This is a genomic window from Streptomyces sp. R11, assembly GCF_041051905.1.
In the GTDB taxonomy this organism is placed as follows: Bacteria; Actinomycetota; Actinomycetes; order Streptomycetales; family Streptomycetaceae; genus Streptomyces.
Map to the genome: position 1 here is coordinate 6,136,177 of NZ_CP163432.1, position 114,471 is coordinate 6,250,647.

96 protein-coding genes, 1 tRNA gene and 1 pseudogene (1 of these 98 only partly in view) are annotated in these 114,471 nt (G+C 70.7%); 51 read left to right on the top strand and 47 right to left on the bottom strand.

Features of this window, described 5'->3' with window-relative positions; genetic code table 11:
- The first annotated feature begins 29 nt into the window (after window positions 1–29).
- The 3 genes from AB5J55_RS28500 (at window position 30) to AB5J55_RS28510 (ending at window position 1,895) form a co-directional block, all read left to right on the top strand.
- Window positions 30–995, top strand: coding sequence for a zinc-binding dehydrogenase (locus AB5J55_RS28500; protein WP_369273360.1), 966 nt, complete (start codon window positions 30–32; stop codon window positions 993–995).
- A gap of 121 nt (window positions 996–1,116) precedes the next feature.
- Complete coding sequence (locus AB5J55_RS28505; protein ID WP_039651429.1) at window positions 1,117–1,326, top strand: HTH domain-containing protein; 210 nt, start codon at window positions 1,117–1,119, stop codon at window positions 1,324–1,326.
- Complete coding sequence (locus tag AB5J55_RS28510; protein ID WP_369273361.1) at window positions 1,326–1,895, top strand: Clp protease N-terminal domain-containing protein; 570 nt, start codon at window positions 1,326–1,328, stop codon at window positions 1,893–1,895. Before AB5J55_RS28505 ends, AB5J55_RS28510 begins: the two co-directional genes overlap by 1 nt.
- Window positions 1,896–2,027: 132 nt before the next feature.
- Here the strand turns inward: AB5J55_RS28510 and AB5J55_RS28515 are convergent, their stop codons facing one another.
- The gene (locus tag AB5J55_RS28515) at window positions 2,028–3,077 is read right to left on the bottom strand and encodes a helix-turn-helix transcriptional regulator (RefSeq protein ID WP_369273362.1); all 1,050 of its coding nucleotides are present in this window, start codon (window positions 3,075–3,077) and stop codon (window positions 2,028–2,030) included.
- A gap of 1 nt (window position 3,078) precedes the next feature.
- On the bottom strand, window positions 3,079–4,128 hold the full coding sequence (locus AB5J55_RS28520; protein ID WP_369273363.1) for a DUF4097 domain-containing protein: 1,050 nt from the start codon (window positions 4,126–4,128) through the stop codon (window positions 3,079–3,081).
- Window positions 4,129–4,311: 183 nt separating this feature from the next.
- On the opposite strand from AB5J55_RS28520, the gene AB5J55_RS28525 reads away from it, so the two are divergent.
- Window positions 4,312–5,157 carry a hypothetical protein gene (locus AB5J55_RS28525; protein ID WP_369273364.1) on the top strand — a complete coding sequence of 282 codons (846 nt, stop codon included), beginning with the start codon at window positions 4,312–4,314 and terminating at the stop codon, window positions 5,155–5,157.
- Between the two features lie 871 nt (window positions 5,158–6,028).
- Here AB5J55_RS28525 and AB5J55_RS28530 read toward each other — a convergent pair.
- The 6 genes from AB5J55_RS28530 to AB5J55_RS28555 form a co-directional block, all read right to left on the bottom strand.
- On the bottom strand, window positions 6,029–6,211 hold the full coding sequence (locus tag AB5J55_RS28530; protein ID WP_003997970.1) for a DUF6104 family protein: 183 nt from the start codon (window positions 6,209–6,211) through the stop codon (window positions 6,029–6,031).
- A gap of 29 nt (window positions 6,212–6,240) precedes the next feature.
- Entirely contained in the window at window positions 6,241–6,573 is a 333-nt protein-coding gene (locus AB5J55_RS28535) for a CU044_2847 family protein (protein ID WP_369273365.1), read from the bottom strand.
- A gap of 179 nt (window positions 6,574–6,752) precedes the next feature.
- Window positions 6,753–10,562, bottom strand: a complete 3,810-nt coding sequence (locus AB5J55_RS28540; RefSeq protein WP_369273366.1) for a multifunctional oxoglutarate decarboxylase/oxoglutarate dehydrogenase thiamine pyrophosphate-binding subunit/dihydrolipoyllysine-residue succinyltransferase subunit — start codon at window positions 10,560–10,562, stop codon at window positions 6,753–6,755.
- Between the two features lie 291 nt (window positions 10,563–10,853).
- Complete coding sequence (locus AB5J55_RS28545; RefSeq protein WP_369273367.1) at window positions 10,854–11,960, bottom strand: sensor histidine kinase; 1,107 nt, start codon at window positions 11,958–11,960, stop codon at window positions 10,854–10,856.
- Window positions 11,957–12,694: a response regulator transcription factor gene (locus tag AB5J55_RS28550; protein ID WP_003997964.1), complete on the bottom strand. Its 738-nt coding sequence runs from the start codon at window positions 12,692–12,694 to the stop codon at window positions 11,957–11,959. Before AB5J55_RS28550 ends, AB5J55_RS28545 begins: the two co-directional genes overlap by 4 nt.
- Window positions 12,695–12,826: 132 nt before the next feature.
- Window positions 12,827–13,504: a spermidine synthase gene (locus AB5J55_RS28555; protein ID WP_369273368.1), complete on the bottom strand. Its 678-nt coding sequence runs from the start codon at window positions 13,502–13,504 to the stop codon at window positions 12,827–12,829.
- 198 nt (window positions 13,505–13,702) lie between these two features.
- Here AB5J55_RS28555 and AB5J55_RS28560 point away from each other — a divergent pair, with 198 nt between their 5' ends.
- Both AB5J55_RS28560 and lon read left to right on the top strand, forming a co-directional pair.
- A complete protein-coding gene (locus AB5J55_RS28560; protein WP_369273369.1) occupies window positions 13,703–14,536 on the top strand; it encodes a rhomboid-like protein in 834 nt (277 codons plus the stop codon).
- A gap of 313 nt (window positions 14,537–14,849) precedes the next feature.
- Complete coding sequence (gene lon / locus AB5J55_RS28565) at window positions 14,850–17,264, top strand: endopeptidase La (RefSeq protein WP_369273370.1); 2,415 nt, start codon at window positions 14,850–14,852, stop codon at window positions 17,262–17,264.
- 90 nt (window positions 17,265–17,354) lie between these two features.
- Here the strand turns inward: lon and AB5J55_RS28570 are convergent, their stop codons facing one another.
- Complete coding sequence (locus tag AB5J55_RS28570; protein WP_369273371.1) at window positions 17,355–18,185, bottom strand: lysozyme; 831 nt, start codon at window positions 18,183–18,185, stop codon at window positions 17,355–17,357.
- A gap of 239 nt (window positions 18,186–18,424) precedes the next feature.
- Between AB5J55_RS28570 and AB5J55_RS28575 the strand changes: the two genes are divergently transcribed.
- Window positions 18,425–18,937 (top strand): MarR family winged helix-turn-helix transcriptional regulator, encoded by a 513-nt coding sequence (locus tag AB5J55_RS28575; protein ID WP_369273372.1) that lies wholly within the window; start codon window positions 18,425–18,427, stop codon window positions 18,935–18,937.
- A 117-nt stretch (window positions 18,938–19,054) separates the two neighbouring features.
- Here AB5J55_RS28575 and AB5J55_RS28580 read toward each other — a convergent pair whose 3' ends face one another.
- Entirely contained in the window at window positions 19,055–19,843 is a 789-nt protein-coding gene (locus AB5J55_RS28580) for a protein phosphatase 2C domain-containing protein (protein WP_369273373.1), read from the bottom strand.
- Between the two features lie 406 nt (window positions 19,844–20,249).
- Between AB5J55_RS28580 and AB5J55_RS28585 the strand changes: the two genes are divergently transcribed.
- Genes AB5J55_RS28585 through AB5J55_RS28605 form a run of 5 tightly spaced genes read left to right on the top strand, consistent with a single transcriptional unit; the run spans window position 20,250 to window position 25,872 of the window.
- Window positions 20,250–23,069: a nitrate- and nitrite sensing domain-containing protein gene (locus AB5J55_RS28585; RefSeq protein WP_369273374.1), complete on the top strand. Its 2,820-nt coding sequence runs from the start codon at window positions 20,250–20,252 to the stop codon at window positions 23,067–23,069.
- Window positions 23,066–23,569: a roadblock/LC7 domain-containing protein gene (locus tag AB5J55_RS28590; protein WP_369273375.1), complete on the top strand. Its 504-nt coding sequence runs from the start codon at window positions 23,066–23,068 to the stop codon at window positions 23,567–23,569. The genes AB5J55_RS28585 and AB5J55_RS28590 overlap by 4 nt, the downstream gene beginning before the upstream one ends.
- Complete coding sequence (locus tag AB5J55_RS28595; protein WP_363035412.1) at window positions 23,566–23,985, top strand: DUF742 domain-containing protein; 420 nt, start codon at window positions 23,566–23,568, stop codon at window positions 23,983–23,985. The genes AB5J55_RS28590 and AB5J55_RS28595 overlap by 4 nt, the downstream gene beginning before the upstream one ends.
- Window positions 23,966–24,604 (top strand): ATP/GTP-binding protein, encoded by a 639-nt coding sequence (locus tag AB5J55_RS28600; RefSeq protein WP_369273376.1) that lies wholly within the window; start codon window positions 23,966–23,968, stop codon window positions 24,602–24,604. The genes AB5J55_RS28595 and AB5J55_RS28600 overlap by 20 nt, the downstream gene beginning before the upstream one ends.
- A gap of 14 nt (window positions 24,605–24,618) precedes the next feature.
- Complete coding sequence (locus AB5J55_RS28605; protein WP_369273377.1) at window positions 24,619–25,872, top strand: styrene monooxygenase/indole monooxygenase family protein; 1,254 nt, start codon at window positions 24,619–24,621, stop codon at window positions 25,870–25,872.
- On the opposite strand, the gene AB5J55_RS28610 is transcribed toward AB5J55_RS28605, so the two are convergent.
- The 4 genes from AB5J55_RS28610 to AB5J55_RS28625 all read right to left on the bottom strand — a co-directional run bounded on the left by AB5J55_RS28610 (window position 25,790) and on the right by AB5J55_RS28625 (window position 29,104).
- On the bottom strand, window positions 25,790–26,899 hold the full coding sequence (locus AB5J55_RS28610; protein ID WP_369276327.1) for a C40 family peptidase: 1,110 nt from the start codon (window positions 26,897–26,899) through the stop codon (window positions 25,790–25,792). The two genes, AB5J55_RS28605 and AB5J55_RS28610, sit on opposite strands and share 83 nt — an antisense overlap.
- Before the next feature lie 147 nt (window positions 26,900–27,046).
- A complete protein-coding gene (locus AB5J55_RS28615; protein ID WP_369273378.1) occupies window positions 27,047–27,349 on the bottom strand; it encodes a hypothetical protein in 303 nt (100 codons plus the stop codon).
- 10 nt (window positions 27,350–27,359) lie between these two features.
- Entirely contained in the window at window positions 27,360–28,037 is a 678-nt protein-coding gene (locus AB5J55_RS28620) for a TetR/AcrR family transcriptional regulator (protein ID WP_369273379.1), read from the bottom strand.
- Window positions 28,038–28,165: 128 nt separating this feature from the next.
- Window positions 28,166–29,104, bottom strand: coding sequence for a diiron oxygenase (locus AB5J55_RS28625; protein WP_369273380.1), 939 nt, complete (start codon window positions 29,102–29,104; stop codon window positions 28,166–28,168).
- A gap of 127 nt (window positions 29,105–29,231) precedes the next feature.
- Between AB5J55_RS28625 and AB5J55_RS28630 the strand changes: the two genes are divergently transcribed.
- Window positions 29,232–30,347 carry a ferritin-like domain-containing protein gene (locus tag AB5J55_RS28630; RefSeq protein WP_369273381.1) on the top strand — a complete coding sequence of 372 codons (1,116 nt, stop codon included), beginning with the start codon at window positions 29,232–29,234 and terminating at the stop codon, window positions 30,345–30,347.
- Here AB5J55_RS28630 and AB5J55_RS28635 read toward each other — a convergent pair.
- The 6 genes from AB5J55_RS28635 to AB5J55_RS28660 form a co-directional block, all read right to left on the bottom strand.
- Window positions 30,344–30,862: a DUF3291 domain-containing protein gene (locus tag AB5J55_RS28635; protein WP_369273382.1), complete on the bottom strand. Its 519-nt coding sequence runs from the start codon at window positions 30,860–30,862 to the stop codon at window positions 30,344–30,346. The two genes, AB5J55_RS28630 and AB5J55_RS28635, sit on opposite strands and share 4 nt — an antisense overlap.
- A 71-nt stretch (window positions 30,863–30,933) precedes the next feature.
- On the bottom strand, window positions 30,934–32,412 hold the full coding sequence (locus tag AB5J55_RS28640) for a penicillin-binding transpeptidase domain-containing protein (RefSeq protein WP_369273383.1): 1,479 nt from the start codon (window positions 32,410–32,412) through the stop codon (window positions 30,934–30,936).
- Window positions 32,409–33,827 (bottom strand): FtsW/RodA/SpoVE family cell cycle protein, encoded by a 1,419-nt coding sequence (locus AB5J55_RS28645; protein ID WP_369273384.1) that lies wholly within the window; start codon window positions 33,825–33,827, stop codon window positions 32,409–32,411. The genes AB5J55_RS28640 and AB5J55_RS28645 overlap by 4 nt, the downstream gene beginning before the upstream one ends.
- Before the next feature lie 104 nt (window positions 33,828–33,931).
- A complete protein-coding gene (locus tag AB5J55_RS28650; protein ID WP_369273385.1) occupies window positions 33,932–35,167 on the bottom strand; it encodes an ATP-binding protein in 1,236 nt (411 codons plus the stop codon).
- Window positions 35,164–35,916 (bottom strand): hypothetical protein, encoded by a 753-nt coding sequence (locus AB5J55_RS28655; protein ID WP_369273386.1) that lies wholly within the window; start codon window positions 35,914–35,916, stop codon window positions 35,164–35,166. Before AB5J55_RS28655 ends, AB5J55_RS28650 begins: the two co-directional genes overlap by 4 nt.
- A 92-nt stretch (window positions 35,917–36,008) precedes the next feature.
- On the bottom strand, window positions 36,009–36,515 hold the full coding sequence (locus AB5J55_RS28660) for a dual specificity protein phosphatase family protein (protein WP_369273387.1): 507 nt from the start codon (window positions 36,513–36,515) through the stop codon (window positions 36,009–36,011).
- 112 nt (window positions 36,516–36,627) lie between these two features.
- On the opposite strand from AB5J55_RS28660, the gene AB5J55_RS28665 reads away from it, so the two are divergent.
- Window positions 36,628–37,437: a nuclease-related domain-containing protein gene (locus tag AB5J55_RS28665; protein ID WP_369273388.1), complete on the top strand. Its 810-nt coding sequence runs from the start codon at window positions 36,628–36,630 to the stop codon at window positions 37,435–37,437.
- Between the two features lie 140 nt (window positions 37,438–37,577).
- Here the strand turns inward: AB5J55_RS28665 and ligD are convergent, their stop codons facing one another.
- Window positions 37,578–38,459, bottom strand: a complete 882-nt coding sequence (gene ligD / locus AB5J55_RS28670; protein WP_369273389.1) for a non-homologous end-joining DNA ligase — start codon at window positions 38,457–38,459, stop codon at window positions 37,578–37,580.
- A gap of 62 nt (window positions 38,460–38,521) precedes the next feature.
- Between ligD and AB5J55_RS28675 the strand changes: the two genes are divergently transcribed.
- Window positions 38,522–39,562, top strand: a complete 1,041-nt coding sequence (locus AB5J55_RS28675) for a Ku protein (protein WP_369273390.1) — start codon at window positions 38,522–38,524, stop codon at window positions 39,560–39,562.
- Between the two features lie 17 nt (window positions 39,563–39,579).
- Here the strand turns inward: AB5J55_RS28675 and AB5J55_RS28680 are convergent.
- From AB5J55_RS28680 to AB5J55_RS28725, 10 genes and pseudogenes are all read right to left on the bottom strand, one after another.
- Window positions 39,580–40,824 (bottom strand): annotated as a pseudogene (locus AB5J55_RS28680) (beta-ketoacyl synthase); the annotation flags it as partial.
- Window positions 40,825–40,963: 139 nt separating this feature from the next.
- Entirely contained in the window at window positions 40,964–41,722 is a 759-nt protein-coding gene (locus AB5J55_RS28685; RefSeq protein ID WP_369273391.1) for a thioesterase II family protein, read from the bottom strand.
- On the bottom strand, window positions 41,719–43,782 hold the full coding sequence (locus tag AB5J55_RS28690) for a beta-ketoacyl synthase N-terminal-like domain-containing protein (RefSeq protein WP_369273392.1): 2,064 nt from the start codon (window positions 43,780–43,782) through the stop codon (window positions 41,719–41,721). The genes AB5J55_RS28685 and AB5J55_RS28690 overlap by 4 nt, the downstream gene beginning before the upstream one ends.
- A gap of 17 nt (window positions 43,783–43,799) precedes the next feature.
- Window positions 43,800–47,099, bottom strand: a complete 3,300-nt coding sequence (locus tag AB5J55_RS28695; protein WP_369273393.1) for an amino acid adenylation domain-containing protein — start codon at window positions 47,097–47,099, stop codon at window positions 43,800–43,802.
- A complete protein-coding gene (locus AB5J55_RS28700; RefSeq protein ID WP_369273394.1) occupies window positions 47,089–50,958 on the bottom strand; it encodes an amino acid adenylation domain-containing protein in 3,870 nt (1,289 codons plus the stop codon). The genes AB5J55_RS28695 and AB5J55_RS28700 overlap by 11 nt, the downstream gene beginning before the upstream one ends.
- Window positions 50,958–55,697, bottom strand: a complete 4,740-nt coding sequence (locus tag AB5J55_RS28705; RefSeq protein WP_369273395.1) for an amino acid adenylation domain-containing protein — start codon at window positions 55,695–55,697, stop codon at window positions 50,958–50,960. The genes AB5J55_RS28700 and AB5J55_RS28705 overlap by 1 nt, the downstream gene beginning before the upstream one ends.
- A 34-nt stretch (window positions 55,698–55,731) precedes the next feature.
- On the bottom strand, window positions 55,732–56,799 hold the full coding sequence (locus tag AB5J55_RS28710) for a MupA/Atu3671 family FMN-dependent luciferase-like monooxygenase (protein WP_369273396.1): 1,068 nt from the start codon (window positions 56,797–56,799) through the stop codon (window positions 55,732–55,734).
- The gene (locus AB5J55_RS28715) at window positions 56,790–60,350 is read right to left on the bottom strand and encodes an amino acid adenylation domain-containing protein (RefSeq protein ID WP_369273397.1); all 3,561 of its coding nucleotides are present in this window, start codon (window positions 60,348–60,350) and stop codon (window positions 56,790–56,792) included. Before AB5J55_RS28715 ends, AB5J55_RS28710 begins: the two co-directional genes overlap by 10 nt.
- Window positions 60,351–60,378: 28 nt before the next feature.
- Entirely contained in the window at window positions 60,379–60,585 is a 207-nt protein-coding gene (locus tag AB5J55_RS28720) for an MbtH family protein (RefSeq protein ID WP_369273398.1), read from the bottom strand.
- Between the two features lie 2 nt (window positions 60,586–60,587).
- Window positions 60,588–62,099, bottom strand: coding sequence for an MFS transporter (locus tag AB5J55_RS28725; protein WP_369273399.1), 1,512 nt, complete (start codon window positions 62,097–62,099; stop codon window positions 60,588–60,590).
- A 414-nt stretch (window positions 62,100–62,513) separates the two neighbouring features.
- Between AB5J55_RS28725 and AB5J55_RS28730 the strand changes: the two genes are divergently transcribed.
- Window positions 62,514–63,332, top strand: coding sequence for an SAM-dependent methyltransferase (locus AB5J55_RS28730; RefSeq protein WP_369273400.1), 819 nt, complete (start codon window positions 62,514–62,516; stop codon window positions 63,330–63,332).
- 63 nt (window positions 63,333–63,395) lie between these two features.
- Here AB5J55_RS28730 and AB5J55_RS28735 read toward each other — a convergent pair whose 3' ends face one another.
- Both AB5J55_RS28735 and AB5J55_RS28740 read right to left on the bottom strand, forming a co-directional pair.
- Window positions 63,396–64,316: a helix-turn-helix domain-containing protein gene (locus AB5J55_RS28735; RefSeq protein ID WP_369273401.1), complete on the bottom strand. Its 921-nt coding sequence runs from the start codon at window positions 64,314–64,316 to the stop codon at window positions 63,396–63,398.
- Window positions 64,317–64,455: 139 nt separating this feature from the next.
- Window positions 64,456–64,686 (bottom strand): DUF397 domain-containing protein, encoded by a 231-nt coding sequence (locus tag AB5J55_RS28740; protein ID WP_369273402.1) that lies wholly within the window; start codon window positions 64,684–64,686, stop codon window positions 64,456–64,458.
- A 197-nt stretch (window positions 64,687–64,883) separates the two neighbouring features.
- On the opposite strand from AB5J55_RS28740, the gene AB5J55_RS28745 reads away from it, so the two are divergent.
- Both AB5J55_RS28745 and AB5J55_RS28750 read left to right on the top strand, forming a co-directional pair.
- Window positions 64,884–65,459 (top strand): ATP-binding protein, encoded by a 576-nt coding sequence (locus AB5J55_RS28745; RefSeq protein WP_369273403.1) that lies wholly within the window; start codon window positions 64,884–64,886, stop codon window positions 65,457–65,459.
- A gap of 257 nt (window positions 65,460–65,716) precedes the next feature.
- A complete protein-coding gene (locus AB5J55_RS28750) occupies window positions 65,717–66,067 on the top strand; it encodes a hypothetical protein (protein ID WP_369273404.1) in 351 nt (116 codons plus the stop codon).
- A 600-nt stretch (window positions 66,068–66,667) separates the two neighbouring features.
- Here AB5J55_RS28750 and AB5J55_RS28755 read toward each other — a convergent pair.
- Window positions 66,668–66,739: transfer RNA gene (locus tag AB5J55_RS28755), tRNA-Arg, on the bottom strand.
- A gap of 102 nt (window positions 66,740–66,841) precedes the next feature.
- Between AB5J55_RS28755 and AB5J55_RS28760 the strand changes: the two genes are divergently transcribed.
- The 9 genes from AB5J55_RS28760 to AB5J55_RS28800 all read left to right on the top strand — a co-directional run bounded on the left by AB5J55_RS28760 (window position 66,842) and on the right by AB5J55_RS28800 (window position 79,740).
- On the top strand, window positions 66,842–67,420 hold the full coding sequence (locus AB5J55_RS28760) for a response regulator (RefSeq protein WP_369273405.1): 579 nt from the start codon (window positions 66,842–66,844) through the stop codon (window positions 67,418–67,420).
- 387 nt (window positions 67,421–67,807) lie between these two features.
- Window positions 67,808–68,920 (top strand): ArgS-related anticodon-binding protein NrtL, encoded by a 1,113-nt coding sequence (gene nrtL / locus AB5J55_RS28765; protein ID WP_369273406.1) that lies wholly within the window; start codon window positions 67,808–67,810, stop codon window positions 68,918–68,920.
- Between the two features lie 17 nt (window positions 68,921–68,937).
- The gene (lysA, locus tag AB5J55_RS28770) at window positions 68,938–70,329 is read left to right on the top strand and encodes a diaminopimelate decarboxylase (RefSeq protein WP_369273407.1); all 1,392 of its coding nucleotides are present in this window, start codon (window positions 68,938–68,940) and stop codon (window positions 70,327–70,329) included.
- Window positions 70,330–70,477: 148 nt separating this feature from the next.
- Window positions 70,478–71,770 (top strand): homoserine dehydrogenase, encoded by a 1,293-nt coding sequence (locus AB5J55_RS28775; protein ID WP_369273408.1) that lies wholly within the window; start codon window positions 70,478–70,480, stop codon window positions 71,768–71,770.
- Window positions 71,771–71,776: 6 nt separating this feature from the next.
- The gene (thrC, locus tag AB5J55_RS28780) at window positions 71,777–72,835 is read left to right on the top strand and encodes a threonine synthase (RefSeq protein ID WP_369273409.1); all 1,059 of its coding nucleotides are present in this window, start codon (window positions 71,777–71,779) and stop codon (window positions 72,833–72,835) included.
- Window positions 72,836–73,141: 306 nt separating this feature from the next.
- The gene (gene thrB, locus AB5J55_RS28785; protein ID WP_369273410.1) at window positions 73,142–74,059 is read left to right on the top strand and encodes a homoserine kinase; all 918 of its coding nucleotides are present in this window, start codon (window positions 73,142–73,144) and stop codon (window positions 74,057–74,059) included.
- A gap of 408 nt (window positions 74,060–74,467) precedes the next feature.
- A complete protein-coding gene (gene rho / locus AB5J55_RS28790) occupies window positions 74,468–76,453 on the top strand; it encodes a transcription termination factor Rho (protein ID WP_369273411.1) in 1,986 nt (661 codons plus the stop codon).
- Window positions 76,454–76,588: 135 nt separating this feature from the next.
- Window positions 76,589–78,400, top strand: a complete 1,812-nt coding sequence (locus tag AB5J55_RS28795; protein WP_369276328.1) for a trypsin-like serine protease — start codon at window positions 76,589–76,591, stop codon at window positions 78,398–78,400.
- Between the two features lie 206 nt (window positions 78,401–78,606).
- A complete protein-coding gene (locus tag AB5J55_RS28800) occupies window positions 78,607–79,740 on the top strand; it encodes an LCP family protein (RefSeq protein WP_369273412.1) in 1,134 nt (377 codons plus the stop codon).
- 22 nt (window positions 79,741–79,762) lie between these two features.
- Here the strand turns inward: AB5J55_RS28800 and AB5J55_RS28805 are convergent, their stop codons facing one another.
- Window positions 79,763–80,230, bottom strand: coding sequence for a hypothetical protein (locus AB5J55_RS28805; RefSeq protein WP_369273413.1), 468 nt, complete (start codon window positions 80,228–80,230; stop codon window positions 79,763–79,765).
- Window positions 80,231–80,387: 157 nt separating this feature from the next.
- On the opposite strand from AB5J55_RS28805, the gene rpmE reads away from it, so the two are divergent.
- From rpmE to AB5J55_RS28890, 17 genes are all read left to right on the top strand, one after another.
- Complete coding sequence (gene rpmE, locus AB5J55_RS28810; protein WP_093906598.1) at window positions 80,388–80,612, top strand: 50S ribosomal protein L31; 225 nt, start codon at window positions 80,388–80,390, stop codon at window positions 80,610–80,612.
- A gap of 104 nt (window positions 80,613–80,716) precedes the next feature.
- Window positions 80,717–81,793, top strand: a complete 1,077-nt coding sequence (gene prfA, locus AB5J55_RS28815; protein ID WP_369276329.1) for a peptide chain release factor 1 — start codon at window positions 80,717–80,719, stop codon at window positions 81,791–81,793.
- Window positions 81,794–81,882: 89 nt separating this feature from the next.
- Window positions 81,883–82,722 (top strand): peptide chain release factor N(5)-glutamine methyltransferase, encoded by an 840-nt coding sequence (gene prmC / locus AB5J55_RS28820; RefSeq protein WP_369276330.1) that lies wholly within the window; start codon window positions 81,883–81,885, stop codon window positions 82,720–82,722.
- Between the two features lie 61 nt (window positions 82,723–82,783).
- Window positions 82,784–83,431: an L-threonylcarbamoyladenylate synthase gene (locus tag AB5J55_RS28825; protein WP_031485833.1), complete on the top strand. Its 648-nt coding sequence runs from the start codon at window positions 82,784–82,786 to the stop codon at window positions 83,429–83,431.
- A complete protein-coding gene (locus tag AB5J55_RS28830; protein ID WP_328879302.1) occupies window positions 83,428–84,108 on the top strand; it encodes a protein-tyrosine-phosphatase in 681 nt (226 codons plus the stop codon). The genes AB5J55_RS28825 and AB5J55_RS28830 overlap by 4 nt, the downstream gene beginning before the upstream one ends.
- 74 nt (window positions 84,109–84,182) lie before the next feature.
- Window positions 84,183–85,421, top strand: coding sequence for a serine hydroxymethyltransferase (gene glyA / locus AB5J55_RS28835; RefSeq protein ID WP_369273414.1), 1,239 nt, complete (start codon window positions 84,183–84,185; stop codon window positions 85,419–85,421).
- Window positions 85,422–85,561: 140 nt separating this feature from the next.
- Complete coding sequence (locus AB5J55_RS28840; RefSeq protein WP_369273415.1) at window positions 85,562–86,908, top strand: MraY family glycosyltransferase; 1,347 nt, start codon at window positions 85,562–85,564, stop codon at window positions 86,906–86,908.
- A gap of 327 nt (window positions 86,909–87,235) precedes the next feature.
- Window positions 87,236–87,682, top strand: coding sequence for a hypothetical protein (locus AB5J55_RS28845; RefSeq protein WP_369273416.1), 447 nt, complete (start codon window positions 87,236–87,238; stop codon window positions 87,680–87,682).
- Between the two features lie 225 nt (window positions 87,683–87,907).
- A complete protein-coding gene (atpB, locus tag AB5J55_RS28850) occupies window positions 87,908–88,735 on the top strand; it encodes a F0F1 ATP synthase subunit A (RefSeq protein WP_369273417.1) in 828 nt (275 codons plus the stop codon).
- Window positions 88,736–88,810: 75 nt separating this feature from the next.
- Window positions 88,811–89,041 (top strand): ATP synthase F0 subunit C, encoded by a 231-nt coding sequence (atpE, locus tag AB5J55_RS28855; protein ID WP_009321656.1) that lies wholly within the window; start codon window positions 88,811–88,813, stop codon window positions 89,039–89,041.
- 41 nt (window positions 89,042–89,082) lie between these two features.
- The gene (locus tag AB5J55_RS28860; RefSeq protein ID WP_369273418.1) at window positions 89,083–89,625 is read left to right on the top strand and encodes a F0F1 ATP synthase subunit B; all 543 of its coding nucleotides are present in this window, start codon (window positions 89,083–89,085) and stop codon (window positions 89,623–89,625) included.
- Complete coding sequence (locus AB5J55_RS28865; RefSeq protein WP_369273419.1) at window positions 89,622–90,437, top strand: F0F1 ATP synthase subunit delta; 816 nt, start codon at window positions 89,622–89,624, stop codon at window positions 90,435–90,437. The genes AB5J55_RS28860 and AB5J55_RS28865 overlap by 4 nt, the downstream gene beginning before the upstream one ends.
- Before the next feature lie 139 nt (window positions 90,438–90,576).
- A complete protein-coding gene (atpA, locus tag AB5J55_RS28870; RefSeq protein WP_369273420.1) occupies window positions 90,577–92,166 on the top strand; it encodes a F0F1 ATP synthase subunit alpha in 1,590 nt (529 codons plus the stop codon).
- 21 nt (window positions 92,167–92,187) lie between these two features.
- Window positions 92,188–93,105 carry a F0F1 ATP synthase subunit gamma gene (locus tag AB5J55_RS28875; protein WP_369273421.1) on the top strand — a complete coding sequence of 306 codons (918 nt, stop codon included), beginning with the start codon at window positions 92,188–92,190 and terminating at the stop codon, window positions 93,103–93,105.
- Window positions 93,105–94,541 (top strand): F0F1 ATP synthase subunit beta, encoded by a 1,437-nt coding sequence (gene atpD, locus AB5J55_RS28880; protein ID WP_369273422.1) that lies wholly within the window; start codon window positions 93,105–93,107, stop codon window positions 94,539–94,541. Before AB5J55_RS28875 ends, atpD begins: the two co-directional genes overlap by 1 nt.
- A 130-nt stretch (window positions 94,542–94,671) precedes the next feature.
- Window positions 94,672–95,046, top strand: coding sequence for a F0F1 ATP synthase subunit epsilon (locus tag AB5J55_RS28885; protein ID WP_328423388.1), 375 nt, complete (start codon window positions 94,672–94,674; stop codon window positions 95,044–95,046).
- A 163-nt stretch (window positions 95,047–95,209) separates the two neighbouring features.
- Window positions 95,210–95,656, top strand: coding sequence for a DUF2550 domain-containing protein (locus AB5J55_RS28890; protein WP_062709764.1), 447 nt, complete (start codon window positions 95,210–95,212; stop codon window positions 95,654–95,656).
- Between the two features lie 5 nt (window positions 95,657–95,661).
- On the opposite strand, the gene AB5J55_RS28895 is transcribed toward AB5J55_RS28890, so the two are convergent.
- The 3 genes from AB5J55_RS28895 to AB5J55_RS28905 form a co-directional block, all read right to left on the bottom strand.
- Entirely contained in the window at window positions 95,662–97,482 is a 1,821-nt protein-coding gene (locus AB5J55_RS28895; RefSeq protein ID WP_369273423.1) for a glycosyl hydrolase family 18 protein, read from the bottom strand.
- Window positions 97,483–97,606: 124 nt separating this feature from the next.
- On the bottom strand, window positions 97,607–98,248 hold the full coding sequence (locus AB5J55_RS28900; protein WP_369273424.1) for a response regulator: 642 nt from the start codon (window positions 98,246–98,248) through the stop codon (window positions 97,607–97,609).
- Complete coding sequence (locus tag AB5J55_RS28905; RefSeq protein ID WP_369273425.1) at window positions 98,245–99,432, bottom strand: sensor histidine kinase; 1,188 nt, start codon at window positions 99,430–99,432, stop codon at window positions 98,245–98,247. Before AB5J55_RS28905 ends, AB5J55_RS28900 begins: the two co-directional genes overlap by 4 nt.
- Before the next feature lie 152 nt (window positions 99,433–99,584).
- Here AB5J55_RS28905 and AB5J55_RS28910 point away from each other — a divergent pair, with 152 nt between their 5' ends.
- The gene (locus AB5J55_RS28910) at window positions 99,585–100,169 is read left to right on the top strand and encodes a hypothetical protein (protein WP_369273426.1); all 585 of its coding nucleotides are present in this window, start codon (window positions 99,585–99,587) and stop codon (window positions 100,167–100,169) included.
- A gap of 154 nt (window positions 100,170–100,323) precedes the next feature.
- On the opposite strand, the gene AB5J55_RS28915 is transcribed toward AB5J55_RS28910, so the two are convergent.
- The 3 genes from AB5J55_RS28915 to AB5J55_RS28925 are packed head-to-tail and all read right to left on the bottom strand — an operon-like array spanning window position 100,324 to window position 102,452.
- A complete protein-coding gene (locus AB5J55_RS28915; RefSeq protein ID WP_369273427.1) occupies window positions 100,324–100,896 on the bottom strand; it encodes a cob(I)yrinic acid a,c-diamide adenosyltransferase in 573 nt (190 codons plus the stop codon).
- A gap of 13 nt (window positions 100,897–100,909) precedes the next feature.
- The gene (locus AB5J55_RS28920) at window positions 100,910–101,659 is read right to left on the bottom strand and encodes an ABC transporter permease (RefSeq protein ID WP_369273428.1); all 750 of its coding nucleotides are present in this window, start codon (window positions 101,657–101,659) and stop codon (window positions 100,910–100,912) included.
- 10 nt (window positions 101,660–101,669) lie between these two features.
- Entirely contained in the window at window positions 101,670–102,452 is a 783-nt protein-coding gene (locus AB5J55_RS28925) for an ABC transporter ATP-binding protein (RefSeq protein ID WP_369273429.1), read from the bottom strand.
- An 80-nt stretch (window positions 102,453–102,532) separates the two neighbouring features.
- Between AB5J55_RS28925 and AB5J55_RS28930 the strand changes: the two genes are divergently transcribed.
- From AB5J55_RS28930 to AB5J55_RS28945, 4 genes are all read left to right on the top strand, one after another.
- The gene (locus AB5J55_RS28930; RefSeq protein ID WP_363040792.1) at window positions 102,533–103,171 is read left to right on the top strand and encodes a TetR/AcrR family transcriptional regulator; all 639 of its coding nucleotides are present in this window, start codon (window positions 102,533–102,535) and stop codon (window positions 103,169–103,171) included.
- 139 nt (window positions 103,172–103,310) lie between these two features.
- Window positions 103,311–104,159 (top strand): 3-hydroxyacyl-CoA dehydrogenase family protein, encoded by an 849-nt coding sequence (locus tag AB5J55_RS28935; protein WP_369273430.1) that lies wholly within the window; start codon window positions 103,311–103,313, stop codon window positions 104,157–104,159.
- A gap of 213 nt (window positions 104,160–104,372) precedes the next feature.
- Window positions 104,373–104,696, top strand: a complete 324-nt coding sequence (locus AB5J55_RS28940; protein ID WP_062717671.1) for an STAS domain-containing protein — start codon at window positions 104,373–104,375, stop codon at window positions 104,694–104,696.
- A 259-nt stretch (window positions 104,697–104,955) separates the two neighbouring features.
- Window positions 104,956–107,538 (top strand): ATP-binding protein, encoded by a 2,583-nt coding sequence (locus tag AB5J55_RS28945; protein ID WP_369273431.1) that lies wholly within the window; start codon window positions 104,956–104,958, stop codon window positions 107,536–107,538.
- 79 nt (window positions 107,539–107,617) lie between these two features.
- Here AB5J55_RS28945 and nucS read toward each other — a convergent pair whose 3' ends face one another.
- Window positions 107,618–108,289: an endonuclease NucS gene (nucS, locus tag AB5J55_RS28950; protein ID WP_369273432.1), complete on the bottom strand. Its 672-nt coding sequence runs from the start codon at window positions 108,287–108,289 to the stop codon at window positions 107,618–107,620.
- Between the two features lie 265 nt (window positions 108,290–108,554).
- Between nucS and AB5J55_RS28955 the strand changes: the two genes are divergently transcribed.
- Window positions 108,555–108,947, top strand: coding sequence for an SCO5389 family protein (locus tag AB5J55_RS28955; RefSeq protein ID WP_369273433.1), 393 nt, complete (start codon window positions 108,555–108,557; stop codon window positions 108,945–108,947).
- A gap of 102 nt (window positions 108,948–109,049) precedes the next feature.
- Here the strand turns inward: AB5J55_RS28955 and AB5J55_RS28960 are convergent, their stop codons facing one another.
- The gene (locus AB5J55_RS28960; protein WP_369273434.1) at window positions 109,050–110,081 is read right to left on the bottom strand and encodes an LLM class flavin-dependent oxidoreductase; all 1,032 of its coding nucleotides are present in this window, start codon (window positions 110,079–110,081) and stop codon (window positions 109,050–109,052) included.
- 223 nt (window positions 110,082–110,304) lie between these two features.
- Here AB5J55_RS28960 and AB5J55_RS28965 point away from each other — a divergent pair, with 223 nt between their 5' ends.
- Window positions 110,305–110,637: an ATP/GTP-binding protein gene (locus tag AB5J55_RS28965; protein WP_369273435.1), complete on the top strand. Its 333-nt coding sequence runs from the start codon at window positions 110,305–110,307 to the stop codon at window positions 110,635–110,637.
- 7 nt (window positions 110,638–110,644) lie between these two features.
- On the opposite strand, the gene AB5J55_RS28970 is transcribed toward AB5J55_RS28965, so the two are convergent.
- The 4 genes from AB5J55_RS28970 to AB5J55_RS28985 form a co-directional block, all read right to left on the bottom strand.
- The gene (locus AB5J55_RS28970) at window positions 110,645–111,514 is read right to left on the bottom strand and encodes an ABC transporter permease subunit (RefSeq protein WP_369273436.1); all 870 of its coding nucleotides are present in this window, start codon (window positions 111,512–111,514) and stop codon (window positions 110,645–110,647) included.
- A complete protein-coding gene (locus AB5J55_RS28975) occupies window positions 111,511–112,845 on the bottom strand; it encodes an ABC transporter ATP-binding protein (RefSeq protein WP_369273437.1) in 1,335 nt (444 codons plus the stop codon). The genes AB5J55_RS28970 and AB5J55_RS28975 overlap by 4 nt, the downstream gene beginning before the upstream one ends.
- Before the next feature lie 121 nt (window positions 112,846–112,966).
- Window positions 112,967–113,737, bottom strand: coding sequence for an ABC transporter permease (locus AB5J55_RS28980; RefSeq protein ID WP_369273438.1), 771 nt, complete (start codon window positions 113,735–113,737; stop codon window positions 112,967–112,969).
- 2 nt (window positions 113,738–113,739) lie between these two features.
- Window positions 113,740–114,471, bottom strand: partial view of an ATP-binding cassette domain-containing protein gene (locus AB5J55_RS28985; protein WP_369273439.1) — the 3' portion only. It continues 231 nt past the right edge of the window; the window shows 732 of its 963 coding nt (coding positions 232–963); the start codon falls outside the window, past its right edge — the gene reads right to left on this strand; it ends in the stop codon at window positions 113,740–113,742.

Below are 114,471 nucleotides of genomic sequence, written 5' to 3' on the forward strand. Positions count from 1 at the left end.
GGTCGGCGGCGGAGCCTATCGTCAAGGTCATGTTCGCTGTCTACGCCGCCCGAATCGACCGCGACCAGCCGCTCTCCGGATTGGAGTTGGGGGAGCGGCCGGCCCCCGAGGTCCGTCCCGGCTGGAGTGCCGTCAACGTCAAGGCCGCTTCCCTCAACCATCACGACCTCTGGTCACTGCGGGGGGTGGGGCTGCCCGAGGACCGGCTGCCGATGATCCTCGGCTGTGATGCCGCCGGGATCGACGAGGACGGCAACGAGGTCGTCCTGCACTCCGTGATCGGACAGAGCGGGCACGGGGTGGGTCCCAAGGAGCCTCGTTCCATTCTCACCGAGCGGTATCAGGGGACGTTTGCGGAGCAGGTCGCCGTGCCGACCTGGAACGTGCTGCCGAAGCCCAAGGAGCTCTCGTTCGCCGAGGCCGCCTGTCTGCCGACCGCCTGGTTGACCGCGTATCGGATGCTGTTCACCAACGCGGGGGTACGGCCCGGGGACTCCGTGCTGGTGCAGGGGGCCGGGGGTGGCGTCGCCACCGCCGCCATCGTGCTCGGGAAGGCCGCTGGGCTGCGTGTCTTCGCCACCAGCCGGGATGAGGCCAAGCGGAAGCGGGCCCTGGAGCTGGGGGCCGTGGAGGCCGTGGAGTCGGGGGCTCGGCTGCCGCAGCGGGTCGATGCCGTGATCGAGACCGTGGGTGCCGCCACGTGGTCGCACTCCGTCAAGTCGCTGAAGCCCGGGGGCACGCTTGTCATCTCGGGTGCGACCAGTGGTGATCGGCCCTCGCATGCCGAGCTCACCCGGATCTTCTTCCTGGAGTTGAAGATCGTCGGCTCCACGATGGGGACCAAGGACGAGCTCGAGGATCTGCTCTCCTTCTGTGCCGCCACCGGTGTGCGTCCCGTGATCGATGAGGTGCTTCCCATGGATCGGGCCCGTGAGGGCTTCGAGCGGATGCAGTCGGGGGAGCAGTTCGGGAAGATCGTGCTCACCAACGGATAGTTCGGAGTACGGCACCTGCGGCTTGCGGCGGGTTCGGGGCTTTGCCTCGGGCCCGCCGTTTTGTTGGCCGGTCTGTCAACGGGGGTTGACGGGTCGCGGTGTGTCAACTTACGTTGACGGTATGACCGAAGCAACAGATCTTGCCGCGCGTGCGGGCGATCGTGATCCTCGGGTCGGGCTACGGGCCGTTGCGGCACTGCGCCGGCTGCTGGAGCAACTGGAGGCCGTGCAGGTGCGAAGTGCGCGCAATCAGGGGTGGTCGTGGCAGGAGATCGCCGCGGAACTCGGGGTCAGCAGGCAGGCCGTGCACAAGAAGTACGGGAGGCGTTGATGTTCGAGCGGTTCACGAAGGATGCCCGTGCCGTGGTCACCGGGGCCGTTGAGCACGCCGAGAGGGCAGGCGCGCAGACCGTCGACGCCGAGCACATGCTGCTCGCCCTGCTCGATCGGGAGGGGAGCCGGGCCTCGTTCGCGCTTGCGGCGCTCGCCGGTGGGGAGTGGTTGGAGCCCGCGCGGCTGGCGTTGGGGGAGGCTCGGCGGCGGGGTGGGCTTTCGCAGGCCGAAGCAGACGCGCTGGCCGGGTTGGGGATCGATGTGGGGGAGATCGTCGCCCGGGTCGAGGAGGTCCATGGTGTCGGGGCGATGTCCGGGGACCGGAAGGACACGGGGTGGTGGTCGGGGCGCCGCTCCTTCAGCCGGGAGGCCAAGGACGTGCTGGAGCGGTCGCTGCGCATCGCCGTCGCGCGCCGGGACCGGCACATCGGCGACGAGCACATCCTCCTCGCCCTGACCAGCCGCCCCGGCGTGCCCGCCGAGGTCCTCGCCGATCACGGGGTGACGTATGAGGCCGTGATCCGGGTGCTGGGAGGAGGGGGAGTGGGAGAGGCCAGGGCCGGGTGAGGAGGGGGAGGGGGAAGGGCGGGGAAACCCGCCTGCTGTGCCGCTGGGCGGGGGTGCGGGGGCTCCTGGGCCGGCCTGCCTGGGCAGTGCGGTGCCGCTGAAGTGGGCGCCGTACTGCCCAGGGGCGTGGCGTCAGGGCTTCGGTGTGCGCAGTAGCGCTCCGATGTGTGCTGCCGCCGTCGACAAGTGGCGGCGGGTGTCGCGGAGTTGGTCCGGGGTCACGCCGTGATCCCTTGCCGCGTCTCGGATGTCGTCGCGGAAGCGGTCGAGCAGGCGGTCGAGGTCGCGGGCCGGGTCGTCGGTGGGGGACTCGTGGGCCCAGGCGGGTTCGTAGTCGGCGGGGAAGTCCTCGGGGGTGTCGGAGTAGTCGGGGGGCTGCTGTGCCGACTTGGGGGTGCCCGGGCGGCCGAAGCCGAAGTCCCTGCCGAATCCCTTGCCGTAGTCCTTGCCGAAGTCGCCGAACTCCTTGGCCAGTTCGGTCAGGCCCTCCCGTACGCCCGTCGGCCAGTCGCCGCGCGCGAAGTGGTCCTGTACGTGTTCCTGCACCCGGCGGGCGATGCGCTGGACCTCCTCCTGGGCCTGGGCGCGGGCGCGGTCCTGGGCCTCCTTGGCCTGGCGTCGGGCGCGCTGGGCCTCCTCGCGGGCCCGGCGGCTCTCGTCCTTGGCGCGCCGGGCCTGTTCCTTCCACTCCTGCTTGGCGCGGCGCATCTCGTCCTTGGCGGCGCGCCACGCCTCCTTGTCGGTGTAGTCGGAGAAGTCGCCGAAAGGGGTGTCCGTCTTGGCGGACGTGCCCGTGCGGGCCTCGGTTGCGGCTGCCCGCATCTCGCGGCGCAGGTCGCCCGCCGCGCCGCGCACATCGGCCCGGATCTCGGCGGCGAGTTCGGCGACCGACTCCCTGATCTCCAGCTCCAGGTCGACCAGCTCGCCGCTGCGGTCGGCCAGTTCGGCGCGGCCGGCGTCGGTGATGGCGTAGACCTTGCGGCCGCCCTCGGTGGTGTGGGTGACCAGGCCCTCGGCCTCAAGCTTGGCGAGGCGGGGGTAGACGGTGCCGGCCGACGGCGCGTACAGCCCCTGGAAGCGCTCTTCGAGGAGGCGGATCACCTCGTAGCCATGGCGCGGGGCCTCGTCCAGCAGCTTCAGCAGGTACAGGCGGAGGCGGCCGTGGGCGAAGACGGGGGGCATGTCAGAGCACCTTCTTGTCGGTCGTGCCGTCGGCCGGGGCGTGGGGCGGGGCGTCGGTCGGTTCATCGCCCTGGCCGGAGACGGAATTGTCCCCCGGGCTGTGGTGAGTGTCGCTCAGCGGGGCCGTCGTCGGCGCAGTGTCTGTCGGCGGGGCCTTCTCCGTCGTCCGGGGCTTGTCCGTCGTCGGGGTCCTGTCCGTCGTGGGCTCGGGGTCCTCCCAGGCCTCCGCCTCCCACGGCTCCTCCTCCCGCGGCGGGCGGCGCAGCAGTGCGATCGAGCCGGAGACCGTCGTCGCCCGGAGCTTGCCGGTGCCTGCGCCCAGGCGGCCGGTGATCTTGTGGGCGCCCCACTGGCCGTGGACCCGGAGGCCCTCGAAGGCGTTGGAGATCGTGCCGCTCGCGGTGTTGGCCTCCACGTCCGCGTCCGCCGGGGCCGGCAGGCGGATGGCGATCTCGCCGGAGACGCTGGTCAGCCGGACGTCGGTCGGGCCATCCGGGTCGAGGTCGACGATCATGGAGCCGCTGACCGAGTCGGCCTTCACGGAGGAACCCGAGCCCTCCACGACCGTGAGGTCGCCGGAGACGGAGTTGAAGCGGAGGTCGCCGGTGACGGCCTGGGCCTCCAGGTTCCCGGAGACCGTGTCGGCGCGGACCGGGCCGGACAGGGCGACGAGTGTGGTGTCCCCGGTGACGCCCTTGACCACCGACGGGCCCTGGATTCCGGAGACCACTGCCCCGGCGCCGACCACACCCACCTCGACGCGCGTGTCGGCCGGCACCGCGAGGGAGACCACCGCGCTGCGGCGCCAGCCCTTGCGGTCGAGCCACTTGAGGAAGCCCTTCCAGGGCAGGTCCTCGTACGCCACCGACAGGGTGCCGCCCTCCTGGGTCACCACCAAGGGCGGTCCTTCGATCTCGGAGACCTGCAGGCGGGCGGAACCTTCGTCCGTGCCCACGACGTTCACCGTTCCGTTGACGATGCGCACATGGAGCTCGCTCACCGGCTCGTCGAAGGTGAGCTTCCTGGGCTCTGCTACGGACCACTCGGACATGGTGCGGACCTCCTGGGCGACCGGACGCGGCCGCGCGGGCCGGGACGGACCTGAACAATGAGCAATGACACGCCATATCGCGTCTCCTGCTAAACACGATATATCGCGGGCGGGGAAAGTCAAGGCACTCGTTCTGGTGATCACAAGTCACGCGAGGTGGACAAATCGGCCTAGCGTGTTGGCATGCCGACGGAAGAGTCCAGCGTCGCTCGCCAGGCCCGTCCCGCCCCGGGCGCCCTGCTGCTCTGCCGCGCGGACCCCGAGTCCGTCGGCCCCGTCGCCCGGCTGCTGCGCGAGGACATGCTGCTCGCGCCGGCCGGCGGGGAGTGGAGCGTGCTCGTGCCCGAGGGGCGGCCCTGGCTGGAGGGCGACGAACCGATCGACCGCGTCCTCACCGGCTGGGCCACCGCCCTCGCCGTCGGCGCGCCCTGGCCCGTCCTCGCCCTGTGGTGGGACGCCGACCGCGCCGGATACACCCTCGCGTCCGGCTTCCGCCGCCCCGTCGGCTACGTCTGGCTCGCCAACGGCACCCCGGTCGGCGAGGACGAGGCCATGCGCACCTTCGCGGGCCGGCTCGGCCTCGATCCGGTCCTGGACATGCAGTCCCTCGACGAGCTGACGCGCCCCGACCCTGAGGTAGACGCGCGGGCACGCCTGCGCGGACTGGTCGCCGTCCTCACGCGCGCAGGCGTGTCCCTGCCGGACGGCCTCGCGCCCGGCGAAAGCGCCGACAGCCTCGACGCGGCCGCCCGCGCCCAGCCGCACATCCGCCTCATCGAGTGGTGGGGCCGGCGCGAAGCCTTCCGCGCGGAACTCGACGCCGTCGAGGGCGGCCGCCTCGGCCCCTGGCTCCCCTGGGCCGGCGGCCCCAAGGCCCGCGCCCTCGCCCTGACCCAGATCGCGACCGGCCTGCCCCTCGCGGCCTGGGGCCTACGGCACCACAGCGGCGGTTGGCTCGCGGCGGGCACGGTCCTGTTGGCCCACGGTGTGCTGGGGCTGGCGTACGAGGCGGTGCGGCCGCTGGACTGACGGGCTGGGGTGGTTGTGGGGCGGCTGGTTGAGCGGCTGGGGGCGAGCGAGGGGGGTGCGGCGGCTGGGCTGAGGGGCGAGCGGCGGTGGTGTGGCGCCTGCTGTGGGGTTTGCGGCGGTGGTGCGGGGTCCGTGCAGGGGTGCCCCGTCGGCGGCCGGACCGGTGAGGGTGACGCTGGCTAGGCGCGGGCGTGGGAGGGCAGCCGCTGCGGCGGTGGTGGGAGGTCCGGGGGGGGGGGGGGGGGGGGGGGGGGGGGGGGGGGGGGGGGGGGGGGGGGCGGCTCGGCTTCGTCGGTGGCTTGATCGAGGTGGGTGACGGTGGTCTGGTCGCGGGGCGGAGTGGGGGCTGCGGTGGTGGTGCGGGGCTCGCGCAGGGATGCCTCGTCGGCGGCTCGGTCGGGGAGGGCGACGCTGGGGTGGCCGGGGGCCGGAGGGGGCTGCGGCGGTCGTGCGAGGTTCGGGAGGCGGTGGTTCGGTCTGGCCTCGTCGGCTGCTGAGTCGAGGCGGGTGAGGTGACAGTGCTCTCACCGCAGGGAGGAGGCGCGTGCACGGCCATGGTGCGAGGTCCGCACGGCGGTGGTTCGGCGGCAGCGGGAGCGTGAGGAGAGTGGCGGCGGTGTACGTCGCTGGAGGAGGGCCCATGGCGATGGGTGCGACCACTGGGCTGAGGGCTCTCCGATGCCGTCGGTCGTCGCTGTCCGTCGGCCCTACTGCGGCGTGCCCTGGCTCCGGGGACCGGCGAACGCACGGGCGGCCGTACAACCGAAGGCTGCCCCGCGGCAAGGCGTCCACGCAGGAGGGCGTCCGACGGGACGGCCCGCGAGAACGGACCGCTCACACCCGGAGGGCCGGCCGCCCCCCTGGTCGTCGCCTAGACGTCGTCGTCCTCGTCGTCCAGCCGGGCCAGCCACGTCGCCAGCCGCTCCACCGGTACCTCGAAGTCGGGGTTCAGGTCGACGAAGGTGCGCAGCTGCTCGGCCAGCCACTCGAAGGTGATCTCCTCCTCGCCGCGCCGCTTCTCCAGTTCTTCGATGCCTCGGTCGGTGAAGTACATGCAGTGAGGATATGTCCTGCCAGGACAGCTCACGCGCCGGAGTCCTGCTTCTGCCAGCCGAGCTTCACGACGAGATGTCCCTCTACCCCTGCCTTGGTCAGCACCGCGCCCGCGCTCGCGTTCAGCTTCACGCCGAACTCCAGCTCCACCGTGGTGGGCTGGGCCGCTTGGAAGGTGCGCAGGGTGGTCTCGGCGGCCCGTCTGATGGGGGCCAGGGCCTCCTCCAGGGACACGGAGGCCTCGCGCATACGGTCGCCGACGCGGGAGGCGCGGACCATGCCGGGCTCGTCGTCCTCGACCTCCACGACCAGTTGCGCCGAGCCGTCCTCGTCGTCCATGGCGATCCGCAGCAGCTCGGCCATTCGTTCCCCCGTGGGTCACAACCCGCCTTGCGAACGGGTCGGTTCAGCGTGTCCGTCACTCAATCTAGTCGCACGGCAGGCCAGTTGACCGTAAACGCCGGAAGGCCCGGCTCCGAGTCGCGTGGACTCGGAGCCGGGCCTTCCGATCGGACCCGTGCAGAGGGTCGGGCCTCCGGGGCTCAGGCCTCGAACACCTCACGCACCAGCTGCTCCTGCTCCGCCTGGTGCCGCTTGGCGGAACCGACGGCCGGGGACGAGGAGTGCGGACGCGAGATGCGGCGCAGACGCTCGCCGTGCGGGACGTCGGCGCCGACCGCGAGGTCCAGGTGGTCGATCAGGTTGAGCGCGATGAACGGCCACGCACCCTGGTTCGCCGGCTCCTCCTGGGCCCACAGGTACTTCTCGGCGTTCGGGTACTTGGCGATCTCGGCCTGGAGCTCGGTACCCGGCAGCGGGTACAGGCGCTCGATGCGGATGATCGCCGTGTCCGTGACGCCGCGCTTCTTCCGCTCGGCCTCGATGTCGTAGTAGACCTTGCCGGCGCAGAAGACGACCTTCTTGACCGCGGCCGGGTCGACCGACGCGTCGCCGATGACCGGCTGGAACTGCCCGGTCGTGAACTCCTCCGCCTTGGAGGCGGCGGCCTTCAGGCGCAGCATCGACTTCGGGGTGAAGACGACCAGCGGCTTGTGGTGCGGGTTGTGCGACTGCCACCGCAGGAGGTGGAAGTAGTTCGACGGGGACGTCGGCATCGCGACCGTCATGTTGTTCTGCGCGCACAGCTGGAGGAAGCGCTCCGGGCGGGCGGACGAGTGGTCCGGGCCCTGGCCCTCGTAGCCGTGGGGGAGGAGCAGAACCACGCCGGACGTCTGCGCCCACTTCTGCTCCGCCGACGAGATGAACTCGTCCACGACCGTCTGGGCGCCGTTGACGAAGTCGCCGAACTGGGCCTCCCACATCACGAGCGCGTCCGGGCGGGCCAGCGAGTAGCCGTACTCGAAGCCCATGGCCGCGTACTCGGACAGCAGGGAGTTGTAGACGTTCAGCCGCGCCTGGTCCTCGGAGAGGTACTGCAGTGGCGTGTACTCCTCGCCCGTCTCGCGGTCGATGATCACCGCGTGACGCTGGCCGAACGTACCGCGCTGCGAGTCCTGGCCGGCCAGTCGGACCGGGACGCCGTCCAGAAGGAGGGAGCCGACCGCGAGGGTCTCGCCCATGCCCCAGTCGATGGTGCCGTCCTCGACCATCGACGCCCGGCGCTGCAGCTGCGGCAGCAGACGCGGGTGGACGGTGATGTGGTCGGGGATGTTGACCTGGGACTCGGCGATCCGCTTGACGGTCTCCGTGGTGATCGCCGTGTTGACGGCCACCGGGAACTCGGCCTGCGGGTCGGAGGGCTCCGCGACGGTCGGCTGCGAGGTGGCCTCGCGGACCTCCGTGAAGACCTTCTCCAGCTGGCCCTGGTAGTCCTGCAGGGCCTGCTCGGCCTCTTCCAGGGTGATGTCGCCGCGACCGATGAGGGACTCGGTGTAGAGCTTGCGCACCGAGCGCTTCTTGTCGATCAGGTCGTACATCAGAGGCTGGGTGAAGGCCGGGTTGTCCGACTCGTTGTGACCGCGGCGGCGGTAGCAGATGAGGTCGATCACGACGTCCTTGTTGAACGCCTGGCGGAACTCGAAGGCCAGGCGGGCAACGCGGACGACCGCCTCGGGGTCGTCGCCGTTGACGTGGAAGATCGGGGCCTCGATCATCCGGGCCACGTCGGTCGAGTACATGGAGGAGCGCGAGGACTCGGGCGCCGCAGTGAAGCCGACCTGGTTGTTGATGACGATGTGGACCGTGCCGCCGGTGCGGTAACCGCGCAGCTGCGACATGTTGAGGGTCTCGGCCACGACGCCCTGGCCCGCGAAGGCCGCGTCACCGTGCAGGGCGACGGGCAGGACCGTGAAGTCCGTGCCGCCCTTGTTGATGATGTCCTGCTTGGCGCGCGCGACGCCCTCCAGGACCGGGTCGACCGCCTCCAGATGGGAGGGGTTGGCGGTGAGCGAGACCTTGATCTGCTCGCCGTCCAGGCCCGTGAAGGTGCCCTCGGCGCCCAGGTGGTACTTCACGTCGCCGGAGCCGTGCATCGACTTCGGGTCGAGGTTGCCCTCGAACTCGCGGAAGATCTGCGCGTACGACTTGCCGACGATGTTCGCGAGCACGTTCAGCCGGCCGCGGTGGGCCATGCCGATGACGACCTCGTCCAGGCGCGACTCGGCGGCCGAGTCGAGGACCGCGTCCAGCAGCGGGATGACGGACTCGCCGCCCTCCAGGCTGAAGCGCTTCTGGCCGACGTACTTCGTCTGCAGGAAGGTCTCGAAGGCCTCCGCCGCGTTCAGCCGGCGCAGGATGCGCAGCTGCTCCTCGCGCTCCGGCTTGGTGTGCGGGCGCTCGATGCGGTCCTGGATCCACTTGCGCTGCTTGGGGTCCTGGATGTGCATGAACTCGATGCCGGTGGTGCGGCAGTACGAGTCGCGCAGCACGCCGAGGATGTCGCGCAGCTTCATCAGGGACTTGCCGGAGAAGCCGCCGACCGCGAACTCGCGCTCCAGGTCCCAGAGCGTGAGGCCGTGCTCGGTGATGTCCAGGTCGGGGTGCTTGCGCTGCTGGTACTCCAGCGGGTCGGTGTCGGCCATGACGTGGCCGCGGACCCGGTAGGAGTGGATCAGCTCGAAGACGCGGGCGGCCTTCGTGACGTCGTCGTCGTGGCTGGCGTCGATGTCCTTGAGCCAGCGGACCGGCTCGTAGGGGATGCGCAGCGACTCGAAGATCTCGTCGTAGAAGTTGTTCTCGCCGAGCAGGAGGTTCGCGACCTGACGGAGGAACTCGCCGGAGGCGGCGCCCTGGATGACCCGGTGGTCGTAGGTCGACGTGAGCGTCATGACCTTCGAGATGCCGAGCTTGTTCAGGGTGTCCTGGGAGGTGCCCTGGAACTCCGCCGGGTAGTCCATGGAGCCGACGCCCATGATCACGGACTGGCCGGGCATCAGACGCGGCACGGAGTGGACCGTGCCGAGGCCGCCCGGGTTGGTCAGGGAGACCGTGACGCCGGAGAAGTCGTCCATCGTCAGCTTGCCGTCGCGGGCGCGGCGGACGATGTCCTCGTAGGCCTGCCAGAACTCGAAGAAGTTCAGCGTCTCGGCCTTCTTGATCGCCGCGACGACCAGTTGGCGGTCGCCGTTCGGCTTGACCAGGTCGATGGCGAGACCGAGGTTGACGTGCGCCGGCTTGATCAGCGTCGGCTTGCCGTCCTTCTCGCCGAACGCGTAGTTCATCGACGGCATGGCCTTGATGGCCTGCACCATCGCGTAGCCGATCAGGTGCGTGAAGGAGATCTTCCCGCCCCGGGCGCGCTTCAGGTGGTTGTTGATGACGATGCGGTTGTCGAACAGCAGCTTCACCGGGACCGCGCGGACCGAGGTGGCGGTCGGCAGCTCCAGCGAGGCGTTCATGTTCTTCGCGACGGCGGCGGACGGGCCGCGCAGCGTCACGAACTCGGGACCGTCGGCGGCAGCGGCGGCGGGCTCGGCCTTCTTCGGCTGAGCGGGCTTCGCGGCCGGGGCCGGCGCGGCGGGCTTCGACGCAGCCGGAGCCGGGGCCGCAGCGGCGGGCGCGGCGGCAGCGGGCTTCGGGGCCGCAGGGGCCGGCGCGGGGACCGACGGAGCGGCCGGAGCAGCCGGGGCGGCGGGGGCCGCCGGAGCCGTGCTGGTGGTTCCCGCGGCCCCCGTGGCCGCGGTACCCGCCGGAGCCGAGGCGGCAGGCGCTCCCGGCTTGTAGTCGGCGAAGAAGTCCCACCAGGCACGGTCTACGGAATTCGGGTCCTGGAGGTACTGCTGATAGATCTCGTCGACGAGCCACTCGTTCGGCCCGAACGCGGCCGCGGGGTTCTTGCCCGCTTGGTCGGTGTCGGTCGAGATGCTCGAGTTACTGGGGGACTGTGGCGACACGGCGGCAACCGCCCTCTTCCGCTTCACAAGGTGATGGACAGCGGGAATAAAGGCTACGCCTCCATGGCCGAGAAGGTCAGGCTGAGCAAGGTCATCGTCGTGTAAGTCACATCGGAAAGCGTGTTTCGGGCCCGGAAATGGCGGGAAACAAGCGTGGTTCCGCTTCGGATGACCGCAGATGGGACCACGAGATCTCGACCTGGCGCGCCGAAAGCGCAGGTCCGTACCTGATCACACGTGTCCGTCAGGCAGGACGCACGTGGATCTTGATGCTCCGCTTCGAACTTTACGTCAACTTGGTTCGGAAGGCTGCCCGGGAAGTGTGACAAGAATCCGGCAACCCCGCTCGGATTCGGCCACCCCGATCCGGCCGCCGTGCAGATCGACGGCCCAGCGCGCGATCGCCAGACCCAGACCGGTGCCTCCGTCGCTGCCCGGCCCGTGCGGCCGGCGGACGGCGCCGCGGTTGAAGCGCTCGAAGACCTTGTGCCAGTCCGCCTTCGGAATTCCCGGCCCCTCGTCCAGGACCTCCAGCACCAGCGACTCCGGCGGCACCCCGCGCCGCGCCTTGACCGTCACGCGGCCGTGCGGCGGGCTGTGCTTGATCGCGTTGTCGATGAGGTTGGCGACGACCTGGTGGATGCGCTCGGGGTCGGCGTGCCCCGTCAGCTCCGGCGGGGAGACGTCGAGGTGCAGATGGACGTCCGTACGGGTGTGGCTGCCGGAGCCCGACGCCATGCCCCCGCGCGCCGAGGACACCATGTTGGCCTCCTTGAGCACGCCGGACAGGTACGGCCACACCTCGAAGCGCCGCATGCGCAGCGGTACGACGCCGTTGTCCAGGCGGGACAGGTCCAGGAGGGTCTCCACGAGCCGGCCGAGCCGCTCGGTCTGCTTCAGCGCGGTGCGCATGGTCTCGGGGTCGGCCTCGGCGATGCCGTCGACCACGTTCTCCAGGACGGCCCGCAGGCCCGCGATCGGGGTGCGCAGCTCGTGCGAGACGTTCGCCACCAGCTCCTTGCGCTGCTGGTCCTGGGCCTCCAGCTCGTCGGCCATGAGGTTGATCGTCCCGGCCAGGTCGCCCAGCTCGTCGCGGCGGTTCTCACGCACCCGGCGGGTGTAGTCGCCGTGCGAGATGGACCGGGCCACCGCGTTCATCTCGTCCAGCGGCGCGGTGAGCGAATGGGCCACGAACTGCGTAATGAGCAGTGTGGCGATCATCGAGAAGACCGTGATGAAGCGCAGCTCCGTCTGCGTGCGCACCGCGATCATCGACAGGCCGGTGGTGATCAGCACCGCGATGATGACCAGCGCGCCCAGCTTGGTCTTGATCGAGAACGGACGTACGCCGCCCCAGGGCTCCCCGGGGCCTCTCCGTGCGGCCGGTCCGTCGCTCATGGCGTCGGCGTCTCCAGGGCGTAGCCCACGCCGTGCACCGTACGGATCCGTTCGGCGCCGATCTTCCGGCGCAGCGCCTTGATGTGGCTGTCGACGGTGCGGGTGCCGGAGGCGTCCGCCCAGTCCCACACCTCGGCGAGCAGCTGCTCACGGGAGAGCACCGCGCGCGGGGTGTTCGCCAGGCACACCAGGAGGTCGAACTCGGTGGGCGTGAGGTGAACATCCTCACTGCGCACCCGCACCCGTCGCTGCGCGTGGTCGATCTCCAGCTCGCCGAGCCGCAGGATGCCCGACCGCGGAGTCGTCGCGGCCAGCGCCGCCCGCTCGACGCGGCGCAACAGCACATGCACGCGTGCCGCCAGCTCCCGCATCGAGAACGGCTTGGTCATGTAGTCGTCGGCGCCGACACCGAGCCCGACGAGCATGTCGGTCTCGTCGTCCCGCGCGGTCAGCATCAGCACCGGCACCGGCCGCTGGGCCTGCACCCGGCGGCATACCTCCAGGCCGTCGAAGCCCGGCAGCATGATGTCGAGGATCAGCAGGTCGGGCTGCCACGCCTCGGCCGTGTCGACCGCCGCCGGACCGTCGCCCGCGGTCTGCACGAGGAAACCCTCGGCGCGCAGGCGGGCCGCGATGGCATCCACGATGGTCGGATCGTCCTCGACCACGAGGACCCGGCGCTGAGCGCCCGGGGTCGCCGCCGTGCCGTTGTGGGAGGTGTGTGTCTGCTCCATCGCCCGCCCCAAAGTTGCTTTCCGGAATCCGTGGGGTGATCCCGCTAACTGGCTATGCCTGCTCATGCTTGCGATTGACGCTTGAATGATCCGCGTCAGGTGAGCAGAGTACGGGGAGTCACCGCGCCACGGCTATCCAGGTCGTACGGCGAGGTGTACGACGTCCGGAACGCCCCGGGCAACGGGGATCTCTTCGGTACGCACCTGTTGGAATCCGGCATTACGCAAGGTTTCTTCGAATTCCGGTGATGGCTGTGCGGACCATACGGCGAGCACCCCGCCGGGCCTCAACGCCCCTGCGCAGCCTGCCAGTCCGGCCGGTGAGTAGAGGCTGTCATTGCCCTCGGTGACAGTCCAGCCGGGTCCGTTGTCGATGTCGAGGCAGAGGGCGTCATACGTGGCGGAAGTCTCATGTACGTGCGCCACGAGATCCGTTTCCAAAATCTCGGTGCGCGGATCGGCCAGGGCGCGGGCGGAGAAGTGCGACAAGGGTCCGTCAAGATGCCAGCCGATAATCGCGCTCTCGCGCTCCACGACGGTGATCCGCCCCGGACGGGGATCGGCGGCGGCATGTGCGAGCGAGAACCCCACTCCGAGCCCGCCGATCAGCAGGTGAGGCTCCGGCCGTCCGTCCAGCGCTCCGAGTGCCGCGTCGACGAGCAGCCGTTCCGAGCGGCCGTCGGAGGTGTCCATCAGGAAGCAGCCGTTCGCGATGATCTGGAGCAGCTCACCGTGTCGCCGCAGCACGACCTCACCGTGCGGGCCTTCGCGACGGTCCAGGACTTCGGGGATGTCGTACGAAGTGGGCATCGGGCCATCCTGGCAGGCCCGCGTGGTGGGTGCTGAAAGTTTCTCCTCGGGGGTGAGTGGGCCGAGGGTCCCTCGATGGGGGGAACGGGGCTGGGGGCTTGTTGAGAGGTAGCTGAGAATCGGTCTTCTTGTGGCGCCGGTCACAGACATGGGTGGGTCGCGGACGAAGGGTGGGGGAAGCGGAAGGGGTGCCTCACCTTGGAACGGACTGCGGCTGGGGGCGTGCCGGGCCCGGCTCCCGTGCCCGGCGAGGCGGGTCTGCCCGAAGTGGCCGAGCTGCTGGACGGGATGCCGCGGCAGCGCGGGCGCCTGGGCGCGACGGCGACGACCGCGCCGAGCCCCGGTGATGCCTCCGCGCCCCTGTCCCGCCTCGGCCGCCCCTGGCGTCTGCTCCCCACCCCCACCGGCACGCCGTTCACCCTCGCCTACGCCGCCGTCCTGGCCGTCACCTCGCTCGTCGCCAGATACGCCGACCCCGCCCTCGTCCACTCCCTGCACCAGGGCTCCAGCACCGACGTGGCGCACCTCGTGGGCACGCCAGTGACGGTGCTGCTCGCCAGCGCGCTGTGGATCGCGGGCGGATTCGTGACGCCGTACACGCTTGCCTTCCTGGTGGTGCTCACCGCGCTGGAGCGACGGATCGGCGGCATGCGCTCGGCCGTCGTCTTCCTGACCGGGCATGTCCTGGCCACCCTCGCGACCGAGGTCCCGGTGGGGCTCGCCGTGCTGCTCGGCCACCTTCCCGACAGCTCGCTGCACCGCCTCGACTACGGGGTCAGCTTCGGCGTCGCCACGAGCATCGGCGCGCTGAGCGGGCTGCTTCGGCCGTGGCTGCGGTGGCCGGTGCCGGCGCTGTTCGGCGGGATGCTGATCCAGGACCTCGTCAATCTCACCGATCCGCTCACCAATTGGGGGCATCTGCTCGCCCTGGCCATCGGGATCGCGATGTGGCCCGTCGTGCGCGGGTGGCGCCAGGCGGACTCAGCCGGCCCCGGGCGGCCACACGCGCGGGTGGCGACCGGCGCGCGGTAGACATCCCGGCCCGCCACCAGGCTCGCGCACTCGGTACCGGTGCGGAAGGCCGGTCACGACCCACCAGTCCAAGTCGCGCTGCCGCGCGATGAGCCGGTCCGGCTCGGCGCCGTGCATGCCGACCGCGCGCAGGCCGCCGGGGGGTCGGAGACGGTGCGGGAAGGATCAGGACCCGGGCACCGTTGATTGACAGAAGTCGAGGTCATGGCTTGCGGCGCAAGTGATCGCTCACAGCGAACGGAGGCCGGGGAACATTCGAAGCGCCCCGTGCATTGAGTCGGCATAACTCAACTTGACTGCCGAAGGGGAGATCATGGCTTCGACGTCCACACCGCTCACCCTGCCCGTGCTGCCGCTCGACGACGAGGTGGTGCTGCCCGGAATGGTGGTCCCGCTGGACCTGAACGACGCCGACGTGCGCGCCGCGGTGGAGGCCGCTCAGGCCGCCGCGAGGTCGCAGCCAGGAAAGCCACGGGTGCTGCTGGTGCCACGCATCGACGGGACGTACGCGAGCACCGGTGTGCTCGGCACCGTCGAGCAGGTCGGCCGGCTGGCCGACGGCGACCCGGGCGCCCTGATCCGCGGCCGCGGCCGAGTGAAGATCGGCGCCGGGACGACCGGACCGGGTGCGGCATTGTGGGTCGAGGGGACCCGCCTCGACGAGAGCGTGCCCGAGCCGCTGCCCGGACAGGTCGCCGACCTGGTGAAGGAGTACAAGGCCCTCGCCACCGCCTGGCTGCGCAAGCGCGGCGCCTGGCAGGTCGTCGACCGCGTCCAGGCCATCGACGACGTCTCCGCCCTCGCCGACAACTCCGGTTACTCGCCCTTCCTGAGCACCGAGCAGAAGGTGGCGCTCCTGGAGATCGCCGACCCGGTCGCCCGCCTCAAGCTCGCCACCCAGCAGCTGCGCGACCACCTCGCCGAGCAGGACGTCGCCGAGACCATCGCCAAGGACGTCCAGGAGGGCGTCGACAAGCAGCAGCGCGAGTTCCTGCTGCGGCGTCAGCTGGAGGCCGTACGCAAGGAACTGCGTGAAATCAACGGCGAGCAGGACGGCGAGGAGTCCGACGACTACCGCGCCCGTGTCGAGGCCGCCGACCTCCCCGAGAACGTCCGCGAGGCCGCGCTCAAGGAGGTCGACAAGCTGGAGCGGTCCTCCGACCAGTCGCCCGAGGGGTCGTGGATCCGGACCTGGCTCGACACCGTGCTCGAACTGCCGTGGAACGAGCGGACCGAGGACGCGTACGACATCCAGGGGGCCAAGGCGATTCTCGACGCCGAGCACGCCGGTCTGGAGGACGTGAAGGAACGCATCACCGAGTACCTCGCGGTGCGCAAGCGCCGTACCGACCGCGGCCTCGGTGTCGTCGGCGGGCGGCGTGGCGGTGCCGTGCTGGCGCTGGTCGGCCCGCCCGGTGTCGGCAAGACCTCGCTCGGCGAGTCCGTAGCGCACGCCATGGGCCGCAAGTTCGTCCGCGTCGCCCTCGGTGGCGTACGGGACGAGGCGGAGATCCGCGGCCACCGGCGTACGTACGTCGGCGCGCTGCCCGGCCGGATCGTGCGGGCCGTCAAGGAGGCCGGGTCGATGAACCCGGTGGTGCTGCTGGACGAGATCGACAAGGTGGGGTCCGACTTCCGGGGCGACCCGGCGGCCGCCCTGCTCGAGGTCCTGGACCCGGCCCAGAACCACACCTTCCGCGACCACTACCTGGAAGTGGAACTGGACCTGTCGGACGTGGTCTTCCTCGCCACCGCCAACGTCCTGGAGGCCATCCCGGAGGCCCTGCTCGACCGTATGGAGCTGGTCCGCCTCGACGGCTACACCGAGGACGAGAAGATCGTCATCGCCCGTGACCACCTGCTCCCGCGCCAGCTGGAGCGGGCGGGTCTGAACAAGGACGAGGTCGCCATCGACGAGGGCGCCCTGCGCAAGCTCGCCGGCGAGTACACGCGCGAGGCGGGTGTCCGCAACCTGGAGCGGTCCATCGCGAGGCTGCTGCGCAAGGTGGCGGCACAGCACGAACTGGGCGAGCGTGAGCTGCCGTTCACCGTCGAGGACGGCGACCTGCGCGGCCTGATCGGCCGGCCGCACCACGTGCCCGAGTCCGCCCAGGACCCGGCGGAGCGCCGTACGGCCGTGCCGGGCGTGGCGACCGGGCTGGCGGTGACGGGCGCGGGCGGTGACGTCCTCTTCGTCGAGGCGTCGCTGGCCGACCCGGAGACGGGCGCGGCGGGTCTGACGCTGACCGGCCAGCTGGGTGACGTGATGAAGGAGAGCGCGCAGATCGCCCTGTCCTTCCTCCGCTCGCGCGGCGCGGAACTGGAGCTCCCGGTCGCCGACCTCAAGGACCGGGGGGTGCACATCCACTTCCCGGCGGGCGCGGTCCCCAAGGACGGCCCGAGCGCCGGCATCACGATGACGACGGCGCTGGCATCGCTCCTGTCCGGCCGGCTGGTCCGCACGGACGTGGCGATGACGGGTGAGGTCTCGCTGACGGGCCGGGTGCTGCCCGTCGGCGGCGTGAAGCAGAAGCTGCTGGCGGCACACCGCGCCGGGGTCACCACGGTGATCATCCCCAAGCGCAACGAGCCCGACCTGGACGACGTCCCGGCCGAGGTGCTGGACAAGCTCGACGTCCACGCCGTGACCGACGTCCGCCAGGTCCTGGAACTGGCGCTGTCGCCGGCCACCAACGGCGCGGCGCCGGAGGTTCCGATCGCGGCGTGACGGACGCGACCGGATGGGCAAGGCCCGGGTTCTCGTGAGGGAGGCCCGGGCCTTCGCCGTGGCCGGGTGCGGATGTGGGCGTGGGTTGGCTCAGCCGTTCGCCAGAGCCTGGAGGCGGTCCAACGCTCCGTTGAATCTGTTGTGGTCGCCGACGGTCGGCCCGGAGGACGTGTACTGCCACATCGTGTAGTAGCTCCAGCCGGCCGGGAGTTCGCCCACGGCGGCGGCGTACCGCGCGATCCACAGCGGATTGGCGGAGGCGAAGCCGCTGTGGTTGCCGGTGCACTGCTTCCACCAGCTGGTGGCCGTGTAGATGACTGGGTCACGGCCGGTGCGGGCCTTGTACTGGGTCACGAAGTCGCGGATCCAGGTGACGATCGCGGCCGGGGTCTTGCCGTAACAGGCGTCGCCGTACGGGTTCCACTCGATGTCGAGGGCGCCCGGCAGGGTCCTGCCGTCGCGGGACCAGCCGCCGCCGTGGTCGACGAAGTAGTTGGCCTGGGTTGCGCCATTGGTGGTGTCCGGGGTGGCGAAGTGGTAGGCGCCGCGGATCATGCCGACGTCGTAGGAGCCGTTGTACTGCTGGGCGAAGTAGGGGTTGGTGTAGTAGGTCCCCTCGGTGGCCTTCACGTAGGCCCACTTGACCCCGCTGTTCCACAGGGTCGGCCAGGCGACGTCGCCCTGGTGGCTGGAGACGTCCACGCCTTCCGTCTGGGCGGCCAGGACATCGGCGGGGAGGCTCTCCTCGCCGTCGTGGGCGAGGACGCCCATGCCCATGTATGCGGAGCCACGGGGCGGGGTGTCGTCGGCGGTGGCCGGAGAGGGATGGCCGGCGAGGAGTAGGGAGAGGACGGCGGCGAGCAGGAGCCCGGCGAGGTGCGGGCGCCGGCGGCGGAGCGGTTCGGGTCTGTGCACGGGCATTAGCGTGCCTCCGAAGGCTCGGTGACGCTCGGTGGGGAAACGCGCATGTCTGTGGCGTGCGCATGCCAGTCGGGGCCTGGGTCACGGCCCAGGCACAGACGCTAGGCGCGCAGAAGAGCAGGTGGAAGGGGGTCCGGAGGCTGCCGTTGGTCCACTCCTGCGAAATACTGGCGGAGCTGCGGCAATCACGGCGTTCGGCGGAAACTTTCAGGACCGGGAAACTCGAGGCAGGGGCTGACGTGCACGAAGACGGAAACGGCGACGGGCCGCGAGTCGAACCCGGGGGTGCCTCCGCCGGAGGAGTGTCCGGTGGTGGTCCGGGCCGGCCCGAGTTCCTCGATCTGGAACGCGAGTTGACGGTGCTGTTCCGGCGCGCCCGGGCCAAGCAGGGCGAGATGGCCCGCGAGGTCCACCCGGACCTGGAGTCGGCGGCGTACGGCCTGTTGGTCCGTCTGGATGAGTCCGGGCGGCTGCGGGCCACCGAACTCGCCGCGTACATCGGTGTCGGCAAGGCCACCATGTCCCGTCAGCTGCGCGCCCTGGAGGACCTCGGCCTGGTCGCCCGCGAGCCGGACCCCGCCGACGGACGGGCGTGGCTGGTGCACCTCACGGAGGAGGGGCGTGGCCGGGTCGCCAAGGTGCGCGAGGCGCGGCGGGAGCGTTACGTCGCGCAGCTCTCCCACTGGGACCGGCGTGAGGTCGCGGAGCTGGCGCGGCTGCTGAACCAGTTGAACCGGGGGATGGAGAAGTAGACCCGGCGGAGCGTTCTGCTGCGCGCTCACGCCCCGCGTGTCCGACGCTCACGCCCCCGCGTGTCCGCCACTCACGGCTCCCCGCATCCGATGCTCACGGCTCGACGTGTTCTCCGCTCACCACTGCACGTACACGACCGTCGCGTCGTCGTGCGTCTTGCTGCGCCCCAGAAACGTCCGCTCCTCCGCGTCGGCCCGCTCCAGCGCCCGTACCCGGTCCACCAGCCCCTGCGCCCCCTCCTTGCGTACGAAGGTGAAGCAGTCCCCCCAGTCACCTTCGCGGAACTTCTCCACCCACCGGGTCGCCCCGTCCGTCAGCGCGGCCAGCGCCTGCACCTCGCCGCGCGGCAGGAGCCCCGTCACCGCCCGCGCCGCCACCGACGGATCCGCGGCGGCCGTGAAGAAGCCGCCCTCCTTGTTGCGGATGTGCGCGTCGATCAGGGCGTCCGTGGCCAGGGAGGCGCGGGGGAGGCGGGTCAGGCGGTCGTCCAGGTACGGGGTGATCGCGCCGTCGGCCGACTCCACCAGGAGGGCCGAGTCGGACAGGATCAGGTACTCCAGCGCGTCCGCCGACCAGCGGGCCAGAACCACTGTGGCCTGTGGGGTGCGTGGGTGAGAAAGGTCACAGGTTTGCGCGTGAGCCTCGGCGGTACGTGCGATTGCACGGGCCAGGGCGTCGGTGAGCGGAACATCAGGGAGTGAAACGGTCAGTTCGGTCAGGGCTCCGCCGAGGCGTGCGGTGAACCAGGGGACGGAATGCAGACAGCCCGTCTCGCCCCTCGGTGGGGTCACTCCATCCAGGGCCACCAGTACGCCGCCCTGTCCCGAGGCGGGAAGGCCGACGCTCGCGAAGTCCTCGTTGGGGCGGGCCGGATCGCCGGGCTCCGAAACAAGCTCTGTTCGCATTCGGACAGTCTGCACGAGCCCTTCACAAGGGTCACGAAGGGGTCGCAGGAGATGCTGAATGGGCGCACACTCGCAGGTCAGGCGTCTGATTTGGGATGGAATGGAGCGCTCCGGGAAGGCGTGACGGCGAATATTGCCACCGCCTGCCCCAGACGTCCAACCGGCCCGCCGTACAAGGCGGGTGCAAGCGCCGGAGGAACTTGCCCGCCAACTCCCCTCCGGGGTTCACTCCTTCGGGTGGCGGGTCAGGTGATGCGCGGCCGTTGCCCACCGGCACTGGGAGGGTCGGGGACCGGTGAGGACACCCCCAGCTCGAGCAGTGTCGAGAGCTTGGGGAAGGGGTGCACGTGAGGTCGGCGGTAGTTGACGGAGCGTCATCCGGACCCATGGGTATCACGAGTCAGGAATGCGAGCACCGGTGCAGAAGATGCGGCCACGTCGCTCAGGCAAGAAGACGGCCTCCACGGGGGGCGCACAGCCCACTCCCGGCACCACCACCGACGCCACACCCGCCGGCAAGGGGCGCTCGACCCACGTACGGAATCGGCTGATCGTCGCCGTCGCCGTCGTGGCCGCCGCCATCGCCGGGGCCGGCGTCCCCTCGATCGTCGCCGCCTCCGGGCAACTGCACGACTCCCAGGAGCTGGTGACCCTCGCCGCGCGGACCGAGGACGCGCTCACCCTGGCGCACTCCCTGGCCGACGAGCGCGACGAGGTCACGTCGTACGTCGCCGCCGGCCGTCCCAAGTCCAAGGCACCCAGCGAGCAGCGCAGCGCCCGCGTCGACCGGCAGGTCGAGGAACTGCGCGCCGACACCGACGCGCCCGCCTCCCTGCACGACGACCTCGACGGCATCGCGGCCGTGCGCAGGGGCGCGCTCACCGGCAAGAGCACCGCGCTGGAAGCGCACAACGCCTACTCGGTCATCATCACCGAACTGCACCGGCTAGCCGAGCGGCTGGCCGAGCAGATGCCGCCCCGCGCGGGCTCCGGCGCCTACGCGCTGGCCGAGCTGGACTCCGCCGTGCAGCAGGCCGCCGCCACCCGGGGGCTGCTGCTCGCCGCGCTGAGCGTGCCGACCACCACCGAGACCGTCATCGACCCGGTCACCGGTGTCCCGGCCACCCGCGAGACCTCCTCGGAGGCCGACGCCGAGCAGCGCGCCGCCCTCAGCGCCGCCGCCCAGCAGGCCCGCCTGCGCTCCGACGCCGCCGTCGCCGACTTCCGCGACTCCGCCCCGAAGGCCGCGCGCACCTCGTACGACTCCACGGTCACCGGCCCCGAGATCGGCACCGCCCAGCGGTATCTCGCCGCCCTCACCGACCAGGCCACGCTGTCCGACCGCGACCTGGCCATCGACGCCGGGCGCGTCGAGGCCGCCCTGTCCGCCCGCGTCGACATGATGCGCGGCGTCGAGTCGGCCCTCTACGACCGCCGCACCAAGGCCCTGGAGCAGCTGCGCGACGACGACGTCACTGCGCTGGAGATCCGGATCGCGATCCTCGGCGCCCTGATGCTGCTCGCCGTGGGCGTCGCCACGGGCATGGCCCGCAGCCTCACCCGGCCCCTCGCCGTACTGCGCCTCGGCTCCGCACGGCTCGCGAAGGCCGAGGACCCGGCGGCTCAGGAGCCGGTCAGGTTCACCGGGCGCAAGGACGAGTTCGCCCAGGTCGTCGACTCCGTCAACGCCCTGCACGCGCACGCCCTGGCCCTCCACGAGCGCATCGGCACCCTGGAGTCCGACCGCAAGCACCTCGTCGGGCAGCGCCAGAAGATGGCCGACGCCCGCGAGGAGCTGCGCACCGAACTCGCCGAGTCCGCCGCCCAGCTGGAACGCCTGCGCGACAGCATCGGCAGCACCTTCGTCAACCTGGCCCTGCGCACCCTCGGCCTCGTCGAGCGGCAACTCGCCGTCATCGAGGGCCTGGAGGAGCGCGAGCAGGACCCCGAGCGCCTCGCCACCCTGTTCAAGCTCGACCACTTCGCCACGGTCATGCGCCGGCACAGCGAGAACCTCCTCGTCCTAGCCGGCACCGAGCACGTCCAGCAGCACGCCGGACCGGTGCCGCTGGTCGACGTCGTGCGCGCGGCGGTCAGCGAGATCGAGCGGTACGAGCGGGTCCGTATCGCCGCGTTGCCGCCGCACGCGCATGTGGCGGGCTTCGCGGCCGACGACCTCTCCCACCTGCTGGCCGAGCTGATGGAGAACGCCACGTCGTTCTCCCCGCCCGACCTGCCCGTCGAGATCTCCGGCTGGCTGCTGGAGAGCGGCGAGGTGATGCTCTCCGTCCAGGACGAGGGCATCGGCATGACGGGCGAGCGCATGTCCCGCCTCAACTCCCGTCTCGCCGACTTCGACCCCGAGAACTCCTACGACCAGGAGGGCGACGAAGGCCTGGGCCTCGGCCTGTACGTCGTCGCCCGCCTTGCCCACCGCCACGGCGTCCGTGTCCAGCTGCGCGAGCAGAAGCAGGGCGGCGTCGCGGCGGTCGCGGTCCTGCCCAAGGGCCTGCTGGCGGCGGCCCCGCCGGCCGCGGTCCCGTCGGACACGCCGCACCACACGGGCGCCCACACCTTCTCCCTCCCGGGCGCCGACGCGGAGGCCAACTCCAACGTCCTGCCCGGCCGTGGCAACGGCGGGGACCCGCTGGTGGCGCTGGCGGAGAGGGCGGTAAGGGGCGCCGAGGACGCCGACACGGCCGTACCGGAGGCCGGGGACGCCGAGGAGCCCGTACGCCGGGCGGCGGCACCCGAGGCCGAGCAGGAGCGGGAGCACCCCGCCGAGACGACGATGGAGCTGCTGATCCCGGCGCAGGCGACGGGGGAGGAACCGCCGGCAGCGGCCGAACCGGTCTCCGTCGAACCCGCGGCCACCGACCGCGAGGAAGCCCCCCAGGGGCCACCCGCACCCGAAGACGCCGGCGCCGAGGACGAAGCCGAGGCGGTGCACGAACGAGTCCCCGACGAGGCGGATGAACTCGTCACCGACAAGGGCCTTCCCAAGCGCACCCCGAAGATCACCGCCCCCGCCCAGGCCCCGCGCCAGCGGACCGGCACGGTCGACGCCGACGCCCTCCGCAGGAGGCTGGGGGGCTTCCGCCAGGGAGCGGCGGCCGGCTACCGCGACGTACAGGCGGAGATCGCCGAACACACGGGCCAGAACCCGGCACCGAGCACGGAAACCGAAGCAGCCACGGGGGGCACAGCCGAGGAGGCAAGCAGTTGACCGCGCCCAGTACCTTCGGACTGAGCAGTGAAGCCCGCAACCTGCACTGGTTGTTGACGAATCTGGTCGAGGAGGTGCCGGGCATCCAGTCAGTCGCGGTGGTCTCCTCCGACGGGTTGCTCCTGCTCTCCTCGGACCACGCCCGCAACGAGGCTGCCCGGGAGGCCAGGACCGGCCGGCCCACCGGCCCCCGGGGCTCCTCCGCCGACCTCGCCACCATCGTCTCCGGCATCGGCAGCCTCACCATCGGCGCCGCCAAGCTGATGCAGTTCGGCGGAGTGAAGCACACGATGGTCGCGATGGACGAGGGCAGCCTGTTCGTGATGTCCATCAGCGACGGCTCGCTGCTCGGCGTGCACGGCTCCGCGGACTGCGACATGAGCGTGGTGGCCTACCACATGGCGCTCTTCGTCGGCCGGGCCGGCCACGTCCTCACCCCCGAACTCCGCAGCGAGCTACGGAAATCCCTAGAGGCCGCGTCGGCAGGGAGTACCCGATGAGCAACGCCCCGAAGAACAGGCAGCAACTTCCCGTCCGCGGCGGCGATCGCAAGGCCGCCCGCGTACGCCCCTACTCGCTCACCGGGGGCCGTACCCGCTTCGGCCACGTCCTCCTCGTGGAGACGTTCGTGGCGGCGCTGGAGGCCCCGCAGGAGCGCAAGGAACTGACGAACGGTTCCCTCAACACCCGGGTGATGCCGGAGCTGCGGGCCATCGTCGAACTGTGCCGCCGGATGCGCACGGTGGCCGAGATCGCCGCGCTGCTGAAGATGCCGCTCGGCGTGGTCCGGGTGCTCCTCAGCGACCTCGCGGACCAGGGAAAGATCCGGGTGTACGGCACGGGAACCGGCCATGGCACGGGCCGGCCGGACCGAGCTCTGCTGGAAAGGGTGCTGAGTGGACTCCGTCGTCTCTGACGCCGCTCGCGGTGTCTCCCCGCTCCTCGGCCAAGAGGGGCCCGAACAGCCCTGGCAGACGGATCGCACCCGGGCCCCCATAGCCACGAAGATAGTCGTGGCCGGTGGCTTCGGTGTCGGCAAGACCACGCTGGTCACCGCCGTCTCGGAGATCACGCCCCTGCAGACCGAGGCGCTGATGACCGAGGCGAGCGAGGAGACCGACGACCTCACCTCGACGCCCGGCAAGCTGACCACCACCGTGGCCATGGACTTCGGCCGCATCACGCTCGACGACGACCTGGTGCTCTACCTGTTCGGCACGCCGGGCCAGCAGCGGTTCTGGTTCATGTGGGACGACCTGGTGCGCGGCGCGATCGGCGCGGTCGTACTCGCCGACACCCGGCGGCTGAAGGACTGCTTCCCGGCGCTGGACTACTTCGAGAGCTGCGGACTGCCGTACGTCGTCGCGGTCAACCACTTCGACGGCAGCGATCTGTTCGAGCCGGAGGACGTGCGTGAGGCATTGACGATCCCCGCGCACATACCTGTAATGATCATGGACGCGCGGCGGCGGATCTCGGTCATCGAGACCCTCCTGTCCCTCGTCGGCCACGCGCTGGACGTCACCCCCGAGTAGGAGAACAACCCCGGATGCGGAAGATACTCGTCGTCGGAGCCGGCCAGTCCGGACTCCAGATCGCCCTCGGACTCCAGTCGAACGGGTACGAGGTCACCCTGATGTCCAACCGGACGGCGGACGAGATCCGCTCCGGCCGGGTCATGTCCACGCAGTGCATGTTCCACACGGCACTCCAGCACGAGCGCGATCTCCAGCTGAACTTCTGGGAGTCCCAGGCCCCGAAGATCGAGGGACTCGGCGTCTCGGTGGCGGCCCCCGGCTCCTGGGACGAGGGCCCCGCGGCGCGGGCGATCGACTGGCTGGGTCGCCTCGACGGCTTCGCGCAGTCGGTCGACCAGCGGGTGAAGATGGCCGGCTGGATGGAGACGTTCGCGCAGCGCGGCGGCCAGCTCGTCATCCACGGCGCGGCGGTCGGCGACCTGGACTACTTCTCCCGTACGTACGACCTGGTGCTGGTGTCGGCCGGCAAGGGCGAGCTCGTCCAGATGTTCGGGCGGGACGCCGAGCGGTCCCCGTACAGCGAGCCGCAGCGCGCGCTTGCCGTGGCGTACGTCCACGGCCTGGGCCCGCGTCCGGAGCACCCGGACACCGAAGGCGTCCGCTGCAACCTCGTCCCCGGCGTCGGCGAGCTGTTCGTCATGCCCACCCTGACCACCTCCGGGCGGGCGGACATCCTGTTCTGGGAGGGCATACCCGGCGGGCCGCTCGACGTCTTCGACGGCGTGAAGGACCCGGCGGAGCACCTCTCCCTGACCCTGGAACTCATGGAGAAGTACGTGCCCTGGGAGTACGCCCGGGCGACCAAGGTCGAGCTCACGGACGCGGGCGGCACGCTGAGCGGGCGGTACGCGCCGACCGTGCGCAACCCCGTCGGGCAGCTTCCGGGCGGCGGGCTCGTGCTGGGTGTGGCCGACGTCGTGGTCGCCAACGACCCGATCACCGGGCAGGGCTCCAACTCCGCGTCCAAGTGCGCGGCCGCCTACCTGGCCTCGATCCTCGAGCACGGGGACAAGGAGTTCGACGAGGCGTGGATGCGCGCCACCTTCGATCGCTACTGGGCCACCGCGCAGCACGTCACCAAGTGGACGAACGCGATGCTGGCGCCGCCGCCGGAGCACATCCTCAACCTCATCGGGGCGGCCGGGCAGTTGCCGCCGGTCGCCGATCGGTTCGCCAACGGGTTCAATGATCCGGCCGACTTTGAGAACTTCTTTTACGAGCCGGCGAAGACCGGGGCTTATCTCGCGGAAGTTTCGGGGACCTGACCTCGGGGCGCACGGCCCCCAGGAGCGGGTTCGACGCGATCGGGGAGACCTTGATCTTCTCGCCGGGACGCGGGGCCTGGATCACCTTGCCCTTGCCGACGTACATGGCCACGTGCGTGGCGTCCGGGAAGTAGATGACCAGGTCGCCCGGTCGCAGTTCGGTCAGGGGGATGCGGTCGAGCTGTGCCCACTGCTCCTGGCTCGTGCGGGGGATACGGGTGCCGGCGTGCGCCCAGGCCTGCGACGTCAGGCCCGAGCAGTCGTATGACTTCGGGCCCTCCGCGCCCCACTTGTACGGCTTTCCGAGCTGCTTCCTGGCGTAGCGGATCGCGCGGTTGGCCTCGGAGGACGGCTTGTCGTCCTCCTTGGCCAGTTCGCCGGATGCCATGAGGTCCTTCTGGGCTTTGGTGATGCTCTTCTTCTCGAATGCGGCCAGGGCGGTGAGCTGGTCGGCGGTCAGGGACGCCAGGAGCTCTTCGACCTTCTTGAGACGCTTGTGGACGGCGTCCCTGTTCTTCTTCTGGCGTTCGGCCAGGGCGAGTTGGTCGTCCAGGGCCTTGCGGGCCTTGCGGGCCAGTTCGTCGGCCTTGCGTTCCGTGCCGGTCAGGCGGCCGACCGTGTCGGCGCGCTCGCGTGCCAGCAGGCCGATGACATGGCCCTGGTCCAGGGCGTGCTGGGGGTCGCGGGCCAGGAGCAGGCGCACGTACGGGGAGATGTCGGTGGTGTTCTGGTACTGCTGGCGGGCCAGGCGGCCGGCCGCGCCCCGGCTGTCGTGCAGGGAGAGACGGGCGCGGGACAGAGCGGTGTCCAGGCGGGTGACCTCGGCGCGCTGCTTCCTGAGCTTTTCCTCGGTGGCGTTGTAGGTCTCCGTCGCCTTCTCGGTCTCGCGGTACAGGCGCTGAAGGTCTGTCAGGAGACGTGCGGTGGATCGTTCCTGTGGGTCGGGGGCGGGCTCGGGCGCCGCAGTCGCGGGTGTGGATGCGGCTGCCGACGCGAGGATCGTCGCGGTCGCCGTAGCCGCCGACACCGCCGTCGCGCGTGCCCGACGCAGCAGCCTTCGCCTTCCTGACACGTCATCACCTCCGGTGCGGAGAGGCTTTCTGCTCCGTACCGTGAGCATCAGGTGGGGGAGGCCGGTTCGCGCGGTAGGTGTGCGCGGCTCGGCTCAGTCACTTCACTCGTTCGAGTCGTGTGGCTTGCTCTGCGGCGTGGTGTCTGGCTTGGACCAGGGCCAGTTCAGGCGGCGGCTGTGCTGGCCCTCGGGGTCGTACTCGTACTTCCAGCGCTGGGAGAGACCGACGCGGGCGCCCGGTGTGCGGGGTACGCGGCGGTAGACGAGGACCGTGGGCTCGCCGCCGTGCGGGTCGGGGACGGGGATGCGGTACGTCTTGGGCGGGTGGCCTGTGATGCCCAGCAGTACGGGCAGGACCCGGCCGTCCATGGGGCCGCCCTCGAAGGGGGTGTCTTCGCTCTTCACGGCACCAGTCTCAGCTATCCGCGGTCGGCTGCTCGGTCTGCTGCTCCGCCAGCTTCTCGGTCAGGGCGGCGGTCTGGGGGTCCCGGCCCGCGGTGACGGAGAGTGCGGCCACGAACTGCTCCACCAGCCAGTCCCGCAGTTCCTCCACGGGGGGCTGCTTGCCCTCGTCCAGCCAGATCAGGGAGGCCGCCTCGACCGCGGTGATCCACATCCGTACGGTCATGCGCAGGAGGCGGCCGGGGCCGGTGACGTCCAGGTGGCGGAGGATGTGCTCCGCCGCGGCGCGGCGTACGCCGTCGACGATGGCGGTCGTGCGGGACGTCTCCACGACGCTGCCGCCCTGGAGCAGGGCGCTGAAGCCGGCGTCGTGCTGGTCGACGAAGGTCAGGTAGCGGTCGAGGGCGCGGGACAGGCGGGGGACGAGGGGGCCTTCGAGGGGTTCGTCGAAGCAGTGCTGGAGTTCTTCGGCCGCCGAGCGCAGGGCGGCCTCGTAGAGCTGTTGCTTGCCGCCGGGGAAGTAGCGGTACACCAGGGGGCGGGAGACGCCGGCTGCCTCTGCCACGTCGTCCAGGGAGACGTCCTCGGGGGCTCGGTGTGCGAAGAGGGTGAGGGCGGCGTTGAGGAGTTGGGTGCGGCGTTCCTCGACGCTCAGACGACGGTAGGCGGGGGTGGGGGCCGAGGGCGTCATGACCAGCAGGGTAGTCGCCGGGGGTGGGGCGGGATGCCTGCGGCGGCCCGTCGCCGTCCGGTGGGGGGCGCGCGTAGTGCCGGCGCGGCCCCCGGGGCGCGCCCCCTTACCGCCGTGCGCGGGTGCGGCTACGCCAGTAGGCCCGATGACTTCCACAGGCGGCGGCCCGCTCCGCGCAGCACGCCTATGTCGTCCAGGAAGTCCGTCAGGCGTTTTGCGCCCGTCTGCATGACCTCGCGGCGGTGGGCGCTGGCCTTGACCTGGGCCATGGCCTCTCGCTTGTCCAGGCCTACGTTCGTGTAGACCTCGGGATTGACGAAGGCCACGGAGAAGACGCGGGCGAACTCGCCGGAGGTGATGCGGGTGAACTCCTGGGACCACCTCGGGGCCGTCACCATCTGGCGGCGCAGTTCCTCACGGGCGTAGCGGACGTGACGGGCCTCCTCGACCACGTGTATTCGGGTGACGCCTCGGACCAGGGGCTGGACGCGCTCGTCCGGGAAGGTCAGGCGCTGCATCCAGTCGAGGACCTCCTCGCCGAGGAGGGTGGCCGTGAAGGAGCCGGGGGTGGTGGAGATCGTCTTGAACAGGCGGCCCAGGTTCTGGTGTGCGCGGCTGACGGGGTACCAGGGTGTGTCGCCGTGGGAGATCAGGCGGGCGAACATCTTGGAGTGGCGGCACTCGTCCTCGATCTCGGTGAGTGCGTAGCGCACGTGTGCGCTCGTCGCCGCCTTGTCGTAGATGTGGCGGACCAGGAGCTGCATGAGGATGATCTCGAACCAGATGCCCAGGGAAGCGAGGGCCGCTGCCTCGTGCTGGGAGAGGAGGACGCGCTGTTCCTCGCTCATGCGCTTCCACAGCGGGGTGTCGTAGAGCGAGACCAGCTCGGGGGGCCAGAACCACTTGCCCTCCTCGTAGGGCGCGTCCCAGTCCAGTTCCTTGTCGGGGTCGAAGGAGTGCTTGGCGGAAGAGGCGAGCAGCCGCTCGGCCACCTGCTCGCGGTCCTTGAGCAGGCCGAGTGCGTCGCGCAGTCCGTCGATCGCGTCGGCTTCCGTCAGGGTCGTCATCGGTCTCTCACCTCTGTTACCCGGGGGTACGTCGTCCGACTGTTATGAGACTGCTTGTCAGCAAGCTCGTCAATCCCTTGCGCAGGACTTGTTGACCGCGCGTCTATCGCGTGTGAGCCTGCGAGGCATGCCGACATACGACCTGTACGCCAAGGATCCGGGGCAATCGATCTGGCAGGTGCCGGCGTCCGGCGCGGCCCGTTTCAGCTGGGAGTACGACGGCGGGCGGGACCGGCTTCTGGCCCTGTACCAGAAGGGCAAGGACAAGCAGTGGGACGGGCAGCTGCGGATCGACTGGGAGTTGGAGGTCGATCCGTACGACGCGCTCGGTACGCCGGACGAGTCGATGGCGCTCTACGGGACGCCGTACTGGGCCAAAATGAGCGAGCGGGAGAAGGGCGAGCTGCGCAAGCACTACGCCTCCTGGCAGTTCAGCCAGTTTCTCCACGGTGAGCAGGGCGCGATGATCTGCGCCGCGCGGATCGTGGAGTCGGTGCCGGACATGGACGCGAAGTTCTACTCGGCCACGCAGACCATGGACGAGGCGCGGCACGCCGAGATCTACGGGCGCTTTCTGCACGAGAAGATCGGCATGGTCTATCCGATCAACGACAACCTGCAGTCGCTGCTGGGTGACACGCTGCGGGACAGTCGCTGGGACATGCCCTACCTCGGTATGCAGGTACTGATCGAGGGGCTCGCGCTGGCCGCCTTCGGGATGATCCGCGACACCACCGACAAGCCCCTGCCCAAGCAGATCCTGGCCTATGTGATGCAGGACGAGGCGCGGCACGTGGCCTTCGGGCGCATGGCGCTTCGGGACTACTACAAGCAGCTGAGCGAGGCCGAGCTCCGGGAACGTGAGGAGTTCGTCATCGAGGGCTGCTATCTGATGCGGGACCGGCTGCGGGGCGTCGAGGTCCTGGAGAACTTCGGCATTCCGAAGGCCGAGGCCGAGCAGATCAGTGAGCGGTCCGAGTTTCTGCAGTTGTTCCGGCGGCTGCTCTTCTCGCGCATCGTCCCCTGCGTCAAGGACATCGGGCTGTGGGGCGAGCGCCTTCAGCAGGCCTATGTGGACATGGGGGTGTTCGAGATGGGGGACTCGAATCTGGACCTGCTGATGGCTCAGGACGAGGAGATCGCCGAGAAGCTCGACGCCGAGCGGTTCGCGGCGGAGGAGCGGGAGCGGGTCGCGGAGGTCGAGGGCGCGATCGAGGCGGGGGCCGGGGCCGAGCCGTCCTAGATCGCGCAGCCCAGGCCGTCCGGTACCTCGCCGAGCAGCGGCTTCGCCCCCTGCGGCGGGAACGACGTGCGCAGGGTGAAGGCGTAGGGGGTCGGGCCGTTCGTGCGCAGGTGCAGAAGCCGGGACTCGGCCTCCGCGACCGTCGGGCGGTGGCCCGCGGGGACCCACCACAGGGTCACCATCGCCTCCTGCACCTTTTCGAACCACTCGCGGCGGCGGGCCAGCATCTCGCGGTGGCGGCCCTGGTACATGTACGCGGTGAGGGCGTTCGTGTCCCGCCACACCGACATGTTGATGATCAGCCAGTCGTCACCGAAGACGCGCACGTCCGTCGCGTCGCCCGAGTCGCCCTCCAGCCGCCACACGAAGCCGTCGGCGGTGTCGGCATCGGCGTTCACCGGGTCGAGGTTGTCGACGAAGTCCTTCAACTGCGGGGAGTCCAGCGGGGCCTTGAGGCGGGCGATGTTGACCTGGGCGAGTTGGTGGGCGGCTTCCTGCGCGGCTGATGTAGTCATGGACCGAACGATAGGTCGGGGGGAGTCCGGGTTGCAGGGGGTGTCTCAGTACGTGGGCACGGTCGCCTGCGTCAACTGTCCTCGGGCGACGGGGACTTCAGTACCGCCTCCATCACCGCCCGCGCGATCGGCGCCGCGTCCCCGCCGCCGCTGATCTCGCCCCGGTCGGCGTCCGCGTCCTCCACCACCACGGCGACGGCGACCTTGGGCTCCAGGTCGGTGTCGCCCTGCGCCCAGGAGACGAACCAGGCGTACGGCGTGCCGGAGTTGCCCAGGCCGTGCTGGGCCGTGCCGGTCTTGCCGCCCACCGTCGCGCCGGGGATCCAGGCGTTCGTGCCGGTGCCCTCGCGTACCACGTCCACCATGAGTTCCTTGAGGAGGACCGCGGTCGACGGGCGCATGGCCTGCCGCATCGGGCGTGATCCGGCCGTCGAGACCGTGGAGCCGCCCGCCCTGGTCGTGCGTTCCACCAGGTACGGCGACCGTACCTGGCCGCCGTTCGCCACGGCCGCCGCGACCATCGCCATCTGCAGGGGCGTGGCGCGGGTGTTGTACTGGCCGATCGACGACAGGGCGAGCTGGGCCTTGTCCACCTTGGTGTCGAAGGTGCTCTCGGCGACCGAGTAGGGGATCTTGAGGTTCGGGTCGTTGAAGCCGAAGGCTCCCGCGGTCGCCGCCATCCGGTCCACCCCGACCTTGACGCCCAGCTTGGCGAACACCGTGTTGCACGACCACTCGAAGGCCTTGCGCAGCGGTGCGTTCCTGCAGCCCTTGGACTCGTTCGTGAGCGAGGTCCTGGTGCCCGGGAGGGTGTACGGCTCCGGGGAGTCCGTGCGGTCGTCCAGGTCCTCGACCACGCCCGAGTCCAGGGCCGCCGCCGCCGTCATCACCTTGAAGGTCGAACCCGGCGGATACGTCTTGCGCACCGCCCGGTTGAGCATCGGCTTGTCGGCGTCGCGGTTCAGGGTCGACCAGGACCTGGCCACCGCCGAGCGGTTCCCGGACAGGACGGACGGGTCGTACGACGGGGCGGACACCAGGGCCAGGATCCGGCCCGTCGACGGCTCGATGGCCGCCACCGCGCCCTTGCGGCCGGCGAGGCCCTCGTACGCCGCCTCCTGCGCCGCCTTGCGGAGCGTGGTGACGACGTTGCCGCCGGGGTTGCGGTCGCGGACGGCGACGCCGTTCCACAGCGGGAACGGCGTCAGCAGCGGGTTCGTGCCCGACAGGACGCCGTCCTCGGTGTGCTCCAGCAGGGTCGTGCCGTACACCTGCGAGGCGAAGCCGGTGACGGGGGCGTACATCGGGCCGTTCGTGTACGTCCGCTCGTAGCGGAGCTGTTCGCCGGTGTCCCGGGAGCCGGTGACCGGTGTGCCGTCGACCAGGATGTCGCCGCGCGGCTGCCCGTAACGGGCGATCGTGGTACGGCGGTTGGCGATGTTGTCGTCGTAGGACGGCGCCTCGAAGACCTGGATGCGGGCGGCGTTCACGAGCAGCGCGATCAGCAGCAGCGCGCAGAAGAAGGCGGCGTGCCGGATGTGCCGGGTCATCGGGCGGCCTCCGCGGTGGCACCGGGTTCCGTCGGCACGGCGGCCTCCTCGCTCTTGGGAACGCCGAGGCGACTGCGCGCCCGGTCGCTCACCCGGATCAGCAGCGCCACGATCGCCCAGTTGGTGACCACCGACGAGCCGCCCTGCGCAAGGAACGGCATCGCCATGCCGGTCAGCGGGATCAGGCCCGTCACCCCGCCGGCGATCACGAACACCTGGAGCGCCACGATCGAGGCGAGCCCCACCGCCAGGAGGCGGCCGAAGGGATCGCGCAGGGCGAGGCCCGCCCGGTAGCCGCGCTCCACCAGCAGGCCGTAGAGGAGGAAGATCGCGGACAGGCCCGCCAGGCCCAGCTCCTCCCCGGCCGTCGCCAGGATGAAGTCGGACTTGGCGGCGAAGCCGATCAGGATCGAGTGGCCGAGGCCCAGTCCGGTGCCGAACAGGCCGCCCGCTGCGAAGGCGAACAGCGACTGGGACAGCTGGTTCGGGCCCTCGCCCGCCTCGATCGACGCGAACGGATGCTGCCAGTCCTCGACCCTGCCGTGCACATGCGGCTCCAACTGCCCCACGGCCACCGCACCGAGCGCCGCGAGCAGCAGGCCGAGCGCGATCCAGCCGGTGCGGCCGGTGGCGACGTAGAGAAGGACCACGAACAGGCCGAAGAACAACAGCGAGGTGCCCAGATCGCGTTCGAGGACCAGTACGCCCACGCTCAGCAGCCAGATGGCGACGATCGGGCCGAGGACGCGCCCGGTGGGCAGTTGCAGCCGGTTGACGCCGAAGACGCGGCGGCCGGTGTACGCCAGTGCGCTGCGGTTGGCGGCCAGGTACGCCGCGAAGAACACGGCGAGCAGCACCTTCGCGAACTCGCCGGGCTGGATGGAGAATCCGGCGATCCTGATCCAGATGCGGGCGCCGTTCACGGCCGGGAAGAAGATCGGCAGGGTGAGGAGAATGAGCGCGGCCACGACACACACGTAGGAGTAACGCTGGAGCACGCGGTGGTCGCGCAGCAGGAGGACGACCACGATGAACAGGGCCACCCCCAGCGTGGACCACACGAGTTGGGCGGGCGCCGCCCGGTCGCCCGGTGTCTCCAGGTCGAGCCGGTAGATCAGGACCAGGCCGAGGCCGTTGAGCAGCACGCCGATCGGCAGCAGCAGCGGGTCGGCGCAGGCGGCGCGCAGGCGCACCGCCAGATGCGCGACCAGCGCGAGTACGCCGAGCCCGGCGCCGTAGCCGGCGGCGCCGGGCGGGACGGTGCCGGTCTTGGCGAGGCCGACCGCGCAGTAGCCGTACACGGAGAGCAGGACGGCCACGACGATGAGGGCCAGTTCGATGCCACGGCGCCGGGGGAGCGGTGCGGCGGCAGCGGGCGCGTCCGCTGCCACCAGGGTGGTTCCGGCCTTGGTCATGTCCGGAACTTACCCAATTAGTCCGTCTTGTGTGCCTTACGGCTCAGCACCAGCGTGGCTTGGGACCGATGGAACGAGGAGGGGCACCTTGTCCGCGTTCCCGTCTAGCGGAGCGTCAGCGTCGCAACGGCTCCGCCGTCCGCCGAATTGGTGAACGTCAGCCGCGCGCCGAGCACCTCCGCCTGCCCCAACGCGATGGTCAGCCCCAACCCGTGCCCCTTGGACCCGCCCTCCGTACGGAACCGCTGCGGCCCGTGCGCGACGAGGTACTCCGGATAGCCCACGCCGTGATCCCGCACGGTCACGACGGGCCCGTCCACCGTCAGAACGACCGGCCCACGCCCGTGCTTGTGCGCGTTCGCCACGAGATTCCCCAACACCCGCTCCAGCCGCCGCCGGTCGGTCTCCACCACGGCGTCCCGAACCACGACGACCTCGGTTTCCGTCCCGGACGCCCGCACCACCCGCTCGGCCAACGCCCCGAGCGGCTCGGTGTCCAGCTCCGACCGCTCACGTCCGCTGTCCAGCCGCGAGATCTCCAGCAGATCCTCGGTCAGCGTGCGCAGCGCCGCCACCCGGTCCTGCACCAACTCGGTCGGTCGCCCCGTCGGGAGCAGCTCGGCCGCCGCATGCAGCCCGGTCAACGGCGTACGCAGCTCGTGCGCCACGTCCGCCGTGAAGCGCTGCTCGGCGAGCAGCTTGCTCTGCAGCGAGGACGCCATGGAGTCGAGGGCGGCCGCAACGGAGGCCACCTCGTCCTGCGGCCGGGTCGGATCCTTCGTGCGGGGATCGTCGACCCGTGCGTCCAGGTCGCCCCCGCTGATCCGCCGGGCCACCCGGGCCGTGGCGTGCAGCCGCCGCGTCACCCGTGTCACCGCGAACGCGCCCACCAGCACCGTCGCCCCGATCGCCAGCGCCGACGACCACACGATCGCGCGGTCCAGCCCCTCGATGGTGCGGGCCTGCTGCGAGTAGTCGACCTCGACGGCGAGGGCCCGCTCGCCGTCGGCGGGGCCGGCCGCCCACATCGTGGGGCGCCCCCGGTGGTCGGCGACCATCGTGCCGCGCTCCCCGGCCACCGCCAGCTCCCGCAGGGACTCGGGCAGCTCCGGCGGATCCAGGCCGACGCCGGACGGGAGGGTGTCCCCCGCCTCGAACGCGGTCGTGGCGTCCTCCAGCCGGGACAGCGCGAGGTCACGGGCCTGGCCGACGGTCTGGTTCGTCACCGAGACGTGCACGAGGATGCCGAGCAGCGCGGCGAGCGCGCAGCACATCACCGTGATGAAGAGGGCGGCCTTCACGGCGAGCGGGCCGGCCCACTGGGGGAGCCCGAGTCTCATGGGGTGCTCGCCGACGGGGTGGCGGACGGGGAGAGGGAGGGCGAGGCGGAGCGTGAGGGAGAGGGGCGGGGCGTCTTCTTGTGCGGCCCGGTGCGCAGCATCTCGTCGTGCGTGAGCAGCATCGCCTTCTGGTCCGCGTCCCAGGTCCACTGCAACCGGTACTCGTACCCGGCGACCTCGGACGGCGAGCGCATGATCACCGACCGTCCGGCCAGCTCGACGCCGCTGACGGCGTCGTCCCAGGCCATCACCTGCACGAGCCGGTGCTTCTCCACGGTGTAGACGCGCACCGCGGTGGTCTTGCCCGGCATCAGCCGGAAGCCCAGCGTCAGCTCGGGCCGCCCGTCGCCGGTCAGGTCCCGGTAGTACGGCCGCAGCACCGGGCACTTGCCGCGTCCGGCGCCCTGGTCGCATTCGGCCATCAGGCTGCCGGTCTCGCGGTACGGCGCGTCCTTGCCGCTGTACTCCTTCCGGTGGCCGGCGATCTCCTTGCGTACGACCGCCACCGGCTGCACATCGCGGATGTCGCCCTTGGGCAGGTCGACGCCCTTCACGACCTCCCTGTTCACCTCGCCCACGAGATAGGCGGGGCTGGACGCCGGCGTCAGCTTCGGCCACAGCTTGTCCGGGCTCACCGCGACCTCGGTCGGGCCCGCGCCCTGGAGCTCCCCGGCGTCACCGCAGGCGGTCGTGGCCGCCAGCAGCAGGGCGACGAGCACGACGAGGCGCGCGGGGCGGCTGCGGGGCACGGTTCTCCTGGGGATCGGGTGGTTGTCGGCCCGTACACACTATTCGGACGGAAGTCCTTTTTGCGCACCCGGTGGGCGGACGGGCGAAACGGTTACTCGGCGAGCTCCTCGAGGAGCCGGGCGGTCGACAGTCCGGCGCGGAGGTAGTCGACGAACAGCTCGTTGTGCAGGGCCCACGGAGAGCGGCGGGAGCGTATCAGCCGGATCGCCTGCTCGGCCGAGTGGCTCCGGCGGACCAGGGCGTGGGCGATCACGAGCCCTGAGCGGTTGTAGCCGTGGTAGCAGCGCACGAGGACCCTTCGGCCCCCGTCCATTGCCTCGCACGCGGCCTCGGCCAGCCGTATCACCCCCGCGAGCTGGGTGCCGTCCAGCGGTCCGTCGGGGATCGGCCACACATGGTGCGCCACGCCGGGATCGGGCCCGTGGCCGGGCAGGCGCAGCAGAGTCTGTACGAGATCGAACTCGTCCCGTACGACGGCGAACTCCACCTGGCCCGACTGCCCCCGGAACTCGTGACCGCCCATCCACAGGCCGGGCACGATCTCGCTCCACGGGCTGTCCGGAGCCGGTACGTCGGGTTGCTTCCTGCGGGTACGCAACGGCGCCTCCCCAACCACCCCCAGGGCGGTCTGCCCAACTCCTCTCAAAGGTAACCGGGTTCTTGCCCGCGCAGCACCCCGCCTGTTCCCATGGTCAGTGGGGTGATGGTGCATGAATGGACTGCGCGTCATACCGACCTGGCGGCACGGCCAGGAGCGGCTCTACGTCTGCCTCACGGACGGGCGGAACATCGCCTGGTACGACCGTGAGGCGGCCCGGATCAACCTGCTCAGCGAGGACCGCAGAGAGGACGTGCTGGAGGCGCTCGGGCCCTTCGTCACCGGCCCGGTGACGGTGGGGCCGCCCCCCGTCCCCACGCCCGCCGAGCTGGCCCGGCTGACCCTGCATCCGGACGACGACCTGGCGCCCAACCGCCCCGGCGAGGCGCTCTTGGTCTCCCTCGACCGCGACCCGGGACCGGTCGGCCGACTCCGCCGTCCCGACCCGCGGCAGCGGGCGCTGACGGCGGAGCAGGCGGTCGGGGCGGCGCTGGACCGGCTCGACGGCGCGGGCTGGCACACGCTGCACTCCGTGCCGCTGCCCGGCGGCGACCGCATCCACCACCTCGTGATCGGCCCCGGCGGGCTGTTCGCGCTGCACACCCTGTACGCCCGTAAGCAGAAAGTGACCGTCGCCGACCCGATGGTCACCCTCGGCCGCCGTGACTCCCACCCCCTGCTCCGCCGCGTCCGCGCCGACGCCGACCGTGCCTCCTACGCCCTCACCGCCGAGGTCCACCCCGTCCTCGCCCTGGTCGCCCCGTCCGACGTGACCATCACCGGGCCGCTCCGGGAGGTCCGCGTCGTCAAGGACACGGAGGTGACGGGGCTGGCCCGGACGGGCGGGGTACTGAAGCCGGCGGACGTGGAGGCGCTGCATGCGATGGCTCGGGACCGGGGAGTGTGGCTTGCCGCCGGCTGAGTCGTGGGGTCGGCGCTGGGAATTCAGCCCGTCCGGCGTCTGAGGAGCGGGGGTCCAGGGGGCGGAGCCCCCTGGCCGGGGTCGAAGGGCGGAGCCCCTTCAAGGGCGGGAAGGGTAGGGACGGCGGGGGGCGAGGACAGTCACGGCAACGACCCCGCACCGTCCCCGTCGAGAAGTGGGGCCAAGAGGTCGCCGTACTCCTCCAGACGCGCAGCCAGATCAGGCGCGAGGATCGTCATCCCGCCGGGAGAGCGGCAGCCCTCCACCTCGTCCCACGTCACCGGCGCGGACACGGCAGGCTCACGCCGAGCGCGCAGCGTGTACGGCGTGGCCGTCGTCTTGCGGGCGGCATTCTGGCTCCAGTCCACGAACACCTTGCCGGCCCGCAGACTCTTCGTCATCCGGTGGAGCGCCAGCCGGGGCATGGCCTTCTCGGCCTCCACGGCGAGCTCCTTGGCGTACTCGGTGGCCCGCTCGGACGAGGCGGGACGGATGGCCGCGGCGAGATGCAGACCCTTGGAGCCGGACGTCTTGGGGTAGGCGTCGATGCCGTCCGCCGCCAGCCGTTCCCGCAGCCAGAGGGCCACCTCGCAGCACTCCACCACCCCGGCGGGCGAACCGGGGTCGAGGTCGAAGACCAGCCGGTCGGCCTCGCCGGGAGCGTCGATCACCCACTGGGGCGTATGGAACTCGGTGACGAGGTTGGCCGCCCACATCAGACTGGCGAGGTCCTGCACGAACACCATGCGGGCCGGCCCCTCGACACGGGGGACCTCGGCCGTGGTGACCCAGTCGGGAGTGCCCGGCGGCACGTTCTTGGTGAAGAACACCTGGCCGTCCGGACCGTCGGGGTACCGCAGGAAGGACACCGGCCGATCCCGCAGATGCGGCAGCAGGGCGTCGGCCGTGGTCGCGTAGTAGTGCAGCAGCTCGCCCTTGGTGAAGCCGGTCGCCGGATACAGCACCTTCTCCAGATTGCTGAGCGCCAGCCGTCGCCCCTCCACCTCTGTGATCGGCGTCATACGATGAGAATTCCAGAAAATATGGAGGATGTCCGGGTGATCCTGGCAAAACGATCGAAAGGGTGCTGCACGTGCGATCCATCTGGAACGGCGCCATCTCGTTCGGCCTGGTCAGCATCCCGATCAAGCTCGTGAACGCCACGGAGAACCGCTCGATCGCCTTCCGCCAGATCCACACCGAGGACGGCGGCCGTATCCGATACCGCAAGGTCTGCGAACTGGAGGACCGCGAGGTCACCCAGGCCGAGATCGGCAAGGGCTACGAGGACGCGGACGGCACGATCATCCCGATCACGGACGAGGACCTGTCCCACCTGCCGCTCCCGACCGCGAAGACGATCGAGATCGTGGCGTTCGTGCCGGCGGACCGCATCGACCCGCTCCAGATGGACAGCGCCTACTACCTCGCGGCGGGCGGCGCGCCCGCGGCCAAGCCGTACACCCTGCTGCGGGAGGCGCTGAAGCGGAGCCAGAAGGTGGCGATCGCCAAGTACGCCCTCCGCGGCCGCGAACGCCTGGGCATGCTGCGCGTGGTCGAGGACGCCATCGCCATGCACGGGCTGCTGTGGCCTGACGAGGTGCGGGCCCCGGAGGGCGTCGCGCCGGACGCGCACGTCACCGTGAACGACAAGGAGCTGGACCTCGCGGACGCCCTGATGGACACCCTCGGCGAGATCGAGCTCGATGAACTGCACGACGAGTACCGCGAGGCCCTGGAGGAGGTCGTCGCCGCGAAGGCCGCCGGCGAGGCCCCGCCGGAGTCACCCGAACCGGCGAAGTCCGGCAAGGTCCTCGACCTGATGGCGGCCCTGGAGAAGAGCGTGCGGGCGGCGAAGGAGTCGCGCGGCGAAGAGCCGGGGGAGGCGGAGGTCAGGTCCCTGCCCCAGCGCAAGACGGCCCGGGCGGCGCCCAAACAGGCGGCGGGCAAGAAGTCGACGGCGGCGACGAAGAAGGCGGCGGCCAAGAAGACCGCGTCGTCGGCCAAGAAGTCGACCGCGAAGACGGCCCAGGGCGCGAAGAAGACAGCGGCCAAGTCGACGGCCAAGAGCGCCACGAAGAAGACCACGGCCAAGAAGACGGCGTCACGCAAGCGCACCGCCTGAAGTCTCCGCCGCCGCCCCTACCTCCGCCGCAGCGCCAACACCGCGTTGTGCCCACCGAACCCGAACGAGTTGCTGAGCACCAGGTCCCCCTCCACCGGCAGCGCCCGCGGCTTCCCCCTCACCACATCCAGCCCGATCGCGTCGTCGACCTCCCTGCACCCCACGGTCGGCGGCACCACTCCGTGATGCAGCGTCAGTACGGCGGCGACGGCCTCGACCCCGCCCGCCGCCCCCTGGAGATGCCCCAGGTGCCCCTTGAGTGCCGTAACCGGTACAGGCCGTCGCCCGAGTACCGCCCGCAGTGCGCCCGCCTCCGCGAGGTCACCCTCGATCGTGGCCGTGGCGTGGGCGTTCACATGGACGACGTCCGCGACACCTCCCCCGGCATCCCGCAGGGCCCGGCGCAGGGCGAGTGCGACGCCGGTGCCGGACGGGTCGGGTGCGGCCATGTGGTGGGCGTCGGCCGACAGGCCCCAGCCCGCGGCCTCGCAGTAGATCCGCGCGCCCCGCGCCCGTGCGTGCTCCTCGGCCTCCAGCACGAGGATCCCGGCGCCCTCGCCGTTGACGAACCCGCCCCGGTCCTTGGCGAAGGGCCGGGAGGGTGAGCCGGTCGAGGGGTCCCCGTCGGCGAGGGCCCGCATCGCCGCGAAGGACGCCATGATCGCCGGGGTGACGACGGCTTCGGCGCCGCCCGCGAGAGCGACGTCGAGCTGCCCGTACCGTATGCGGTCGATCGCCTGCCCTATGGCCTCGGTCCCCGACGCGCAGGCGCTCGTCACGGTCCTCGCCTCGCCCGTGATGTGCAGGTCCAGCGAGACCTGGGAGGCCGCCTGCGAGGGCACTGTCATGGGGGTCGTGAGCGGCGAGACCGCGCGCGGCCCCTTCTCCCGCAACTTCCGGTCCCCGCCGACCAGTACGGACGCGTCACCCAGAATGGCCCCCAGGCTCACCCCGACCCGCTCCGGGTCGACCTCGCTCTCCCGCGTGCCGCCCTCGGTGAAGCCCGCGTCGACCCACGCCTCCCGGGCGGCCAGCACCCCGAACTGCGCGGCCCGGTTCATCCGCCGCGCCACCGGCCGGGGCAGCAGCCGGGAGGGGTCCACGGGCACGACCCCGGCGATCCGCACGGGCAGCCCGGCGAACTCCTCCCCCTCCAACTCCCTTATCCCGTGCCGCCCGTCGAGCAGCCCCCGCCACAGCTCGGCGACCCCGGCGCCCAGCGGTGTGATCGCCCCGAGGCCGGTCACGACGACCCTCCGGGGTGCCGGCGGCGGTGCGGCGGCCTCGTGTGCGGCGGCCTCGCTCATCGGGGCATGCCCCCTCAAGTCGTTGAAAGGGAAACATGCCCAGTTTTCTCAGCTCTTGCACGTCACCTCTTGCACGTCCGTTCGACGTGCTGCCTCACATCAGCAGCGAGGTGATCAGCGCGAGCAACTCCTTTCTGCGCGGGGTGAGATAGAAGTGGTTCCCCTCGAAGGCCCGGACGTCCAGCCCCTCGGTCGTGACGTCCGCCCATGCCGAGAGGTCCTCGATCGTGCAGGCGGGATCGCGGTCGCCGCCGCAGGCCGTGACCGGAACTCCCAGCCGGTGCAGACGGGTCGGGCGGTACTGCGCCAGCAGCCCGAAGTCCGCGCGCAGGGCCGGCATGATCACCGGCCGCAGCGCGGGGTGTTCGTAGACGGCGGCGCCCTCGGGGTCCAGTCGCCGGACGTGATCCAGGATCTCGGTGTCGGTCCGGAGCGGGTGCGGTGCCTGCTCCTGCGGGACGCGGGGCCGGGTGCGGCCCGACACGATCAGGCGGGTGAGGGTCCGGCCGGGGGCGTCCTCCAGACGGCGGGCCACCTCGTAGGCCACCGACGACCCCATGCTGTGGCCGAAGAAGGCCAACGGCAGGTCGTCGGTCACCTCGTGCAGCAGGGCCGTCGTGATCGCGTCCGCCAGCTCCTCCATCGTGGTCGCGCACGGGTCGGACAAGCGGTCCTGTCGGCCGGGGTACTGCACCGACACGACCTCGATCTCCGGTGGTGTCAGTGTGGCCCAGTCGTGGAAGAAGCCCGCCGCGCCGCCCGCATGGGGAAAGCACACCAGACGGATCTTCGCGCCGGGTGCGCTGACGCCCCTGAGCCATCGGGCCCGGCTGTCCGGGAGCGGGACGGTCATGACTCCGCCTCGAACTCGGACAGGAGGGCGTCGAGGGCGCCGTCGGCCTCACCGTTCTGCTTCATCTCGACGATGCGGTTCGTCATGTCCTTCAGTGTGATCGGTTCGAGGAACAGCTGGATCGGTACGTCGATGCCCAGCTCGTCGCGGAGCCTTCCGGCGAGGTGGACGGCCGTCAGCGAGTCGCCGCCCGCCTCGAAGTACGTCTGCCCCAGATCGGCGGTGCCGTTGAGATCCAGCGCCTCGATCACCAACTCGGCCACCGTGCTTTCGAGTTCGTCCTCCGGCGACGGCGACGGCGACGGCGCCGGCACCGCCAGGTCGGGCCCCGCCGCCGTCCCTTCGGCCGTCGCGGGCCGCCTCAGCGTCAGCGCGCCGTAGCTGTCACCCGCGAACGGATACGTCGGGAGCGACACCCGCCGTACGTCACCGTCGAGGGGCGGCCAGGTCACCTCCCCGCCGCCGAGCCATGCCTCGCCCCGGGGGTCGGTCGTGGTGTCGCGGCGGCCCCCGGCCAGCGCCGTGAGCTTGTCTGCGGCCTCCCGTGCCTCGGCGGCCACGACATAGCCGCGTACGGGCATCGCGACCCGGCCCGTGCGCAGGGTGTGGGCGACATCGGCGAGGGACGGGGCGTCCGCGTCGCGCAGTCGCCTCGCCAACCGGACCGCGAGAGCGGCGAGTTGGGGCTCGGTGCGGGCCGACAGCGGCAGGACCAGCGGGTGCGCGGCCGTATCCGGTCGGGTCGGTCGCTCCGGCGCCTCCTGCACCACCACGTGCACATTCGTGCCGCCGATCCCCACCGACGTCACTCCCGCCAGCCGCGGCAGGTCCGCCCTGACCGGCCACTCCTCCGCCTCGGTCACCAGCCGCAGCGGCGACTTCCGGAGGGCTGTGACCGGGCTGGTGACGTCCACCGTAGGGGCCAGCGTGGCGTTCTCCAGCATCAGGATCGTCTTGATCAGCGCCGCCGCCCCGGCCGCCGCGTCCGCGTGCCCGATGTTCGACTTCACCGAGCCGATGCCGATGCCGGCACCGAGACCCGTGCCGGAACCGTCACCGCCCGCGAAGGCCGCGCTCGCCGCCTCCAGTTCGATCCGGTCCCCCAGCTCCGTCCCGGTCCCGTGCGCCTCCACGTACTGTGCCGCCGGCGGCTCCAGCCCCGCCGCCGCCCACGCCTCCGTGATCGCGGCCGTCTGCTGGTCCACCCCGGGAGCGGTGAACCCGACCTTGCCGGAACCGTCGTTGGTGACCGCCGTACCCCGGATCACCGCGCGCACCGGGTCACCGTCGGCCAGCGCGTCCTCCAGCCGGCGCAGCACCAGCACGCCCACCCCGCTGCCCGGCACCGTGCCGGCCGCCTTCTCGTCGAAGGGGCGGCAGCGGCCGTCGGGGGAGAAGATCCCGCCCTGGTAGTGGACGTAGCCCTGCTTGCGCACACTGCCGATGGCCACGCCGCCCGCGAGCGCGGTGTCGCACTCGCCGAGGAGGAGGGCCTGCACGGCGAGATGGACCGCCGTGAGCGAGGTCGAACAGGCCGTCTGGACCGTCATGCTCGGGCCGTCCAGACCCAAGCGGTACGAGATCCACGGTGCTAGGAACTCGCGGTCGGTGAGGATACGGACCTGAAGGGCGCCGATCGACGCCGCGAGCGCCGGGTCCGTGCCGGCGGCCAGGGCGTGTTCGGTCGGGCTGCCGCCCACGTACACGCCGGTGCGGGAGGGGGCGTTCAGCGGGGCGTGGCCCGCGTCCTCCAGGGCGGACCAGGCGGCCTCCAGCAGCACCCGGTGCTGCGGATCCAGGGCCGCCGCCTCGGTGCGGCTGAAGCCGAAGAGGTCCGCCTCGAAGCGGTCGGCGTCCGCGAGCCGGCCCTGTGCGGCGACGTACGCGGGGTTGCGCAGCTCCGCCGCGTCCGCGCCGTCGGCGAGCAACTCCTTCTCGGTGAAGGTGGACAGCGAGCAGACACCGTCGCGCAGGTTGGCCCAGTACGACTCCAGGTCCGGTGCGCCGGGGAAGCGGCCGCTCATGCCGACGACGGCCACCGCGGATTCGAGATCCTGCATCGGGACTTCCTCGGTCGTCATCGCGTCGTGCCTTTCCTGGAACGGATCTTCTGCAGGGCCGCCCGGCGGTCGCTGCCGCGCCGGGCCGCCTCCTCGCGGGGTGCGGTGTCCACGGCCGTACTGTCGAGGTGGGCCGACACGGCGGCCACCGTCGGATGCCGGAAGAGGTCGACCAGGGTGAGGTCCCGGTGCTCCGGGTGCTCCTGGAGTGCCGCGAGGACCGCCAGCAGCCGTACCGAATTGCCGCCGAGGTCGAAGAAGTTGTCGTGCACGCCGACCCGGTCCAGGGTCAGTACCTGCTGCCAGACCTCGGCCACGCGCTGTTCGGTCGCGGTGCCCGGAGCGGTGTACGACTCGCTCAGGGCCGGCCGTGACGAGGAGGGTTCGGGAAGCCGGGACCGGTCGATCTTGCCGGAGCGGTTCAGGGGCAGTTCCGGCAGGCGTACGAACGCATCCGGGACCATGTAGCCGGGCAGCCGCTCCGCCAGGTGGGCACGCAGCACCGCGTCCGGCACCTCCGTGGTGGTGACCACGTACGCCACCAGCCGCTGCTCGGCACCCTCGCCGCGCACCGCGGCCGCGGCCACCGTGACGTCGGCATGCCCTGCCAGCAGGGCCTCGATCTCGCCCAGTTCGATCCGGTAGCCGCGCAGCTTCACCTGGGAGTCCCCGCGGCCGAGGTAGTGCAGCACGTCGTGCGCGTCGACACGGCACAGGTCCCCGGTGCGGTACATCCGGCTGCCGGGCGGACCGTACGGGTCGGCGACGAAGCGTTCGGCGGTCATCCCGGGCCGGCCGATGTAGCCGCGGGCCAGGGTGGCGCCGGCGACGTAGAGCTCGCCGGTCACGCCGACCGGGACCGGGCGCAGCCGGCGGTCCAGGACGTAGGCGCGGGAGCCGGGGACGGTGTGACCGATCACCACCGGCTCGCCCGGACGCAGCTCGGCCGTGGTGGAGTACACGGTGGCCTCGCTGGGGCCGTACGCGTTGACGATCCGGCGGCCCTGCTCGCCGAGCCGCTCCACCAGTTCGGCCGGGCACGCCTCGCCGCCGACCGCGAGCGTGCGCAGGTCGGGCAGGGCGCCCGGGGCGCGGGGCAGGGTCATCGCGGCGGACGGCGGCAGGAAGACGTACGTGATGCGGGAGTCCCTGAGCCGTTTCTGGAGCGCCTCGCCGAGCCGCTCGTCCTCCTGCGCGATGTGCAGTTCCGCGCCCGCGACCCAGGGGAAGAACAGGTCGGACACGGCCACGTCGAAGCCGAACGACACGAACTGCAGGACACGGTCCTCGGCGGTCACCGGGAACACGGGGCGCACGTTCGTCGCGAGGTTCAGCAGCGAGCGGTGCTCGACGGCGACGCCCTTCGGGACGCCGGTGGAGCCGGAGGTGAAGAGGACGTAGGCGAGGTCGCCGGGGGCGCACGACACCGGGGCCGGCGCGGGTGCCGTGTCCGCGTCCTCGTCGACCCGTAGTTCCGGTACGACCGTCCCGGCCAGGCCCGTTGTCTCCGCCGCCGTCAGCAGCAGGGACGTGGCGGAGTTGGTGATCATGTAGGCGAGGCGGGCCGCCGGATGTGCCGGGTCCAGGGGCACGTACGCGGCGCCGGCGCGGAGCACCGCGAGGGCGGCGATGCCCATGTCGGCGCCGCGAGGGAGGAGGAGGCCGATGCGGTCTCCTCGTTGCGCTCCGCGCGCCTGGAGCCGGGATGCGAGAGTGTCGGCGCGGTCCAGTAGTTCGCGGTACGTCAGCCGCAGGGCGCCGCAGACGAGGGCGGTGGCCTCCGGCTGCTTGGCGGCGCGGTCCGCTATGAGGTCGGGTACCAGCTGCGCCGCAGGGGGTGGCGCGTTGTGTCGTATGGCGACTGCGGGGCCGTCGTGGCCGGGCGCGCCCACGCGGCGGAGCCGCATATCGACACGGCCCGCGCCCCTGGAGGGGGTTGCTGTCCCCTGCGTCAGCAGGCGGGTGAGTTCGTCCGAAGGCAGCATGTCCACTGTCGACAAGGGCGCGTCCGGGCTGTCCAGCAAGCCCCCCAACAGCGTCTCGAAGCACCGCACCCACCGTCGTACCGTCTCCGCCTCGAACAGTGCGCTGCGGTGGATGAGATACGCGGCCAGGTCCTCGCCCCAGCGCTCCACCTGGAGGTGGAAGTCGAACTTCGCGGTGTCCAGGCCGACGTGGACGCGTTCGGTCTCGGCGCCGGCCAGGCGCAGCGTCAGTTCGGTGTCGTCGTCGTAGCCGAAGACCACCTGGACGACCGGGTCGTGGCTGATCTCGCGGGCGGGGGCGACCGCGTTCACGACGGCTTCGAAGGGAGCGTCCTGGTACGGCTGGGAGTCCAGCAGGGCCTTGCGCAGGCGGTCGATCAGGTCGTGGTACGACGGGTCGCCGGACAGGTCGATCCGCAGGGCCAGGGTGTTGGTCAGCATGCCGACCAGGTCCTGGAGTTCCGGTCGGTCCCGGCCCGAGACGGGGAAGCCGATCACCAGGTCCTCGGAGCCCGACAGACGGCTCACGAACGCGGCGTACGCGGCGAAGACCGCCATGAACGGCGTACCGCCGCGCGCCCGTGCCGTCTCGGCGATCCGCCCGCGGACCGCGGCCGGCAGCGTGAACCGTTCGGTGCCGCCCGCCGCCGAACGGACCGCGCCTCGCGGCCGGTCCAAGGGCAGCGGGACCGTCTCGGCGGCGCCCCGCAGCCACTCGGCCCAGTAAGCGACGGAGCCGGCGTACTCGCCGCCCGCCTGCCGCTCGCGCTGCCAGGACGCGAAGTCCGGGAACTGGAGGGCGAGTTCGGGCAGCGAGTGGGCCAGCCCCTTGGTCTCGTTCTCGTAGCCGGCCGACAGCTCCCGCAGCAGCACGCCCAGCGACCAGCCGTCGCACACCAGATGGTGGGCGACGAGCAGGATGCGGTGGCTGCCGTCGGCCACCGCGTACAGCGTGCAGCGCAGCAGCGGGCCGGTCGCCACATCGAACGGGCGGGCGGCCTCCGCGCGCATCCGGGTGTCCACCTCGGCCACGGGGACATCGCGCTCCACGCGCGGCTCGGCCCTCCCGGCCGCCGACACGATCTGCAGCGGCACTCCGTCGGTGCCGGTGCGGAACACCGTGCGCAGCGACTCGTGCCGGACGACGAGCGCGTCGAGGGCACGGCCGAAGGCCGCCATGTCGAAGGGCCCGTGCACGGCGAAGGCGGCGGGCACGTGGTAGGTCGCGCTGCCCGGGTCCATGTGGTGCAGGACGAGCAGCCGGGCCTGCGCGTCCGAGGTCGGGAACTCGTACTCCTCAGAGGTCCCCGTACCGATGTCGTCAGCGTCCATCTGCCTGTGCTCCGTCCCCCGTGCGGTCCCTTGCCAGTACGGTCTCCACGGCCGTGGCGATCTCGCCGACCGGCCCCGCCGTGAGCACATCGCTGTGCTCACAGTCCAGTTCGTGTACGTCCACCCCGGCCGAGCAGGCCTGCCACGCCGCGTACTTCTCCTCGGTCGTGGCCTCCGCCGTGCGGGTGGCCGAGAAGAGGGTCACGCGGCCGTCGTACGGCGACGGCCGCCACGCGCGGGCCAACTCGATGTACCGCTCCATGGCGGCGACCAGGGTGTCGAGGCGCTGTTCGTCCAGGTCGGCGAGCAGGGCGCTGTGCGCGTGGACGCGTGCGACGACCTCGGCCCGCTCCAGCGGTCCCGGCCCGGCCGCAACCCCGGGCAGCGCGTTGCGCAGCAGGCCGGCCAGCGCGGCCTGTTCCACGACCGCCGGGTCCAGCGGTACGCGTGCCACCTCGGGCGGCTTCGGCATCGCGTCCAGCACGGCGACGAGCTCGACCTGCTCGCCGGCCGCGCGCAGCCGCACCGCCAGCTCATGGGCGATGGGCCCGCCGAAGGACCGGCCGAGCAGCAGATACGGCCCGTGCGGCCGCACCGCCCGGATGCGTGACAGGTAGCTCCCGGCCAACTCGGCCACAGTTTCCGGCAGTTGCCCGCCGTGCAGCACCGGCGTCTGCAACGCGTACACCGGCCGCCCGGGCGCGAGGTGCGGCAGCAGCGCCGCGTACGCCCAGCCGAGCCCCAGCCCCGGGTGCAGACAGAACAGCGGGGGCAGGTCGCCCTCGCGGCGCAGGGTGAGCAGCGGGGCGTAGGCGTCCTCGTCCCGGTCCTCCGCCTGCCCTGTCGTCAGGCGCGCGGCGAGCGCGGCGGGTGTGGGCGCCTCGAACAGCACGGCCGGTGGCACCCGGGCCCCCAGCTCCGCCTGGATCCTCGCGGTCAGGCGCAGAGCGAGCAGCGAGTGACCGCCGTGCGCGAAGAAGTCGGCGTCGGGGCCGAGCCCGTCGACGCCCAGCACCTGCGCGAACAGCGTGCACAACCGCTGCTCGCGCCCCGGCCGGGCGATCCGCCTCCCACTGTCCCGGCGGCCGCCCGCCGGCTCGGGCTCGGGCAGCGCAGCCCGGTCGACCTTGCCGTGCGCGGTCAGGGGTACGGCGTCCAGGCGGGCCCACGCCGACGGCAGCAGATGCGCGGGCAGCACGCGCGCCGCGTGCTCCCGTACGAGGTCCAGGTCGCCGCCCACGACATACGCGACCAGCCTCTTGCCGCCGTCCGGCCCGGGGCGCGCGGCGACCACGGCCCGCTCCACGCCCGGGCAGGCGGTCAGCGCGGCCTCCACCTCGCCGGGCTCGATCCGGAAGCCGCGCACCTTGACCTGGTCGTCGCCGCGGCCCATGAATTCCAGGTCACCGCCCGGGAGGCGGCGCACCAGATCGCCCGTGTGGTACATCCGGGCGCCGGGCGGCCCGTACGGATCGGCGACGAAGCGCTCGGCGGTCCGGCCGGGGCGGTTCAGGTATCCGTGGGCGAGCCCGGCACCGGCGACGTACAGCTCGCCGACCGTGCCCGCCGGTACCGGGCGCAGGAGGTGGTCCAGGACGTGGGCGCGGGTGTTGTCGAGGGGCCGGCCGATCGGCACGGACGCGCCGACGTCACCGGTCACACCGTGGGCCGTGGCGAACACCGTGGTCTCGGTGGGGCCGTAGCCGTTGACGACCCGGGTGCCGGGACACAGTTCGCGCACCCGGCGCACCGCCTCGGGCGCGAGGACGTCCCCGCCCGCCCACACCTCACGCACACTGCCGAGCACCTCGGGCGCGATCTCCGCGACGGTGCGCAGGAGTTCGGCGGTGAGCCACACGGCCGTGACGCGAGCTTCGGGAAGCAGCCTCTTGAGTACGTCAGGGGTGACCGGGCCGGGCGGGGCGACCACCACGGTGCCGCCGTTCAGCAGGGGCACCCACGTCTCGTAGGTCGACGCGTCGAAGGTGTGCGGGCTGTGCAGGAGGACCCGCTCGTGAGCGCCTCCCGTGAAGCGGGAGTCGGCGGCGAGTTCGACGACGGCTCGGTGCGGGGTGACGATGCCCTTCGGTTCGCCCGTCGAGCCGGAGGTGTACATCACGTAGGCCGCAGATCCGGGGGGTACGGGGGGCGTCGGGGGGTGTGCGGTGGCGTCGGGTTCGCGAAGGTCCAACGTCCGGACGTCAGCCGGCAGGTTCACCTCCGTGGCCACCATCGCCACCCGCGCGTCAGCCGCCTCCACCAGCACCGCCGACCGTGCCGCCGGCGCCCCCGGATCCAGCGGCAGACAGCACGCGCCCGCCTTCAGCACGGCCAGCTGCGCGACGACCGTGGACAGGGACCGTGCCAGCGGCAGGGCCACCGTGTCGCCGGGTCGTACCCCCGCCTCCCGGAGCCGACCCGCGAGCGCGTGGGAGGCCGCGTCGAGACCGCCGTACGTCAGCACCTCGCCGTCGGACTCGACGGCGGGCGCGTTGGGCGTACGGGCCACCTGCTGGGCGAAGCGCCCGGGGATGCTCAACGTCTCGGGCACCGGACGCACCGGCCCGTCGGAGAGGGCGAGCAGCTGCCGCCGCTCCTGCGGCGGGAGGACGTCGAGCCGGTCGGCCGGTGTTCCGTGAGCGGAGGTCAGCGCCTCCAGGGCGTGCGCCAGGCGGGCGCCGATCGTGGCCGCCGAGATGCCCCGGCGGCAGCTGACCCGCAGCAGCATCCGTTCGCCGGCGACGACGGCGATGGTCACCGGGTAGTGCGTCGCGTCCCGTGTCTCGATCAGCTCGACGGCCGGCGCGGGCCCTTCGGTGCGCGGGAAGTTCTCGAACGCCAGGACCGTGTCGAAGAGTTCGCCCGCGCCGGTCGCCCGCTGCACCTGCGAGAGCCGTACGTGGTGATACGGCGCCAGCCGCAGCTGCTCGTCCTGGACGCGCGCCAGCAGCTCGTCGACGTTCTCGCCGGGACGCAGCCCGATCCGCACGGGCAGCGTGTTGATGAACAGCCCCACCATCCGCTCGACACCGGGCAGATCGTGCGGCCGCCCGGAGACGACCGCGCCGAACACCAGGTCCTCGGCGCCGGCCATCCGGGCCAGCACCAGGGCCCAGGCGGTCTGCGCGACGGTGTTGACGGTGACGCCGGCGTCCGCGGCACGTCGGGTGACGGCCGCCGTCAGCTCGGGTGTCAGCTCGATGTCGACCGTGTCCTCGGGGCCGTCGGGCCCCTGCGGCGACAGCAACGCGGGCCGCGTCAGACCGCCCAGCGCCTCGCGCCAGGCAGCCTCCGCGCGGACCTGGTCCTGAGCGTTCAGCCAGACCAGGTACTGCTTGAAGGGGGCGGCGGGTGAGAGCTCCCCATTACCCGCCGCCAGCGCCTCCAGATCCTGCGCGAGCAAGGGCAACGACCAACCGTCCAGCAGGATGTGGTGGAAGGTCAGCAACAGATCCGCACCCTCGTCGTGCCGCACCAGGGTGGCCCGTACCAACGGCGGCCGGGCCGGGTCGAAGCGGCGGTGCCGGTCCTCGGCCATGAGGCGGGCAAACTCCGCCTCCGTCCCGTCCGGTGTGCGCCCGGTGCGGTCGGTCTCCGTCCAGGGCAGCTTCACCGCACGCGGGATCACCTGTACCGGCCGGTCGACGTGCTCGTGCCTGAAGCACGCCCGCAGATTCGGATACCGCTCCAGCAGCCCGGCCACCCCGGCCCGCACCGCCTCGGCCGTGACACCGGGGGCGATCCGGAACCGCGCCTGCACCAGATACGGGTCGGGGCCCTCCGGATCACGCAGGGCGTGGAAGAGCAGCCCCTCCTGGGCGGGGGACAGCGGCAGTACGTCCGCGATACGGCCGCCCATCAGTAGTCCCCCTCGCTGTCCTCGTCGGCCGGCCCGAAGTCCAAGTCGTCCTCCAGTAGCGCGAGTTGATCGGAGGACAGGTCGACGAGCGGGAAGTCGGAGCTGGTGTGGCCGCCCGTGCCGTCCCGGCGGGTGTGCTCGACCAGCACCTCGATCGCCTCGCACCACAGCCGGGCCAGCTCCAGGACCTCGTCCTCGCCGAGCGCGCCGCGCGCGTACGAGAACCCGGCGCTGAGGCACAGCCGCCCGGAGCCCTGCTCCGTGACCAGCGCGTCGACTTCCACCGCGTGCCCGAGCGGCAGCGCCTCCGTGGCCATGCCGAGCAGCTCGCCGTCGGCCGTGTCGTCGCCGGAGAACCGGCCCAGGTAGTTGAAGCGCAGGTCGGGGACGGGCAGTGCGGCCAGCTTCGGGGCCGTGTCCGGGTTGAGGTGGCGCAGCAGACCCCAGCCGAGGCCGCCCGAGGGGACCGCCCGCAACTGCTCCTTGATCTGCTTGAGCGCCTCTCCGGCCGCGTTCTGCGCGGGCTGCCAGAAGTCCGGGCCGAGCGCGGTGCCCGCGTCCACCCGGACCGGGTACTGGGTGGTGAACCAGCCGACCGTACGAGAGATGTCGGCCGACGTGGAGAGCGCCTCGCGGCCGTGGCCCTCCAGGTGGACCAGCAGGCCGGAGCCCTCGCGCCGTCGCCGTACCGCGGCCGCGGCCAGCGCCGTCAGCAGCACGGCGTCCGGACCGCAGTGGAAGGCCGCGGTCACCTCGGACAGGGCCGCCTCGGTGACCTCGGGCGTCAGCTCGACGGTGAGCACGGCACGGCTTGCGCCGACACCCCGCCCGCCCGCGATCCGCGCGTCCGGGCCGCTCAGCATCCGCTCCCACCAGGCGGACTCCACATCGGCAAGCTCGGGCCGCACCGCCTCCTGCGCCAGCAGCCGCGCCCAGCGCGCGAAGGACGTGCCCGTGCTCTCCGGCAGCCGCTCCCCGGCCAGCCCGGCGGCCAGTTCGGGACCGAGCAGCCGCCAGGACACCCCGTCCACCGCCAGATGGTGCACCGTCAGCAGGAGCAACCCCGACCGCCCGGCAGGAGCGACCAGCCGCGTCGCCCGCAGCATCTCGCCCTTCCCCGGGTCGAGCCGCACCGCCGCAGCCAACTCCTCGGCCCGCTCCCGCAGATCGGCACCGACGGGCACCTCGACACGGTCGACGGCCACGCCGGGAACGTCCTCGGGAACCTCCAACTCCCCGTCCACGAGCCGCATCCGCAGCACACCGTGCCGCTCGACCAGCCGGCGCACCGCCGCCTCGACCCGCTCCGGGGTCACGTCCCGCGGCACCGGGAACACCATCGACTGCGTGAACGCCGCCGCGTCCCCGCCGCCCTGCTCACGCCACCAGCGCATGACCGGCGTGAGCGGGAAGCGCCCGGCGCCGGAGTCCGGGCCCGAATCCGCGCCGAGGCCCGTCACCTCCCGCGCCGTCAGCGCGAGTGCGGCCGGCGTGCGGGCGGTGAAGACGTCACGCGGGGTGATGCCGAGCCCCGCCCCCGAAGCGCGCCCCGCGAGCTGGATCGCCATGATGCTGTCGCCGCCGAGCCGGAAGAAGTCGTCGTCGGCACCGACCCGTTCGACGCCGAGCACCTCCTCGAACAGGGCGCACAGGGTGACTTCGCGGACGCCCTCCGGCGCCCGACCGGCACCGCCGGGACGGGTCCCAGGCGCGGGCAGCGCCCCCCGGTCCAGCTTGCCGTTGGGCGCCAGTGGCAGGGCCTGAAGCACCACCACGTCGGCCGGCACCATGGCGGCGGGCAACCGCCCGGCGGCGTACGCCAGCAGGGCGTCCGGCGCCGGTTCCGTGCCGGATGCGCCGACGACGTACGCGACGAGCCGCGGCCTGCCCGGCCGGTCCTCCCGTACGACGGCCACCGCCTGTTCCACCGAAGGGTGCCCGGCGAGGGCGGCCGCGATCTCGCCCGGCTCGATGCGCTGCCCCCGGATCTTCACCTGGTCGTCGGACCGGCCCAGGTACTCCAGCTGCCCGTCGTCACGGCGCCGGGCCAGGTCCCCGGTGCGGTACATGCGTGCGCCGGGCCCCCCGTACGGGTCGGCGACGAACCGCTCGGCGGTCGCCCCCGGCCGGCCCAGATAGCCGTACGCCACCCCCGGGCCCGCCAGATACAGCTCGCCGCTCACCCCGGGCGGCACCGGCCGCAGCCGCCCGTCGAGCACGTACGCCCGGGTGCCCGGCAGCGGGGCGCCGATGGGCGGGGCCGTGCCGTCACCGGTCAGCGGGCCCGAGACGGTGGCGGCGACGGTGAACTCGGTGGGCCCGTAGGCGTTGTGGAACCGGCGTCCGCCGACCGCCCAGCGGGCCACCAGCTCCGGCGGGCACGCCTCCGCACCCACGGCCAGCGACCGCAACTGCGGGTACTTCCCGGTGGGCAGGGTCGCCAGCACCGACGGCGGCAGCATCGCGGCGCTGATCCGCAGTCCGGTCAGCACATCGGCCAGCCCTTGCCCGGCTAGCGGCCCCTCGGGCGGCACGACCAGCGTTCCGCCCGAGCCGAACGCCATGCACATCTCGGCCACGGAGATGTCGAACGCGGGCGACCCGAGCTGCAGGACCCTGCTGCCGGGGCCCAACGCCATGGAGTCCACGAGCCCCTGAGCGAGCGCGGCCAGCCCGGTGTGCGGCACGAGAACGCCCTTGGGGCGCCCGGTGGACCCGGAGGTGTGTATGACGTAGGCCGGTTCGAACGCCCCGCAGGGGCGCGGGGCTGCCATTGACTTGCGGCTGCTGCCGCGTGGGCGCGACCAGCCACGACTGCGCGGCAGACGGTCAACAGCATGTCCTGGCAATTCCAGCGAATCGCCCAACGCCAAGGTCGGCACCTCCGTATCGACCGGCACCCCCCGCTCACCCACGACCAACAACACCGGCCCCGCATCCGCCAGCGCCAGCGAAACCCGCTCCGCCGGATAATCGGGATCGATCGGCAGATACGCCGCCCCGGCCCGCTGCACCGCCAGCAACGCAGGCACCATCGCCGAGGTGCGCCCCAGCGCGAGAGCCACGACCTCCCCCGGCCCCGCACCGCGCTCGGCGAACACCGCGGCCAACCGGTCAACCTCGTCGACGAGTTCGGCGTAGGTCAGCGCCAGCGATGCGGCCTCCAGCGCGGGCGCGTCGGGGGTGCGGGCCGCCTGCCGGGCCACCAGGTCGGGGAGAGCCAGCGGCTCGGGGGCCGGAGCGCCGGATGCCAATTCCGCGAGCCTGCGCCGGTCGGCCTCCGGCACCAGGCCGACCTCGGCGAGCGGCACCTCGGGGTCGGCGGTGAAGCGGCGCAGCAGCTCCAGGTAGGCGTCCGTCCAGTGCCGTACGGTGTCGGCGCCGAACAGGGCCGTACGGATCTCGAAGCTGCCGTCCATCGCGCCGTCGTCGGCGTCGCGGACGATGCCCACGAGGTCGTGCTCGCCGCCGGTGTGGATCCGCTCGGGCTCGCTGAACTCCCTGAGCGCGGCCACGCTGCGCTGCTGGGTGAGGTGCATGAACACCCACTGGAACAGCGGGGAGCGCCCGGCGCTGCGGTCGGGGGCGACCGTCGAGACGATCCGGCCCACGGGCACGTCGGCGTTGGCCATCAGCTCGGGGAAGTCCATGGCGAACCGGGACAGCACGTCGGCGAAGGAGTCCCCGGGCCGGATCCGCCAGCGGGTCGGGATGGCGTTCATGACGTACCCGATGACCCGCTCCAGGCCCTTGGCGGCCCGGTTGGCGGTCGGGGTTCCGAGCACCATGTCGTCGGCGCCGGTGAGGCGGTGCGCGAGGACCGCGAAGGCCGCCATCAGGACGACGTAGACGGAGGCGCCTCGCTCCCGGGCCAGGGCCCGAATCGCCTGGGCGGTCGGGGCCTCGACGCGGAAGGGGATCTGCGCGATCTCGTCGCCGGTGTCGTTGCGGCTGCCCGGCACCGTGAGCGGGCCCGGTGGCTCCGCCAGGTAGCGGCGCCAGAAGTCCAGCCGTGCCGCGAAGACGCCGGCCTCCTCCAACTCGCCCTGCCAGGAGGCGAAGTCGGCGTACTGGATGAGGGGACGGGACGTGGTCGTACCGCCGCCGTTGCCGGTGGCGTGGTGGGCTTCGGCGAACTCGGCCTGGAGCACGTCGAAGGACCACCAGTCGGCGATGACGTGGTGCAGGCCCAGCATCAGCGTGGTGCGCCGCTCGTCGACGGTGACGAGGCGGGCCCGCATCAGCGGTCCGCCGGCCAGGTCGAAGGAGCGGCGCCGGAAGGTCTCGAAGGCCTCCGCGATGGTGGTGCCGGTGCCGCGCAGGTCCTCCCGCTCCAGGACGAAACGGTCCTCGGGCGGGAAGGTGACGTACAGGGCGCCCGGCTCGCCGCCGATGCGCGCCCGCAGGATGTCGTGCTGGGACCGGACCAGGGTGAGCGCGGTCTCCAGCCGGTCCGGGTCGACCGGCTCGACCGTCTCGTCGAAGTGGTAGGCGCTGCACAGGTTCAGCGCCGGAGTGCCGGGATACAGCGACTCGTACACCCACAGGTCCTCCTGCGCGGGACTGAGCCGCACCGGCCCCTCCCCGTCCCGGCGCGGCACGACCGCCGGGATCAGACCCAGTTGCCCGGATTCCACGAGCCGGCGCATCAGCCGGACGCGCTGCTCACCGCTGAGCGCGCCGAACCGCTCGGCCATCGAGGCACCCGTCGCCCTGACCGCCCCCGTTGTCCCCGTCACGCCATTGCCTCCCGGAGTCTCGCGAAATCCCCTGTCACGCCACGTCCTCCCGGAGTTCGGCCAGCCGGTGCAGCCCGGCCAGCACCTCGTCGCGGCCGAGGCCGAAGTCCACGAAGCAGGCGACCTCGTCGCAGCCCAGCTCGCGCAGATCGGCGAGCATCTTCCGGCAGGTCCCGGCGGAGCCGAGCAGGCTGCCCCAGGTCAGATAGCGGTGGAAGGCGAACTCGGCGAGCAGCGCGGTCTGTTCCTCGGTGAGCTCCGCCGTCGCCTTGTCGGCCGAGCGGTTGGCGGTCGTCTGCCGGACGTACGACTGCAGATACCGCTTCAGCGGTACGCCGGCCAGCCGCCGCGCCTCCTCGTCGTCCGCGCCCACGAACGTGTGCGCCATCAGCGTCACCCGGCCGCGCGCGTCGGTGCCGCCCTGGTCGGGGGCGGCGGCGCAGGCCGCGCGATAGCGGGCGATCTTCTCGGCCAGCTCGTCCCGGCTCTGCCCGACGGTCGCCCCGAGCACCCCGGTGCGCAGGCTTCCGGCGGCCTCCCAGGTCGCGGGGTTGCCGGAGCTGGTCAGCCACAGGGGCAGGGTCTCCTGCACGGGGCGGGGCTGCGGCAGGACGGCGACCGAGGTGCCGGTGCCGTCGGTGAACTCGGCCGCCTCGCCGGCCCACAGCCGCCGCAGCAGCGAGATGTCCCGGAGGGTCTGCTCGCGTCGGCCCTCGTAGTTGTCCGGGGCCAGCACGAAATCGGTCGAGTGCCAGCCCGTGGCCGCCGACAGCCCGATCCGGCCGTGCGAGAGGTTGTCGACGACGGCCCAGTCCTCCGCGATCCGCAGCGGATGGTGCAGCGGCAGGATCACGCTGCCCGCCCGGATGTTGATCCGCTCGGTGGCCACCGCGAGCGCCGCGCTGAGCACCGGCGGGCTCGGGAACACCTGGCCCACCTGCTGGAAGTGCCGCTCGGGCGTCCAGATGGCGTGGAAGCCGAGCCGGTCCGCGGTGCGGGCCACCGTGAGGATGTCGTCGTAGGCCTCGCTGTGCCGCGGCGCGCCGCCGGCCGGGCTGTCGGCGGGTGTGTCGGCGCCGAAGAACATCACGCTCAGGTCCATGGCACCTCCTTCTGACTCGGGTCGTCGGTACGGCCTGTACCGGGGACGTCGGTACGGCTGCCGCGGCCCGGCTGCCGGGGAATGCGCGGCCGGCGCGGGATGGGCGCCGGGGCGGCGGGTGCCTCGGCCGGTGCCCGCTCCAGCTCGGCGGCGAGGGCGGCGACCGTGGGCGAGGTGAACAGCTGGGCGGCCGTCACCGTGCGACCGGCGCCCGTCAGGCGGGCCGCGACCCGTACCGCACGCAGGGAGTTGCCGCCGAGCCGGAAGAAGTCGTCATCCGGACCGATGTGCTCGACTCCGAGAACGTCGGACCAGACGGCGGCGATCTCCCGGTGCAGCGCGGAGTTTGCCGGGCCGCCCGCCAGGGGCGCGGGGGCGAGGACAGCGTCCCGCGCCGCGTCCGCCCGCCGGGGAGGCTCCGGCAGCCCGAGCCGGGACAGCGGTACGTCCGGCTCGGCGGCCCCCGCGCGCAGCGCCTCGACGACCGCGTCCGCCAGCCATTCGACGAACTCCCGCTCCAGACACGAGGTCCGGTACTCGAAGACCAGCGCCATGCCGTCCGGCGCGCCCGACGGACCGTGGTCGTCGGTGACGTCGACCAGCAGCTCGAACCGCGCGGTGCCGGTGCGCAGCGGCTCCACGCCGGACTCGGTGCCGGGCAGGCCCACCTCGGCCCGGGCGTTGTTCTGCAACGCCAGCACGACCTCGGTGAACGGCTGCCGCCCCGGGGGCCGTACGGGGTTGAGCGCTCCCACGACGTCCTCGAACGGCACGTCCTGGTGAGCGAAGGCGTCCAACGCCGTCTCCCGGGTACGCGCGAGCAGCTGCCGGGCCGTGGGGTCGCCGGAGGCGTCGTTGCGCAGCACCAGCATGTTGACGAAGAACCCGACGACGTCGTCAACCGTGCCGTCGTTCCCCCGCCCGGCGATCGGCGAGCCGACCGCCAGATCCTCGCCGGCCCCCGCACGCACCAGCACGGCGGCGAGAGCGGCGTGCAACGCCATGAAGAGCGTGGCGCCCTCCGCCCGGGCCCCGTCGACGATCAGCGCATGCGCCTGGGCGTCCAGCCGCCGTACGACCGTGGCGGCTTCCCGACCCGGCACGGCGGGCCTTCCGGGCCGCCGCGGGAGCAGGGGGCCACCGGTTCGAAGGCCGGCCAAGGCCTTGCGCCAGAAGGCGAGTTGGGTCGCGGCGAGCGATCCCGGATCGTCCGCCGAACCCAGCCGCCCCTGCTGCCGGCGGGCGAAGTCGGCATACGGCACCGGCAGCGGGGCGAGCTCCGGTGCGGCGCCGGAGACGCGGGCGGCGTAGGCCCGCGAAAGGTCCCGGAAGAGCGGGGGCAGCGACCAGCCGTCACCCGCGATGTGGTGCAGCACGAGCAGCAGCGCGTGCTCGCCCGGCCGGTCCCGGACGCCGAACAACACGGCGTGCAGGGGGAGTTCCGCGGCAAGGTCGAAGCGGTGCCGGGCGGCTGCGGTGACGGCCTTGTCCAACTCGCCGGACGGCACGTCGACTTGCCGAAGCCGAGGCAGGGCTTCGGCGCCGGCCCGTACCCGCTGCCACGGCTCGCCGTCGCGCTCCTCGAAGACCGTACGCAGCGCCGTCTGCCGGGCGGCCACGTCCCCGAGGGCGGCCCGAAGAGCCTCCGGGTCGACCTTGCCGCGCAGCCGCACCAGCACCGGAAGCGTGTAGGCGTTACCCGCGTCGACCTGGTCGAGGAACCACAGGCGGCGCTGGGCGTGCGACAGGGGCAGCGCATCCCCCTCCGGGGCGACTGCGGGCTCCTCGTCCCTCCCTGCCTCCGCCTTGCCGGCCTTCTCCACATAGGGCACCAGCGCCGCAGGCGTCCGGCCCTCGAACAGCGTCCGCACGCCGACCCGGGCGCCCAGCGTCAGCTGGATCCGCCCCAGCAGCCGCGCCACCGTCAGCGAGTTGCCGCCGAGTGCGAAGAAGTCGTCCTCGGGGCCCACCGACGCCACCCCCAGTACCTCGGAGAACAGCCCGCACAGCGCCTCCTCGACCGGGTCGGACGGCTGTCGTGCCAACGCCGACGCGAGGGAGCCGTTGACGGGGCCGGGCTCCGGCAGGGCGGCGCGGTCCAGCTTGCCGTTGGGGGTGAGGGGCAGGGCGTCGAGGAGCACGAAGGCGGCCGGGACGAGATAGTCGGCCAGTACGCGCGTCGCGTGGTCCCGCAGTTCCGCTGCCTGCAGCTGTTGCCGATGTCCTTCCCGAGGCACGACGTACGCGATCAGCCGCTGGTCACCCGTGGCGTCGGGACGAGCGACCACGGCGGCCCGGACGACGCCCTGATGGCCGGCCAGCACCGTCTCCACCTCGCCGGGCTCCACCCGGAACCCGCGGATCTTCACCTGCGCGTCGGCCCGCCCCAGGTACTCCAGCACCCCGTCCGCCCGGCGCCGCACCAGGTCACCGGTGCGGTACATCCGGCCACCGGCGGGCCCGTACGGGTCGGCCACGAACCGCTCGGCGGTCAGCTCGGAACGGCCGCAGTAGCCGAGGGCGACGCCCGCCCCGGCGGCGTAGAGCTCACCCGTCTCACCGTCCGCGACCGGCCGCAGCCGCTCGTCGAGCACCCGGAGCCGTTTGCCGGCCAGTGGGCGGCCGATCGGCACCGGGCTGCCGTCCCGTACCTCCTCGGCGGTGACCGGATGGACGGTCAGGAAGACCATGCCCTCGACCGGGCCGTAGCCGTTGCTCAGCCGCAGCGCGGGATGGCGCTCCAGGGCGCGGGCCGCGTGCGCGGGCGACAACGGCTCGCCTCCGACGATCAGTTCGCGTACGCCCGCGAGGGCTCGCGGGTACTCGTCGACGATCACGTGGAAGAGGGAGGCGGAGAGGTACAGGGAGGTGACGGCGTGCGTCTCGACCAGGCCGGCCATCACCACCGGGTCGGGACGCTGCCCCGGGTGCAGCACGCACAGGCCGCCGTTGAGCAGCGGACCCCACAGCTCCATCGCGAACGCGTCCCAGGACACGGGGGAGCACTGCAGCCACACCGCGCCGGGCCCGAACGACGCGAAGTCCTGCCCGGTCAGCGTCCCGGTGATGGCGGCGTGGGAGGCGACGATGCCCTTCGGGCGGCCGGTGGAGCCGGAGGTGAACATCACGCAGGCCGGGTCCTGCGGCCGTACCCCCACGGTGCCGCGCCGCAGTGGCTCGGCCCGTTCGGCGTCCTCCACGGTCACCGACTCGACCGCGGATATCGGCTGTTGGGAACCGCGCCGGGACACGACCAGCGTGACGCCCGCGTCGGCCGCCATCCCGCGCAGCCGTTCCGCCGGAAAGTCCGGGTCGAGCATCGCGTAGCCGGCACCGGCCTTGAGCGTGCCGAGCAGGGCCACCACCATCTCGGCGGACCGCTCCAGATATACGCCCACCAGGGCACCCGGCCGCACGCCGTGGCGCCGCAGCAGCCCGGCCAACCGGTCGGCCCGCGCGTCGAGTTCGCCGTAGCTCAGCCGCTCGTCGCCGTGCACCAGCGCGGTCGCCGCCGGTGTCCGCCGGGCCCGTTCCTCGAAAAGTTCATGCACGCCGTGCAACGCCCCCGTTGCCTCCGTCTCAGGCATCGGAGGCCGTGCGGGCGGGACTTATGTCGGTCCAGCGGTCCTCTACGTAGGCGAGGCAGTCCGCCCGGCTGCTCGCGGCCAGGGCCACGTCCCACCCGTCCGGCACGGTGATCCCGTCGGGCCAGAGCGAGAACTGGCCCTCGGCGTTGGTGAGTACGAGGTAGGTGCCGTTCTCGTCCTCGAACGGATTGGTGGTCATGATCAGCCCTCCACGAGTTCTTTGTTCCCGGGGTTGTCGGGGTGGTCGGGGTGGTCGGGGTTCTCCGGCCCCTCGGGGTCGCCGGGGCGTCCGGAGCTGTGGGCGGCGTTGCCGTCGGTGGCGTCGCTGTCGGCGGCGCCGGGGGAGTCGTCGGTGACATCGGGCAGCAGCGTGTCGATCTCCCGCACCGTGCGCCGCGTCATGCTCAGCACCCCGACGGCGATACCGCACAGACCCGCGATGAGCAGCATCGCGGCCATGCCGCTGCCCGGCCCGTCGCCCACGAGCGGCCCCAGCACCACGAAGATCCCGGTGCCTTCCGCGGCCTGCGGTTCGAAGACCTCGTCGGCGAGCGGCCCGGAGACGGCGGTCGCCAGCGGGACGGAGATCTGCGACAGGAACATCACGGCGCCGAAGACCCGGCCGTGCCACTCCTGAGGCACCTTGGTCTGCACGATCGCCTGCATCACGCCGTTGATCATCGGCATCAGCGCCGCGCCCACGAGAATGGCCGCGCACCAGCCGATCACGCCCCCCACGAGTGCCATCGCCACCTGGGCGGACAGACACATCCCGATGATCCCGAGCAGCATGCCCCGGGCCCGGTTCTTCGGCCCGCTCCACGCCGCCATCAGCAGCCCGCCCGCGACCCCGCCGACACCGATCGCGGTGTTGACGCTCGCCAGTGCCGCGGTCTCACCGCCGGACCGGGCCAGAACCATGGGCTGCACGGCGGCGAAGCCGAAGACCATGACCAGGTTGACCACGCAGAAGGCCAGCATCAGATCGCGCAGGCTCGGATACCGGAAGAGGAACCGCATCCCCTCCACGGCCTCTGCGGTGAGCTTCTTGCGCGGCCCGCCCGCCGGCTTGCTCGCGGGACCGGTGTCCCCCCGCATCCGCACGACCCGGATGGCGACCAGCGCGAGAGCGAAGCTCACCAGGTCGGCGACGAGGATGAAACCCAGCCCGGAGAACGCCACCAGCAGCCCGCCCAGAGCGGGACCGCCGACGTCCGCCGTGCTCTTGGCGCTGGCCAGCAGACTGTTGGCCCGCTGGAGCTGGGCCTTGTCCACGAGCAGCGGCACCGAGGCGCCCAATGCCGGGAACTGGAAGGCGGCGGCCGAGCCGAGCAGCATGACGGCCGCGTAGACCTCCCAGGTGTGCAGCCCGCCGGTGAAGTGCAGGACGCCGAGCAGCGCCACGATCAACAGCCCGCCGCCGTCGGCGACTTGCAGCGCCGTGCGTCGCTTGACCCGGTCGACGAAGGCTCCGGCGAGCGGGCTCAACAGCACCTGGGGGAGGAGGGCACACAGCGACAGCGTGGTCAGCGCCGTCGCGCGGCCGGTGGCCGACCAGGTCTCGAAGACGAAGGCGAAACGCAGGACGGAATTACCGACCAGCGATATCGCCTGCCCGCTCCAGACGAGCATGAAGGGGCCCATGCCGGTGAACCGGCCCGGCTTTCCCCCGTCCTGCGCGGTGTCGTCGAGCGAGCGCGCCGAATCGGCCACGTGCGTACCCCCGTCGAATGTGGCTTCCGACCGAGAACCCTAGTTCGAAGTGGCGCCCCGCACAGCCCCGATCATGAAAGGCGTCCGAGAAGCCCTCACGGATGCGGCTCCATGGCCGTGAGGGCGCGCTCTGACTGGCCTCGAACTGGAGTGCCTCGTATACATCTACGAACCTTTGACGACACAACGACATCCGGGACGACAGACGCTCTCTCCGGACAATTCCACTGCCTCGCGGCCGGGTTGAGTCGCCTTCCGCCCGCTGGTTCCGTCGGCGTCCGCTCGCCGTCCCCTCGCCGAAGGGGTCATTTCTCCGGCGGTTGACCGATGGACTGGCCCCACCAACTGCCCCCTCCCTAGGATGTGTTGCGGGCGAGGTGATCTCCTCGGCCGGCCCTGTGACTGGGGGAAACGATGGAGCCTGGAAAGCAGCTGTCCACGTCGATCGACGCCGCGATCCCGACAGCCGCGCGCATGTACGACTACTACCTCGGCGGCAAGGACAACTACGCCTCCGACCGAGCCGCCTGCGAGGAGCTGGACAAGGTCGTCCCCAGCACCCGCGCCCTCGCCCTGAACAACCGCCGCTTCCTGCAGCGCGTGGTCAGGACACTGGCCGAGGACCACGGAATCCGGCAGTTCCTCGACCACGGCTCAGGCCTGCCCACCCAGAACAACGTCCACCAGGTCGCGCAGTCCATCGACCCGTCCTCGCGCGTCGTCTACGTCGACAACGACCCGATGGTCCTGGTCCACGGCCGCGCCCTGCTGGACCAGAACGACAACACGGCCGTCATCCACGCCGACATGCGCGAGACCGACGCGATCTTCTCCCACCCCGACACCGAGCGCCTGATCGACTTCTCGCAGCCGGTGGCGGTGCTGTTCAACTCGGTCTTCCACTGCATCCCCGACAGCGACACCGACGGCCCCCTCGCCTTGGCCCGCCGGGTGCGCGAGCGTCTCGCGCCCGGCAGCTTCATGCTGATGTGCCAGCTGGTCAGCGAGGACCCCAAGGTCCGGGACTTCGTCACCGAGTTCATGGACCAGGCGACCCAGGGACACTGGGGCCGGGTGCGCCAGGAGAAGGACGTCGAGGAGTACTTCGAGGGTCTGGAGATCCTCGACCCCGGCCTGGTGGAGGTCTCGACCTGGCGCCCCGACACCGAGGTGGCGCCGCGTCAGCTCACCCAGGAATGGATCGAGTTCGGCGGCGTGGGCCGCCTGCCGTAACGAGGCTTCGCCCTACGGGGCGCAGTGCCCTGCGGGGTGCCGTGCCCTACGGAGTGCGGTGCCCTACGGGGCGGGAGAGTAGCGGGCCTTCGTCTCGCGCAGCCGCTCCAGCGACTCGCGCGGGTTGAGGGCCTCGTCGCCGAGGCGGTCCAGGGCGATCCGGTACTCCTCCGTCTCGTCCTGGTCCTCCAGGAACGCGGCGCTCTTGATGTGCTCCAGATAGACGATGTCGGCCAGATCGACGCCGCCGAAGCGCAGATAGGTGACGGGAATGGCCGGCGCGGACGCGTTGGTCACGTCCAGGGGCACGATCTGCAGAGTCACATGGGGGAGCCGCGTCATCTCCTCCAGGTACTCGAGCTGCTCGCGCATCACCTCGCGGCTGCCCAGCATCCGCAGCAGCACCGACTCGTCGACGATCGCCCACAGCTGAGGCGGGTCCGCGCGGTGCAAGAGCTGGCGCCGCCGCATCCGCAGCTCCACACGCCGCTCCACCTCACGGCCGGGCGCCGACGGCAGCCCCCGCTCCACCACGGCCCGGGTGTATGCCTCGGTCTGCAACAGGCCGGGCACGTACTGGATCTCGAAGGTACGGATGGCCGTCGCGGCCTCCTGCAGCCCGACCAGCCGGTCGAACCACTCGGGCATCAGCCGCTTGTCATAGCGCTGCCACCACCCCGGCTCACCGGCACGCTTCAGCAACTGCAACAGCACCGAGGCCTCGTACTCCGCGGACCCGTACTCCTTCAGCAGCAGGCGGACATCGGCCTCCGTCGGCGGCCGACGCCCCTTGCCCGCCTCGATGCGCGACAGCTTCGCCGGACTGAAACCCACGGCACGCGCGGCCTGGTCCTGGGAGAGGCCCGCGTCCTCGCGGATACCCGCCAGTTGGACACCGACCAGCATTTTCAGCAGGGTCGGCGCTGGTTCTGTCCGGCTCAGGTAGGGCTCGAGGCGGGAGATGCGAGGTGACTCGGCGGACATCCTGACTCCCCGTAGAATGGCACACGACAGACCGCATTATCGCACCCCGCCGCCTCCTGCCGCCGAAACCGCAGCAATTGGAAGGCTCAACTTCCGCTTCCTGGCGGCGTTTCGCCTCCCGCCCGGTCCTCCGTTCAGGTCATACGAGGTGGTCGAACTCTCCCTCCTTGGCGCCCGCCAGGAACGCGGTGATCTCGGCCGGTGTGTACACCAGGGCCGGCCCTTCGGGGTCGCGGGAGTTGCGCATCGCGATGCTGCCGTCGCCCAGGCTCGCCACCTCGACGCAGTTGCCCTCGGCATTGCTGTGCCGGCTCTTGATCCAGCGGACGCCCAACGAGCTGGCCCGTACGCCGTTCTGTGCTGTTGGCACTGCACTCTCCTTGCTCACGTTCGGCCACGCGCACGCCCCGGCGCCCCGCCGGGCCCGGACCGCACCACGTGCTCTGCGCAGACACCTTCCCGCAATTTCCCGTGAAATTGCACGGAGGCGCCGTCGGCGTGGATAATAGTCCGTGGCGTCAACGGCAGTGCGGACGCCCTGTCCTGACCGTGTATCAGGGAGACGTTGTGTCCTTACCTGCGTACGAAGGGCTCCAACTGCCCGGCAGCGCTGCGCCCCATGCGGGGCTGACGGTGACGCCGGAAGCGCATCGCGGCACCTCGGGCCCCCGTCGGCTCACCGGCCCCGAGTCCCCGCGCACCTCGCCCCGTTCCGCCGCCCTGCGTCTGGTCGGTGCCGAACAGGGCTGCGGTCGAGCCCGCGACTTCGTCCGCAGCACGCTCGACGACTGGGCACTGGACCACTGCAGCGCCGACGCCCTCACGGTGGTCACCGAACTGCTCGCCAACGCCGTGCTGCACGCCGTATCGCCCGCCTCGCCCTCCTCGGCCGACGCGACCCCGTCGCGCCCCGAGACCGAGATCTGGCTGAGGCTCAGCCTCCGGCGCCCGGCCCACCTCGTCTGCGCCGTCGCCGACCCGAGCGACAACCCCCCTGTCTACCCGCACACCAGCGACCCCTTCGACGAGCACGGCCGGGGGCTGCGCATCATCGACGCCCTGTCCGAACACTGGGGCTGGACGAGACGCCAGCCGGCGGGCAAGACGGTCTGGGCGATGCTCCCGACGGCCCGGCAGGCCTGACCCGCGCTCCGGGACCCAGCGTCGCCAGTGCATCCGCAAATGTGCGGTAAATGTACGGCCGCACGCGCCTTTTGAGGCAAGTTCCCGAATAGGCCGCCATATTGCCGCTGTTTGGGGACGAACAGGGCAGCGGTGTAACACGGTCGCGTCCGCATGACGCAGAACCAGGCAGAAGCAGGTCATCCTCGGCGTCCGATTCCGGTTTCGCGGGATGGCTTACACCCCTCCGCCCGGCAGCGCGTCAGAACGGATTCCTCGTGAACACCGACCCGATTCCCGGCTACCAGCCCTACGACCAGCCCCCACCCCCCGACCGCTCCCAGCGCAACCCGGACACCGCACGCAGAGCGGCCCTGGCAATCTGCACGATTGCCGACGTCGCCGCAGGTCTTCTAGGCCTGTGGATCGTGCTGTACCTGCTCGACGCGAACCAAGGGAACGCGTTCGTGGAATTCGTGCACGGATCGGCGGACTGGCTGTCCGGATGGGCACAGGACATTTTCACGGTGGACACAGAGGGCCTCCGAGTCCTCCTCAATTACGGCCTCCCGGCTGTCCTCTATCTGCTCCTCGGGCACGGAATTGCCGCCCGACTCAACCGGGCCTGACGGCATTACCCAGCGAAGGACCAGCTTTATGGCACCCACTCCCCGCACTCCCGACGGAAGCGATCACCTGCCGATCTATGAAGACCTGGTGCGCGAACGCGGAGACGCCGTGACGGAAGCACAAATAGCAGCCGCACACACCCAGCACCAGGCGGCAGAACTACTGCCCCCCGTGGAGCCTCCCCACCGGGACCACCCGACGGGACACCATCAGCAATCTCACTTCGGCTGAGCGGCGGCGGCAGGCCCGCCCCGATACGGCTGAACGGCCGGCAGCCATGCATCCCAGCAGGAACGCAAGTAGCGCCACTGGCACCGCTCTCAGAGGCGCCGACGACCGAGCGGGCGGACCAGCCGCACCGCGTGGCTCGCCACCGCCGACCTTGCCCCAGCGCGCCGAAGCGGGGCGCCGGCCACCCCTGCGGGAGCTGTGGGTGGCCTCCACCGCGCGACGATCGCCCGGGCAGGGCTGTCTGGCACCGGAGCGGGCCCTTGCCCCCACATAGGGCAGCTCCCCGCGGCGCAACGCCTGCAGATACGCGAAGACCCCGTCCTCAGCGTTCTCGCTGGTGGCGGGGTCTTTGGGCACCTCATACAGGGTGCCCCCGGCAGGATTCGAACCTGCGCACACGGCTCCGGAGGCCGTTGCTCTATCCCCTGAGCTACGGGGGCGTGTCGGGCGCCTTGCTTGGCGGCGACGGGTAGAACCCTACCAGCTTCGGTGGGGTGTTCATGAACGGGTTTCCGGGGTCGCGGCACGGGGTGTGACCTGGGGTGGCTCGCTCGCAGGGGGTGGAAGTGGGGAAAACCCGGACGCGGTGGCCGGTCCGGACCTACTCTCGAGTTGTGCCAGGCGCGACGGGCCGGGTGCTTGTTGTGGACGACAACAAGGTCATCCGGCAGCTGATCAGGGTCAATCTCGAGCTGGAGGGGCTTGAGGTGGTGACCGCGGCCGATGGTGCCGAGTGTCTGGAAGTCGTTCATCGGGTGCGGCCCGATGTGGTCACCCTGGATGTCGTCATGCCGCGGCTCGACGGGTTGCGCACCGCCGCTCGGCTGCGTGCCGATCCCCGTACCCGTGATCTTCCCCTCGCCATCATCAGCGCCTGTACGCAGTACGAGGTCGACACCGGCCTCGACGTCGGCGTCGACGCCTTCCTCGCCAAGCCCTTCGAGCCCGCCGAACTCGTCACCCTCGTAGGGAGGTTGATCGAGGTGAGGAGGAACGCGGAACGGACCCGGGAAAGGGGCGGGGAACGCGACGGAGGGGGTATGGACAGGAGCCCGGACACGGCCGCGTTCGGAGGCATCCTGGGGGCAGCCGGCGAGGCCGCCGGGCGCACCGGAAGCTGAGACCGCTGGGGGTCCGGATGGGCGTCTCGGGCCCTTCGGAAGCTGAAGCGGCCGGCCGTTCCGGGCCGACATCCCAGCCGTAGGGGAAGCCGAAGGACCGCCGGCCGTTCCGGGCCGACACCCCAGTCGTAGGGGAAGCCGAAGGACCGCCGGCCGTTCCGGGCCGACACCCCAGTCGTAGGGGAAGCCGAAGGACCGCCGGCCGTTCCGGGCCGACACCCCAGCCGTACGGGAAGTCGAAGGACCGCCAGGCGTTCCGGTCCGGCACAACAGGGCCCGACGCCCCGGCACCGCACCCAACCGCCACCGCACCCCCCACCCGTCCACATCCCGGACCCTCCCAAACCCATTCGCATACCCGCCCCCCTCCTCCCATACGCTTGTCCCGTGACCCCCGTCGAGCTCTCCCGTACCGTGCTGCGCGCGGTACGTCGTGCTGTCGACGACGGGGAGCTGCGGGTCGCCGTGCCGGAGCGAGTCGTGGTGAGCGCTCCCGGGCCCGGGGGCTGTGGGGACTACGCCACCAACATCGCGCTTCAACTCGCGCGCCCGGCCGGCAGGCCTCCGATGGAGATTGCCGAAATCCTGAAGGCCCTCCTGCTCAGCACCGACAGGCTCACGGACAGCCACACCGATGCCGGCGCCGACGGCACCACCGATGCCGGCACCGACGGCCTCACCACCGGCATCACCGACGTCGTCATCACCGGCCCCGGTTTCCTGAACATCAGCCTCGGCGCCACCGCCTCCGCCACCGTCGTCGAGGAGATCCTGCGGCGCGGCACGCGGTACGGGTACGCCAACGGCCCCTCGGCGGACTTCATCCCGTTGTACTGCCCCGACGAGGTACGGGCCGTCGTGGTGATGGACGCTCTCGCTCGGATTCTGCAGTCGCAGGGGGCCGCCGTCCGTACCGGCTGCGAGGCCTCCCTCGATCCGCGCTGGGTCGACATCCTCGGCGTACGGGTCGACGGGCGTCGCATGCAGGACTCGCCCGCCCTGCCCTACTACGCCGTGCGTCCGGTGCCCGCCCCCGTCGACCCCCTCCCGCTCGGTCGTGACGCCGCCCGCTGGGCCCTGCTTCACCCCGCCGGTCACGACCGGCCCCGTATCACCGACGAGCACCTCGTCCAGCGTGAGAGCAACCCTCTCTTCCGCGTCCGGTACGCCCACGCCCGCACCCGGGCTCTCCGCCGTAACGCCGCCGACCTGGGGTTCGACGCCGAACCCGGGGACGTACGGCACGACGTCGTCGTCCTGCTCGCGGATCACCCCCGCGTTCTGGCCCGGGCGGCAGCCCACCGTGCCCCCGACCGTCTCGCCCGGCACCTCGTCACCGTCGCCGATGCCGTCCTGCCCCTGCTGCCCGCCGTCCTTCCCCGCGGTGCGGAGAAACCCTCGGCCACCCACCGCGCCCGGCTCGCGCTCGCCGAAGCCGCCGGGACGGTGCTGGCCGGTGGCCTGTCCCTGCTCGGCATCGACGCACCCGACCATCTCTGAGAGAGCCCACGAAAGTCATGAGCCGTTCCGCACACCCCGCCGGGCCCCGCCACGCCGACGTTTTTCCCGAGGGCCACTACTCCGCCCCGCCCGCCGACCTCAACAGCCTCGACCCGAAGGTGTGGGCCCAGACCGTCGGCCGCAACGCGGACGGCGTCGTCACCGTCGGCGGTATCGACGTGAAGACCCTCGCCGAACAGCACGGCACCCCGGCCTACTTCATGGACGAGGCCGACTTCAGGGCCCGGGCCCGCGCCTGGCGCAGCGCCTTCGGGACCGACGCCGACGTCTTCTACGCCGGCAAGGCGTTCCTGTCCCGGGCCGTCGTGCGGTGGCTGCACGAGGAAGGGCTGAACCTGGATGTGTGCTCCGGGGGCGAGCTCGCCACCGCGCTCTCCGCCGGCATGCCCGCCGACCGCATCGCCTTCCACGGCAACAACAAGTCCGCGGAGGAGATCCGCCGCGCGATCACCGCAGGCGTCGGACGTATCGTCCTCGACTCCTTCCAGGAGATCGTGCGCGTCGCGCACATCGCGCAGGAGCTCGGCAAGCGGCAGCGCGTCCAGATCCGTATCACCGTGGGCGTGGAAGCACACACCCACGAGTTCATCGCGACCGCCCACGAGGACCAGAAGTTCGGGATTCCGCTGGCCGGTGGGCAGGCCGCCGAGGCCGTGCGGCGGGCGCTCCAGCTCGAGGGGCTGGAAGTCATCGGGATCCACTCGCACATCGGGTCGCAGATCTTCGACATGTCGGGCTTCGAAGTCGCCGCCCACCGGGTGGTCTCGCTCCTCAAGGACATCCGTGACGAGCACGGTGTCGAGCTGCCCGAGATCGACCTCGGGGGCGGGCTCGGGATCGCCTACACGAGTGACGACGACCCCCGTGAGCCGCACGAGATCGCCAAGGCGCTGACCGAGATCGTCACCCGTGAGTGCGAGGCCGCCCGCCTGCAGACTCCGCGTATCTCCGTCGAGCCGGGGCGCGCCATCGTCGGGCCGACCGCCTTCACGCTCTACGAGGTCGGCACCATCAAGCCGCTCGACGGGCTGCGGACCTACGTCTCCGTCGACGGCGGCATGTCGGACAACATCCGTACGGCGCTGTACGACGCCGAGTACAGCGTCGCCCTCGTGTCCCGCACGAGCGACGCCGAGCCGATGCTCGCCCGTGTCGTCGGCAAGCACTGCGAGAGCGGGGACATCGTGGTCAAGGACGCGTTCCTGCCGGCCGACCTGGCACCGGGTGACCTCATCGCCGTGCCGGCGACGGGTGCGTACTGCCGGTCCATGGCCAGCAACTACAACCATGTCCTGCGGCCGCCCGTCGTCGCCGTGAACGACGGCGAGTCCCGGGTGATCGTCCGCCGGGAGACGGAGGAGGACCTCCTGCGTCTCGACGTCGGGTAACCCCGCAAAGACACCGGGGTGGAAGATCTCCTGTCTTCCACCCCGGTAGAAATGAAATAGATATCTCACGATCCGGACGAAGGGCAGAAAGTCCCGTCCGGTGAGTGAGACTGGTGCAACCGTAGACGGTAAGAGGAAACGAGGTCGGATGATGCGTACGCGTCCGCTGAAGGTGGCGCTGCTGGGCTGTGGAGTGGTCGGCTCAGAGGTGGCGCGCATCATGACGACGCACGCCGACGACCTCGCCGCCCGGATCGGGGCGCCCGTGGAGCTCGCGGGCGTGGCCGTACGGCGGCCCTCCAAGGTGCGTGAGGGCATCGACCCCGCGCTCATCACCACCGACGCCACCGCGCTCGTCAAACGCGGCGACATCGATGTAGTGGTCGAGGTCATCGGAGGCATCGAGCCCGCCCGCACCCTCATCACCACCGCCTTCGAGCACGGCGCGTCCGTCGTCTCCGCCAACAAGGCGCTCCTCGCCCAGGACGGGGCCGCCCTGCACGCGGCGGCGGAAGCGAACAGCAAGGACCTCTACTACGAGGCCGCCGTCGCCGGCGCCATCCCGCTGATCCGCCCGCTGCGCGAGTCCCTCGCCGGCGACAAGGTCAACCGGGTGCTCGGCATCGTCAACGGCACCACGAACTTCATCCTCGACAAGATGGACTCGACCGGCGCCGGGTATCAGGAGGCCCTCGACGAGGCCACCGCCCTGGGGTACGCGGAGGCCGACCCCACCGCCGACGTCGAAGGATTCGACGCTGCCGCCAAGGCCGCGATCCTCGCCGGTATCGCCTTCCACACGCGCGTGCGCCTCGACGACGTCTACCGCGAAGGCATGACCGAGGTGACCGCGGCCGACTTCGCCTCCGCCAGGGAGATGGGCTGCACCATCAAGCTGCTCGCCATCTGCGAGCGGGCCGAGGACGGCGCGTCCGTCACCGCGCGCGTGCACCCCGCGATGATCCCGCTGAGCCACCCGCTGGCCTCCGTGCGTGGCGCGTACAACGCCGTGTTCGTCGAGTCCGACGCCTCCGGTCAGCTCATGTTCTACGGCCCTGGCGCGGGCGGTTCCCCGACCGCCTCGGCCGTGCTCGGCGACCTCGTCGCCGTCTGCCGCAACCGGCTCAGCGGGGCAACGGGGCCCGGCGAGTCGGCGTACGCCGCCCTGCCCGTGTCGGGGATGGGTGAGGTTGTCACCCGCTACCACATCAGCCTCGACGTGGCGGACAAACCGGGTGTTCTCGCCCAGGTGGCGACCGTGTTCGCCGAGCACGGTGTCTCGATCGATACGGTTCGCCAGCAGGGCAAGGACGGCGAGGCCTCCCTCGTCGTCGTCACCCACCGTGCGTCCGACGCGGCCCTCGTCGGGACCGTCGAGGCGCTGCGCAAGCTCGACACCGTGCGGGGTGTCGCCAGCATCATGCGGGTTGAAGGAGAGTAACCAGCAATGACCCACCAGTGGCGCGGAATCATCGAGGAGTACCGGGACCGGCTTCCCGTCTCCGACACCACGCCGGTCGTGACGCTCCGCGAGGGCGGCACGCCCCTCGTGCCCGCGCAGGTGCTCTCCGAGCGCACGGGCTGCGAGGTCCACCTCAAGGTGGAGGGTGCGAACCCGACCGGCTCCTTCAAGGACCGCGGCATGACCATGGCCATCACGCGGGCCAAGGAGGAGGGCGCGAAGGCCGTCATCTGCGCCTCCACCGGCAACACGTCGGCCTCGGCCGCCGCCTACGCCGTCCGCGCGGGTATGGTTTCGGCCGTTCTCGTCCCGCAGGGCAAGATCGCGCTCGGCAAGATGGGCCAGGCCCTCGTGCACGGCGCGAAGATCCTCCAGGTGGACGGCAACTTCGACGACTGCCTCACGCTCGCCCGGGCCCTGAGCGACAACTACCCCGTGGCGCTGGTCAATTCGGTCAACCCGGTGCGTATCGAAGGGCAGAAGACGGCCGCCTTCGAGATCGTGGACATGCTGGGCGACGCCCCCGACATCCACGTCCTGCCGGTCGGCAACGCGGGCAACATCACCGCGTACTGGAAGGGCTACAAGGAGTACGCCGCCGACGGTGTCTCGAAGCGGACCCCCCGCATGTGGGGTTTCCAGGCCTCCGGCTCCGCGCCCATCGTGCGCGGCGAGATCGTCAAGGATCCGTCGACCATCGCCACCGCCATCCGCATCGGCAACCCGGCGTCCTGGCAGTACGCGCTCGCCGCGCGGGACGAGTCCGGCGGGTTCATCGACGAGGTGACGGACCGTGAAATCCTGCGCGCCTACCGGCTGTTGGCCGCGCAGGAGGGCGTCTTCGTCGAGCCCGCGTCCGCCGCGTCCGTCGCCGGTCTGCTGAAGGCCGCCGAACTGGGCAAGGTCGACCCGGGCCAGCGCATCGTCTGCACCGTCACCGGCAACGGCCTCAAGGACCCCGACTGGGCCGTCGCCGGCGCCCCGCAGCCCGTCACCGTCCCGGTCGACGCGGCCACGGCGGCCGAGCGGCTCGGGCTGGCGTAAGCACAGGCGTAAGCGGGCCACACCCCGTCGTACGGGACTCGCGTCCGCGAGTACGAGGGCGCTTACCTGGGAACTTCCCTACAAGGGGGTGCACAGGGGGCATACGACACGCATCGTGCGCCTCCTGTGCGCCCTATGTCGCCACAGAACCTACCTTCGATAGGCTGTACCGAACCCGCCCGCCGCATATGCCTCCGCATGGGGTGCGGTGCCGCGCCGTCTCCGCGGCCCGGAAGCGGCCCAGGGGTTCTCGCACGTCATCGAGTGTCTTCGACAATCACGCAGCTCAAGGAGAGTCATCAAGCGATGGCCGGTCCAGCGTTCCGCGCCGCCGCCGTCCGGGTGCGCGTCCCCGCCACCAGCGCCAACCTCGGCCCGGGCTTCGACGCCCTGGGCCTGTCGCTGGGGCTCTACGACGACGTTGTCGTCCGGGTGGCCGACTCCGGGCTGCACATCGACATCGCGGGCGAGGGCAGCGAGACGCTGCCGCGTGACGAAAGCCACCTTCTCGTACGGTCCCTGCGCACCGCCTTCGATCTGCTCGGCGGCCAGCCGCGCGGGCTCGAGATCGTCTGCGCCAACCGCATCCCGCACGGCCGGGGTCTCGGCTCCTCCTCGGCCGCCATCTGCGCCGGCATCGTCGCCGCGCGCGCCGTGACCATAGGCGGCGAGGCCAAGCTCGACGACACGGCCCTGCTGGAGCTCGCCACCGAGATCGAGGGCCACCCCGACAACGTGGCGGCGTGTCTGCTCGGCGGGTTCACCCTCTCCTGGATGGAGGCGGGTGCCGCGCGGGCGATCAGGATGGAGCCGGCCGATTCCATCGTTCCGGTGGTTTTCGTGCCCGGAAAGCCGGTGCTCACCGAGACCGCGCGCGGCCTGCTGCCGCGCACCGTGCCGCATGTCGACGCCGCCACCAACGCGGGCCGTGCCGCGCTGCTCGTAGAGGCCCTGACCAGGCGCCCCGAGCTGCTGCTGCCGGCCACCGAGGACCGTCTCCACCAGGAGTACCGCGCGCCCGCCATGCCGGAGAGCGCGGCGCTGGTGGAGCGGCTGCGGGCCGACGGAGTGCCGGCGGTCATCTCCGGCGCGGGTCCCACCGTTCTGGCGCTGGCGGATCATGACAGCGCCGACAAGGTGGCTCATCTGGCAGGCGACGGCTGGGCCGCGAACCGGCTCGAGCTGGATGCCCAGGGAGCGAGCGTGCTGCCGCTTGCGACCTGACACTCGGTTGCCGGATTTCGAGAGGGGGAATGTTTGTTGGATCCGGTAGTGTTAACCTCAAGTCTGCACCCGACCCCACCATGGCGAGGTGCTTGTTGTCCCCGTCAGGGACAGACATTCTTCCGGGAGCCTCCCAAGCCGCACTGTGTTCCGTACGACGTACGCGGGCAGTACCTCGTACGCGGGCGCTGAGCGACTTGCCGGGCACGCTCCGGAACCGGCGCGACCGAGCCGAGTGACACAGACACTCCGTGCCACGGCTCTGGGAACCGTCGTCACCAGATATTTCCTCCGCCGCTTTGGCGGACCACCGCCCCGGCACGGTCCACACACCAGGGACCGAAGCCGGACAGCACAACCGGTCGCCGAGCCAGACAGGCCGACGTCCGCTCCAGGGAAGGACCCTTCGTGAGCGACACCACCGATCTGATGGGCGCACGTGTCGAGGAGACCGCTGCCGCGCCCGCCACGGACGCCTCCGCGCCTGCCAGCGGTGCCGGCTCCCGGCGGCGCCGCGGTACCGGCCTCGAGGGCATGGTGCTGGCCGAGCTTCAGCAGGTCGCATCCGGCCTCGGCATCAGGGGCACGGCGCGCATGCGCAAGAGCCAGCTGATCGAGGTCATCAAGGAGGCGCAGGCCGGAGGAGGTGCCGCGGCTCCCAAGACGGAGGCCGCCACCGAGACCAAGCCCAAGCGCCGCGCCACCTCCAAGGCTCGTACCGGCGAAGACGCCGAGAAGAAGGCGGAGAAGGCGGCTGAGGCCCCCGCCGAGAAGGCCGTGGCCCAGCAGCAGATCGAGATTCCCGGCCAGCCGGCCAGCGACGACGCCCCGGCCGAGCGCCGCCGTCGCCGCGCCACCGCCGATGCCGGTGCCCCCGCGGCCGCCCCCGAGACGGTCGCCGCCGAGGCGAAGAGCGAGCCGAAGGCCGAGACGCCCGCGCAGCCGCAGGGCGACGCCGGTGAGGGCGGCGAGGGCCGTCGTCGTGACCGCCGTGAGCGCGGCCGCGACCGTGACCGCGGTGACCGCGGCGACCGCGGTGACCGCCGCAAGGGCGACGACCAGCAGGGCGGCGGCCGTCAGGACCGCGGCCAGCAGCAGAACCAGCAGCAGGGCGGCGGTCGTCAGGACCGTGGCCAGCAGCAGGACGACGACGACTTCGAAGGTGGCCGCCGTGGCCGTCGCGGGCGTTACCGCGACCGTCGTGGCCGTCGTGGCCGTGACGAGATTGCTTCGGAGCCGCAGATCAACGAGGACGACGTCCTGATCCCGGTCGCGGGCATCCTGGACATCCTCGACAACTACGCCTTCATCCGTACGTCGGGCTACCTGCCGGGCCCCAACGACGTGTACGTCTCCCTCGCCCAGGTCCGCAAGAACGGCCTGCGCAAGGGCGACCACATCACCGGCGCGGTCCGTCAGCCCAAGGAAGGCGAGCGGCGCGAGAAGTTCAACGCGCTGGTCCGCCTCGACTCCGTCAACGGCATGGCGCCCGAACACGGCCGCGGCCGCCCGGAGTTCAACAAGCTCACCCCGCTGTACCCGCAGGACCGGCTCCGTCTGGAGACCGACCCGGGCGTGCTGACCACCCGCATCATCGACCTCGTGTCGCCGATCGGTAAGGGCCAGCGCGGTCTGATCGTGGCCCCGCCGAAGACCGGTAAGACCATGATCATGCAGGCGATCGCCAACGCGATCACGCACAACAACCCCGAGTGCCACCTGATGGTCGTCCTCGTCGACGAGCGTCCGGAAGAGGTCACCGACATGCAGCGGTCGGTGAAGGGCGAGGTCATCTCCTCGACCTTCGACCGTCCGGCCGAGGACCACACGACGGTCGCCGAGCTCGCCATCGAGCGTGCGAAGCGGCTGGTGGAGCTGGGTCACGACGTCGTCGTGCTGCTCGACTCCATCACGCGTCTGGGCCGTGCGTACAACCTCGCCGCGCCCGCCTCCGGCCGCATCCTGTCCGGTGGTGTCGACTCGACCGCGCTGTACCCGCCGAAGCGCTTCTTCGGTGCCGCGCGCAACATCGAGGACGGCGGCTCGCTGACCATCCTCGCCACCGCGCTGGTGGACACCGGGTCCCGCATGGACGAGGTCATCTTCGAGGAGTTCAAGGGCACCGGCAACGCCGAGCTCAAGCTCGACCGGAAGCTCGCCGACAAGCGCATCTTCCCGGCGGTGGACGTCGACGCGTCCGGTACCCGTAAGGAAGAGATCCTGCTGGCTCCCGACGAGCTTGCCATCGTCTGGAAGCTGCGCCGGGTGCTGCACGCCCTCGACCAGCAGCAGGCGGTCGAGCTGCTCCTCGACAAGATGAAGCAGACGAAGTCGAACGCCGAGTTCCTGATGCAGATTCAGAAGACGACGCCGACTCCCGGCAACGGCGACTGAGTACAGGCGACCCCGAAAAGGCCGCTTCCCGTCAATCAGTGACGGGAAGCGGCCTTTTGGCGCTGATAGGGACGGGCGTATCAGTACGCCCCTTCCTACTCTTGTGTCTCTGGGGGGACCTACTTGAGCACCACCATGTCCGGCAGTGGTCGTCACAGACGCCGGATACGTTTCGGGCTGCCCGTCGCCGCCGCCGGTGTCGCCGCGGCCGTTGCCGCCGCGCTGCTGACCTCGTCCGCCGGGGCCGCGACCGCGCTGCCCAAGCCCACCGTGAAGCCCGCCACCAGCTCCGCCTCGCTCGCCGAGCTGGAGCGGCGGGTCGCGGGTGCCGTAGTCGGTGACGACGTCGCAGGGGAGACCACCGGGAAGTCGTCGTTCGGCGCGAGCAGCAGCAGCTCCTCCGATGACTCCACCGTGAGTCCCATGGTCATCGGCGGCACCACGACCGGCATCACCTCGGCGCCCTGGATGGCGCAGCTCTGGTACTACGACGACCAGGGCACCGCCGACGAGGCCGACGACCTCGGGTTCTTCTGCGGCGGCGCCGTCGTCGCGCCGACGAAGATCCTCACCGCCGCGCACTGCGTCAAGGGCTACGACTGGCACAACTTCGGTGCCGTCATCACCGGCACCGCCCAGCTGCCGACCACCGACGACGCCGGCAACAGCGACCTGCACGGCGGCACCGTCACGCTGCCGCACCGGCAGTGGTACCACCCGTCGTACAACTCGACGACGATCGACAACGACATGGCCGTCATCACGCTGGCGAACGCGGTCAAGGCGACGCCGATCCGCATGACGACCTCCGGTGACACCGCCTCGTACGCCGCCGGGACCAGCGCCAAGGTCTACGGCTGGGGCCGTACCAGCTCCACCAGCTCGGACATCTCCCAGACGCTGAAGACGGCCACGCTGCCCATCCAGTCCGACACCACCTGCGCCGGCTATTACGGCGGCGAGTTCGTCAAGGGCCACATGGTCTGCGCGGGCAAGCCGGCGAGCGGCGGCGACAGCGGCACCACGTCCGCCTGCAACGGGGACTCCGGCGGGCCGCTCGTCGTGAACGGACGGATCGTCGGTGTCGTCTCCTGGGGTGTGCGGGACTGCGTCGCCACGGGCGCGTACAGCGTGTTCGCCAAGGTGACGAGCTATGTCGGCGCCGCCTACCCGCGCGTCGACGACACCAACCTCAGCGGGGACCACCGGGCCGACCTGTGGCTGCGCAACGCCTCCAGCAGGACGGGCTACTCGAAGGACTCGACCGGCACCTCGTTCGGGGCGCGCGAGTCCTGGGGCAACTGGGACGGCGTCAACGTCGTCCTGCAGACCGACCTCGACCGGGACGGCTACCAGGACCTGGTGTACCGGCGCAGCTCCGACGGCGACCTGTTCTGGTCGCACTTCGTGCCCTCCAGCGGCAGTTGGGCCACCAAGCAGCTCGCCGACAACTGGAAGACCCGCACCCGCATCGTCACCCCGGGCGACGTCACCGGCGACTACCTGCCCGACCTGCTGTCGGTCGACTCCGGCGGCTATCTGTGGATCTACCCGGGCAAGGGCAACGGCACCTTCGGGGCCCGAGTGAAGGTCGGCTCCGGCTGGAACCAGTACAACTCCCTGCGCGGCCACGGCGACTTCACCGGCGACGGCAAGACCGACCTGATCGCGCGCAGCAAGACCGGCGGCCACGTCTACCTGTTCAAGGGCACCGGCAAGGCCGGCACGGGCGCCTTCGCCGGCCGGGTCAAGGTGCGTACCTGGGAGAGCTACACGGCCTTCGACGCCGTCGGTGACGTGACCGGCGACGGCAAGGCGGACTTCCTGGCCCGCAACTCGTCCGGCACGCTCTATCTGTACCCGGGTTCCGGCAAGGCCACGAGCGAGATCTTTGCCACAGCAAGGTCCGTGGGGACCGATTACAAGCAGTACGACATCTTCGGCTGAAATCGCAGGTGAGACCGGTGTGCCCGGCCTCTCCGGCTACGGACCGTGCCCATCGCCTGCGGGTGGTGGGCACGGTCCGTTGTGCAACCCTTCTCCGAGTTTCCCCGTCTGACCGGACGGGGTGACGATGGTGTGGTAAGGGCCAAATGGCCACGCCTGACCCTGAAAGCAGGGGGTAACCGACCGGACGAGAACCGAGGAGCACAGTGTCTGCCGAGAGCACGCCGGAGCCTGCCATACCAGGCGAAACCGGCACCAAGGGTCCGCGTGGCCGCGCCAAGGGCCGCCGACGCAAGCCGCGCGACAAGCGCAAGGGCCTGCTGATCATGGCCTGGACGGCCGCCGGGATCGTGGTCCTGGGCGGCACCGGTGCGGGTTACCTGTACTTCAAGCTCAACGGCAACCTCAAGAGCGTCGACATCGACCAGGCCCTCGGAACCGACCGTCCCGAGAAGGTCGACGACGGCTCGGAGAACATCCTCGTCCTCGGCTCGGACACCCGCTCCGGCAACAACAAGCAGCTCGGCGGCGGCACCGACGACGGCAGCGCCCGCTCGGACACGGCGATGATCCTGCACGTCTACAAGGGCCACAAGAAGGCGAGCGTCGTCTCCATCCCGCGGGACACGCTCATCGACCGGCCCGACTGCACCGACACCGACGGCAAGACGTACCCGGCCGACTCCGACGTGATGTTCAACTCGGCGTACACGACGGGCGGTGCGGCCTGTGCGGTGAAGACGGTGGAGTCCGTCTCCGGTATCCGCATGGACCACTACCTGGAGGTCGACTTCTCCGGCTTCCAGAAGCTGGTCGACAAGCTCGGAGGCGTCGAGGTCACCACCACCAAGGCCATCAACGACCCCGACAGCCACCTCAACCTCGCGGCCGGCACCCACCAGCTCACCGGCAAGCAGGCCCTCGGCCTGGTCCGCACCCGGCACGGCGTCGGTGACGGCTCCGACCTCGGCCGCATCCAGCTCCAGCAGGCCTTCATCAAGGCACTGATCAACCAGGTCAAGGACATCAATCTCTTCGGCAACCCGAAGAAGCTCTACGACCTGGCCAACACCGCCACCAAGACGGTGACCACCGACTCCGACCTGGGCTCGGTCAATTCCCTGATGTCGTTCGCCAACGGCCTCAAGAGCATCGACTCCAAGAACATGACCATGGTCACGATGCCGGTCCGGTACGACCCGGCGGACCCGAACCGCGTGATCGTGGCCGAGTCGCAGGCCAAGCAGGTGTGGACGGCCCTGAAGCACGACAAGCCGATCCCGAAGTCGGCCACGAAGGGCACGGCGAAGGGCGACGCCAACAGTGTGGTGACGCCCTGAGGGGCGCGGGATCGCGGCGGGGTCAGCCGACCCAGTGGGCGCTGTGACGATGCCGGCCCAGCCCCACGGCCGAGAACTCGTCGCCACCGGCCCGTGCCACCGCACCCAGCCGACGAAGAGCCTGTGAGATCGGGCTGCCGGCCACCGGGAAGCCTTGGTCCTCCCCGATGCCCAGCGGCCCCAGCACCAGGGCACCGTCGTCCCACACGGCCGCGCGCTGCTCGCCCACGCCACCGAAGTACTCCGCCTCCACGAAGGCGACCGGCCCGCCGGCCGACCAAGCGGCGAGGCGGCCGTCGAACCCTTCGGGCAGCCCCCAGAACCCGAGGGCGCGGGTGGTGTCGCCGTTCGTGGCGGAGTCGAAGAGGTCGGACGTCATCGGCATCAGCGCCAGGCCCTGCTCAAGGGACGCCCGGGCGGCGGGTACATCCCTCGTGATCGTGCGCAGCAGTTCCTCGCCGGCGATCACTGCCCGCAACTCGTAACCCATCCCCGCACCCCTCGCTCCCGGCCCCCGGGAATAGATCGCACCGCCCCCCGGTTTTGGGGGATGGCCCCAGTCCTGGCAGACTGGTACGTCGGCTCCGGTTCACGCTCCCGTATCCCGCGGCAGCGACCCGGCGCCCTCCCGAAACTAGGAGACACCCTTGAAGCGCGACATCCACCCCGAGTACGTCGAGACGCAGGTCAGCTGCACCTGTGGCGCGTCGTTCACCACCCGCAGCACGATCTCCAGCGGCACCATCCGTGCCGAGGTCTGCTCCGAGTGCCACCCGTTCTACACGGGTAAGCAGAAGATCCTCGACACCGGTGGCCGTGTGGCCCGCTTCGAGGCCCGCTTCGGCAAGGCTTCTGCCGGCTCCAAGAAGTAGCGAGCTCCAATTCGCCGGTCCACGGCCGCGCCCTACTCAGGCGCGCCGGGACCGGCGTTTTTGGTCGCCCGCCCTTCACAGTCGTACCTACACAGGAGCCAATGATGTTCGAGGCCGTCGAGGAGCTCGTCGCAGAGCACGCCGACCTGGAGACGAAGCTCGCCGACCCGTCGGTCCACGCGGACCAGGCGAACGCGCGCAAGCTGAACAAGCGCTACGCCGAGCTCACCCCGATCGTCGCCACGTACCGCTCCTGGAAGCAGACCGGCGACGACATCGAGACGGCGAAGGAATTCGCCGCCGACGACCCCGACTTCGCGGCCGAGGTCAAGGAGCTCGACAAGCAGCGCGAGGAACTGACCGAGAAACTGCGCCTGCTGCTCGTGCCGCGTGACCCGAGTGACGACAAGGACGTCATTCTGGAGATCAAGGCCGGGGCGGGCGGGGACGAGTCCGCGCTGTTCGCGGGCGACCTGCTGCGCATGTACCTCCGGTACGCCGAGCGCGTCGGCTGGAAGACCGAGATCATCGACTCGACCGAGTCCGAGCTGGGCGGCTACAAGGACGTCCAGGTCGCCGTGAAGACCAAGGGCGGGAACGGCGCCACCGAGCCCGGGCAGGGCGTCTGGGCCCGGATGAAGTACGAGGGCGGCGTGCACCGCGTGCAGCGGGTGCCCGCGACCGAGTCGCAGGGCCGTATCCACACCTCGGCGGCCGGTGTGCTCGTGACGCCCGAGGCCGAGGAAGTCGACGTCGAGATCAACCCCAACGACCTCCGCATCGACGTCTACCGGTCCTCCGGACCCGGTGGCCAATCCGTCAACACCACCGACTCCGCCGTGCGCATCACGCACATTCCCACCGGAGTCGTCGCCTCCTGCCAGAACGAGAAGAGCCAGCTGCAGAACAAGGAGCAGGCACTGCGTATCCTGCGCTCCAGGCTGCTCGCGGCGGCGCAGGAGGAAGCGGAGAAGGAAGCAGCCGACGCCCGCCGCAGCCAGGTCCGCACCGTCGACCGCTCCGAGAAGATCCGCACCTACAACTTCCCGGAGAATCGCATCTCGGACCACCGCGTCGGCTTCAAGGCGTACAACCTGGACCAGGTCCTGGACGGCGACCTCGACGCGGTGATCCAGGCCTGCGTCGACGCGGACTCGGCAGCGAAGCTGGCGGCTGCGTAACGACGTAAGGGACGTACGCACGTACGAGTACGACACGGAGGACTTGCGTGCAGCAATTCATTGGGGGGCGACCCTCAAGCCCCCGCAGCGTGCTGCTCGCGGAGGTGGCACAGGCCACCCAGCGGTTGGCCGACGCCGGCGTGCCCTCGCCGCGCACCGACGCGGAGGAGCTCGCCGCGTTCGTGCACGGCGTGAAGCGGGGCGAGCTGCACTCCGTGAAGGACACGGACTTCGACGCCCGCTACTGGGAGGTCATCGCCCGCCGTGAGCAGCGCGAGCCGCTGCAGCACATCACCGGGCGGGCCTACTTCCGCTACCTCGAACTCCAAGTCGGGCCCGGGGTGTTCGTGCCCCGCCCCGAGACCGAGTCGGTGGTCGGGTGGGCCATAGACGCAGTGCGCGCGATGGACGTCGTCGAGCCCTGCATCGTCGACCTGTGCACCGGCTCCGGCGCCATCGCGCTCGCCCTCGCCCAGGAGGTCCCGCGCTCGCGCGTGCACGCCGTGGAGCTGTCCGAGGACGCCCTGCAGTGGACGCGCAAGAACGTCGAGGGGTCCAGGGTCGACCTGCGTCAGGGCAACGCCCTGGACGCCTTCCCCGACCTCGACGGCCAGGTCGACCTGGTCATCTCCAACCCGCCCTACATCCCGCTCACCGAATGGGAGTACGTCGCTCCCGAGGCGCGGGACTACGATCCCGAACTCGCCCTGTTCTCGGGCGAGGACGGCCTGGATCTCATCCGCGGCCTGGAACGCACCGCACACCGTCTCCTGCGTCCCGGCGGTGTCGTCGTCATCGAGCACGCCGACACCCAGGGCGGCCAGGTGCCGTGGATCTTCACCGAGGAGCGGGGCTGGGCCGACGCGGCCGACCACCCCGACCTCAACAACCGCCCGAGGTTCGCGACCGCCCGCAAGGCGCTGCCGTGACCGCCCCCGAGACTCTTTCCCCGCGTTACGTGTACTTCGTGTACGAGGAGGCCCGCTAGATATGGCACGGCGATACGACACCAACGACGCGACCGACCGCACGACCGGTCTGCGCGAAGCCGCGTCCGCCGTCCGCCGTGGCGAGCTCGTGGTCCTCCCGACCGACACGGTGTACGGCATCGGCGCGGACGCGTTCGCCAAGGAGGCCGTCGGCGATCTGCTGGAGGCCAAGGGCCGGGGCCGCAACATGCCCACCCCTGTCCTGATCGGCTCCCCGAACACGCTCCATGGTCTCGTCACGGACTTCTCCGAGCTGGCCTGGGAGCTGGTCGACGCCTTCTGGCCGGGCGCGCTGACGCTGGTCGCCAAGCACCAGCCGTCGCTGCAGTGGGACCTGGGCGACACCCGGGGCACGGTTGCCGTGCGCATGCCACTGCACCCGATCGCCATCGAACTGCTGACGGAGGTCGGCCCGATGGCGGTGTCCTCGGCGAACCTGACGGGCCACCCCGCCCCCGAGGACTGCGACGCGGCCCAGGAGATGCTCGGCGACTCGGTGTCCGTGTACCTGGACGGCGGCCCGACCCCCGGCAACGTCCCGTCGTCGATCGTCGACGTGACGCGCGAAGTGCCCCTCCTCCTGCGTGCGGGCGCGATCTCCGCGGACGAGCTGCGGAAGGTCGTACCCGACCTCGAGGTGGCCAATTGACAGCCCCTGAAGCGGGGCGTGGCATAGGCAACGGGGAAAGCGCGGCGGAGATCACGACGACGTTCGTCGGCCTCCCGCGTGACAGCTTCCGCATCCTCCACGTCAGCACCGGCAATGTGTGCCGCTCGCCGATCACCGAGCGGCTGACCCGTCATTTCGTGGCGCAGCGGCTCGGTGTGCTCGGCGGCGGGCTGATCGTGGAGAGCGCGGGCACCTGGGGCCACGAGGGCGCGCCCATGGAATCCAACGCGGAGACCGTCCTCGCCGACTTCGGCGCGGACGCCTCCGGCTTCGTCGGCCGCGAGCTCCTCGACGAGCACGTCATCCGGGCCGACCTGGTCCTGACGGCCACGCGTGACCACCGCGCCCAGGTCATCTCGATGGGCCATTCGGCGGGCCTGCGCACCTTCACCCTCAAGGAGTTCACCCGCCTGGTGAAGGCCATAGACCCGGCGACCCTCCCTCCGCTGGAGGAAGGCGTGGTCTTCCGCGCTCGTGCCCTGGTCCGTGCGGCGGCTGCTCTACGCGGGTGGCTGCTGGCGCCGACGGCGGAGGCGGATGAGGTGTATGACCCGTACGGGGCACCGTTGACGTTCTTCCGGTCGGTGGGGGACGAGATACACGAGGCGTTGGATCCGGTGGTGACGGCGTTGACGGGGGTTCGTGCGCGCGCGTGACAACACCGGGCGCGGCTGACGTCTCCGGCCTACATTGGACGTACGTCACCGTCGACGCACGCCCGGAGCCCACCATGTCGGTCACCCATACCCTCGAGGCCGATGTCCTGCGCCGACAGGACCCGCAGCTCGCCGACATCCTGCTCGGGGAGCTCGAGCGGCAGTCGACGACGCTTCAGCTCATCGCCGCCGAGAACTACACCTCGCCGGCCGTGCTGGCGGCGCTCGGGTCGCCGCTCGCCAACAAGTACGCGGAGGGGTATCCGGGCGCCCGCTACCACGGCGGGTGCGAGATGGTCGACGTCGCCGAGCGCCTCGCCGTCGAGCGTGCCAAGGCGCTGTTCGGCGCGGAACACGCCAACGTCCAGTCGCACTCGGGGTCTTCGGCCGTCCTCGCCGCCTACGCCGCCCTGCTGCGCCCCGGCGACACCGTCCTCGCCCTCGGACTGCCGTACGGCGGACACCTCACGCACGGCTCGCCCGCCAACTTCTCCGGCCGCTGGTTCGACTTCGTCGGCTACGGGGTGGACGCGGAGACCGGCCTCATCGACTACGACCAGGTGCGCACGCTGGCCCGCAACCACCGGCCCAAGGCCGTCGTGTGCGGGTCCATCGCCTACCCGCGCCACATCGACTACGCCCTCTTCCGTGACATCGCGGACGAGGTGGGTGCGTACCTCATCGCCGACGCCGCCCACCCGATGGGGCTCGTCGCCGGGGGAGCGGCGCCGAACCCGGTGCCGTACGCCGATGTGGTGTGCGCCACCACCCACAAGGTGCTGCGCGGTCCGCGCGGCGGCATGATCCTGTGCGGCTCGGACCTCGCCGAGCGGATCGACCGCGCTGTGTTTCCCTTCACACAGGGCGGCGCGCAGATGCACACCATCGCCGCCAAGGCCGTCGCGTTCGGCGAGGCGGCAACCCCGGCGTTCGCGGTGTACGCCCATCAGGTGGTCGCCAATGCCAGGACGCTGGCCGCCGGGCTGGCCGCGCAAGGGCTGGTCGTCACCACGGGCGGCACCGACACGCACCTCATCACCGCCGACCCGGCGCCCCTCGGCGTCGACGGCCGGGACGCGCGCGGACGGCTCGCGGCGGCCGGGATGGTGCTGGACTGCTGCGCCCTGCCGCACGGCGACGCCCGTGGCCTGCGCCTCGGCACGGCGGCCGTGACCACGCAGGGCATGGGGGAGGCGGAGATGGTGTGGCTCGCCGCACTGCTGGCGAGCGTGCTGCGAGGGGAGACCGAAAGTCACAAGGCGCGTGAAGAAGTGCGGGAGCTGGCCGGTAGATTTCTGCCGTATCCCGGCTGAGACGGGGTAGACGCACCCGCGCACACAGCCACACGTGCAACCATCGTCGCTACCCGGAAGTCCCCACACATATGCGTCGCGTATCTGTACGTCGCTAGGGTGTGGGGCTGAGATGGCCAGCGAGACTTGTGGGGAAGCCCGTGCGTGAATACCTGCTGACGCTCTGCATCACGGCCGCGGTGACGTATCTGCTGACAGGGCCGGTGCGTAAGTTCGCGATCGTGGCCGGAGCGATGCCGGAGATCCGGGCACGCGACGTGCACCGGGAACCCACTCCGCGGCTCGGCGGTATCGCGATGTTCTTCGGCCTGTGCGCGGGCCTGCTGGTCGCGGACCACCTGACCAACCTCAGTACGGTCTTCGAGAAGTCCAACGAACCGCGGGCGCTGCTCTCCGGAGCGGCGCTCATCTGGCTGATCGGCGTCCTGGACGACAAGTTCGAGATCGACGCCCTGATCAAGCTCGGCGGCCAGATGATCGCCGCCGGCGTCATGGTCATGCAGGGTCTGACGATCCTGTGGCTGCCGATCCCGACCGTCGGCAATGTCGCGCTGACCCAGTGGCAGGGCACCCTGCTCACCGTCGCACTCGTGGTCATCACCATCAACGCGGTCAACTTCGTCGACGGCCTCGACGGCCTGGCGGCAGGCATGGTCTGCATCGCGTCGGCCGCGTTCTTCCTCTACGCCTACCGCGTCTGGGTGTCGTACGGCATCGAGGCCGCCGCCCCCGCCACGCTGTTCTCGGCGATCCTGATGGGCATGTGCCTGGGCTTCCTGCCGCACAACATGCACCCGGCGCGCATCTTCATGGGTGACTCCGGCTCGATGCTGATCGGCCTCGTCCTCGCCGCGGGCGCGATCTCCATCACCGGCCAGGTCGACCCGGACGCGTTGAAGCTGTTCGCCGGCTCCGAGAAGGCGGCCGTGCACCAGACGGTGCCGGTCTACATCCCTCTCCTGCTGCCCCTGACGATCATCGCGATCCCGGCCGCCGACCTGGTGCTGGCGATCGTCCGCCGCACCTGGCGCGGCCAGTCGCCGTTCGCCGCGGACCGGGGCCACCTGCACCACCGCCTGCTGGAGATCGGTCACTCGCACAGCCGCGCGGTGATGATCATGTACTTCTGGTCCGCCCTGATCGCCTTCGGCGCGCTCGCCTACTCGGTGAACTCGGCGTCCATGTGGATCGTGCTGAGCGTGGTGTTCCTGAGCGCCATCGGCCTGGGCCTGCTGCTGCTCCCCCGCTTCACACCGCGCGCCCCGCGCTGGGCCGAGGCCTTCGTGCCGCCGCGCTACCGCCGCGGCAGCACCGTCGCGGAGCCGGGGGCCACCACACCGCAGTCCGGCGGCGCGGGGGAGCCGGCCGGGTCCGAGCAGGAGCCGCGCACTCCGGTCGCCGCCGGCGTCTCGCGCGTCAACGGGGCGACCGCGATCGGCGCCCGTTCGCGGCCCCTGGACCGGCGGAAGGCCGGAACGTCGCCCTGACGGTCCGACCGCTCAGGGCAAGGGCGGCGGGGCAAGGTAAGAATCTGACTAGAGCATTGCCAAGTCATGGGGGAGCGAAGCGCCCCAATACCAGACAAGTCGGCCAGGGTCCCGCACAGACGCGCACCGTCACTCTCATGTGTGACACTGAGCACGCCTCCAGGTAAAGACCTCATCAAATAGTTTGTGATACGGTTCACGAGAACCCCCGGATAGAGCCGAAGGGCCGTAGTGCGACGGTCCATTGGTGTGAGGTTCTCTCTCAGCCCGGGACTACGCTCGTCCATGACGACACCCTGCCCCCACCGTGAAAGCGGAGTTGCCGCCATGCCGTCCAATGACGCCCGGATCCTGCTCCAGGCCGCCGTACCCACAGCCGCCGCCGGTGCTGTTGCCACCGTCGTCAGTGGGGTGGTTGCCGGTGGCAAGGGGGCGATCGGAGCGGTTGTCGCGACACTTGTCGTGATCCTGTTCATGGGGCTCGGTCTCTACGTTCTCCAGCGCACTGCCAAATCGCTTCCGCATCTGTTCCAGGCAATGGGCCTGATGCTGTACGCGGCGCAGATCCTGCTGCTGTTCATCTTCATGGCCGCGTTCAAGAACACCACGCTCTTCAATCCCCGGGCCTTCGCGTTCACGCTGCTCGCGACCACGCTCGTGTGGATCGCCATGCAGACGCGTGCCCACATGAAGGCCAAGATCCTCTACGTCGAACCCGATTCGGGCGTCTCCTCGAAGGGTGACAAGCCCGAAAAGACGGGGCACTCGTCGTGAGGGGTAGGGCCGGGATAAAGCCGCTTGAGAAGTCCTGCTATCGTCCGGTGCCAACTGCGGCATCGCGGGCGCGGGCATCTGAGCTGACGCCTGCTCAATCGCGAGGCGAGATGCCCCACAGCCGCCCCCACATCCGTAACACCAGTCCCGTGCCGAACCGCGGCTGCGCGCCGCGCCGACACAACGAGGTTGCCGTACCTATGCGCCACGCTGAAGGAGCCCGCGGTGAGTGCTGACCCGACGCAGGTGCTCGCCTTCGACACCAACTGCCACCTCTTCGACGGGTGTGGCTTCGCCGATGTGTCCCCGGGCCTGCACTCGTTCATGTTCCAGCCCCTGTGGGGTGACGGCGCCAGCAACGTGTACTTCAACAAGACGATGCTGCTGGCGCTGCTCGGCTCGATCATCATCGTGGGCTTCTTCTGGGCCGCCTTCCGCAGGCCGCAGGTGGTCCCGGGCAAGCTCCAGATGGTCGCCGAGGCGGGCTACGACTTCATCCGGCGCGGTGTCGTCTACGAGACCATCGGCAAGAAGGAAGGCGAGAAGTACGTACCGCTCGTCGTCTCGCTCTTCTTCTTCGTCTGGATGCTGAACCTCTGGTCGATCATCCCGATCGCCCAGTTCCCGGTCACCTCGATCATCTCGTATCCGCTGGTCCTGGCCCTGATCGTCTACATCCTGTGGGTGTCCCTGACGTTCAAGCGACACGGCTTCGTCGGCTTCTGGAAGAACGTCACGGGCTACGACAAGTCGCTCGGTGCGGTGCTTCCGCTGGCCATGCTGATCGAGCTCTTCTCGAACCTGCTGATCCGGCCGTTCACCCACGCCGTGCGACTCTTCGCGAACATGTTCGCCGGTCACACCCTGCTGCTGCTCTTCACGATCGCCAGCTGGTACATGCTGAACGGCTTCGGTATCGCCTACGCGGGTGTCTCGTTCGTGATGGTCATCGTGATGACGGCCTTCGAGCTGTTCATCCAGGCCCTGCAGGCGTACGTGTTCGTCCTGCTGACGTGCACCTACATCCAGGGCGCTCTCGCCGAGCACCACTGAGCCACCGCCCTCCCACCTCCACAGATCGTCCGGTGGCCAACCCCCATCGGTCCGTAAAGAAAAGGAAGAACTGGCATGTCCCAGACCCTTGCTGCTGTCGAAGGCTCCCTCGGCTCCATCGGTTACGGCCTCGCCGCGATCGGCCCCGGCGTCGGCGTCGGCATCATCTTCGGTAACGGCACCCAGGCCCTGGCCCGTCAGCCCGAGGCTGCCGGCCTGATCCGTGCCAACCAGATCCTCGGCTTCGCCTTCTGTGAGGCGCTCGCCCTGATCGGTCTGGTCATGCCGTTCGTCTACGGCTACTGATCAGCGAATACAGTCCAGCCGACTAGACGAAAGGCACTCACATGAGCCAGCTGCTCATCGCGGCGAGCGAGGGGGAGAACCCTCTCATCCCGCCGATCCCTGAGCTTGTCATCGGCCTCCTCGCCTTCGTCATCGTCTTCGGCTTCCTCGCCAAGAAGCTCCTCCCGAACATCAACAAGGTTCTGGAAGAGCGCCGCGAGGCCATCGAGGGCGGTATCGAGAAGGCCGAGGCCGCCCAGACCGAGGCCCAGAGCGTTCTGGAGCAGTACAAGGCCCAGCTCGCCGAGGCCCGGCACGAGGCCGCGCGTCTGCGTCAGGAGGCGCAGGAGCAGGGCGCCACGCTCATCGCCGAGATGCGCGCGGAAGGCCAGCGGCAGCGTGAGGAGATCGTCGCCGCCGGTCACGCCCAGATCGAGGCCGACCGCAAGGCTGCGTCCTCCGCGCTGCGCCAGGACGTCGGCAAGCTCGCCACCGAACTGGCCGGCAAGCTCGTCGGCGAGTCCCTCGAGGACCACGCCCGGCAGAGCCGTGTCATCGACCGCTTCCTCGAGGACCTCGAGGAGAAGGCCGAGGCCGCGCGATGAACGGAGCGAGCCGCGAGGCCCTGGCAGCCGCACGTGAGCGTCTCGACGCGCTGACGGACAACACGTCCGTCGACGCGGCCAAGCTCGCCGACGAACTGGCCGCCGTCACCGCGCTGCTCGACCGCGAGGTGTCGCTGCGTCGGGTCCTCACCGACCCGGCGCAGGCCGGCGAGGCCAAGGCCGAGCTGGCTCAGCGCCTGCTCGGCGGCCAGGTCGGCGGCGAGACCGCTGACCTGCTGGCCGGCATGGTGCGTTCCCGCTGGTCGCAGTCCCGCGACCTGGTGGACGCGCTGGAGGAGCTGGCGAACACCGCCGACCTCACCGCCGCGCAGCGCACGGGCAGGCTCGACGACGTCGAGGACGAGCTGTTCCGGTTCGGCCGGATCGTCTTCTCGAGCACCGAGCTGCGCGCCGCGCTGACCAACCGCGCCGCAACGGCGTCGGCCAAGAGCGAGCTGCTGCGCAGCCTGCTCGGCGGCCGGGCCAAGGCGACCACCGAGCGTCTGGTGACGCGTCTTGTGACCGCGCCGCGTGGACGTAGCCTGGAGTCGGGACTGGAGTCCCTGTCCAAGCTCGCCGCCGAGCGCCGGGACCGCATGGTGGCCATCGTCACCTCGGCGGTGCCGCTGAGCGACCCGCAGAAGCAGCGCCTGGGCGCCGCCCTCGCGAAGCTCTACGGCCGCCAGATGCACCTCAACCTGGACGTGGACCCCGAGGTCGTCGGCGGAATCCGGGTGCGGGTCGGTGACGAGGTCATCAACGGCTCCCTCGCGGACCGCATCGAGGACGCCGGCCGCCGACTGGCGAGCTAGCAGCAACTTCATAGCAAGAGCAGTACGTACTTACGACGGCCCATGTTGGGCCGTGCAGAGGATTCACCTCTTTTATGGGGGGAGTCCCCATCCCCCCAAAGTGAAACTTCGGGCCCAACAAGGAGAGCAGGGAACCCAGATGGCGGAGCTCACGATCCGGCCGGAGGAGATCCGGGACGCGCTGGAGAACTTCGTCCAGTCGTACAAGCCGGACGCGGCCTCGCGCGAGGAGGTCGGTACGGTCACCCTTGCCGGCGACGGCATCGCGAAGGTCGAGGGCCTGCCCTCGGCCATGGCCAACGAACTGCTGAAGTTCGAGGACGGCACCCTCGGACTCGCGCTCAACCTGGAAGAGCGCGAGATCGGCGCTGTCGTCCTCGGTGAGTTCAGCGGCATCGAGGAGGGTCAGCCGGTCTCCCGTACCGGTGAGGTCCTCTCCGTGGCGGTCGGCGAGGGCTACCTCGGCCGCGTCGTCGACCCGCTCGGCAACCCGATCGACGGCCTCGGCGAGATCGAGACGTCCGGCCGCCGCGCCCTCGAGCTGCAGGCTCCGGGCGTCATGGCCCGTAAGTCGGTGCACGAGCCGATGGAGACCGGCTACAAGGCCGTCGACGCGATGACCCCGATCGGCCGTGGTCAGCGTCAGCTGATCATCGGTGACCGCCAGACCGGCAAGACCGCCCTGGCTGTCGACACGATCATCAACCAGCGCGACAACTGGCGCTCGGGCGACGTGAACAAGCAGGTCCGCTGCATCTACGTCGCCATCGGCCAGAAGGGCTCGACCATCGCGTCGGTCCGCCGCGCGCTGGAGGAGAACGGCGCGCTCGAGTACACGACCATCGTCGCCGCTCCGGCGTCCGACCCGGCGGGCTTCAAGTACCTGGCCCCCTACACCGGTTCGGCCATCGGCCAGCAGTGGATGTACGAGGGCAAGCACGTCCTCATCATCTTCGACGACCTCTCGAAGCAGGCCGACGCCTACCGCGCCGTGTCCCTGCTGCTGCGCCGCCCGCCGGGCCGTGAGGCCTACCCGGGTGACGTCTTCTACCTGCACTCCCGTCTGCTGGAGCGCTGCGCGAAGCTCTCCGACGACATGGGCGCCGGTTCGATGACGGGTCTGCCGATCGTCGAGACCAAGGCCAACGACGTCTCGGCGTTCATCCCGACCAACGTCATCTCCATCACCGACGGCCAGTGCTTCCTGGAGTCGGACCTGTTCAACGCCGGTCAGCGCCCCGCGCTGAACGTCGGTATCTCCGTCTCCCGAGTCGGTGGTTCCGCGCAGCACAAGGCGATGAAGCAGGTCTCCGGTCGTCTGCGTCTGGACCTGGCCCAGTACCGCGAGCTGGAGGCGTTCGCCGCCTTCGGTTCCGACCTGGACGCCGCGTCGAAGGCGCAGCTGGAGCGTGGTTCGCGTCTGGTCGAGCTGCTCAAGCAGGCTCAGTACCAGCCGATGGCCACCGAGGACCAGGTCGTCTCGGTCTGGGGTGCCACCACCGGCAAGATGGACGACGTTCCGGTCAACGACATCCGCCGCTTCGAGAAGGAGCTCTTGGAGTACCTGCACCGCAAGGAGCAGGGCCTCATGACCTCCATCAAGGAGGGCGGCAAGATGTCGGACGACACCCTCACCGCTGTTGCCGACGCGATCGCCGACTTCAAGAAGCAGTTCGAGACCTCGGACGGCAAGCTTCTCGGCGAGGACGCCCCGGCCTCCGGCAAGTGACGTAAGGAAGGGACCTGACTCATGGGAGCCCAGCTCCGGGTCTACAAGCGTCGCATCCGATCCGTCACCGCGACCAAGAAGATCACCAAGGCGATGGAGATGATCGCCGCCTCGCGCGTCGTCAAGGCGCAGCGCAAGGTGGCGGCCTCCACGCCGTACGCGACCGAGCTCACCCGCGCGGTCACGGCGGTCGGTACCGGCTCGAACACCAAGCACCCGCTGACCACGCAGGCCGAGACGGTCACGCGGTCCGCGGTGCTGCTCCTGACGAGCGACCGGGGTCTCGCCGGCGCCTTCAACTCGAACGCCATCAAGATCGCGGAGCAGCTGACCGCGCGTCTGGAGCGCGAGGGCCAGGAGGTCGAGATCTACATCGTCGGCCGCCGTGGTGTCGCCCACTACAACTTCCGTGAGCGCAAGATCGCGGAGTCGTGGAGCGGGTTCACGGACGAGCCGTCGTACGCGGACGCCAAGAAGGTCGCGGCGCCGCTGATCGAGGCGATCGAGAAGGACACGGCCGAGGGTGGCGTGGACGAACTCCACATCGTCTTCACCGAGTTCGTCTCGATGATGACGCAGACGGCCCTCGACGACCGTCTGCTGCCGCTCAGCCTCGAAGAGGTGGCCAAGGAGTCCGCGCCCTCGGGCGAGATCCGCCCGCTGTTCGACTTCGAGCCCTCGGCGGAGGACGTCCTCGACGCCCTGCTGCCGCGCTACGTGGAGAGCCGTATCTACAACGCGCTGCTCCAGTCGGCCGCCTCCAAGCACGCCGCCACGCGGCGCGCGATGAAGTCGGCCACCGACAACGCGGGAGAGCTCATCGAGACGCTCTCGCGGCTTGCCAACGCGGCCCGCCAGGCCGAAATCACCCAGGAAATCAGCGAGATCGTCGGTGGCTCCGCAGCCCTGGCCGACGCGACCGCGGGGAGTGACAGGTAATGACGACGACAGTTGAGACGGCCGTTGCCACGGGCCGCGTCGCCCGGGTCATCGGCCCGGTCGTCGACGTGGAATTCCCCGTCGACGCCATGCCGGAGATCTACAACGCCCTTCACGTCGAGGTGGCCGACCCGGCCAAGGACGGCGAGAAGAAGACGCTGACCCTGGAGGTCGCCCAGCACCTGGGTGACGGCCTGGTCCGCACGATCTCGATGCAGCCCACCGACGGTCTGGTCCGCCAGGCCCCGGTCACCGACACCGGTGCCTCCATCACGGTGCCCGTCGGCGACTTCACCAAGGGCAAGGTGTTCAACACCCTCGGTGAGGTGCTGAACGTCGACGAGACCTACGACGGCGAGCGCTGGGGCATCCACCGCAAGGCGCCGAACTTCGACGAGCTCGAGTCGAAGACCGAGATGTTCGAGACCGGCGTCAAGGTCATCGACCTTCTCACCCCGTACGTCAAGGGTGGAAAGATCGGTCTGTTCGGTGGTGCCGGTGTCGGCAAGACGGTGCTCATCCAGGAGATGATCTACCGCGTCGCCAACAACCACGACGGTGTCTCCGTGTTCGCCGGTGTCGGTGAGCGCACCCGTGAGGGCAACGACCTCATCGAGGAGATGGCCGAGTCGGGCGTCATCGACAAGACCGCCCTGGTCTTCGGTCAGATGGACGAGCCCCCGGGCACCCGTCTGCGCGTCGCGCTGGCCGGCCTCACCATGGCCGAGTACTTCCGTGACGTCCAGAAGCAGGACGTGCTGTTCTTCATCGACAACATCTTCCGCTTCACGCAGGCCGGTTCCGAGGTCTCGACCCTGCTCGGCCGGATGCCCTCCGCGGTGGGTTACCAGCCGAACCTGGCCGACGAGATGGGTCTCCTCCAGGAGCGCATCACCTCGACCCGTGGTCACTCGATCACCTCGATGCAGGCGATCTACGTCCCCGCGGACGACCTGACCGACCCGGCCCCGGCCACCACGTTCGCCCACCTCGACGCGACGACGGTGCTGTCCCGTCCGATCTCCGAGAAGGGCATCTACCCGGCCGTGGACCCGCTGGACTCCACGTCCCGGATCCTGGACCCGCGCTACATCGCGGCGGACCACTACAACACCGCCATGCGCGTCAAGGGGATCCTGCAGAAGTACAAGGACCTCCAGGACATCATCGCCATCCTCGGCATCGACGAGCTCGGCGAGGAGGACAAGCTGGTCGTCCAGCGTGCCCGCCGTGTCGAGCGCTTCCTGTCCCAGAACACTCACGTCGCCAAGCAGTTCACCGGCGTGGACGGCTCGGACGTGCCGCTGGACGAGTCGATCACCGCGTTCAACGCGATCATCGACGGTGACTTCGACCACTTCCCGGAGCAGGCATTCTTCCTCTGCGGTGGTATCGAGGACCTGAAGAAGAACGCGAAGGAGCTGGGCGTCTCCTGACGTACCGGTGCTTGTGAGCCTTGTGCTCTTTGGTGAGGGGGCGGGGCACGTCCCGCCCCCTCTTCCATGCCTATTAGACTTGTAACCAACACCCGGCAGAACCCGCCGGGTGGTGACCCGAGGAGCCACCTTGGCTGCTGAGCTGCACGTCGCGCTGGTCGCCGCCGACCGTGAGGTCTGGTCGGGCCAGGCCACCCTGGTCGTCGCGCGTACCACGTCCGGCGACATCGGCGTCATGCCCGGTCACCAGCCGCTGCTCGGTGTGCTGGAGTCGGGCCCGGTGACCATCCGTACGAGTGAAGGTGGAACCGTCATCGCCGCGGTGCACGGCGGTTTCGTCTCCTTCGCTGACGACAAGCTGTCGCTGCTGGCCGAGATCGCCGAGCTGTCGGACGAGATCGATGTCCAGCGCGCGGAGCGGGCGCTGGAGCGCGCGCAGTCCGACGACGACGCCTCCGCCGAGCGCCGCGCGGAGGTCCGTCTGCGGGCGGCGACGGCGCGCTGACCCCTGGAGATACCTCCCGGGCCCTTTAGGCTCTGGAGGGAGCGCACGCGATGACGTCACTCAGCCGCGGCTGGGACCGGAGCAATCCGGTGCCGGTCGCGGCTGAGGCAGATATGGAAGTTTTTTCCGTTCCGTTACCTAGGAGACGAGGAGGTCGGTGTCGATGGTCCTCGCTCTGACTGTGTGCGGAATCGTCGTCGCCCTCGTGGTGCTGGGGTTGTTCGTCTTCGGCCTGCGCCGAAGGCTCATCCAGCGCTCGGGCGGCACGTTCGACTGTTCCCTGCGCTGGGACGTGCCGGAGAAACCCGACACCAGCGGCAAGGGCTGGAGCTACGGCGTCGCCCGCTACAACGGCGACCGCATCGAGTGGTACCGCGTCTTCTCCTACGCCTATCGCCCGCGCCGCATCCTGGAGCGCTCCGCCATCGAGGTGGCCGGCCGCCGGGTACCCGACGGCGAGGAGGAACTGGCGCTGCTCTCCGACGCGGTGATCCTCACCTGTCTCCATCGGGGCACCCGCCTCGAACTCGCCATGAGCGAAGACGCGCTGACCGGATTTCTCGCGTGGCTGGAAGCAGCCCCGCCCGGTCAGCGCGTCAACGTTGCTTAACGGGCCTACTTCAGCCCGCTGTTGATGGCGGTCACCAGCTCACCGTTGCTGGTGTCCCCGCTGAACTCCCAGAAGAACGCGCCGCCGAGGCCCTGGTTCTTGGCCCAGGTCATCTTTCCGGCGATGGTCGACGGGGTGTCGTAGGACCACCAGTTGTTGCCGCAGTGCGCGTAGGCCGTGCCGGCGATGGTGCCGTTCGACGGGCAGGAGTTCTTGAGGACCTTGTAGTCCTCGATGCCCGCTTCGTAGGTGCCGGGGGCCGCGCCGGTCGCCGAGCCGCCGGGGGCGGACTGGGTGACGCCGGTCCAGCCGCGGCCGTAGAAGCCGATGCCGAGCAGCAGCTTGGCGGACGGGACGCCCTTCGACTTCAGCTTGGCGATCGCGTCGGCGGAGTTGAAGCCCGCCTGCGGGATGCCGGCGTACGAGGTCAGCGGCGAGTGCGGGGCGGTCGGACCGTCCGCGTCGAAGGCGCCGAAGTAGTCGTACGTCATCACGTTGTACCAGTCGAGGTACTGGGAGGCGCCGCCGTAGTCGGCCGCGTCGATCTTGCCGCCGTTGGAGCCGTCGGCGGTGATGGCCGCGGTGACCAGGTAGTTGGAGCCGAACTCGGTGCGCAGCGCGGACATCAGGTTCTTGAACGCGGCAGGTCCTGAGGTGTCGCAGGTCAGGCCGCAGGCGTTCGGGTACTCCCAGTCGATGTCGATGCCGTCGAAGACGTCGGCCCAGCGCGGGTCCTCCACGACGGCCTTGCAGGACTTGGCGAACGCCGACGCGTTGGCAGCCGCCTGGCCGAAGCCGCCGGAGTAGGTCCAGCCGCCGAACGAGTACAGCACCTTGATGTGCGGGTACTTGGCCTTCAGCTGGCGCAGCTGGTTGAAGTTGCCGCGCAGCGGCTGGTCCCAGGTGTCGGCGGTGCCGCTGACGGACTGGTCTGCGGTGTAGGCCTTGTCGTAGGCGGCGTAGGTGTCGTCGACGGTGCACTGACCGTTCTTGACGTTGCCGAACGCGTAGTTGATGTGGGTGATCTTCGAGGCGGAGCCCGAGGTCACCAGGTTCTTGACGTGGTAGTTGCGGCCGTAGACGCCCCACTCGGTGAAGTAGCCGAGGTTGATCTTCGCGCCCGGGTTCGGGTCGGTGCCGCCGCCGGTGGTGCGCACCGCGCGGGCACCGCTCGCCGGACCGGTCTGGTCGGCGGTGTCGCGGGCCTGGACGGTGTAGGAGTAGTCGGTGCCGGCCGTCAGACCGCTGTCGGTGTACGACGTGGCCGTCACCGTCGCGACCTTGGCGCCGTCGCGCAGGACGTCGTAATTCTTGATGCCCTTGTCGTCGGTGGCGGCCGACCAGGTCAGCTTCACCGAGGTGTTGGTGATGTCGGAAGCGCTGGGCGTCCCGGGAGCGGACGGCGGGTTGTCGCCGGGGACGCTGCCGCCGTCACAACTGCCGCCGTTGAGCTTGCAGTTGGCGGGGGAGCCGGTGCCGGTGCCGTTGAAGCCGAAGGTGACGGAGGCGCCGGGGGCGAGGGAGCCGTTCCAGGACTTGTTCTTGGCGGTCCAGTGGGTGCCGGAGGAGGTGACGTCGGCGTCCCAGGCGGAGGTGACGGACGTGCCGGAGGGGAAGTCCCACTCGACGGTCCAGGAGCTGAGGGCGGTCGTGCCGGTGTTCTTCACCGTCCACTTGCCCTCGAAGCCGGAGCCCCAGTCCTGGGTCTTGGCGTAGGTGGCGGTGGCGGACGTGGCGGCTTCGGCCGGGCTCGCGAGGCCGACCAGACCGGCCAGCGGGAGCAGCAGAGTCGCGAACCCTGCCAAGGCTCTGTGTCTGAAGCGCATGCTGCGCCTCCTTGATGGGGAGTCACGGGGCGCGACTGAGCCTCACGCCCACTCATGGTGCGGTGAGAATAGAAAGGTCTGGACCACCGGTCAATAGGTCTGGACCAGTTCCGAGATGTAAACCTCAGATCCCCAACTCCTGGGCCAATACCGCCGCTTGGACCCGGCTGCGCAGTTCCAGTTTCCCCAGCAATCGGCTGACATGTGTCTTTACGGTCGCCTCGGCCATGTCGAGCCGGGACGCGATGTCGGCGTTGGACAGGCCCTCGCCCAGGCAGGACAGCACCTCGCGCTCGCGCCGGGTGAGGCTGTCCAGGACGGACAGGTCGGCCGTCGGCTCCCGCACGGGCTTCGCGGCGAACTCGGCGATCAGGCGCCGGGTGACGGCCGGGGCGATGAGGCCCTCGCCGCGCGCCACCGTGCGTACCGCCTCCAGCAGGTCCTTGGCGTCGGTGTTCTTCAGCAGGAACCCGGAGGCGCCAGCCCGCAGCGCCCCGAACACGTACTCGTCGAGGTCGAAGGTGGTCAGCACGAGCACGTCGGCCAGCCGCTCGGCGACGACCTGCCGGGTCGCGGACACCCCGTCCAGGCGCGGCATCTGTACGTCCATCAGCACCAGGTCGGGTCGCAGTTCGCGGGCCAGGGACACCGCCTGCTCACCGTCCGCCGCCTCCCCGACCACCTCGATGTCGGGCGCGCTGCGCAGGATGAGGACCAGTCCGGCGCGGACGGCGGACTGGTCCTCGGCGACGAGCACGCGGATCATGCGGGGTCTCCTTCGACCGTGTCGGTGACGGGGAGGGCGGCGCGTACGGCCCAGACCTTGCCGTCGGGCGAGTCCTCGGGGCCGGCCTCGAAGGTGCCGCCCAGCAGCGCGACGCGTTCCCGCATGCCGACCAGACCGGCGCCGGAGCCGGGGGCGCGCGGGCCGTCACGGTCGCCGTACGGGCTGGTCACCGTGACGGTGAGCGAGCCGTCCCGCCGGGCGAGGGACACGGTGACCCGGCCAGGGCCGGCGTGCTTGAGGGCGTTGGTCAGCGACTCCTGCACGATGCGGTAGGCGGCGAGTTCGACGGGGGTGGGGACGGTGCCGGGGTCCGCGTCGAGGTGGGCGTCGAGGCCGTTGGCGCGGGCGCCCTCGACCAGTGCGTCCAGGCCGTCGAGCGTGGGGGCGGCGACCGGCTCGGTGTCGCCACTGGAGTCGCGCAGGATGCCGATGAGTCGACGCATCTCGGCGAGGCCCTCGACGCTGTTCTCGCGGATGACCGTCAGGGCGTCCCGGGAGGTCTTCGGATCGTCGAGGGAGAGCGCGGCGGTGGAGTGGATGGCGATGGCGGACAGGTGGTTGGCGACCATGTCGTGCAACTCGCGTGCCATGCGCGAGCGTTCCGACGTCACGGCCTGGGCGCGGTCCATCTCGGCGAGCAGCGCGGTCTGTTCGGCGCGCAGCCGGGCGGCCTCGGCGGCGTCACGGTGGTTGCGCACGATCCAGCCCGTGGCAGCGGGCCCGTACGCCACGACTCCGACGACCACGCCGATCAGCAGCGCCTCCGGTTTGCGCCACACCGCGAACGGCACCAGTGTCGCGGCCACCGTGAGCAGGCCGGTGATCCACTGGATCCGGCGGGCCGAGGCGAGCGGGCCGTACAGCACGGCCGCGTAGACGATGTCGGTGAACATCAGGACCGTGGCCAGATTGCCCTGCGTCACGACGTCCGCGCAGATCGCGACCGAGCCGGTCAGCAGCGCTGTGCGCGGGGCCGCCCGGCGCAGCAGCTCGCAGCAGGCCATGACGGCGAGCGGCACCAGGATGGGCCAGGGGCCGTCGAAGAGCGTGATCGGGTCGTCGGCGGGCCGGGTGCCCAGGCCGATGCCCACCAGCAGCAGGCCGCCGAGCAGCCCGCCGACAGCGATGTACACGTCGAAGCGGCGCGGGCGGGGCAGGAGCATGGCTCCATCCAACACGGTGGGCGTGGTCCGCGCCTGATTCCCGGGAAGGGTCCTGGACTGCATCTTTCGATGTACCGCGAGTTCGTCAGTGGCGACGACGAAAGCGCCCTGTCCCGACGGGAGCCTGGAAAAGTGACCGAAGGGAGCAAGTTGTGATCGTCGCCCTCATCATCGCCTGCGAGGTCGGCTTCTGGGTGCTGCTGGCCCTGGGCCTCGCCGTCCGCTACCTGCTGAAGTGGCGCCGTACGAGCGTGGTGCTGCTGCTGTGCGAGCCGGCGCTGGAGCTGGTCCTGTTCGTCGCCACGGCGATCGACCTGAAGAACGGCGCCGAGCCGGGCTGGGAGCACGGCCTGGCCGCGATCTACATCGGCTACACCGTGGCGTACGGCCACTACACGATCCGCTGGCTGGACGGCCACGCCGCCCACCGCCTGGCAGGCGCCCCGCGCCCGCCCAAGCCTCCGCGCTACGGCATGGCGAGGGCCCGGCACGAGGGACGCCTGTGGCTGCGGACGTTGCTCGCGGCGGCGGTCGCCTGTGCGCTCCTCCAGGGTGCGGTCTGGTACGTCGGGGACGGCGACACCTCGTCCCTGCGGTCCTTCCAGTGGGTGGCACTGCGCGCCGCCGGCATCCACGGCCTGGTCGCGCTGGCCTACCTGATCTGGCCCAAGCAGCCCAAGGACGTGCCCGCGAACGCCGAGCAGCTGGTCGCGGCGAAGGAGAAGGCCCGCCGATGAGCGCCCGAGCGGATCGGGTGAAGTCGGCTGCGGTTCGGCAGCGCCCTGAAGAGCGCGGGGCCGCATCGATGTGCGGCTCCGCCGCGTGGGCGCGACCAGCCACGACGGCGCCGCAGCGGAACGACGGCAGATCGCGGCACTTCCAGCGGAGGGCCTAGCGCTCCCCGCCCGGCACCCACAGCACGTCCCCGACCTCCTTGTTCGCGATCCTCGCCAGGATGAACAGGAGGTCGGACAGGCGGTTCAGATAGGTCGCCGTCAGCGGGTTCATCACCTCACCGTGGACCTCCAGCGCCGCCCACGTCGAGCGCTCGGCCCGGCGTACGACCGTGCAGGCCTGGTGCAGCAGGGCTGCGCCCGGTGTGCCGCCCGGCAGGATGAAGGACCGCAGCTTCTCCAGCTGTTCGTTGAAGTGGTCGCAGTCGGCTTCCAGCTTGTCGATGTAGAACTGCTCGACCCGCAGGGGCGGGAACTCGGGGTTCTCGACCACCGGCGTCGACAGGTCCGCGCCCACGTCGAACAGGTCGTTCTGCACGCGGGTGAGGACCTTGACGACCTCCTCGTCGAGCCCGCCCAGCGCGATGGCGGTGCCGAGCACCGCATTGGCCTCGTTGGCGTCGGCGTACGCCGAGATCCGCAGATCGGTCTTGGCGACCCGGCTCATGTCGCCGAGGGCGGTGGTGCCCTGGTCGCCGGTCCTGGTGTAGATGCGCGTCAGATTGACCATGTGGCCAGCGTAGTTACGCTCCGGCGGTTCGGAACACGCGTGTGCCGACCGTCACGGCCAGTCCGGCGAAGGCGACGGCCACCAGGACGCCGTACAGCATGGGCGTTGTCGCGTACGAGCCGATGTACGCGTCGCGCACGGCGTCCACCAGATAGCGGAACGGCACGAAGTGCGACAACACGTCCAGCCACCTCGGCCCCAGCGTCATCGGCAGCATCAGACCCGACAGCAGCATCATCGGCATCGTCATGGCGTTGATCGCCGGGCCGAACTCCTGCGGGGTGCGGACCTTCATGGCGAGCGCGTACGACAGCGAGGCGAGCGACACCGTCAGCAGTCCCACGAACGCGAAGCCGATCAGCACGCCGGGCAGGGGCGCCCGCAGGCCCATCACCAGTGCCGCGAGCACCAGCAGCACCGCCTGGAAGACGAACACCGTGGCATCGCGCAGCACCCGGCCGAGCAGCAGCGCGAGTCGGCTGACGGGCGTCACCCGCATCCGCTCCACCACCCCCTGGCCTTTCTCGATGATGATCGAGAAACCGGCGAACGACGCCCCGAACAGGCCGAGTTGGAGCAACAGCCCCGGGACGAGGACCTGCCACGAACTGCCCTCCCCGCCCAGCGGCAGATCCGTCAGCAGCGGACCGAAGAACAGCAGGTACAGCAGCGGCATCAGCACGCCGAAGAGCAGGGCGAAGCGGGAGCGCAGGGACTGACGGAGATAGCGGCCGTAGATCAGGGCCGTGTCGTTCAGCAGCATCAGAGGGGTCCTATACGGCTACGGGGGCGGCGTCGGCCGGGGCGGGACCGCGGCCGGTGATGGCGAGGAACGTGTCCTGGAGGCTTGCGTCGATCGAGCCGCCGTACTCCAGCTTCAGCGCGGTCGGCGTGCCCTCGGCCACGACCACGCCCCGGTCGACGACGACCAGGCGGTCGGAGAGGGCGTCGGCCTCGTCGAGGTAGTGGGTGGTCAGGAACACCGTCGTGCCGTGCTCGTCGCGCAGGCGCCGGATCAGGTCCCACAGGTCGGCGCGGCTGCCGGGGTCGAAGCCGGTCGTCGGCTCGTCGAGGAACAGGACCTTCGGGCGGTGCGTGAGCGCCATCGCGATGTCGAGGCGTCGGCGCTGGCCGCCGGAGAGGGCACCCGCCTTGCGGTCGAGGAGGTCGGTCAGGTCCAGGTCGCGCGCCAACTCCTCGGCGCGCTCGGTCGCTTGCGGCTTCGTCAGGCGGTACAGCCGGCCCTGGGTGACCAGCTCCTCCCGCACGCTGATCTGCGGATCGACTCCGCCCGACTGGGCGACGTAACCGCACGCCCGCCGTACTCCGGCGGGGTCGGTCGCGAGATCGCAGCCCGCCACGGTGGCCGCGCCCCCGGTGGGCGCCAGCAGGGTCGTCAGCATCCGCAGGGTCGTCGTCTTGCCGGCCCCGTTCGGCCCCAGGAAGCCGAGGATCTCGCCCTCGCGCACTGCCAGGTCGATGCCGCGCACGGCCTCCACCGGGCCGAGCTTGGTCTGGAAGGTACGGGCCAGTCCGGCCGTACTGATGATTGGCATGACGCCAGAAAAACAGAGTCTCTTAAATTTTGCAATGACCCCAAAGTTTCAGAAAGCCCAGCGAAGCTAGGATGTGGGTCATGGCTGAAGGGCTCAGGGAGCGGAAGAAGCGCGAGACGAGGCAGCGGCTCTCGGACATCGCCACCGGGCTGTTCCTGGAGCACGGGTTCCTGACGGTGACCATCGCGGACGTGGCGGAGGCCGCCGATGTCTCCGTCAACACCGTCTACAACTACTTCCCGGCGAAGGAGGACCTCTTCTTCGACCGCTCCGCCGGTGTCGTCGAGCAGCTCTCCCGCTGGGTGCGCGGCCGGGACGAAGGGGAGTCGGCGGCCCGGGCCGTGCTGCGTGAGATGCGCGCCGAGGTCGAGGCGGTCTCGCCGCGGATCGGCCTCCTGGAGGGCTACGACCGCTTCATGCGCGTCATCCACGAGGCGCCGCCGCTGCGCTCCCGGCTGTGGAGCCTCCAGCAGGAGATCCTCGACCACCTCGAAGCCACCCTGCGTGAGGAGGCGGGTGCGGCTGACGGTGACCCGCTCCCCGGGCTGATCGCGGGTCAGATCTCCTGGATCCACGGCACCGTCTTCGTCGCCGTCGGCCGCGAGATGCTCAAGGGGCGCAATCCGGACGAAGTGTCACGAGAGATGCTGGTCCTTCTCGACGACATAGAGGAGCTGTTGAGCGAGAAGGTGCTCAACTACGCCGTCCGTGGCGCGTAATGGCCCGTGCCGGTGTGATGTCCGTCAAGTGAGACGTGACTCGCGTTACTAACCGGTCACACAGTCCCTCACGAGCGCTAAGGTCCGCCGAAGAGCAACCTAAACAGGGTGTAAGGCGTTTCAAAGGGGAGTCGCAACAGTGGCACGGAAGCTTGCCGTCATCGGCGCCGGCTTGATGGGTTCCGGGATCGCTCAGGTCTCCGCTCAGGCGGGCTGGGACGTGGTCCTGCGTGACGTCACCGACGAGGCGTTGAAGCGCGGCACCGACGGCATCAAGGCGTCGTACGACAAGTTCGTCAGCAAGGGCAAGCTGGAGGCGCACGACGCCGACGCCGCCCTGGCCCGTATCACCGCGACCACCGACCTGGACGCCGCCGCCGACGCGGACGTCGTCGTCGAGGCCGTCTTCGAGAAGCTCGAAGTCAAGCACGAGATCTTCCGCGCCCTCGACAAGATCGTGCGCGAGGACACCGTGCTCGCCTCCAACACCTCCGCCATCCCGATCACCAAGATCGCGGCCGCCACCGAGCGCCCCGAGCGGGTCGTGGGTGTGCACTTCTTCTCGCCGGTCCCGATGATGCAGCTGTGCGAGCTGGTCCGCGGCTACAAGACGAGCGACGAAACCCTCGCCACCGCGCGTGAGTTCGCCGAGTCCGTCGGCAAGACCTGCATCGTCGTCAACCGGGATGTCGCCGGTTTCGTGACGACCCGCCTCATTTCGGCGCTCGTCGTCGAGGCCGCCAAGCTCTACGAGTCGGGCGTCGCCACCGCCGAGGACATCGACCTCGCCTGCAAGCTGGGCTTCGGTCACGCCATGGGGCCCCTCGCCACGGCCGACCTCACCGGCGTCGACATCCTGCTGCACGCCACCAGCAACATCTACACCGAGTCCCAGGACGAGAAGTTCGCCCCGCCGGAGCTGATGCGCCGGATGGTGGACGCGGGTGACATCGGCCGCAAGAGCGGGCAAGGCTTCTACAGCTACTGAGCTTTCGTAAAGCACCGCACAGCCCCTGCGCGCATCACGCGATGGGGTGAATTCGGTATCGGTTCGCTTACAGACGGCAACCTCTGGCCGCTCAACGCAGTCAGAGGTTGCATCACCTGTCACCGCGAAGACTCACAACACACACAGGCACAGATACAGGCACAGTCAACAGGCAACGCATCGCGGAGCACGACGCACGCTTGGGGAGCGCATATGCACATCAGGGGCGACCACGCCGAACTGGTCGTCGGGGGCGTCCTCGACGTCCGCAGCGCGGCGGACGCCCGTACGGTCCTGCACTCGGCCGTCGACGACGGCGTCGGCGATCTGGTGCTCGACCTGTCCGAGCTGGTCTCCTGGGACGCCACCGGACTCGGGGTGATCATGGGGGCCCACCGGCGGGCCGGCCGCTGCGGCCGCCGCCTGGTGCTGCGCGGAGTACCGCCGCAGATGCAGCGCCTGCTGGTGGCCACCCGGCTGCACCGGATCCTGGCGATCGAGGGCGGCATCGGGGTGGAGTCCCTGCCTCGGGTGTGACACCCGGCACGGGTGGGGCGGGACAGTCGGACGTTCCGGTTGCGAATCGTACGTCGCGCACAATTCTCACGAGACTGTGATGTCTCGGGCGGCGCGGTACCCCGAGCTGTCGTAGATACTGTGCGAAGGTTTAGGGTTCGGCTGCCCGCTGCCTAGACAAACCCCTTCGAGCGGGCCCGGACCAGAAGCGACAGCGCGGTGTGCAAAGGCCGGGAGGGGCCGCAAACGCACACAAGACGCTTTTGGGGGGCTTGAACCGATGGACCCGAACACCCGGGGACCCGAGGAGTACGGCCATGACGGCGACGGCCAGTCGTCCCGCCAGCGCCCGCCCAGGGATCCCCTCACACCCGACTTCGGACAGCACACGCCCGCACTGGCCCGCACTGTGCAGCTGGTCTCGGGCGACTTCCTGCTCACCGTCAACCCCGTCGACGGCAGCGAGATCGAGGTCTGCCCGCCGGCGGAGCGTCCCTCGCGGCCCGAGAAGCTGACCCCGGCCGAACGCGCCGAGGTCGACCGCGCCGCCAGACCGCCCGTCCCGCCCGGACCGACCCGTCCCGCCCAGCCGCTCCTGGCCCGGCAGGACGAGCGCGAACAGCTGGTACGGATGCTGGCCCGCGGCCGCTCCGTACGTCTGGTGGGCTCGCCGGGCGCCGGCCGCACCAGCCTCCTCGACCTCGTCGCCGAGGACTGCGCGGACCTCGCCCCCGACGGCGTGGTCCGCCTCACCGGCCACCGCCGCACGCCCGCCGATCTGCTGTACGAGCTCTTCTACTCCGTCTACGGCGCGCCCCTGCACCGTCCGGATCAGGACGAACTGCTCGGCTTCGTGCGTGAGATCGGCGCGGTCGTCGTCCTGGACGACATCGAGTTCGGCGGCACCGCGCTCGACGAGCTGCTGGACGCGACCCCCGAGTGCGCGTTCCTGATCAGTGCCACGCCCGGCGTCCCCGCACCCTCCACCGAGTCCGGCATCGAGGAGGTCGCCCTCGGCGGTCTCGAGCGTGCCGACAGCGTGGAGCTGCTGGAGCGCCAGGTCGGCCGGGTCCTCACCGAGGACGAGGCGAACTGGGCGGGCGACCTGTGGTTCGAGTCGGAGGGCCTGCCGCTGCGGTTCGTCCAGGCCGGAGCCCTGCTGCGGCAGCGGGACCGGCTGCGCGCCGGCGCGGACGCCGTCGACGAGTACGGCGTCTTCGAGGACGCACCGCCGGTCGACGCCCCGTTCGACACACCTGTCGACGGGCCGTTCGGCACCGAGAGCGGCGGCGTGGAGACTCCTCTGCCGTCGCTCGGCGAGGCGGCAGGACCCGCTCCGCTGCTCGCCTCACGGCTCAGCGCCTCGGCCCGCGCCACCCTGAAGTTCGCCGTCGCGCTCGGCGGCGAGGTGCCGCACCAGGCACATCTGCCGGCCCTGGTCGGCGACACCCACGCGGACGCCGCCCTCGGCGAGCTGACCGACTGCGGGCTGGTCACGCCGGTCGGCTCCCGCTACCGCCTCGCCGCCGGTGTGCAGGCCCAGCTGGAGGCCGCCGGATACACCGAGGACGTCCAGGAAGGCGCCCTCGCCGCCGCGCAGCACTACGCCTGGTGGGCAGGGCACCCCTCGGTCACACCGGAGCGTGTCGCCGCCGAGGCGGACGCCGTGCTCGCCGCCCTCACCGTGCTCGTGCCGGGCACCACGCCGCCCGCCGAGGGCGAGGAGAGCCCGACCGTGCAGCTGGCCCGCACGGCGGCGCCCGCCTTCGCGGCGGGGCTGTACTGGAGTGCCTGGGAGCGGGCCCTGCGGGCCGGCGCCGAGGCCGCGCGCCTGGCCGGTGACGTGACCGAACAGGCCTATTTCCACCACGAGCTGGGCATCCTCGCGCTCTGCGGCGGCCAGCTGGACCGGGCGCGTGCCGAACTGGAGACCTCCATCGGCCTGCGCGGCGCCCTCGCCGACAAGCGTGGCACGGTCGCGGGCCGTCGCGCCCTCGCCCTGGTCTCGGACCGCTCCGGTACGACGCCGGGAGTGGCCGCGTTCGGCGCCACGGCGGGGGAGGAGGTGCCGGACGCGCGCTACGAGGAGTCGCAGTCGCCGCCGGGAGGCGTACCGGCCGCTTTCTTGCCCGCCGGTGACGCCACGACGCTGGTCACGCACCGGGCCTCGTCGGTGTCTCCGTCGTCCCCGGCCTCGCACAAGGGCCGCGGCGGCGTCCGGGGGTTCGCGCGTCGCAACCTCGTCGCGGCCGGCGCGGGCGCGCTGCTCGTGGCCGTGCTCGGCACGGTGGTGACGCTCGGCGCCACGTCCGACAACGACCCCGACGGCCCGGCCACCCAGGTCGGCCCCAACCCGTCCGCCAGCCAGGGCCTCGGCGACGACAGCCTCGGCGCCGACAAGGCGGAGGGCGACGACGGGGAGGGTTCCGGCGACACGGGCACGGCCACCGGCCGCCCGACCGACCCGGGCCCCGACGGGACGTACGGCACCTCGGACGACCCGACCCCGACCGACGGTGAGACGGACCCGTCGGACGACCCGAGCGGGACGCAGGGGCCGGGCGGCGGTCCGTCGAACTCGCCGACCAAGCCGCCGTCGTCGACGTCGAAGCCGCCGACCTCGCCCAAGCCGCCCACCGAGACGGAGACCGAGGACCCGACGGACCCGCCGACCGAGGAGCCCACCGACCCGCCGACCGAGACGCCGACGGACCCGCCGACCTCGCCGACGGACACCCCGACCAGCTCGACGTCGGCCAGCGGCCCGGCCTCCTCCAGCCCGGCGGAGACCACCAGCTCGGCATCCGCTCCCCAGAGCACGGACGAGGGCTCGCCCAGCAGCGGCTCCGACTCCCTGATCTGACGCCCGCTTCAGGACAAGAGGGCCGGGTCCAACCTCAGGACCCGGCCCTCTTCGTCGTACAACTGCCAAGAACGGCGCGTCAGAACAGCCGCAGCTTGTCGTCCTCGATGCCCCGCATCGCGTCGTAGTCCAGCACCTGGCAGCCGATGCCGCGGTCCGTCGCCAGGACCCGGGCCTGCGGCTTGATCTCCTGGGCCGCGAAGATGCCGCGGACCGGTGCGAGATGGGGATCGCGGTTCAACAGCTCCAGATAGCGCGTGAGTTGCTCCACGCCGTCGATCTCGCCGCGCCGCTTGATCTCCACCGCGACCGTCCGGCCCTCGGCGTCCCGGCACAGGATGTCGACCGGGCCGATGGCGGTCATGTACTCGCGGCGGATGAGCGTGTAGCCCTCGCCGAGGGTCTCGATGCGGTCGGCGAGGAGCTCCTGGAGGTGCGCTTCCACGCCGTCCTTGATCAGGCCCGGGTCCACGCCGAGTTCGTGCGAGGAGTCGTGGAGGACTTCCTCCATCGTGATGATCAGCTTCTCGCCCGCTTTGTTGATGACCGTCCAGACGTCCTTCTGCTCGCCGTCACCCTCCTTCAGGGTGCAGGGCGGCGACATCCAGTTCAGGGGCTTGTAGGCCCGGTCGTCCGCGTGGATCGAGACGCTGCCGTCCGCCTTGACCAGGATCAGACGGGGCGCCGAGGGCAGGTGGGCGGTGAGCCGGCCCGCGTAGTCGACGGAGCATCGGGCAATGACGAGACGCATGGTCCGCAACGCTACTCGACGGGCCGGTGTCGACGCGATTCGCCCTGGGAGAGTCCGTAAGACCCCGGACTGCCCCTGTTCATTTCTGGCCGATTGTGCGCCTAACGAGGACCGCCCATGTACGCATTCTCCTGGTGCCGTCACCGTCCGTTGCCTACCGTATTAAACGGGAGGTCGCGAGGCGTGTACACAGAGTGTTCGGTATCGCGAACTCCCCTATCTGTCCGGCAACCCCCGCTGCTGCGGGGGTGCGAGAGGAGAACCCATGTCGCTCGACGTCTCACCGGCCCTACTCGAACAGGCCGAGCGAGGCGAGGTCGACGAAGCCGCCTTCGTCGACTGCGTCCGGACCTCCCTGCCCTATGCGTGGGAGATGATCAGCTCCCTGGTGGCCCAGCTGAAGGTCGACGGCGGTCAGTTCGCCGACAACCAGACGCCCCCGCCGGACGAGCAGGCACGTGGCCAGCTGCTGCGTGCGCTTGCGAGTGACGCGATACGCGGCGCGCTGCAGCGGCACTTCGGGGTGCGACTGGCCTTCCAGAACTGCCACCGGGTGGCGGTGTTCCCGCTTGACTCCTCGGTCGACGAGACGCTGACCCGCTTCACCTCGGTCCGCAGTCAGGTGATGAACCAGTCGCCGGAATTCAGGGACTGCTGACGCAGTAGCCGCTTGCTTGCCGCTCCGTACGCGGGAGGTGCAATCAGTACTGGGGCGGCAAGCCCCCTGACGGACCGGGACGTTGACCCGCGACCGGGCGATTCAGCCGAGGTGGGGGAGGACTTCGGCGCCCAGTCGCCGTACGTTCTCCTCGGTCGCCGCCAGGTCGCCCGAACCCTCGACGAGCAGGGCGAAGCGGGAGATCCCGGTCCGTTCGCTGGTCGCCGCCAGGCGGTCGGCGCACAGGCGCGGGGTGCCCACCGGGTGCAGTCCGCAGAGCAGTTCGGTGTACGCCAGCGGGTCGCGCATCGTGCGATGGCGGCCGTCCACCGTCACATGGGCCTCCAGGCCCTGCCGCAGCCAGCCCGGCATCGCCTTCGTCAGCGTCTCGACCGCGTCCGTGCGCCGGTCCGCGATCTGGCAGACGCCGGCCGACACATGGGCCGCCCCGCGGATCTCGTCGGCGGGCCGCCCGGCCGCACGCGCACACTCCCGCCACAGGGCGACCATCTCGGCCTTCTCCTCGTCGCCCACATGCATCCCGAGCAGCATCGGCAGCCCGCGCTCGGCCGCGAGACGCACACTGTGCGGTGACGTGCACGCGACGACGACCTCGGGCCCCGCGGCGGCGTCCGTGAGGCACTCCGACGGCCTGGGTACGACGGGGACCTCGCGGAAGCTGAACTGCTCGCCGGCGGCCGCGACCGACGGTTCGCGCAGCCAGCGCAGCAGCAGGTCGAGTGATTCGGGGAACCCCTCCTCGTACGCCTGCAGACCCGACCCGAACACCTCCAGGTCGACCCAGGGGCCGCCGCGCCCCACGCCCAGCGAGAACCGCCCGCCGGAGGCGATGTGCAGCAGCGCGGCCTGTTCGCCGAGGGTCACCGGGTGCGCGGTGGGCAGTACGCTGACCGCCGTGCCGACCCGCAACCGCCGGGTCCGGCCGAGCAGTAAAGCGGCCAGCGTGATCGCGGACGGACAGGTGCCGTACGGCACGAAGTGGTGCTCGGCCAGCCAGACCGTGTCGAGCCCCGCTTCCTCGGCGACCTCGGCGGAGCGGACCGCGCGGTGCAGCGCCTCCCCGTCGCCCTGTCCCGGGAACCGGGCCGCCAACACGAAACTACCTACGTGCATTGCCTTTTCCTGCTTCCTTGGCTCCGACGCGGAGCTCCCCCACCCGGCATAACCGTCTGACACGTGCCGAGGACACGGCTTGACGAAGAGATTTGCGGATTGTCTGCAGAATGCTTGGTCGGAGCGAGGGACTTGTGGGGGTTGATGCCGTACGACTACCCCTGACCGCGCCGCGTAGGCTGGACACGATCCCCGCATCCTGTATAGCCCCGTGAGGTGTTCCGTGTCCCCGCGTCGCAATCGGCCCAAGGGAGTCGGCTCGTCCGGAAGCAGCGCCGAGGACGACCGTTCCGGCCGTTACGGCGGCTGGCAGTCCACGGAGAGCTGGCGGGGCGAGGAGTGGAACGTGCGGCATGTGGCGGGCGCGAGCGCTCAGGGCAAGGCGTACCGCTGCCCGGGCTGCGACCAGCTGATCCCGGACGGCGTCCCGCATGTCGTCGCCTGGCCGGACCACGTCGGCATCGACGATCGCCGGCACTGGCACAAGGCGTGCTGGAACGCGAAGGACCGCCGCACCACGCGGGTGCAGCGGTCCCGAAACGCGCCGAAGTTCTGAGCCGGAACTACACGTCCCGCTTCTCCAGCAGCGCGTAGGCGCCGGCGAACGCGGCCGCCGTCACGCCGAGCATGATCCACAGCGGGTCCCAGCCGGACGGGCCGGTGTCGGTGAGGGACTGGGCGTAGAAGACGCTGAGCTGGTTCGGGATGGAGTACTCGAACAGGGCCTGCTGAAGGTCCTGCAGGGACTCCGAGAACATGAACAGCGCGAGCACCAGCGGCGCCAGCACGACACCGATCATGATCGTGATCGCGCCCGCGGAGTGCCGGATGATCGAGCCGACGACCAGCGAGAGCAGGCCGAGCAGCGCGATGTAGAGCGAGATGCCGACCGTGCCCTTCAGCCACTCCTGGGTGCTGGGCTCGCGCCCGTCCAGCATGGCCACGTCGGCGAGGGCGACGAGGACGGCCGACGTCAGCGTCACCGCGAACGCGACGACGAAGAACACGATCGACTTCGCCAGCAGCACCCGGCCGCGGGTCGGGCAGGCGGTCATCGTGGTCCGGATCATGCCGGTGCCGTACTCCGAGGCGGTGGTCAGCACGCCGAGCGTGATGATGCAGATACTGCCGAGCAGCAGCCCGAAGAAGCCGAAGGCCAGCGGGTTCTCGCCGCCCAGGCTGCCGTCGGAGGAGTTGGCGGCGACCAGCGCGGCGGCGGCCAGGCCGATGCCGACGACGAGCACCACGAAAACGCCGAGCGTCCACATCGTGGAGCGCACCGACCGGATCTTCGTCCACTCGGAGGCGAGCGCGTGCCCCAGGTGCGTGCGCACGACGGGGATCGGCGAGGTGTAGGTGGGGTACGACGAGCCGGGCGCCGCCTGCCAGTTCGGTGCGGCGGTCTGCGGCATCGGGGGCTGGGGCGTGCTCATCGGGCGTCCTCGGGCGTGGTCGGGGCGGCGGGTGCAGGGGCGGAGGGGGCGACAGGCGGCGCGGGCGGCTGAGCGGGCGCCTGCTGGGGCGCGGGCGCGGCCACGGCCTGCGGGGCGGTCGGCTGGGCCGGAGGCGGGCCCTGGGGCGCCTGAGGCGTCTGGGGTGCCTGCTGGGCGTACGGGTTGGCCGTATCCGCACCCGGGGCGGCGCCGGGCGCCGCGGGAGCGCCGTAGGGACCGGCGGGCGCATGGCCCGGCGCGCCCGGCATCGGCTGACCCTGCGGCGCGGCGAACGGCTGCCCGCCCTGCTCGGGCGGCGGCGGGGCGTACCAGCCGGGCTGGCCCTGGCCCGGCACCGGCATCGGCGGCTGCGCGCCGGGCGGCAGCGGCTGCTGGAGCCCGGTCTTCTGGTCGACGGTCGAGCGGTAGTCGACGGCGCCCTGCGTCATCCGCATGTACGCCTCCTCCAGCGAGGCCTGGTGCGGCGACAGCTCCCACAGCCGTACGTCGGTGCCGTGCGCGATGTCGCTGATGCGGGGCAGCGGCAGCCCGGTCACCCTGAGCGCGCCGTCCTGCTCGGGCAGTACGTGCCCGCCCGCCTCGGTGAGCGCGCCGGCCAGCTTCTCGCGCAGCTGCGGCTCGGTGTCGGGCGTACGGACCCGGGCGAAGCCGGCGGAGTTCGCCGCGATGAAGTCCTTGACGCTCATGTCGGCCAGCAGCTGTCCGCGCCCGATGACGATCAGGTGGTCGGCGGTCAGCGCCATCTCGCTCATCAGGTGCGAGGAGACGAAGACGGTCCGGCCCTCGGCCGCCAGCGACTTCATCAGGTTCCGCACCCAGAGGATGCCCTCGGGGTCGAGGCCGTTGACCGGCTCGTCGAACAGCAGCACCTGAGGGTCGCCGAGCAGCGCGGCGGCGATGCCGAGGCGCTGGCCCATGCCGAGCGAGAAGCCCTTGGAGCGTCGCCTGGCCACGTCCTGGAGGCCGACCACGCCCAGTACCTCGTCCACGCGCCGGGGCGGGATGCCGGACAGCTGGGCGAGCGACAGCAGATGGTTGCGGGCGGCCCGGCCGCCGTGCACCGCCTTGGCATCCAGCAGCGCGCCGACCTGGCGGGGGGCGTTGGGCAGCCTGCGGTACGGGTAGCCGCCGATCGTGACGTGCCCCGCCGTCGGATTGTCCAGGCCGAGGATCATCCGCATCGTCGTCGACTTGCCCGAGCCGTTGGGGCCCAGGAAGCCGGTGACGGCTCCGGGCCGCACCTGGAAGGACAGGTTGTACACAGCGGTCTTGTCGCCGTAGCGCTTGGTCAGGCCGACTGCCTCGATCATGCTCCGCACCCATCGAAAGGTTCAGGACAGCGGGGCACACGCCCCCCGTAAGGGTTAGGAGGATACCGAGGCGCTGACGGTTCCATCCAAGAGCAAGTAAAACCTCATGCCAACCGTGACCCTACGCGTCCCGTTTCTTCAGCGTGATGTAACCGCCCACGAGCGCCGCGATCACCCACAGCACCATGATCCCGAGCCCTCCCCAGGGGCCGTACGGCTTGTCGTCGTCGATCGGGGTGACCACCTGCATGATCCTGCTCCCGGCCTGGTCCGGCAGGTACTGGCCGATCTTTTCGGTGGCCGAGACGTTTCCGAGGATGTTGGAGACCAGGAAGAAGAACGGCATCAGGATGCCCAGCGACAGCATCGGCGAGCGCAGCATCGCGGCGACGCCCATCGAGAACATCGCGATGAGAGTCATGTAGAGCCCGCCGCCGATCACCGCGCGCAGCACGCCCGGGTCGCCGATCTCCGCCCGGTGGTCGCCGAGCATCGCCTGCCCCAGGAAGAAGGTGACGAAGCTGGTGGCCAGGCCGACGATCAGCGCGAGGCCGGTCGCCACGGCGATCTTGCTGGCCAGAAAGGTCCCGCGCCGTGGCACCGCGGCCAGCGAGGTGCGGATCATGCCGGTGCTGTACTCGTTCGAGACGACGAGCACGCCGAACACGATCAGCGCGAGCTGACCGAGTGTCATCCCGGCGAAGCTGATGAAGGTCGGATCGAAGGAGAGCCTGTCCCGCTCGCTCATGTTGTCGAACTCGCTGTTCGACAGGCCCGAGATCAGCATCCCGAGGGCGATGGTGACGACCACGGCGAGGGACAGCGTCCACATGGTGGAGGCCACGGACCGGATCTTGGTCCATTCGGAGCGGACGACCTGCGTGGCTGCCATGCTCAGCTCCTCCTCCAGTCGTCGCCCCACTGCGGTTGCGGCTCGGGGGGCAGCGGCGCGCCGGTGTGCGCGTGGTACTCCACCGACTCCGCGGTGAGTTGCATGAACGCCTCTTCCAGGGAGGCTTGCTGCGGGCTCAGCTCGTGCAGCACGATCCCGTGCCGCGCCGCCAGCTCGCCGATCTGCTCGGCCTTGCTGCCATCCACTTCGAGCGAGCCGTCACCCGTCTGCACGGCCGTGATCCCGGCCGTGGGCAGGACGTCGAGCAGCCGCTCCCGCTGCGGGGTGCGGATCCGGACGTACGACCGTGAGTTGCGCTCGATGAAGTCGGCCATGGACGTGTCGGCCAGCAGCCGTCCCTGACCGATGACGACGAGGTGGTCGGCGGTCAGGGCCATCTCGCTCATCAGGTGACTGGAGACGAACACCGTCCGTCCCTGGGCGGCCAGGGACTTCATCAGGTTCCGGATCCAGTGGATGCCCTCGGGATCGAGCCCGTTGACCGGCTCGTCGAACATCAAAATCCGCGGATCGCCGAGCAGCGCGCCCGCGATACCGAGCCGCTGCCCCATGCCCATGGAGAAGCCCTTGGTCTTCTTGCGCGCGACCGCCGTCAGCCCGACCGTGTCCAGCACCTCGCGCACCCGGCTCCTCGGGATGCCGTTGCTCTGGGCGAGGCACAGCAGGTGGTTGTAGGCGCTGCGCCCGCCGTGCCAGGCCTTGGCCTCAAGAAG

Excerpts from the sequence above, each read along its gene's own strand:
- AB5J55_RS28500 (WP_369273360.1), top strand. The coding sequence starts at position 30 with ATGTTCGCTGTCTACGCCGCCCGAATCGACCGCGACCAGCCGCTCTCC.
- AB5J55_RS28505 (WP_039651429.1), top strand. The coding sequence starts at position 1,117 with ATGACCGAAGCAACAGATCTTGCCGCGCGTGCGGGCGATCGTGATCCT.
- AB5J55_RS28510 (WP_369273361.1), top strand. The coding sequence starts at position 1,326 with ATGTTCGAGCGGTTCACGAAGGATGCCCGTGCCGTGGTCACCGGGGCC.
- AB5J55_RS28515 (WP_369273362.1), bottom strand. The coding sequence starts at position 3,077 with ATGCCCCCCGTCTTCGCCCACGGCCGCCTCCGCCTGTACCTGCTGAAG.
- AB5J55_RS28520 (WP_369273363.1), bottom strand. The coding sequence starts at position 4,128 with ATGTCCGAGTGGTCCGTAGCAGAGCCCAGGAAGCTCACCTTCGACGAG.
- AB5J55_RS28525 (WP_369273364.1), top strand. The coding sequence starts at position 4,312 with ATGCCGACGGAAGAGTCCAGCGTCGCTCGCCAGGCCCGTCCCGCCCCG.
- AB5J55_RS28530 (WP_003997970.1), bottom strand. The coding sequence starts at position 6,211 with ATGTACTTCACCGACCGAGGCATCGAAGAACTGGAGAAGCGGCGCGGC.
- AB5J55_RS28535 (WP_369273365.1), bottom strand. The coding sequence starts at position 6,573 with ATGGCCGAGCTGCTGCGGATCGCCATGGACGACGAGGACGGCTCGGCG.
- AB5J55_RS28545 (WP_369273367.1), bottom strand. The coding sequence starts at position 11,960 with ATGAGCGACGGACCGGCCGCACGGAGAGGCCCCGGGGAGCCCTGGGGC.
- AB5J55_RS28550 (WP_003997964.1), bottom strand. The coding sequence starts at position 12,694 with ATGGAGCAGACACACACCTCCCACAACGGCACGGCGGCGACCCCGGGC.
- AB5J55_RS28555 (WP_369273368.1), bottom strand. The coding sequence starts at position 13,504 with ATGCCCACTTCGTACGACATCCCCGAAGTCCTGGACCGTCGCGAAGGC.
- lon (WP_369273370.1), top strand. The coding sequence starts at position 14,850 with ATGGCTTCGACGTCCACACCGCTCACCCTGCCCGTGCTGCCGCTCGAC.
- AB5J55_RS28570 (WP_369273371.1), bottom strand. The coding sequence starts at position 18,185 with ATGCCCGTGCACAGACCCGAACCGCTCCGCCGCCGGCGCCCGCACCTC.
- AB5J55_RS28580 (WP_369273373.1), bottom strand. The coding sequence starts at position 19,843 with ATGCGAACAGAGCTTGTTTCGGAGCCCGGCGATCCGGCCCGCCCCAAC.
- AB5J55_RS28585 (WP_369273374.1), top strand. The coding sequence starts at position 20,250 with ATGCGAGCACCGGTGCAGAAGATGCGGCCACGTCGCTCAGGCAAGAAG.
- AB5J55_RS28595 (WP_363035412.1), top strand. The coding sequence starts at position 23,566 with ATGAGCAACGCCCCGAAGAACAGGCAGCAACTTCCCGTCCGCGGCGGC.
- AB5J55_RS28605 (WP_369273377.1), top strand. The coding sequence starts at position 24,619 with ATGCGGAAGATACTCGTCGTCGGAGCCGGCCAGTCCGGACTCCAGATC.
- AB5J55_RS28620 (WP_369273379.1), bottom strand. The coding sequence starts at position 28,037 with ATGACGCCCTCGGCCCCCACCCCCGCCTACCGTCGTCTGAGCGTCGAG.
- AB5J55_RS28625 (WP_369273380.1), bottom strand. The coding sequence starts at position 29,104 with ATGACGACCCTGACGGAAGCCGACGCGATCGACGGACTGCGCGACGCA.
- AB5J55_RS28630 (WP_369273381.1), top strand. The coding sequence starts at position 29,232 with ATGCCGACATACGACCTGTACGCCAAGGATCCGGGGCAATCGATCTGG.
- AB5J55_RS28635 (WP_369273382.1), bottom strand. The coding sequence starts at position 30,862 with ATGACTACATCAGCCGCGCAGGAAGCCGCCCACCAACTCGCCCAGGTC.
- AB5J55_RS28640 (WP_369273383.1), bottom strand. The coding sequence starts at position 32,412 with ATGACCCGGCACATCCGGCACGCCGCCTTCTTCTGCGCGCTGCTGCTG.
- AB5J55_RS28645 (WP_369273384.1), bottom strand. The coding sequence starts at position 33,827 with ATGACCAAGGCCGGAACCACCCTGGTGGCAGCGGACGCGCCCGCTGCC.
- AB5J55_RS28650 (WP_369273385.1), bottom strand. The coding sequence starts at position 35,167 with ATGAGACTCGGGCTCCCCCAGTGGGCCGGCCCGCTCGCCGTGAAGGCC.
- AB5J55_RS28665 (WP_369273388.1), top strand. The coding sequence starts at position 36,628 with ATGAATGGACTGCGCGTCATACCGACCTGGCGGCACGGCCAGGAGCGG.
- ligD (WP_369273389.1), bottom strand. The coding sequence starts at position 38,459 with ATGACGCCGATCACAGAGGTGGAGGGGCGACGGCTGGCGCTCAGCAAT.
- AB5J55_RS28685 (WP_369273391.1), bottom strand. The coding sequence starts at position 41,722 with ATGACCGTCCCGCTCCCGGACAGCCGGGCCCGATGGCTCAGGGGCGTC.
- AB5J55_RS28690 (WP_369273392.1), bottom strand. The coding sequence starts at position 43,782 with ATGCAGGATCTCGAATCCGCGGTGGCCGTCGTCGGCATGAGCGGCCGC.
- AB5J55_RS28695 (WP_369273393.1), bottom strand. The coding sequence starts at position 47,099 with ATGGACGCTGACGACATCGGTACGGGGACCTCTGAGGAGTACGAGTTC.
- AB5J55_RS28700 (WP_369273394.1), bottom strand. The coding sequence starts at position 50,958 with ATGGGCGGCCGTATCGCGGACGTACTGCCGCTGTCCCCCGCCCAGGAG.
- AB5J55_RS28710 (WP_369273396.1), bottom strand. The coding sequence starts at position 56,799 with ATGGACCTGAGCGTGATGTTCTTCGGCGCCGACACACCCGCCGACAGC.
- AB5J55_RS28720 (WP_369273398.1), bottom strand. The coding sequence starts at position 60,585 with ATGACCACCAATCCGTTCGAGGACGAGAACGGCACCTACCTCGTACTC.
- AB5J55_RS28730 (WP_369273400.1), top strand. The coding sequence starts at position 62,514 with ATGGAGCCTGGAAAGCAGCTGTCCACGTCGATCGACGCCGCGATCCCG.
- AB5J55_RS28735 (WP_369273401.1), bottom strand. The coding sequence starts at position 64,316 with ATGTCCGCCGAGTCACCTCGCATCTCCCGCCTCGAGCCCTACCTGAGC.
- lysA (WP_369273407.1), top strand. The coding sequence starts at position 68,938 with ATGAGCCGTTCCGCACACCCCGCCGGGCCCCGCCACGCCGACGTTTTT.
- AB5J55_RS28775 (WP_369273408.1), top strand. The coding sequence starts at position 70,478 with ATGATGCGTACGCGTCCGCTGAAGGTGGCGCTGCTGGGCTGTGGAGTG.
- thrC (WP_369273409.1), top strand. The coding sequence starts at position 71,777 with ATGACCCACCAGTGGCGCGGAATCATCGAGGAGTACCGGGACCGGCTT.
- thrB (WP_369273410.1), top strand. The coding sequence starts at position 73,142 with ATGGCCGGTCCAGCGTTCCGCGCCGCCGCCGTCCGGGTGCGCGTCCCC.
- AB5J55_RS28795 (WP_369276328.1), top strand. The coding sequence starts at position 76,589 with ATGTCCGGCAGTGGTCGTCACAGACGCCGGATACGTTTCGGGCTGCCC.
- AB5J55_RS28805 (WP_369273413.1), bottom strand. The coding sequence starts at position 80,230 with ATGGGTTACGAGTTGCGGGCAGTGATCGCCGGCGAGGAACTGCTGCGC.
- prfA (WP_369276329.1), top strand. The coding sequence starts at position 80,717 with ATGTTCGAGGCCGTCGAGGAGCTCGTCGCAGAGCACGCCGACCTGGAG.
- AB5J55_RS28825 (WP_031485833.1), top strand. The coding sequence starts at position 82,784 with ATGGCACGGCGATACGACACCAACGACGCGACCGACCGCACGACCGGT.
- glyA (WP_369273414.1), top strand. The coding sequence starts at position 84,183 with ATGTCGGTCACCCATACCCTCGAGGCCGATGTCCTGCGCCGACAGGAC.
- AB5J55_RS28845 (WP_369273416.1), top strand. The coding sequence starts at position 87,236 with ATGCCGTCCAATGACGCCCGGATCCTGCTCCAGGCCGCCGTACCCACA.
- atpE (WP_009321656.1), top strand. The coding sequence starts at position 88,811 with ATGTCCCAGACCCTTGCTGCTGTCGAAGGCTCCCTCGGCTCCATCGGT.
- AB5J55_RS28860 (WP_369273418.1), top strand. The coding sequence starts at position 89,083 with ATGAGCCAGCTGCTCATCGCGGCGAGCGAGGGGGAGAACCCTCTCATC.
- AB5J55_RS28865 (WP_369273419.1), top strand. The coding sequence starts at position 89,622 with ATGAACGGAGCGAGCCGCGAGGCCCTGGCAGCCGCACGTGAGCGTCTC.
- atpA (WP_369273420.1), top strand. The coding sequence starts at position 90,577 with ATGGCGGAGCTCACGATCCGGCCGGAGGAGATCCGGGACGCGCTGGAG.
- AB5J55_RS28875 (WP_369273421.1), top strand. The coding sequence starts at position 92,188 with ATGGGAGCCCAGCTCCGGGTCTACAAGCGTCGCATCCGATCCGTCACC.
- atpD (WP_369273422.1), top strand. The coding sequence starts at position 93,105 with ATGACGACGACAGTTGAGACGGCCGTTGCCACGGGCCGCGTCGCCCGG.
- AB5J55_RS28890 (WP_062709764.1), top strand. The coding sequence starts at position 95,210 with ATGGTCCTCGCTCTGACTGTGTGCGGAATCGTCGTCGCCCTCGTGGTG.
- AB5J55_RS28895 (WP_369273423.1), bottom strand. The coding sequence starts at position 97,482 with ATGCGCTTCAGACACAGAGCCTTGGCAGGGTTCGCGACTCTGCTGCTC.
- AB5J55_RS28900 (WP_369273424.1), bottom strand. The coding sequence starts at position 98,248 with ATGATCCGCGTGCTCGTCGCCGAGGACCAGTCCGCCGTCCGCGCCGGA.
- AB5J55_RS28905 (WP_369273425.1), bottom strand. The coding sequence starts at position 99,432 with ATGCTCCTGCCCCGCCCGCGCCGCTTCGACGTGTACATCGCTGTCGGC.
- AB5J55_RS28915 (WP_369273427.1), bottom strand. The coding sequence starts at position 100,896 with ATGGTCAATCTGACGCGCATCTACACCAGGACCGGCGACCAGGGCACC.
- AB5J55_RS28920 (WP_369273428.1), bottom strand. The coding sequence starts at position 101,659 with ATGCTGCTGAACGACACGGCCCTGATCTACGGCCGCTATCTCCGTCAG.
- AB5J55_RS28925 (WP_369273429.1), bottom strand. The coding sequence starts at position 102,452 with ATGCCAATCATCAGTACGGCCGGACTGGCCCGTACCTTCCAGACCAAG.
- AB5J55_RS28930 (WP_363040792.1), top strand. The coding sequence starts at position 102,533 with ATGGCTGAAGGGCTCAGGGAGCGGAAGAAGCGCGAGACGAGGCAGCGG.
- AB5J55_RS28940 (WP_062717671.1), top strand. The coding sequence starts at position 104,373 with ATGCACATCAGGGGCGACCACGCCGAACTGGTCGTCGGGGGCGTCCTC.
- AB5J55_RS28945 (WP_369273431.1), top strand. The coding sequence starts at position 104,956 with ATGGACCCGAACACCCGGGGACCCGAGGAGTACGGCCATGACGGCGAC.
- nucS (WP_369273432.1), bottom strand. The coding sequence starts at position 108,289 with ATGCGTCTCGTCATTGCCCGATGCTCCGTCGACTACGCGGGCCGGCTC.
- AB5J55_RS28955 (WP_369273433.1), top strand. The coding sequence starts at position 108,555 with ATGTCGCTCGACGTCTCACCGGCCCTACTCGAACAGGCCGAGCGAGGC.
- AB5J55_RS28960 (WP_369273434.1), bottom strand. The coding sequence starts at position 110,081 with ATGCACGTAGGTAGTTTCGTGTTGGCGGCCCGGTTCCCGGGACAGGGC.
- AB5J55_RS28970 (WP_369273436.1), bottom strand. The coding sequence starts at position 111,514 with ATGAGCACGCCCCAGCCCCCGATGCCGCAGACCGCCGCACCGAACTGG.
- AB5J55_RS28975 (WP_369273437.1), bottom strand. The coding sequence starts at position 112,845 with ATGATCGAGGCAGTCGGCCTGACCAAGCGCTACGGCGACAAGACCGCT.
- AB5J55_RS28980 (WP_369273438.1), bottom strand. The coding sequence starts at position 113,737 with ATGGCAGCCACGCAGGTCGTCCGCTCCGAATGGACCAAGATCCGGTCC.